The organism is Kitasatospora sp. NPDC114501, from assembly GCF_055633695.1.
Genome location: NZ_JBVKDS010000009.1, coordinates 1 through 94641 on the forward strand (window position 1 = coordinate 1; position 94641 = coordinate 94641).

Annotated in this window: 85 protein-coding genes, 1 tRNA gene and 1 pseudogene; 63 read left to right on the forward strand and 24 right to left on the reverse strand. The window is 73.3% G+C overall.

Translation table 11 applies throughout. The annotated features are described in order from the left end of the window. The 3 genes from ACZ7RU_RS17845 to ACZ7RU_RS17855 form a co-directional block, all read left to right on the forward strand. A partial coding sequence (locus tag ACZ7RU_RS17845) for an acyl-CoA dehydrogenase family protein (RefSeq protein ID WP_470341880.1) occupies window positions 1-549 on the forward strand: 549 nt, incomplete at its 5' end. A gap of 88 nt (window positions 550-637) precedes the next feature. Further along, window positions 638-1375, forward strand: coding sequence for a TetR family transcriptional regulator (locus ACZ7RU_RS17850; protein ID WP_470341881.1), 738 nt, complete (start codon window positions 638-640; stop codon window positions 1373-1375). 148 nt (window positions 1376-1523) lie between these two features. Then, window positions 1524-2864, forward strand: coding sequence for a chloride channel protein (locus ACZ7RU_RS17855; protein WP_470341882.1), 1341 nt, complete (start codon window positions 1524-1526; stop codon window positions 2862-2864). Here the strand turns inward: ACZ7RU_RS17855 and ACZ7RU_RS17860 are convergent. Further along, the gene (locus ACZ7RU_RS17860; protein WP_470341883.1) at window positions 2857-3360 is read right to left on the reverse strand and encodes a MarR family winged helix-turn-helix transcriptional regulator; all 504 of its coding nucleotides are present in this window, start codon (window positions 3358-3360) and stop codon (window positions 2857-2859) included. The genes ACZ7RU_RS17855 and ACZ7RU_RS17860 overlap by 8 nt on opposite strands. Window positions 3361-3899: 539 nt before the next feature. On the opposite strand from ACZ7RU_RS17860, the gene ACZ7RU_RS17865 reads away from it, so the two are divergent. Continuing rightward, the gene (locus tag ACZ7RU_RS17865) at window positions 3900-4169 is read left to right on the forward strand and encodes a hypothetical protein (RefSeq protein ID WP_401104604.1); all 270 of its coding nucleotides are present in this window, start codon (window positions 3900-3902) and stop codon (window positions 4167-4169) included. A gap of 208 nt (window positions 4170-4377) precedes the next feature. Here ACZ7RU_RS17865 and ACZ7RU_RS17870 read toward each other — a convergent pair. Then, a tRNA-Leu gene (locus tag ACZ7RU_RS17870) sits at window positions 4378-4462 on the reverse strand. A 291-nt stretch (window positions 4463-4753) separates the two neighbouring features. On the opposite strand from ACZ7RU_RS17870, the gene ACZ7RU_RS17875 reads away from it, so the two are divergent. From ACZ7RU_RS17875 to ACZ7RU_RS17885, 3 genes are all read left to right on the forward strand, one after another. Then, window positions 4754-6085, forward strand: coding sequence for a M20/M25/M40 family metallo-hydrolase (locus tag ACZ7RU_RS17875; RefSeq protein ID WP_470341884.1), 1332 nt, complete (start codon window positions 4754-4756; stop codon window positions 6083-6085). 254 nt (window positions 6086-6339) lie between these two features. Then, window positions 6340-6579: a chaplin gene (locus tag ACZ7RU_RS17880; RefSeq protein ID WP_470341885.1), complete on the forward strand. Its 240-nt coding sequence runs from the start codon at window positions 6340-6342 to the stop codon at window positions 6577-6579. Between the two features lie 369 nt (window positions 6580-6948). Further along, the gene (locus tag ACZ7RU_RS17885; RefSeq protein ID WP_470341886.1) at window positions 6949-7779 is read left to right on the forward strand and encodes a chaplin; all 831 of its coding nucleotides are present in this window, start codon (window positions 6949-6951) and stop codon (window positions 7777-7779) included. A gap of 121 nt (window positions 7780-7900) precedes the next feature. Here the strand turns inward: ACZ7RU_RS17885 and ACZ7RU_RS17890 are convergent, their stop codons facing one another. Next, window positions 7901-8110, reverse strand: a complete 210-nt coding sequence (locus ACZ7RU_RS17890; RefSeq protein WP_224285495.1) for a DUF5703 family protein — start codon at window positions 8108-8110, stop codon at window positions 7901-7903. 362 nt (window positions 8111-8472) lie between these two features. Between ACZ7RU_RS17890 and ACZ7RU_RS17895 the strand changes: the two genes are divergently transcribed. Then, window positions 8473-9078, forward strand: coding sequence for a hypothetical protein (locus ACZ7RU_RS17895; RefSeq protein ID WP_470341887.1), 606 nt, complete (start codon window positions 8473-8475; stop codon window positions 9076-9078). Between the two features lie 102 nt (window positions 9079-9180). Here ACZ7RU_RS17895 and ACZ7RU_RS17900 read toward each other — a convergent pair whose 3' ends face one another. Then, window positions 9181-11397, reverse strand: coding sequence for a helix-hairpin-helix domain-containing protein (locus tag ACZ7RU_RS17900; protein ID WP_470341888.1), 2217 nt, complete (start codon window positions 11395-11397; stop codon window positions 9181-9183). A 58-nt stretch (window positions 11398-11455) separates the two neighbouring features. Next, window positions 11456-12436, reverse strand: a complete 981-nt coding sequence (locus ACZ7RU_RS17905) for an aldo/keto reductase (protein ID WP_470341889.1) — start codon at window positions 12434-12436, stop codon at window positions 11456-11458. A 252-nt stretch (window positions 12437-12688) separates the two neighbouring features. Here ACZ7RU_RS17905 and ACZ7RU_RS17910 point away from each other — a divergent pair, with 252 nt between their 5' ends. Continuing rightward, a complete protein-coding gene (locus ACZ7RU_RS17910; protein WP_401104618.1) occupies window positions 12689-13735 on the forward strand; it encodes an LLM class F420-dependent oxidoreductase in 1047 nt (348 codons plus the stop codon). A gap of 34 nt (window positions 13736-13769) precedes the next feature. On the opposite strand, the gene ACZ7RU_RS17915 is transcribed toward ACZ7RU_RS17910, so the two are convergent. Then, window positions 13770-14750, reverse strand: a complete 981-nt coding sequence (locus ACZ7RU_RS17915) for a magnesium and cobalt transport protein CorA (RefSeq protein ID WP_470341890.1) — start codon at window positions 14748-14750, stop codon at window positions 13770-13772. A 151-nt stretch (window positions 14751-14901) separates the two neighbouring features. Between ACZ7RU_RS17915 and ACZ7RU_RS17920 the strand changes: the two genes are divergently transcribed. The 6 genes from ACZ7RU_RS17920 (at window position 14902) to mshC (ending at window position 20701) form a co-directional block, all read left to right on the forward strand. After that, a complete protein-coding gene (locus tag ACZ7RU_RS17920) occupies window positions 14902-15594 on the forward strand; it encodes an MSMEG_4193 family putative phosphomutase (RefSeq protein ID WP_470341891.1) in 693 nt (230 codons plus the stop codon). A 195-nt stretch (window positions 15595-15789) separates the two neighbouring features. Further along, window positions 15790-16359 (forward strand): DUF3090 domain-containing protein, encoded by a 570-nt coding sequence (locus ACZ7RU_RS17925; protein WP_387759846.1) that lies wholly within the window; start codon window positions 15790-15792, stop codon window positions 16357-16359. 44 nt (window positions 16360-16403) lie between these two features. Further along, window positions 16404-17201: an SCO1664 family protein gene (locus ACZ7RU_RS17930; RefSeq protein ID WP_470342169.1), complete on the forward strand. Its 798-nt coding sequence runs from the start codon at window positions 16404-16406 to the stop codon at window positions 17199-17201. A gap of 130 nt (window positions 17202-17331) precedes the next feature. Further along, window positions 17332-18261: a helix-turn-helix transcriptional regulator gene (locus ACZ7RU_RS17935; protein WP_470341892.1), complete on the forward strand. Its 930-nt coding sequence runs from the start codon at window positions 17332-17334 to the stop codon at window positions 18259-18261. A gap of 126 nt (window positions 18262-18387) precedes the next feature. Next, on the forward strand, window positions 18388-19230 hold the full coding sequence (locus tag ACZ7RU_RS17940; protein ID WP_470341893.1) for a dioxygenase family protein: 843 nt from the start codon (window positions 18388-18390) through the stop codon (window positions 19228-19230). A gap of 241 nt (window positions 19231-19471) precedes the next feature. After that, entirely contained in the window at window positions 19472-20701 is a 1230-nt protein-coding gene (gene mshC / locus ACZ7RU_RS17945) for a cysteine--1-D-myo-inosityl 2-amino-2-deoxy-alpha-D-glucopyranoside ligase (RefSeq protein ID WP_470341894.1), read from the forward strand. A 98-nt stretch (window positions 20702-20799) separates the two neighbouring features. On the opposite strand, the gene ACZ7RU_RS17950 is transcribed toward mshC, so the two are convergent. After that, entirely contained in the window at window positions 20800-21753 is a 954-nt protein-coding gene (locus ACZ7RU_RS17950; protein ID WP_470341895.1) for a PAC2 family protein, read from the reverse strand. A 309-nt stretch (window positions 21754-22062) separates the two neighbouring features. Then, the gene (locus ACZ7RU_RS17955) at window positions 22063-23163 is read right to left on the reverse strand and encodes a glycoside hydrolase family 18 protein (RefSeq protein WP_470341896.1); all 1101 of its coding nucleotides are present in this window, start codon (window positions 23161-23163) and stop codon (window positions 22063-22065) included. A 137-nt stretch (window positions 23164-23300) separates the two neighbouring features. Here ACZ7RU_RS17955 and metH point away from each other — a divergent pair, with 137 nt between their 5' ends. The 3 genes from metH to ACZ7RU_RS17970 all read left to right on the forward strand — a co-directional run bounded on the left by metH (window position 23301) and on the right by ACZ7RU_RS17970 (window position 29483). Continuing rightward, window positions 23301-26813 carry a methionine synthase gene (gene metH / locus ACZ7RU_RS17960; RefSeq protein WP_470341897.1) on the forward strand — a complete coding sequence of 1171 codons (3513 nt, stop codon included), beginning with the start codon at window positions 23301-23303 and terminating at the stop codon, window positions 26811-26813. A gap of 139 nt (window positions 26814-26952) precedes the next feature. Then, window positions 26953-27657 (forward strand): HAD family hydrolase, encoded by a 705-nt coding sequence (locus ACZ7RU_RS17965; protein WP_470341898.1) that lies wholly within the window; start codon window positions 26953-26955, stop codon window positions 27655-27657. Between the two features lie 221 nt (window positions 27658-27878). Further along, window positions 27879-29483 (forward strand): ABC transporter substrate-binding protein, encoded by a 1605-nt coding sequence (locus ACZ7RU_RS17970; RefSeq protein WP_470341899.1) that lies wholly within the window; start codon window positions 27879-27881, stop codon window positions 29481-29483. 97 nt (window positions 29484-29580) lie between these two features. Here the strand turns inward: ACZ7RU_RS17970 and ACZ7RU_RS17975 are convergent, their stop codons facing one another. Next, window positions 29581-30252: a response regulator gene (locus ACZ7RU_RS17975; RefSeq protein ID WP_188299078.1), complete on the reverse strand. Its 672-nt coding sequence runs from the start codon at window positions 30250-30252 to the stop codon at window positions 29581-29583. Beyond that, on the reverse strand, window positions 30253-31155 hold the full coding sequence (locus ACZ7RU_RS17980; RefSeq protein WP_470341900.1) for a RecB family exonuclease: 903 nt from the start codon (window positions 31153-31155) through the stop codon (window positions 30253-30255). A 166-nt stretch (window positions 31156-31321) separates the two neighbouring features. Between ACZ7RU_RS17980 and ACZ7RU_RS17985 the strand changes: the two genes are divergently transcribed. From ACZ7RU_RS17985 to ACZ7RU_RS17995, 3 genes are all read left to right on the forward strand, one after another. Further along, window positions 31322-32533: a site-2 protease family protein gene (locus ACZ7RU_RS17985; RefSeq protein WP_470341901.1), complete on the forward strand. Its 1212-nt coding sequence runs from the start codon at window positions 31322-31324 to the stop codon at window positions 32531-32533. Window positions 32534-32592: 59 nt separating this feature from the next. Then, on the forward strand, window positions 32593-33552 hold the full coding sequence (locus ACZ7RU_RS17990; RefSeq protein WP_470341902.1) for a tRNA (adenine-N1)-methyltransferase: 960 nt from the start codon (window positions 32593-32595) through the stop codon (window positions 33550-33552). A 128-nt stretch (window positions 33553-33680) separates the two neighbouring features. Next, the gene (locus ACZ7RU_RS17995) at window positions 33681-34295 is read left to right on the forward strand and encodes a hypothetical protein (RefSeq protein WP_470341903.1); all 615 of its coding nucleotides are present in this window, start codon (window positions 33681-33683) and stop codon (window positions 34293-34295) included. Between the two features lie 8 nt (window positions 34296-34303). On the opposite strand, the gene ACZ7RU_RS18000 is transcribed toward ACZ7RU_RS17995, so the two are convergent. Further along, window positions 34304-34609, reverse strand: coding sequence for a ferredoxin (locus ACZ7RU_RS18000; RefSeq protein ID WP_470341904.1), 306 nt, complete (start codon window positions 34607-34609; stop codon window positions 34304-34306). A gap of 286 nt (window positions 34610-34895) precedes the next feature. Between ACZ7RU_RS18000 and arc the strand changes: the two genes are divergently transcribed. The 24 genes and pseudogenes from arc (at window position 34896) to ACZ7RU_RS18120 (ending at window position 58066) form a co-directional block, all read left to right on the forward strand. Then, window positions 34896-36662 (forward strand): proteasome ATPase, encoded by a 1767-nt coding sequence (gene arc, locus ACZ7RU_RS18005; protein ID WP_470341905.1) that lies wholly within the window; start codon window positions 34896-34898, stop codon window positions 36660-36662. Window positions 36663-36890: 228 nt separating this feature from the next. Then, window positions 36891-38402, forward strand: coding sequence for a depupylase/deamidase Dop (dop, locus tag ACZ7RU_RS18010; protein WP_470341906.1), 1512 nt, complete (start codon window positions 36891-36893; stop codon window positions 38400-38402). Window positions 38403-38576: 174 nt separating this feature from the next. After that, window positions 38577-38795, forward strand: a complete 219-nt coding sequence (locus tag ACZ7RU_RS18015) for a ubiquitin-like protein Pup (RefSeq protein WP_355250385.1) — start codon at window positions 38577-38579, stop codon at window positions 38793-38795. Window positions 38796-38927: 132 nt separating this feature from the next. Further along, window positions 38928-39005, forward strand: a pseudogene (locus tag ACZ7RU_RS18020) (endonuclease VII domain-containing protein); the annotation flags it as partial. After that, window positions 39002-39799 (forward strand): proteasome subunit beta, encoded by a 798-nt coding sequence (prcB, locus tag ACZ7RU_RS18025; RefSeq protein ID WP_470342170.1) that lies wholly within the window; start codon window positions 39002-39004, stop codon window positions 39797-39799. The pseudogene ACZ7RU_RS18020 and the gene prcB, both read left to right, overlap by 4 nt. A gap of 31 nt (window positions 39800-39830) precedes the next feature. Beyond that, entirely contained in the window at window positions 39831-40586 is a 756-nt protein-coding gene (gene prcA / locus ACZ7RU_RS18030; protein ID WP_470341907.1) for a proteasome subunit alpha, read from the forward strand. Between the two features lie 121 nt (window positions 40587-40707). Then, window positions 40708-42069, forward strand: a complete 1362-nt coding sequence (gene pafA / locus ACZ7RU_RS18035) for a Pup--protein ligase (RefSeq protein WP_470341908.1) — start codon at window positions 40708-40710, stop codon at window positions 42067-42069. 125 nt (window positions 42070-42194) lie between these two features. After that, entirely contained in the window at window positions 42195-43184 is a 990-nt protein-coding gene (locus ACZ7RU_RS18040; protein ID WP_470341909.1) for an FKBP-type peptidyl-prolyl cis-trans isomerase, read from the forward strand. Between the two features lie 214 nt (window positions 43185-43398). Next, complete coding sequence (locus tag ACZ7RU_RS18045) at window positions 43399-44709, forward strand: FKBP-type peptidyl-prolyl cis-trans isomerase (protein ID WP_470341910.1); 1311 nt, start codon at window positions 43399-43401, stop codon at window positions 44707-44709. Between the two features lie 160 nt (window positions 44710-44869). After that, a complete protein-coding gene (locus ACZ7RU_RS18050; RefSeq protein ID WP_470341911.1) occupies window positions 44870-45253 on the forward strand; it encodes an FKBP-type peptidyl-prolyl cis-trans isomerase in 384 nt (127 codons plus the stop codon). 200 nt (window positions 45254-45453) lie between these two features. After that, entirely contained in the window at window positions 45454-46428 is a 975-nt protein-coding gene (locus tag ACZ7RU_RS18055; protein ID WP_470341912.1) for a helix-turn-helix transcriptional regulator, read from the forward strand. Next, complete coding sequence (locus tag ACZ7RU_RS18060) at window positions 46425-47381, forward strand: helix-turn-helix transcriptional regulator (RefSeq protein ID WP_387759875.1); 957 nt, start codon at window positions 46425-46427, stop codon at window positions 47379-47381. Before ACZ7RU_RS18055 ends, ACZ7RU_RS18060 begins: the two co-directional genes overlap by 4 nt. 3 nt (window positions 47382-47384) lie before the next feature. Next, on the forward strand, window positions 47385-47615 hold the full coding sequence (locus ACZ7RU_RS18065) for a hypothetical protein (RefSeq protein ID WP_470341913.1): 231 nt from the start codon (window positions 47385-47387) through the stop codon (window positions 47613-47615). A gap of 21 nt (window positions 47616-47636) precedes the next feature. Further along, a complete protein-coding gene (locus tag ACZ7RU_RS18070; RefSeq protein ID WP_470341914.1) occupies window positions 47637-47870 on the forward strand; it encodes a hypothetical protein in 234 nt (77 codons plus the stop codon). Window positions 47871-48074: 204 nt separating this feature from the next. Next, window positions 48075-48374 (forward strand): Sec-independent protein translocase subunit TatA, encoded by a 300-nt coding sequence (tatA, locus tag ACZ7RU_RS18075; RefSeq protein WP_470341915.1) that lies wholly within the window; start codon window positions 48075-48077, stop codon window positions 48372-48374. A gap of 163 nt (window positions 48375-48537) precedes the next feature. Next, complete coding sequence (gene tatC, locus ACZ7RU_RS18080; RefSeq protein ID WP_470342171.1) at window positions 48538-49431, forward strand: twin-arginine translocase subunit TatC; 894 nt, start codon at window positions 48538-48540, stop codon at window positions 49429-49431. 155 nt (window positions 49432-49586) lie between these two features. Continuing rightward, entirely contained in the window at window positions 49587-50747 is a 1161-nt protein-coding gene (locus ACZ7RU_RS18085) for an NAD(P)/FAD-dependent oxidoreductase (RefSeq protein ID WP_470341916.1), read from the forward strand. A 95-nt stretch (window positions 50748-50842) separates the two neighbouring features. Further along, window positions 50843-51160: a (2Fe-2S)-binding protein gene (locus ACZ7RU_RS18090; RefSeq protein WP_470341917.1), complete on the forward strand. Its 318-nt coding sequence runs from the start codon at window positions 50843-50845 to the stop codon at window positions 51158-51160. Further along, window positions 51141-52565 (forward strand): FAD/NAD(P)-dependent oxidoreductase, encoded by a 1425-nt coding sequence (locus tag ACZ7RU_RS18095; RefSeq protein WP_470341918.1) that lies wholly within the window; start codon window positions 51141-51143, stop codon window positions 52563-52565. The genes ACZ7RU_RS18090 and ACZ7RU_RS18095 overlap by 20 nt, the downstream gene beginning before the upstream one ends. Window positions 52566-52695: 130 nt before the next feature. Then, window positions 52696-53559, forward strand: a complete 864-nt coding sequence (locus ACZ7RU_RS18100) for a dihydrodipicolinate synthase family protein (protein WP_470342172.1) — start codon at window positions 52696-52698, stop codon at window positions 53557-53559. Window positions 53560-53672: 113 nt separating this feature from the next. After that, window positions 53673-54677: a proline racemase family protein gene (locus ACZ7RU_RS18105; protein WP_470341919.1), complete on the forward strand. Its 1005-nt coding sequence runs from the start codon at window positions 53673-53675 to the stop codon at window positions 54675-54677. Between the two features lie 37 nt (window positions 54678-54714). Continuing rightward, complete coding sequence (locus tag ACZ7RU_RS18110) at window positions 54715-56079, forward strand: aldehyde dehydrogenase family protein (protein WP_470342173.1); 1365 nt, start codon at window positions 54715-54717, stop codon at window positions 56077-56079. After that, window positions 56079-57107, forward strand: coding sequence for a proline racemase family protein (locus ACZ7RU_RS18115; RefSeq protein WP_470341920.1), 1029 nt, complete (start codon window positions 56079-56081; stop codon window positions 57105-57107). The genes ACZ7RU_RS18110 and ACZ7RU_RS18115 overlap by 1 nt, the downstream gene beginning before the upstream one ends. A 59-nt stretch (window positions 57108-57166) precedes the next feature. Then, entirely contained in the window at window positions 57167-58066 is a 900-nt protein-coding gene (locus tag ACZ7RU_RS18120) for an ornithine cyclodeaminase family protein (RefSeq protein WP_470341921.1), read from the forward strand. A 4-nt stretch (window positions 58067-58070) separates the two neighbouring features. Here the strand turns inward: ACZ7RU_RS18120 and ACZ7RU_RS18125 are convergent, their stop codons facing one another. Both ACZ7RU_RS18125 and ACZ7RU_RS18130 read right to left on the reverse strand, forming a co-directional pair. Further along, window positions 58071-58400 carry a hypothetical protein gene (locus ACZ7RU_RS18125; protein WP_470341922.1) on the reverse strand — a complete coding sequence of 110 codons (330 nt, stop codon included), beginning with the start codon at window positions 58398-58400 and terminating at the stop codon, window positions 58071-58073. Between the two features lie 103 nt (window positions 58401-58503). Beyond that, complete coding sequence (locus ACZ7RU_RS18130; protein WP_470341923.1) at window positions 58504-59127, reverse strand: TetR/AcrR family transcriptional regulator; 624 nt, start codon at window positions 59125-59127, stop codon at window positions 58504-58506. Window positions 59128-59234: 107 nt separating this feature from the next. Between ACZ7RU_RS18130 and ACZ7RU_RS18135 the strand changes: the two genes are divergently transcribed. The 3 genes from ACZ7RU_RS18135 to ACZ7RU_RS18145 all read left to right on the forward strand — a co-directional run bounded on the left by ACZ7RU_RS18135 (window position 59235) and on the right by ACZ7RU_RS18145 (window position 61469). Further along, window positions 59235-60116: an NAD(P)-dependent oxidoreductase gene (locus ACZ7RU_RS18135; protein WP_470341924.1), complete on the forward strand. Its 882-nt coding sequence runs from the start codon at window positions 59235-59237 to the stop codon at window positions 60114-60116. Window positions 60117-60296: 180 nt separating this feature from the next. Beyond that, a complete protein-coding gene (locus tag ACZ7RU_RS18140) occupies window positions 60297-61013 on the forward strand; it encodes a GntR family transcriptional regulator (protein WP_470341925.1) in 717 nt (238 codons plus the stop codon). Window positions 61014-61073: 60 nt separating this feature from the next. Next, the gene (locus tag ACZ7RU_RS18145; protein WP_470342174.1) at window positions 61074-61469 is read left to right on the forward strand and encodes a Uma2 family endonuclease; all 396 of its coding nucleotides are present in this window, start codon (window positions 61074-61076) and stop codon (window positions 61467-61469) included. Between the two features lie 2 nt (window positions 61470-61471). Here the strand turns inward: ACZ7RU_RS18145 and ACZ7RU_RS18150 are convergent, their stop codons facing one another. Then, window positions 61472-62155, reverse strand: a complete 684-nt coding sequence (locus ACZ7RU_RS18150; RefSeq protein ID WP_470341926.1) for an ABC transporter ATP-binding protein — start codon at window positions 62153-62155, stop codon at window positions 61472-61474. Beyond that, window positions 62152-63228 (reverse strand): ABC transporter permease, encoded by a 1077-nt coding sequence (locus ACZ7RU_RS18155; protein WP_470341927.1) that lies wholly within the window; start codon window positions 63226-63228, stop codon window positions 62152-62154. Before ACZ7RU_RS18155 ends, ACZ7RU_RS18150 begins: the two co-directional genes overlap by 4 nt. Before the next feature lie 164 nt (window positions 63229-63392). On the opposite strand from ACZ7RU_RS18155, the gene ACZ7RU_RS18160 reads away from it, so the two are divergent. The 3 genes from ACZ7RU_RS18160 to ACZ7RU_RS18170 are packed head-to-tail and all read left to right on the forward strand — an operon-like array spanning window position 63393 to window position 66310. Then, window positions 63393-64598: a sensor histidine kinase gene (locus ACZ7RU_RS18160; protein WP_470341928.1), complete on the forward strand. Its 1206-nt coding sequence runs from the start codon at window positions 63393-63395 to the stop codon at window positions 64596-64598. Continuing rightward, window positions 64595-65227 carry a response regulator transcription factor gene (locus ACZ7RU_RS18165; RefSeq protein WP_470341929.1) on the forward strand — a complete coding sequence of 211 codons (633 nt, stop codon included), beginning with the start codon at window positions 64595-64597 and terminating at the stop codon, window positions 65225-65227. Before ACZ7RU_RS18160 ends, ACZ7RU_RS18165 begins: the two co-directional genes overlap by 4 nt. Window positions 65228-65287: 60 nt before the next feature. Next, on the forward strand, window positions 65288-66310 hold the full coding sequence (locus tag ACZ7RU_RS18170) for a nitronate monooxygenase (RefSeq protein WP_470341930.1): 1023 nt from the start codon (window positions 65288-65290) through the stop codon (window positions 66308-66310). A gap of 78 nt (window positions 66311-66388) precedes the next feature. Here ACZ7RU_RS18170 and ACZ7RU_RS18175 read toward each other — a convergent pair whose 3' ends face one another. Then, window positions 66389-67840, reverse strand: coding sequence for an aminopeptidase P family protein (locus ACZ7RU_RS18175; RefSeq protein ID WP_470341931.1), 1452 nt, complete (start codon window positions 67838-67840; stop codon window positions 66389-66391). Window positions 67841-68001: 161 nt separating this feature from the next. Between ACZ7RU_RS18175 and ACZ7RU_RS18180 the strand changes: the two genes are divergently transcribed. The 5 genes from ACZ7RU_RS18180 to ACZ7RU_RS18200 all read left to right on the forward strand — a co-directional run bounded on the left by ACZ7RU_RS18180 (window position 68002) and on the right by ACZ7RU_RS18200 (window position 73872). Next, window positions 68002-69756, forward strand: coding sequence for an ABC transporter substrate-binding protein (locus ACZ7RU_RS18180; RefSeq protein ID WP_470341932.1), 1755 nt, complete (start codon window positions 68002-68004; stop codon window positions 69754-69756). 162 nt (window positions 69757-69918) lie between these two features. Further along, on the forward strand, window positions 69919-70854 hold the full coding sequence (locus ACZ7RU_RS18185) for an ABC transporter permease (RefSeq protein ID WP_470341933.1): 936 nt from the start codon (window positions 69919-69921) through the stop codon (window positions 70852-70854). Beyond that, window positions 70851-71837 (forward strand): ABC transporter permease, encoded by a 987-nt coding sequence (locus ACZ7RU_RS18190; RefSeq protein WP_470341934.1) that lies wholly within the window; start codon window positions 70851-70853, stop codon window positions 71835-71837. The genes ACZ7RU_RS18185 and ACZ7RU_RS18190 overlap by 4 nt, the downstream gene beginning before the upstream one ends. Further along, the gene (locus ACZ7RU_RS18195; RefSeq protein WP_470341935.1) at window positions 71837-72835 is read left to right on the forward strand and encodes an ABC transporter ATP-binding protein; all 999 of its coding nucleotides are present in this window, start codon (window positions 71837-71839) and stop codon (window positions 72833-72835) included. The genes ACZ7RU_RS18190 and ACZ7RU_RS18195 overlap by 1 nt, the downstream gene beginning before the upstream one ends. Continuing rightward, on the forward strand, window positions 72835-73872 hold the full coding sequence (locus ACZ7RU_RS18200; RefSeq protein ID WP_470341936.1) for an ABC transporter ATP-binding protein: 1038 nt from the start codon (window positions 72835-72837) through the stop codon (window positions 73870-73872). Before ACZ7RU_RS18195 ends, ACZ7RU_RS18200 begins: the two co-directional genes overlap by 1 nt. A gap of 122 nt (window positions 73873-73994) precedes the next feature. On the opposite strand, the gene soxR is transcribed toward ACZ7RU_RS18200, so the two are convergent. Beyond that, entirely contained in the window at window positions 73995-74468 is a 474-nt protein-coding gene (soxR, locus tag ACZ7RU_RS18205) for a redox-sensitive transcriptional activator SoxR (RefSeq protein WP_470341937.1), read from the reverse strand. 48 nt (window positions 74469-74516) lie between these two features. Here soxR and ACZ7RU_RS18210 point away from each other — a divergent pair, with 48 nt between their 5' ends. Next, entirely contained in the window at window positions 74517-75974 is a 1458-nt protein-coding gene (locus ACZ7RU_RS18210) for an MFS transporter (protein WP_470341938.1), read from the forward strand. Between the two features lie 90 nt (window positions 75975-76064). Here ACZ7RU_RS18210 and ACZ7RU_RS18215 read toward each other — a convergent pair whose 3' ends face one another. Continuing rightward, window positions 76065-78446, reverse strand: a complete 2382-nt coding sequence (locus ACZ7RU_RS18215; RefSeq protein WP_470341939.1) for an immune inhibitor A domain-containing protein — start codon at window positions 78444-78446, stop codon at window positions 76065-76067. Window positions 78447-78642: 196 nt separating this feature from the next. Further along, window positions 78643-80709, reverse strand: a complete 2067-nt coding sequence (locus ACZ7RU_RS18220) for a S9 family peptidase (protein ID WP_470341940.1) — start codon at window positions 80707-80709, stop codon at window positions 78643-78645. A gap of 113 nt (window positions 80710-80822) precedes the next feature. Between ACZ7RU_RS18220 and ACZ7RU_RS18225 the strand changes: the two genes are divergently transcribed. Beyond that, window positions 80823-81995: an aminotransferase class V-fold PLP-dependent enzyme gene (locus ACZ7RU_RS18225; RefSeq protein WP_470341941.1), complete on the forward strand. Its 1173-nt coding sequence runs from the start codon at window positions 80823-80825 to the stop codon at window positions 81993-81995. Window positions 81996-82193: 198 nt separating this feature from the next. After that, a complete protein-coding gene (locus tag ACZ7RU_RS18230; protein ID WP_470342175.1) occupies window positions 82194-85049 on the forward strand; it encodes a DEAD/DEAH box helicase in 2856 nt (951 codons plus the stop codon). Between the two features lie 148 nt (window positions 85050-85197). On the opposite strand, the gene ACZ7RU_RS18235 is transcribed toward ACZ7RU_RS18230, so the two are convergent. The 5 genes from ACZ7RU_RS18235 to ACZ7RU_RS18255 all read right to left on the reverse strand — a co-directional run bounded on the left by ACZ7RU_RS18235 (window position 85198) and on the right by ACZ7RU_RS18255 (window position 89472). Beyond that, window positions 85198-85548, reverse strand: coding sequence for a winged helix-turn-helix domain-containing protein (locus tag ACZ7RU_RS18235; protein ID WP_470341942.1), 351 nt, complete (start codon window positions 85546-85548; stop codon window positions 85198-85200). Next, on the reverse strand, window positions 85545-86342 hold the full coding sequence (locus ACZ7RU_RS18240; RefSeq protein WP_470341943.1) for a hypothetical protein: 798 nt from the start codon (window positions 86340-86342) through the stop codon (window positions 85545-85547). Before ACZ7RU_RS18240 ends, ACZ7RU_RS18235 begins: the two co-directional genes overlap by 4 nt. Window positions 86343-86475: 133 nt before the next feature. Continuing rightward, window positions 86476-87378 (reverse strand): 5'-3' exonuclease, encoded by a 903-nt coding sequence (locus ACZ7RU_RS18245; protein WP_470342176.1) that lies wholly within the window; start codon window positions 87376-87378, stop codon window positions 86476-86478. Window positions 87379-87439: 61 nt separating this feature from the next. Further along, window positions 87440-88549, reverse strand: coding sequence for a cation diffusion facilitator family transporter (locus ACZ7RU_RS18250; protein WP_470341944.1), 1110 nt, complete (start codon window positions 88547-88549; stop codon window positions 87440-87442). Window positions 88550-88743: 194 nt separating this feature from the next. Then, window positions 88744-89472, reverse strand: a complete 729-nt coding sequence (locus tag ACZ7RU_RS18255) for a gamma-glutamyl-gamma-aminobutyrate hydrolase family protein (RefSeq protein WP_470341945.1) — start codon at window positions 89470-89472, stop codon at window positions 88744-88746. A 186-nt stretch (window positions 89473-89658) separates the two neighbouring features. Between ACZ7RU_RS18255 and ACZ7RU_RS18260 the strand changes: the two genes are divergently transcribed. The 4 genes from ACZ7RU_RS18260 (at window position 89659) to ACZ7RU_RS18275 (ending at window position 94488) form a co-directional block, all read left to right on the forward strand. Continuing rightward, window positions 89659-91053, forward strand: coding sequence for a glutamine synthetase family protein (locus ACZ7RU_RS18260; RefSeq protein WP_470341946.1), 1395 nt, complete (start codon window positions 89659-89661; stop codon window positions 91051-91053). Between the two features lie 23 nt (window positions 91054-91076). Further along, window positions 91077-92453 (forward strand): aldehyde dehydrogenase family protein, encoded by a 1377-nt coding sequence (locus ACZ7RU_RS18265; RefSeq protein ID WP_470341947.1) that lies wholly within the window; start codon window positions 91077-91079, stop codon window positions 92451-92453. Between the two features lie 7 nt (window positions 92454-92460). After that, window positions 92461-93261 carry a 3-oxoacyl-ACP reductase gene (locus ACZ7RU_RS18270; RefSeq protein WP_470341948.1) on the forward strand — a complete coding sequence of 267 codons (801 nt, stop codon included), beginning with the start codon at window positions 92461-92463 and terminating at the stop codon, window positions 93259-93261. A 108-nt stretch (window positions 93262-93369) separates the two neighbouring features. Then, complete coding sequence (locus ACZ7RU_RS18275) at window positions 93370-94488, forward strand: DUF2510 domain-containing protein (protein WP_470341949.1); 1119 nt, start codon at window positions 93370-93372, stop codon at window positions 94486-94488. Window positions 94489-94641: the final 153 nt, after the last annotated feature.

Here is a 94641-nt window from a genome sequence, read left to right on the forward strand (position 1 = left end):
CCGGAGAAGAAGCTGGGGATCAAGGGTTCGCCGACGCGTGAGGTGTACTTCGACAACGTGCGGATTCCGGCGGACCGGATGATCGGTGCGGAGGGGACCGGTTTCGCGACGGCGATGCGGACGCTGGACCACACCCGGGTGACGATCGCGGCGCAGGCGGTGGGGATCGCGCAGGGTGCGCTGGACTACGCCAAGGGGTACGTGAAGGAGCGGCGGCAGTTCGGGAAGGCGATCGCGGAGTTCCAGGGGGTCCAGTTCATGCTGGCGGACATGGCGATGAAGCTGGAGGCGGCGCGGCAGATGACGTATGTCGCGGCGGCGAAGTCGCAGCGCGGGGACGCGGATCTGACGTTCTTCGGGGCGGCGGCGAAGTGCTACGCGTCGGACGCGGCGATGGAGATCACCACGGACGCGGTGCAGTTGCTGGGTGGGTACGGGTACACCCGGGACTATCCGGTGGAGCGGATGATGCGGGACGCGAAGATCACGCAGATCTACGAGGGCACCAACCAGGTCCAGCGGATCGTGATGGCCCGCAACCTCCCGTAACCCGCTCCGGACGTGCACCGACGGCCGGGCCCCCGAGAGGCCCGGCCGTCGGGGCCGACCCCTGGACGCGGATGTTAGGTTCCGGTGAATGAGCGAGAAGGAAGAGCAGGACCAGCCCATGACTGACGGGCCCTCGAAGCCGGCGATGCGCGAGGCGCTGGTGGCCGCGGCCTTCGAGCTCTTCCTGGAGCGCGGCTTCGAACAGACCACCGTCGACGACATCGTCTCGCTGGCCGGCGTCGGCCGGCGCTCCTTCTTCCGCTACTTCCCGGCCAAGGAGGACGTGGTCTTCCCCGACCACGAGCGCAGCCTCGCCGAGATGACGGAGTTCCTGGACTCCGGCACCGGCGAGGAGGACCCGGTCAAGCACGCCTGCGACGCCGCCCGCCTGGTCCTGCGGATGTACGCCGAGCAGCCGTCCTTCTCCGTCCAGCGCTACCGCCTGACCCGCAGGGTGCCCGGCCTGCGGGCGTACGAGCTGTCCGTGGTCTGGCGCTACGAGCACACCCTCGCCGCCTACCTGCGCGGCCGCTACGCCGACCGCCCGGACGGCCCGCTGCGCGCGGACGTGATCGCCGCGGCCGTCGTCGCCGCGCACAACCACGCCCTGCGCACCTGGCTGCGCTCGGGCGGGGAGAGCGACTGGGTGGCCGAGGTGGACGCGGCGATGGCCTTCGTCACCGGCACCTGGAGCGACCGCCCGGCCGAGGCCACCGAGGGCGACACCGACGACGTCGTGGTGCTGGTCGCCAGCCGCCGGGCCCCGCTGTGGCGGATGGTCCAGGGCATCGAGAGCGCGCTGGGCACCGACGCCCGCCAGGTCTGACCGCCACCACCCCAACGGCGCAGCCCGGGCAGGGCCGGCCCCGGTCGACGGCCCCCGCGCCGTGCGGGGTGCGCGGCCCGGGGCGAGACTCGGTCGCAGGACGGGGCCTCCCGGTCGGCGGGCGGCCCGGGAACGCGAGGGAGCGGCGATGCCGACGACGTCCCGGCAGCCGGGCGGCGGCCCGACCCTGCGCGAGGTGCTGCTGCACGGCGGCTACCTCCGGCTGCTGCTGATCTCGGCCCTGGTCGGCATCCCGGTCTCGCTGGCGGCGTTCGGCTTCGTCGGGCTGGAACACGAACTCCAGCACTGGGTCTGGGAGAGCCTGCCGGCCGCGGCCGGCTACGGCTGGGCGCCCTGGTGGTGGCCGCTGCCTGCGCTGCTGCTGGCCGGTCTGCTGCTCGCCCCGATCGTGACCCGGCTGCCCGGGCGCGGCGGCCACGTCCCGGTGGACGGGCTGGGCGGCCCGCCCACGCCGCCGGTCGCCGTCCCCGGGGTGGTGCTGGCCGCGCTCGCCTGCCTGCCACTCGGCGTGGTGCTCGGCCCGGAGGCGCCGTTGATGGCGCTCGGCGGCGGCCTCGCCCTGCTCGCCGTCCGCTCCGCCAGGAGGGCCCGACAGCCCCAGCTGGTGGCGGTGTTGGGTACGGCGGGTGCGGCGGCGGCGATCTCCACCATCTTCGGCAGCCCGCTGGTGGCCGCGGTGATGCTGATCGAGGCGGCCGGGCTGGGCGGCCCGCAGCTGATCGCGCTGATCCTGCCCAGCCTGCTGGCCGGCGGTCTCGGGGCGCTGGTCTTCACCGGCTTCGGCCACTGGACCGGCCTGGCGATCGGCGCGCTCTCGCTGCCGCGCCTGCCGAGGAGCGGGGTGCCCGACCCGGGGGACTTCCTCTGGGGCGTCCCGCTGGCCGTCGCGATCGCCGTGGTCTGCGTGGCCGGACAGAGTATCGGCCGCCGGGTGAAGACCCTCACCACGACCGGTACCGCCCGGCAGACCGCCCTGCGTACGGTGCTGTGCGCGGTCGCCGTCGGCGGCTGCCTCGCCGCCTACGCCCTGCTCACCGGCCGCTCCCCGGAGGAGGCCGCGCTCTCCGGGCAGGCCACCCTGGGCGCGCTCGCCGCCGACCCGGCCGCCTGGCCGGTCGGCGCGCTGCTGGCCCTGGTGCTCTGCAAGGGGCTGGGCTGGTCGATCGCCCTCGGCAGTCTGCGCGGCGGCCCGATCTTCCCGGCCATCCTGCTCGGCGCGGCTCTCGGCACGGCCTGTGCGCCGCTGCCCGGCTTCGGTGCCGCGCCCGCCCTGGCCGTCGGCCTCGCGGCCTCCGGTGCCGCCGTCACCGGCCTGCCGGTCACCAGCACCGTCCTCGCCGCCATGCTGCTCGGCGGCGAGGCGGCGAACTCGATGCCGCTGCTGATCGTGTCCACGGTGGCGGCGTTCGTCACCGCGCAGTGGCTCCGCGGCCGGCCGAAGCGGGACACCGCCCGGGCCGTCAGCTGACCCCGGCCTCCGGGCCCGCGCCGAGGTACTGCTCGATCTGCTGCTGGTTCTCCACCAACCGCAGGCACAGGTGCCGCAGTTGGGCCAGCTCCTCGGGGCTGAAGCCGCGGAAGACGGCGGCCATGGCGTGCTCGGTGGGCACCCGGAACTCCTCCAGCCAGGCCAGCCCCTCGGCCGTCGCGCCGACCAGCACCGCCCGCCGGTCCTTCGGGTCCGGGGAGCGGCGGGCCAGCCCTTCCCGCTCCAGGGTGTCCACCAGCCCGGTCGCATTGCGCGGGCTCACCCCGCCGGCCCGGGCCAACTCGCCCACCGTCAGCCCCGGTTCGCCGGCCTCACCCGCCGCACCGAGCCGCACCAGCACGTCCAGCGCCCCCGCACTCAACCCCCGCCCCCGTGATCCGTGCGCCCGCAGCCGCTCCACCGCGTGGAACGCCGACCGCGCGGCGGCCGCCGCCTCCAGCGCCAGGGTGTCCCCGCCCTTGGTGAACACACCCATGGCCGTCCGCACCCTGCTGTCGTACAGCCGCCCCTCGGCGTCCCGCCCCAACGGACCGGTCGCCGCTTCCCCAGAGTTATTTACCTGCTTCATAATGAAGCAATTCTGCACTGCATGGAACGCCTGTCAAGGGGTGGTCCGCCAACGCGCCCGGAGCGGCGGAGACTTCGGCGGACGTCGGACGCGAGCCGGCGTGAACCCGTCGGTGCCCGAGGCGCTAGCCAACTGTTCCCGTACGCCCGAGCCGTGTATCGGGCCGTTCGCATGACGCCACCGGCGATCGGAGCGGCGAGACCGCGGGCCCGCGTCGGGGCCGCGGTCGGTACGGAGAGTGACGCGGGTGTGCTCCGGCCGAATGATCCTGTGAGATGGGCATACGAACTGTATTTTCGCTGGTGGGAGCGGCGATTCTGACGGAACGTGAGGCCGGACGGGGCGCGGCGCCGGTTGCGACGGGATGTGGGCCGTGGCTGTCTGAATCGCGGCGGGGCCGACCGGCGCCGCCAGCAGATCCGGAAAACTCCGTGGAGGAGATCTTCATGCGTGCTCTCAAGCGAGTCGTGGCTGTCGGCGCTCTCACCGTCCCGCTCGTCCTCGGCTGCGCCGGCCTGGCGTCGGCCGCCGAAGGCATCGACGCGAACTACGGCAAGGGCTACTTCACCGCGAACGAGAACGGTGCCGGTCTCGCGGCCGTCGAATCCCACGTCGGCCCGGACGGCGTCTCGCACGCCGACTTCTGGATCTGGGCGGACGACAACGGCGTCTCCGGCTCCTTCACGGGTTCGGGTGCCACCTTCGTCGAGGGCTGACCCGACCCGTTGTCCCGGGCCTGACCCCGGCACCGTCCCGTCGGAACAGACCCACCCCGGATGCCCGGCCGGTACCCACCGGCCGGGCATCCGGCATCCGGTGGGACGCGCCACGGTGGAAGGCCGTGACGGGAGGCCGCAGCGGAAAGCCGTGCCGGAAGAAGCGGAAAAGCAGAAAGGCCCCAGATCAACTGGGGCCTTCCGTCGGTGTCCGAGGGGGGACTTGAACCCCCACGCCCGATAAAGGGCACTAGCACCTCAAGCTAGCGCGTCTGCCATTCCGCCACCCGGACCAGGTGTCGTCCTCGCGGCTTCCGATCTCTCGTCCGTCGCGCTGACAGATGTAACTGTAGCAAAGATCGGCTTGGGCTCCCAAAACGGTTCCCGACGGGGGAGCGGGACCGGTGGCGGCGGCAAGGGGCGGCGTGTGGCGGGGGCGTGACCAGGGGGTTTCGGGAACGTGCGGGGGCTGGATCGGGATACGGGGCTGGGGGAGGATGGGCGGACGTGCTCGTACGGCCCGGGTGCAGGTCCTGGGGGTGGCGCGCTGGTGCGTCGGTGCGGGCCCAAGACGAGGAGTGACCGTGAGCGAGCGGAGCGAGTCGGCGGCCCCGAAGGTGACGGCGGAGTCGGAGGTCGCCGAGATCTGTCGCGATCTGATCCGGATCGACACCAGTAACTACGGGGACGGCTCCGGCCCGGGCGAGCGGAAGGCGGCCGAGTACGTGGCCGAGCAGCTCGCCGAGTTCGGGCTCGAACCGAAGATCTTCGAGTCGGCCAAGGGGCGGGCCTCGACCGTGGTCCGGATCGAGGGCGAGGACCGCTCCCGTCCGGGCCTGCTGATCCACGGCCACACGGACGTGGTGCCGGCCAACGCCGCGGACTGGACCCACGACCCGTTCGGCGGCGAGATCGCGGACGGCTGCGTCTGGGGGCGCGGCGCGGTCGACATGAAGGACATGGACGCGATGACCCTGGCGGTCGTCCGAGACCGGCTCCGCACCGGGCGCAAGCCCCCGCGCGACATCGTGCTGGCCTTCCTCGCCGACGAGGAGGCCGGCGGCACCTACGGGGCGCGTTTCCTGGTGGACAAGCACCCGGGGCTGTTCGAGGGCGTGACCGAGGCGATCGGCGAGGTCGGCGGCTTCTCCTTCACGGTCAACGACCAGGTCCGGCTCTACCTGGTGGAGACGGCCGAGAAGGGCATGCACTGGATGCGCCTGACGGTCGAGGGCCGGGCCGGCCACGGCTCGATGGAGAACGACGACAACGCGATCACCGAGCTGTGCGAGGCGGTCGCCCGGCTCGGCCGGCACCAGTTCCCGCTGCGGATCACCAAGACCGTCCGGGCCTTCCTGGACGAGCTGTCGGACGCGCTCGGGGTCGAGCTGGACCCGGAGAACATGGACGAGACGCTGCGGGTGCTCGGCGGCATCGCCAAGATGATCGGCACCACCCTGCGCAACACCGCCCAGCCGACCATGCTCGGCGCGGGCTACAAGGTCAACGTGATCCCCGGCCAGGCCACCGCGCACGTGGACGGGCGCTTCCTGCCCGGCTACGAGGAGGAGTTCCTGGCCGAGCTGGACAGCGTGCTCGGCCCGCGCGTGAAGCGCGAGAGCCTCCACTCGGACAAGGCGATCGAGACCGGCTTCGACGGCGCCCTGGTCGAGGCGATGCAGACCGCACTGCGGGCCGAGGACCCGATCGCCCGCGCGGTGCCGTACTGCCTGTCGGGCGGGACGGACGCCAAGTCCTTCCAGGACCTGGGCATCCGCTGCTTCGGCTTCGCGCCGCTCCAGCTGCCCCCGGACCTGGACTTCGCCGGGATGTTCCACGGCGTGGACGAGCGGGTGCCGGTGGACGGCCTGAAGTTCGGCGTCCGGGTGCTGGACCGTTTCATCGACGCCTGCTGAACTCTGATCAGGCGACTGGGTCGGCCCGTTCCCGGAGTACCGGGGGCGGGCCGGCCGCATTGTCCGAGCTGATGATTGTGGGACAGGGAGAAGGAGATCGACAGAAACGATTCCTCCCGAAATCCCTGGCTGATCATTTGTGCGAGACCTCACCGTTGCGGGTGAATGGGAGATCCGCTCCGTACCCCGTTTGCCGCAGCGTCGTTCATCCCTGTGCAGCCCGCCGAACGGGTTGCGTTGTCCATACAGGAGGAATGATGAAGGTCAAGAAGATCGCCGCTGTCACCGCCGCCACCGGTGGTCTGGTGCTCGCCGCCGCGGGTGTCGCGTCCGCTCACGCGGGCGCCGAGGGTGTGGCCGCCGGCTCCCCGGGCGTGCTGTCGGGCAACCAGATCCAGGTCCCGGTCCACATCCCGGTCAACTTCTGCGGCAACACCGTGAGCGTCGTCGGCGTGCTGAACCCGGCCTTCGGCAACCACTGCGCCAACGTCTGAGTCGACCTCCGGGCCGCCGAGGCCTGTTGAGCCGAACTCGGACCTGCCCCCGGGCGGCGGACGCGCCGTGCCGGGGGCGTTCGCTTTCCCGGCGGCCCGTCGGGGGTCCGTCAGGACCCGGCCGGCGGGCCTCCCGGGGTCGTCGGATACACGGAACCCGACACGATCGCTCGATCGGGTGAAGCTGATTCGTTCGGCTCAACCTCCCGGTTGGCCCCTCGTTAACTCGTGTGCAGCCGAAGCCCTTGCGTGATTTACGGATATACCGAAATTCCGACTTTTTAAAGGTTCACGTCAAGGTCGACCCGTCGTCTCGAAATGTCAGGGGAAAACATGAGGAATGTAGCCAAGAAGGGGATCCTCACGGCCGTGGCCACCGGCAGTGTGCTGGCCTCGACCGCCGGCTACGCCTATGCGGGGGGAGCCGAGGCACAGGGGGTGGCCACCGGTTCACCCGGCGTCGTCTCGGGCAACTCGGTCCAGGTGCCGATCCAGGTGCCGATCAACGCCTGCGGCAACACGATCGACGTGGTCGGCTTGCTGAACCCGTCCTTCGGCAACCACTGCGCCAACGTCAACGGCGGAAGCCACCCGGCGGGCAAGCCCGCCCAGGGCGGCCAGCCCGGCGGCGGCTCGGGGGCCACCGGCGGCGGCCACACCGGTGGAGGCGCGGGCGGCGTCGACGGCTCCGGCGCCGGCGGGAGCCAGGGCACCGGCGTTCCGGGCACCGCGGTTCCGGGCGCCAACGTTCCGGGCGTCACCGTCCCGGGCGCCGGCGCCTCCGGCACCGCCACCAACTCGGCGGGTGTGATCTCCGGCAACAGCGTCCAGGCGCCGGTGGACGTCCCGGTCAACGCCTGCGGCAACTCGGTGAACGTGGTCGGCGTCGGCAACCCGGCGTTCGGCAACCACTGCGCCAACGTGGAGAAGGTCGTTCCGGTCACCCCGGCCCCGCCGGCCGAGGGCTGCGCCGAGGCCTGCCCGACCCCGCCGCAGGTCTCCGCCGAGGAGGTGACGAACCCGCGCATCGGCGGTGTGTCCGCCGCGGCCGTCGTCGCGGCGCCCGCCGCCCCGGACGCTCCGGCCGCCCAGCTGGCCTCCACCGGTGCCGGCGGCGTCGAGCTGCTCGGTGCCGCCGGTCTCGCGCTGCTGCTCGGCGGCGGCGTGCTCTACCGCCGGGCCCGGGCCGGCGCCCGCTGACCCGCCAGGGCCCGTAGACACGCTCTGGGAACGACGCACCCGCGGCCGCCGAGCGAACGGGCGGCCGCGGGTGGGTGAAGGCTCGGTGCGAGTCCCGCCCGGGCCCGTGCTGCCCCGCCCGTCACCAGCTCCGGACCTGCCGGATGATCCGCCGCTTCAACCGGACCGTCCGGCTGCCATCGGGGAACAACCTGAGCCGGTCGAGCTCCCAGTGCCCGTACTCGGCGTGCTCGGTGAGTAGTTGGCGCGCCGCGTTGCGCGTGGTACCGCGCGGCATGCGCAGGGACTGGTACTCGTACTCCGGCTGCCGGACCGGCTTCCGTGGGGTCAAAACGCTCCTCCTGGGGATCACCTTCGGGCAAGCCTAAGGCCTGCCCAGGACAGTCGGCCCGGGTATTTCCGGCCGTCCTCCCGTGCGGAGGCGGCGGCCCGGAGGGCGACGACCGCGCGGTCGACTGACAGCCCATCAGTTCTGTTGCCGCTGTGAAGGGAATACCCCGATCCCGGCGCGCGAAGCGGCACCCGGACTGCCTCGGCGGGCCGGGCGCGCGCCCTCCGCGCCTGTTTCGCGCCGGTGTCACCGGAGGACGAAACGGAACGGATCGGGCATCAGGGCGGAAGTTGCGGTGAAATCGCGGGTGTAGGTGACAACCGCTGTGCGTACCGACACCGCGGGGAGATAGCGTCTGCACCATGTCTGATGCCGCGCAGCCCACCATTGCCGAGGTACGCGCCGCCGCTGAGGCGGTCAAGGCCGCCATCGACCGTCATCTGGAAGCGGTGTCAAGCCCCAACGCAGCCGATGATCCCGCCGTGTCCGCCGCCTACGAGCAGCTCGCCACGGCGGCCATCGCCTACGACCAGCTCCTGTACGAGGCCTACGACGAGGTGACGCCCTTCGAGATCCCCGGGGACGAGGGTCCTGGCGGTTACCACGGACCGGAACAGCCCGAGGCGATCAGTGTGTTGATCCGTCGCGACTACCACGTCGTCGACCCCAAGCGGCTGCGTGCCCAGGCGGAGCGGCTGGACGAGTCGCTGGCCCCGGGCGAAGTCGGCGCGGGCGAGGTGAACGCCGCGATCGGCGTGCTGTTCGGCGAGTACGAGCCCGACGAGATCGCCGCCCGCAGCGAGGAGTTCGGCCTGGAGGAGGCCGACTCGACGCTCTGGGTCGCGGCCGCCGAGCCGACCGAGCCGGGCGAGTGGCTGCCCGAACCCTTCGAGCACGCCGACCCGCAGCTGCTGATCTGCCGGTTCGACGTGAGCGAGGTCTACGACGACGAGGATCCGGACGACTGACGCCGTCCAGGACGGCCGACGGGCGGGCCCGGGATCACCGGGGCCCGCCCGTCGTGCGTTCCGGTCGGCGGCCCGCCGCGACGGGGCCGGCCGGAACGCCGGTCAGGACTCCGAGGCTGCGGTGTTCTCGGCCAGGACCGCCCGCAGCCGGGTGGTGCGCGGCTGCGCCGGGCGCTCGGCGACGGCCTGGGCGAGCGCCGGGCCCACCGCGTGCACCACGGACAGGTGCCGCTCGCCGCGCCCGAAGGCGGTGTAGACCCACTGCCGGGTGAGCGCGGGGGCGGCGTCCTCCGGGAGCACCACGACCGCACCCGGCCAGCGCCGGCCGAGCGCCTGGTGGACGGTCAGCGCCCAGCCGTGCCGTAGCCGGGCGGCCTCGGCCGGCGGGACGGTCCGGCGCGAGCCGTCCGCGTACTCCAGGTGCAGACCGGTGGCGTCGCCGTCCAGCACCCGCGCCGGGCGGGTGACGCCGGGGGTGGGGGAGTCGACCACCCGGTCACCCGGGTCGAAGCCGCCGAACCGGCCGGGGCCGGGGTTGAGCCGGGCCTTGGCGGCGGCGTTCAGCGCGCGGGTGCCGGCCGTGCCGCCGTGGCCCGGGGTGAGCAGCACCACCTGCTCGACCGGGATGCCCAGCGCGCGCGGGATGGAGTCGGTGAGCAGCTGGATGGCGCGGTGGACGGCCTCGCCGGCGTCCTTGGCGGTCAGGATGACCACCTCCTTGTCCGGCGCCTCGACCGGCTGGAGCTCGCCGATGCCGACGCCGGAGACCAGCTCGCCGATCGGGCCGAAGTCCGGGGTGCGGGAGGCGACCGCCGGGCAGGCCCTGGCGGCCAGCAGGTCGGCGAAGAACCGGCCGGGGCCGGCCGACCAGAGCTGGCCCGGGTCGCCGCTGAGCACCAGCCGGGTGCCGTCGGCCAGCGACTCGAGGACGATGGCGGCCAGTTCGACGTCCAGCAGTGGGGCGTCCAGGACGACCAGCAGGTCCAGGGCGAGGGTGCCGTCCGGGGCACGGCCGGGGCCGGCGGCGCCGGAGAGCAGCTCGGCGAGGGTGACCACCGGGGCCTCGGCCCCGGTGCCGGCCCCGGTGAGGGCGGCGAGGGAGTCACGGCCCTGGTCGGTCCAGGTGGCGGCCCACGCCCGCAGCCCGAGGCCCCGGGCGGCGGTGACCAGCGCGGCCGGCTCGGCGCGGGCGGCCTCGCCGCCGGTGTGCAGCACCAGGGCGTGCTCGGCGACGGCGGTGATCAGGGCGGTCGCCGAGGAGGACGGCGCGGCCTCGGCGGCGGCCGCCCAGGCGGTCGGGCCGGGGGCCGCGGGGGCCTGCTCGGCGGAGTCCTCTGCGGCCCCGGTCTCCGCAGCCCCCTCCTCGGCCCCGTCCTCCTCGGCCTCGGCGGAGTCAGGAGCCTCGTCGGCCGGGTCCTCGCCCGGCACGAAGGTGGCCATCAGCTGGAGCAGCTTCTCGGCGAGGCTGTCCTCGGCCATCGCCAGCCCCTCCAGGGCGAGCAGCGTGCGGGTCGGCGCCTCGTCCTCCTCGCCGCCCCCCGCCGCGAGCGCCTCGGCGCCGGTCAGCTCCTCCTGGAAGGGCAGCACCCGGCCGTCCGCGACGGCGGTCTGGATCGCGGCGCCCGGGTCGGGCATCCGGAGCCGTTCGAGCCCGGCCGCCACCTCGACCAGCTCCTGGGCCGAGTGCCCGCGCAGCGCCGCCTGCTCCAGCAGCCACGGCACCAGCGCCCGGGCGCGGCGCTCGTCGCCCGGACCGGCCTCGGGGCCGAGCAGCTCACGGGCGAAGCCGTCCGCGTGCTCGGGCCGGACGCCGGGCAGGCCCAGCACCGCCCACGGGTCCTCGCGCAGCCGCCGGGGGGCCTCCTCGCCGAACTCGGCCACGGCGGCGGCCGCCAGCTCGGCCGGGGCGCCGCCGGCGGCCAGCACCTCGGCGGTGGCGCGGATCGCCTCGCGGCGTTGCTCGTCGGACACCGCCGGGGCGGGAACGGCCGGGGCGGAGACCGGAGCGACCGGGGTGGAAACCGGGGAAGCCGGAGCAGCCGGCGCAGGAGCCGGAGCGGCCGGGGCGGTCGGCTCCGACTCCTCGGGCTCCGGGGTCTCGGGCTCCGGAGCCTCGGCCGTCGGAGCTTCCACCGTCGAGGCCTCCGCCATCGAAGCCTCCGCCCGGGCGGCACCCGCCCGCGCGGCACTCGCCGCGGCGTCCTCCGGCTGCATGGCACGGATCCGCTGGGCCAGCTCTGCGAACTTCGCCGCCTTCATCTCCGGGCTCAGCCGGCCCCCGGCGGTCACCTCCGGAGCGCCGTTCCCCGTGTCAGTCATCGTCGTCCGCTCCAAGGTCACTCCACTGCAGGTTCTGCTCGACAACCAGGGCCGGGGGTCACAGCTCGGTCCACCCCTGGTCCGGGTAGCGGTGCACCGGCGACGAGATGTCGTCCAGCGCACCACGGATCTCATCCGGAAGCGTAAGCGCCTCCACCGACAGTGACGCCTGCAACTGGGCCACCGTCCGGGCCCCGACCAGTGCGCTCGCCACCCCGGGCCGGTCCCGGACCCAGGCCAGCGCGACCGCCAGCGGGGTGCTGGCGAGCCCGTCGGCGGCGGTGGCGAGGGCGTCCACGATCCGCCGCGAGCGCTCCCCGAGGTACGGCTGGACGAACCCGGTCAGGTACGGCGAGGCGCCGCGCGAGTCCTGGGGGATGCCGTGCCGGTACTTGCCGGTGAGCACCCCGCGCCCGAGCGGCGAGCCGGCCAGCACCCCGACCCCGGCGTCCAGCGCGGCGGGCAGCGCCTCCCGCTCGATGCCGCGCTGGAGCAGCGAGTACTCCAGCTGCACCCCGGCCAGCGGCACGCGTCCGTGGTGGGCGCGCTGCCAGGTGGCGGCCCTGGCGAGCTGCCAGCCGCTGAAGTCACAGACCCCGACGTAGCGGGCGCGTCCGGAGGCGACGGCGATGTCGAGGGCGCTGAGCGTCTCCTCGGCCGGGGTCACCGGGTCGAAGGAGTGCACCTGCCACAGGTCGACGTAGTCGGTGCCGAGCCGGCGCAGCGAGGCGTCCAGGGCGGCGAGCAGGTGGCCGCGCGAGCCGTCGAAGCGGCGGGCGGACTCGGGGACGCTGCCGGCCTTGGTGGCGACGACCAGCTCGGAGCGCGGGATCAGGCTGTCGGTGAGCCGCGAGAGCAGGTACTCGGCGCCGCCGTCCGCGTACACGTCGGCGGTGTCGACCAGGTTGCCGCCGGCGTCGACGAACGCCTTGAGCTGCTCGGCGGCCTCGTGCTCGTCGGTGTCGCGGCCCCAGGTCATGGTGCCGAGGCCGAGCCGGGAGACCTGGAGGCCGGTACGGCCGAGGTGACGCTGTTCCATCGGACTGGCCCTCCACTGGCCGGTGGCCCCGGGAGCCCCGGCGGCCCTGTGAACGCGCAGGTGGGGAGAGCACTCCCCACGTCGGCTGAGCGTAGCGGCCGGTACCCGGACAGGGGTGCAGACCCGCAGAACGATCACTGGGGCGGAAACCCCGGGGGAGTGTGACCCAGCCCACCACTACCCGTCAGTAGCATGTCCGGCGCGGGCGCGGTTACCCTCGCCACAACCCCAACCCACTGGAAGGTGCGGCAGATGCGACTCGGGATCAACCTCGGCTACTGGGGGCTCGGCATGGACGCCGACAACATCGCCGTGGCCCAGGAGGCCGACCGGCTCGGCTACTCGGTCTGCTGGGCGGCGGAGGCGTACGGCTCGGACGCCGCGACCGTGCTCAGCTTCGTCGCCGCCAAGACCGAGCGGATCGACGTCGGCTCGGCCATCTTCCAGATCCCGGCCCGTACCCCGGCGATGACCGCGATGACCGCCGCGACCCTGGACACCCTGTCCGGCGGCCGGTTCCGGCTCGGCCTCGGCGTCTCGGGCCCGCAGGTGTCCGAGGGCTGGTACGGGGTGAAGTTCGACAAGCCGCTCGCCCGCACCCGCGAGTACGTGGAGATCATCCGCAAGGCGATGTCCCGCGAGCGCCTGGTCCACGAGGGCGCGCACTGGACGCTGCCGCTGCCCGGCGGCCCCGGCAAGCCGATCAAGCTCACCGTGCACCCGGTGCGCGAGCACATCCCGCTGTACATCGCCGCGATCGGCCCGAAGAACCTGGAGCTGACCGGCGAGATCGCCGACGGCTGGCTCGGCATCTTCTTCTCGCCCGAGCACGCCGCGCTCTCCCTGGACCCGCTGACGGCCGGCCGGGCCAAGGCCGGGCGGACCCTGGAGGGCTTCGACCTCTGCCCGACCGTGAACCTCGCGGTCGGCGAGGACATCAAGGCCGGCGTCGACGCCCTGCGCTCGTACGCCGCGCTCTACATCGGCGGCATGGGCAGCAAGGAGAAGAACTTCTACAACCAGCTCGCCCGGCGGATGGGCTACGAGCAGGCCGCCGACGAGGTCCAGGAGAAGTACCTCGCCCGCGACTACGCCGGCGCCGCGGCCGCCGTTCCGCACGACCTGATCGACGCCACCTCGCTGATCGGCGACACCGCCCGGATCGCCGACCGGATGCAGGCCTACGCCGACGCGGGCGTCAGCACGCTCACCCTGGCCCCGGCCGGGTTCACCCTGGACGAGCGGATCCTGGCGCTGCGCACCGGCGTCGAGGCGCTGGAGCGCGCCGGACTGGCCTGACCGGACGGGCGGTGGGCAGGCGGCGCGACCGGCCCTACAGCCAGTCGTGCCGCTTGAACACCCGGTGCAGCACCAGGCAGACCACGACCATCACCACCAGCACCACCGGGTAGCCCCAGACCTGGTGCAGCTCGGGCATGTCGTCGAAGTTCATCCCGTAGACGCCCGCGATCATCGTCGGCACGGCGGCCAGCGCCGCCCAGGCCGAGATCTTCCGCATGTCGTTGTTCTGCTGGACGCTGACCTGCGCCAGGTTGGCGCTCAGGATGTCGGACAGCAGCCGGTCCATGCCGTCCACCTGGTCGTTCACCCGGGCCACGTGGTCGGCGACGTCCCGCAGGTAGGGCGCGGCCTCGGAGCGGACGAAGCGGACGCCGCGCTCCAGGGCGAGCATCGGCTCCAGCAGCGGGCCGGTGGCCCGACGCACGGACATCACCTGGCGCTTGTAGCCGTAGATCCGGCCGGCGGTGTCGCGGCCGACCCGGCCGGGGGCGAAGATGTCCGCCTCCAGCTCGTCCAGGTCGCTCTGGAGCGCGGTGGCCACGTCCATGTAGCCGTCCACGATGGTGTCGCAGACCGAGTGCAGTACCGAGCTGGGCCCGTAGCGCAGCAGTTCGGGATCCTGCTCCAGAGTGGCGCGGAGGCCGCTGAGCGGGCTGTCCTCGCCGTGCCGGACGGTCATCACGAAGTCCGGGCCGAGGAAGACCATCACCTCGCCGACCGTGACGACGTGCGCGCCGGGGTGGTAGCCGAGGGTCTTCAGGGTGACGAACAGCGAGCCCTGGTAGGCCTCCACCTTGGGGCGCTGGTGGGCGCTGACGGCGTCCTCGACGGCCAGCGGGTGCAGTGCGAACTCCTGGCCCACGTGGTCGAGTTCCTCGGCGGTGGGCTCGAACAGACCTATCCAGACGAAGCCGTCCGGACCGGCCGCGCGGGCGGCGGCGAGCGCGCCGGCCAGGTCCTCGGGGGCCTCGATCCGGCGGCCGTCGTGGTAGGCGGCGCAGTGGACGATCATGCGGGCCATTGTCACCCGGGGCGGGGCCGTCCGGCGAGGACCCGGGAGGAACCGGTCCACCGGTCCCGGGTGCCCGGGCCGGTGCCCGACCCGGCGGCCCGGGCGGGGAACCGGGCCCCACGGCCGGGCCCGGAGGCCGTAGGCTGACCCCATGCCCACCCTGCTGCTCGTCCGTCACGGCCGCTCCACCGCGAACACCGCCGGAATCCTGGCCGGTTGGACTCCCGGCGTGGACCTCGACGACACCGGGCGGGCCCAGGCCGCCGCGCTGGCCGGCCGGCTGGCCGGCATCCCGCTGGTGCAGGCGGTCAGCAGCCCGCTGGAGCGCTGCCGGCAGACGCTGGAGCCGCTGCTGGCGGTGCGGCCCGAACTCGGCCCGGCGGCCGAGGACGAGCGACTGGGGGAGTGCCACTACGGCGACTGGACCGGCCGCCCGCTGGCCGAGCTGGCCAAGGAGCCGCTCTGGCGCACCGTGCAGGACCACGCCGCCGCGGCCGCCTTCCCCGGCGGGGAGTCGCTGCGCGCGCTGAGCCACCGCACGGTGGACGCGGTGCGCGAGTGGAACCAGAAGATCGCCGCCGAGCACGGCGAGGACGCGGTCTGGCTCGCCTGCTCGCACGGGGACGTGATCAAGGCCGTGGTGGCCGACGCTCTCGGGCTGCACCTGGACCACTTCCAGCGGATCAGTGTCGAGCCCTGTTCGGTCACCGCGATCCGCTACACCCCGCAGCGGCCCTTCGTGCTGAGGATGGGCGACACCGGCGACCTCGGCCCGCTCGCCCCGAAGCCCGGCCCCGCCGCGGCCACCCCGGCCGGTGACGCGGTGGTCGGCGGCACCGCCTGACCCGCGCCGCCGACGGGCCGTCCGGGGAGGCGCCGTCCGGGCGGCACCGTTCGTTCCCCGGGTGCCACCCCGCCCGCGGCCGTCGGCTCGGCTCCCCGGCCGGAGCCCGGAGGTCGTAGGGTGACTAACGAGTCCATCCGGCCGCGACCCGCCCCCGGCGGAACCGCGCCGACCGACACGATCCGGAGCGAGAGCGTGCCCCGTCAGGTCTTCTTCTACGACCAGCCCGAACGGTTCGTGGCCGGCACCGTCGGCCAGCCCGGCGCCCGGGCGTTCTACCTTCAGGCCAGCGCCCGGGGCCGGATCACCAGCGTGCTGCTGGAGAAGAACCAGGTCGCGGCGCTCGCCGAGCGCATCGAGGAGGTCCTGGACGAGGCGCTGCGGCGCAGCGGCGGCGACGCCGCCATCCCGGCCGCCGCCCCGAAGGACCTGCTCGACACCGCCCCGCTGGACCTCCCGCTGGAGCAGGAGTTCCGGGTCGGCACCATGGCCCTGGCCTGGGACAGCGTGGAGAGCTGCCTGGTGGTGGAGGCGCAGGCGCTGGTCGAGGACGAGGAGGACGAGGAGGCCGCCGAGGCGGTCTTCACCGACGACGACACCGGCCCGGACATGCTGCGGGTGCGGCTGTCCGGCGCGATGGCCCGGGTCTTCGCCAAGCGTGCGCTGGACCTGGTCGCGGCCGGCCGCAAGCCCTGTCCGTTCTGCAACCTGCCGCTCGACCCGGAGGGCCACCTGTGCCCGCGCGCGAACGGCTACCGGCGCTGAACACCGACACCCCGCCGCAGGCCGACCCGTCGGCCGCCGCCGCGCTGGCCGCCGACGTGCCCACCGCCCTCGCGCTGCTGCGCCAGGGCGAACTGACCGTGCACGGCCGGCTCACCGACGCCTCCAACGCCGCGCTGTACTGCACGGTGGCGCACGGCTCGCTGAGCGCCCAGGCCGTCTACAAGCCGGTGGCCGGGGAGCGCCCGCTGTGGGACTTCCCGGACGGCACGCTGGCCGGGCGCGAGGTCGCCGCGTACGAGCTGTCCGCCGCGACCGGCTGGGCGCTGGTCCCGCCCACCGTGCTGCGTGACGGCCCGCACGGCCCGGGCATGGTGCAGCTGTGGGTCGAGCCGGACCCGGGGGCCGAGCCGCTGCTCGCCCTCCAGGACCCGCGCGGCCCGGAGGCGGGCTGGCTGCCGATCGTCCGGGCCGAGGTCGAGGGCGGGCGGACGGCCCTGCTGGTGCACCACGACGACCGGCGGCTGCGCCGGCTCGCCGTCCTGGACGCGGTGCTCAACAACGCCGACCGCAAGGGCGGCCACCTGATCCCGGCCGCCGACGGCCGGGTGTACGGCATCGACCACGGCGTCACCTTCAACACCGAGGACAAGCTGCGCACCCTGCTCTGGGGCTGGGCCGGGGACCCGCTGCCGGCCGAGGCGCTGGAGGTGCTGGCCCGGCTGGCCGAGCAGCTGGACGGCGAGCTCGCCGAGCGGCTCGCCCCGCACCTGACGGCGGCCGAACTGGACGCGACCCGGGCCCGGGTGGCCGGGCTGCGCGGTTCCGGGCGGCATCCGCTGCCGCCCGAGGACTGGCCCGCGATCCCCTGGCCGCCGGTGTAGCCGGGGCGGTCCGCCCCCGGAGACCGGGTCCCGGCCGTCCACCCGGGAGCGCCGGTGGTCTGGACCGGTCGATGAAAACGGCGCCCAGATGGTCTGGACCTGTCCCCGGAAAAGGTCGCACACTGCTCCGATGGACGTGCGACGGACCACCCCCACCCCCCGAACCGCGCCGGACCTGCCGTTACACCGGTTACAGGTCCCGCTGCCCCAGCTGCTCCCCTTCGCCATCGGCAGTTTCGACGCGATCGGCCCGCTCTCCCGGGCCGGCTTCCCCCACCGGCACTCCTTCTACGAGATCGTCCACGTCACCGGCGGCCACGGCGCCCATGTCCTGGACCTCGTGCACCGGCCGCTGGCGCCACCGCAGTTGTGCGTGATCACCCCCGGTCAGGTGCACTACTGGGCGGACGCCGAGGAGCTGGCCGGGCGGGTCGTCCTGTTCAACGAGGACTTCCTGCTCGGCCACCCCCAGGACCTCGCCGCCCTGCGGGCCCTGGCCACCCGCCCGGCCCTCGCGCTCGGCGAACAGGCCGACGCGGTCGCCGGGCTGCTCGCCGACATGGAGTACGAGTACCGGACCAGGGCGCCCGGCTACCAGGGTGTGCTGCGGGCCAGCCTGCACATCCTGATCGTCCGGGCGCTGCGCGCCTGTGCTCCGGTCGACCGTCCGGCGGTGCCCAGCCGGCCGGCCGAAGTCGCCGCCGCCTTCACCAGGTTGATCGCCCGGCCGGGCGGGGTGCGGCACTCGGTGGCCTCCATCGCGCAGGAACTCGGGGTCTCTCCGGGGCACTTGCAGACCCTGGTGAAACAGGCCACCGGCCGGACCCCCGGCGGGCTGATCCGCCGCCAGCAGACCCTGGAGGCCAAACGGCTGCTCGCCTGCACCGATCTGACGATCCGCCAGGTCGCCAAGGAGGCGGGCTTCGCCGACCCGGCGTACTTCTGCCGGTTCTTCCGCAGGGAGACCGGGATGACCCCGGGGGAGTTCCGGTCCAGGGTCGACGGAAATCACCACGATCCCCGGATCATGTCCATCGCGGTCGCGCCGGACGGCCCGTAACTTTGCTGCTGGCCACCGGTGGCCGGTCCGGCGCGCGCGAACGGGCCGCCGGTTCGGCCCTTGTCATGCCCCCACCATGGCAAGGGCCGCCCCCCACCTCCCCGCCTCACGAGAAGGAGACGGCGCATGCCCACGCCCGACGGCATGATCAGCCGCAAGACCGTCCTGAAGGCCGCCGCCGCGCTCGGGGCAGCCCCGCTGCTGGTCGGCGGTGGAGTCGCCCTGGCCCGGGACCGGATCAGCAGCGGCGAGCCGCTCGGTTTCACCCCCGAGTGCCACGACGGGGACGCCCCCACCATCGAGCAGACCGAGGGCCCGTACTTCAAGCCCAACTCCCCGCTGCGCAGCTCGATGGTCAACGACGGTCCCGGTACCCACCTGATCGTCAGCGGCTACGTGTTCGGCCGCGCCTGCCGGCCCATCTCCGGCGTGCTGCTGGACTTCTGGCAGGCCGACGACAACGGCGACTACGACAACGTCACCTACACCTTCCGCGGCCACCAGTTCACCGACGCCAACGGCGCGTACAAGCTGGACACCATCGTGCCCGGCCTCTACCCGGGCCGCACCCGGCACATCCACGTCAAGCTCCAGGCCCCCGGCCGCCCGATCGTCACCACCCAGCTGTACTTCCCGGGGGAGCCGCGCAACAGCACGGACACCATCTACGACGCCCGGCTGCTGATGAACGTCCGCCAGAACGGGCCGACCCGGGAGGGCACCTTCGACTTCGTGCTGAACGTGCCGCAGACCCCGGGCACGCCGAGCCCGACGCCCACGCCCACCCCGACCGCCACCCCCACCGGCGGCCCGACCACGCCGCCGGGCGGCACCTGGGCCCCGGGCACCTCCTACAACGCGGGCGACCGCGTGACCTACTCCGGCGTCTCCTACACCTGCCTCCAGGCGCACACCGCCATGGTCGGCTGGGAGCCGCCGAACGTGCCGGCCCTCTGGAAGCGGTCGTAGCGGCTCCGACCGCGCCCCCGGGGGCGCCGGGCGCCCGGTCGGCGGCAGGGCCGACCGGGCGCTCAACCGTGTCCGGAAACGGGGCCACGGGTGCCCCGAGCAGGGCCGGGCGCACCCGGAGCCGCGGCCGGTTTCCGTCCATTACCAGTCGGGAAACCGTCGGGCAACGGTAGGAATCGAATCCAGTCGATCTTTCGTACTGGTTAGGCTTTCAAATGTTCGCAAGGTTAAAGTTGTTTCCATGCATGCCTGGCCCGCCTCCGAGGTTCCCGCCCTGCCTGGTCAGGGGCTCCCCCTTCGTATCCACGACACCGCAGCGGGCACGGTCCGGGAGGTCGTGCCGCTGGACGGCACCGCCCGGATCTACGTCTGCGGCATCACCCCCTACGACGCGACCCACATGGGCCACGCCGCCACCTACAACGCGTTCGACCTGGTGCAGCGCGTCTGGCGGGACGCCGGTCACGACGTCCTGTACATCCAGAACGTCACCGACGTCGACGACCCCCTGCTCGCCCGCGCGGTCGAGACCGGCCAGGACTGGACCGCCCTGGCCGAGCGCGAGACGGCCCTGTTCCGCGAGGACATGACCGCGCTGCGGATGCTGCCGCCGGACCACTACATCGGCGCCGTCGAGTCGATCCCGTGGATCGTCCCGATCGTCCAGAAGCTGCTGGCCTCCGGCGCCGCCTACGAGGTGGACGGCGACATCTACTTCTCGGTCGACGCCGACCCGCACTTCGGCGAGGTCTCCGGGCTCACCCGCGAGGCCATGCGCCCGGTCTTCGCCGAGCGCGGCGGCGACCCGGACCGCCCCGGCAAGCGCAACCCGCTGGACGCCCTGCTCTGGCTGGCCGCCCGCCCGGGCGAGCCCGCCTGGGACACCGAGCTCGGCCACGGCCGCCCCGGCTGGCACATCGAGTGCGTCGCCATCGCGCTGCAGTACCTCGGCATGTCCTTCGACATCCAGGGCGGCGGCAGCGACCTCTCCTTCCCGCACCACGAGATGGGCGCCGCGCACGCCCAGGTCGCCACCGGCACCCACCCGTACGCCAAGGCGTACGTGCACGCCGGCATGGTCGCCCTGGACGGCCACAAGATGTCCAAGTCCCGCGGCAACCTGGTCTTCGTCTCGGCGCTGCGCCGCGAGGGCGTCGACCCGGCGGCGATCCGCCTGGCGCTGCTCTCGCACCACTACCGCGCGGACTGGGAGTGGACCAAGAGCACCCTGGACGAGGCCGTCGAGCGCCTCGCCCGCTGGCGCGCCGCGGTCTCCCGCCCGGACGGCCCGGCGGCCGAGCAGCTGCTCACCGAGGTGCGCGCGGCGCTCGCGAACGACCTGGACGCGCCCGCCGCGCTGGCCGCGGTCGACCGCTGGGCGGCCCGGCAGGAGGCCGACGGCGGCACCGACACCGGCGCGCCCGGCCTGGTCACCCGCACCGTGGACGCCCTGCTCGGCGTCGCGCTGTAACACCCCGCACCACACGCCGAAGGGGCGTCAGGACCCGATGTCCTGACGCCCCTTCGGTCGTACGACCGCCGTACGTCCGTGCGACGGCCGTACGGCGGTCACTCCTCCTCGGAGCCGTCCTGCCCCTCCCGGGCGCCGCCCGGCGCCTCCGGATCGGCCGGCCGCTCCGCCGTGGCGTGCCCGGCCACCGGCTTCTCGCCCGTCGGCCCGACGTTCTCCCGGCGGCGCAGGTAGCGCTCGAACTCGCGGGCGATGGCGTCGCCGGAGGCCTCCGGCAGCTCGGCGGTGTCCTGCGCCTCCTCCAGCTGCTGGACGTACTCGGCCACCTCGCTGTCCTCGGCCGCCAGCTGGTCCACGCCGAGCTGCCAGGCCCGGGCGTCCTCGGCGAGCTCGCCCGGCGGGATGCGCAGGTCCAGCAGGTCCTCCAGCTTGTTGACCAGGGCCAGCGTGGCCTTGGGGTTCGGCGGCTGCGAGACGTAGTGCGGCACCGCGGCCCAGAGCGTCACGGCCGGCACGCCGGCGTGGGTGCAGGCCTCCTGGAGCACCCCGACGATGCCGGTGGGGCCCTCGTAGCGGCTCTCCTCCAGGTCCAGCCGGCGGGCCAGGTCCGGGTCGGAGGTGACCCCGCTGACCGGCACCGGGCGGCTGTGCGGGGTGTCGCCGAGCAGTGCGCCCAGGATCACCACCAGCTCGACGCCCAGCTCGTGCGCGACGCCCAGCAGCTCGTTGCAGAACGAGCGCCAGCGCATGCTCGGCTCGATGCCGCGGACCAGGACGACGTCCCTGGTCGTCGGTTCCGTCACCCGGACCACCGAGAGCCGGGTGGTCGGCCAGGTGATCCGGCGGACGCCGCCGTCCAGCCAGACCGTGGGCCGGTTGACCTGGAAGTCGTAGTAGTCCTCCGCGTCCAGGGCGGCGAACACCTTGCCGCTCCAGGTCTCGTCCAGATGTGCCAGAGCCGCGGAGGCGGCGTCGCCCGCGTCGTTCCAGCCCTCGAAAGCGCAGACCATCACCGGGTCGATCAACTCGGGAACATCTTCCAGCTCGATCACCCAGCGTCTCCCTCCGGTCGGCGGTCGGACCCGCGCCGCCCCGGCTGGCCTGCCGGGGCGCCGACGGCCGGCTGCCGACTGTCGAACCTCTCGTCGCCCGTGGAACGCCTCGCTCCACGGTCCCTACCTGCCCAGCCTACGGGCTTTGATGCGCACCACGGCCGGGCACCGGGACAGTCTGGGGGAGCGGACCGCCGGGATCCACCGGATATCGGAAGGCCCCGGGCTGACGGTTCGTCAGCCACTGGTTCGGGTGCGGACCGTGCCCGCCCGGTGGCCCAGCGCGACGACGCGACCCGGTCCCGGACGCTAGGGCGCGCCCACCCAGCCGCTGCGGTACGCGGCCCAGTGCTCGGGCAGCGCGGCGAAGTCCACGTACAGCGCGACGCCGAAGCGTGCCCGCTGCCGGTCCTCCCGGCCCAGGCCCAGCCGCACGCCCCGGACGGCGGCCCGGACGGTCTCGGCGTCGCCCCAGTGGCCCCACCTGTCGTCCCAGTAGAACGGCAGGCCGATCAGCAGGTCCACGTCGGCCGGGGTGGACCGCAGCGCCAGTTCGGTCTGGCGGGCGACGTAGCCGCCGTACAGCGGCTCGGTGGGCATCGAGGTGTCGTACGTCATCACCGCGATCTGGTCGACCCGGCGGGCGGTCTCGGTGAAGTACGCCCGGTCCCACCACTTGCCGTGGTCGGTGAGCAGGATGCCGGCCGTGTGCAGGCCCGGGACCGGGTCGATCTGCGGGGCCGCCACCGACAGCTCGGCGCCGCGCGCCGCGGTGACCGGGCGGACCTGGTCGAGCAGGGCCAGCCAGCCGGCCGAACCGGGGCGGATCGGCTCCATGTCGAAGTGCACGCCGTCGAAGCCGAGGTCCAGCACCTGCCGGGCGGAGGCGGTGACCCGGTCCCGGGTGGGCGCGTCCTCCAGGTCCAGGGCGCCCTTCTCCGGCTTGACCTCGTCACCCAGCCAGCTCTGCAACCGCACGTCCGGCAGCGCCCGGTGCACGGTGTCGGTGAACCAGCGGCCCCGGGGATGGACGGCGGGCGGCAGCGAGCCGTCGTGCTCCAGCGGGCCGGTGTGCACGTACAGGTCGCGGATGCCGGTGCCGGCCAGCTGCTGGACCAGCGCGGCCACGTCGGCCTCGGTCTTGCGGCCGTCCACCCAGGCGTGGCCGAGCCAGAGCGCGTCCCGGCCCCGGGTGCGGGCGTCGGCGGCGGGCTCGCCGGTGTAGTGCAGCCGGAACATCACGAACACCGAGCCCAGCGCGGTGGCCGGCACGGCCGCCACCAGCACCAGCACCAGCAGTGCCCGGCGCCACCGGGACCAGGCCCGCCAGCGGTTGCGCAGCATGCGGAACGGGGCCGTCACGGCCCGGCCGACACGCTGCGCGGAGGTCCGGAATCGGGCCACGCGCATGCTCCCCCCTCGGGATCGAGCGCTCAGGATACGGAATGGCACGGCGGGCCGACCGGTCGGCCGGATACGCTGGCCACGTGCGGGCCCGACCAAGCGGGTGCGCAAAGCCGACAGCCGTCGCACCAGGGAGAAGCCCCATGGCCACAGCAGCCACCCCGTCCATCACTCAGCAGAGCCGCGCGAACGCGTTGCGTGAAGCGCTCGCCACCCGGGTGGTGGTCGCCGACGGTGCCATGGGCACCATGCTCCAGGCGCAGGACCCGACGCTGGAGGACTTCCAGAACCTCGAAGGCTGCAACGAGGTCCTCAACATCACCCGCCCGGACATCGTCCGGTCCGTCCACGAGGCCTACTTCGGGGTGGGCGTGGACTGCGTGGAGACCAACACCTTCGGCGCCAACTTCAGCGCGCTGGGCGAGTACGAGATCTCCGAACGGATCTTCGAGCTGTCCGAGTCCGGCGCCCGGATCGCCCGCGAGACGGCCGACGCCCACACCGCCGCCGACGGCCGGGTCCGCTGGGTGCTCGGCTCGATCGGCCCCGGCACCAAGCTGCCGACCCTCGGCCACGCCCCGTACGGGACGCTGCGCGACGGCTTCCAGCAGAACGCGGCCGGCCTGATCGCCGGCGGCGCCGACGCGCTGCTGGTGGAGACCAGCCAGGACCTGCTGCAGACCAAGGCGGCCATCCTGGGCTCCAAGCGGGCCCTGGCCGAGGCCGGGCTCGACCTGCCGGTGCTGGTGCAGGTGACGGTGGAGACCACCGGCACCATGCTGCTCGGCTCCGAGATCGGCGCCGCGCTCACCGCGCTGGAGCCGCTGGGCGTGGACTACATCGGCCTCAACTGCGCCACCGGCCCGGCCGAGATGAGCGAGCACCTGCGCTACCTGGCCAAGAACGCCCGGATCGGCCTGTCCTGCATGCCGAACGCGGGCCTGCCGGTGCTCGGCAAGGACGGCGCCCACTACCCGCTCTCCCCGGCCGAACTGGCCGACGCCCACGACGTGTTCACCCGCGAGTACGGCCTCTCGCTGGTCGGCGGCTGCTGCGGCACCACCCCCGAGCACCTGCGCCAGGTGGTCGAGCGGGTCCAGGGCCGTCCGATCGCCCCGCGCGACCCGCGGCCGGAGCCCTCGGCGGCCTCGCTGTACCAGGCGGTGCCGTTCCGCCAGGACACCTCGTACCTGGCGATCGGCGAGCGCACCAACGCCAACGGCTCCAAGAAGTTCCGCGAGTCGATGCTGGCCGGTGACTGGCAGGCCTGCGTGGAGATCGCCCGCGACCAGATCCGGGACGGCTCCCACCTGCTGGACCTCTGCGTGGACTACGTCGGCCGCGACGGCGTCGCCGACATGAAGGAGATCGCCGGCCGGCTGGCCACCGCCTCCACCCTGCCGATCGTGCTGGACTCCACCGAGCCGCCCGTGCTGCGGGCCGGCCTGGAGGCGCTCGGCGGCCGCGCGGTGCTCAACTCGGTCAACTACGAGGACGGCAACGCCCCCGACTCGCGCTTCGGCCGGATCGCCTCGCTGGCCCGCGAGCACGGCGCCGGCCTGATCGCGCTGACCATCGACGAGCAGGGCCAGGCCCGCACCGCCGACGCGAAGGTCGCGATCGCCGAGCGGCTGATCGCCGAACTCACCACCGACTACGGCATCGACGAGGGCTCGATCCTGGTCGACTGCCTCACCTTCACCCTGGCCACCGGCCAGGAGGAGTCCCGCCGGGACGGCATCGAGACCATCGAGGCGATCCGCGAGCTCAAGCGCCGCCACCCCGGGGTGCAGACCACGCTCGGCCTGTCCAACATCTCCTTCGGCCTCAACCCGGCCGCCCGGGTGGTGCTCAACTCGGTCTTCCTGCACGAGTGCGTGGAGGCCGGCCTGGACTCGGCGATCGTGCACGCCTCCAAGATCCTGCCGATCTCCCGGATCCCGGAGGACCAGCGGGAGGCCGCGCTCGACCTGGTCTACGACCGCCGCCGGGACGGCTACGACCCGCTGCAGCGCCTGCTGGAGCTGTTCGAGGGCGTCTCCGCCGCCTCGGTCAAGGCTTCCAAGGCCGAGGAGCTGGCCGCGCTCCCGCTGGAGGAGCGGCTCCAGCGCCGGATCATCGACGGCGAGCGGAACGGCCTGGAGGCCGACCTGGACGAGGCGCTGGCCGGGCGCCCGGCGCTGGAGATCATCAACGACACCCTGCTGGCCGGCATGAAGGTGGTCGGCGAGCTCTTCGGCTCGGGCCAGATGCAGCTGCCGTTCGTGCTCCAGTCCGCCGAGGTGATGAAGACCGCGGTGGCCCACCTGGAGCCGCACATGGAGAAGTCCGACAGCGAGGGCAAGGGCACCATCGTGCTGGCCACCGTCAAGGGCGACGTCCACGACATCGGCAAGAACCTGGTCGACATCATCCTGTCCAACAACGGCTACAACGTGGTCAACCTGGGCATCAAGCAGCCGGTCTCGGCGATCCTGGACGCCGCGCAGGAGCACAACGCGGACGTCATCGGGATGTCCGGGCTGCTGGTGAAGTCCACCGTGATCATGAAGGAGAACCTGGAGGAGCTGAACCAGCGCAAGCTGGCCGCGAGCTACCCGGTGATCCTCGGCGGCGCCGCGCTCACCCGGGCCTACGTCGAGCAGGACCTGCACGAGATCTACGAGGGCGAGGTCCGCTACGCCCGGGACGCCTTCGAGGGCCTGCGGCTGATGGACGCGCTGATCGCGGTCAAGCGCGGCGTGCCCGGCGCGGCCCTGCCGGAGCTCAAGCAGCGCCGGCATGCCCGGGTCGAGGTGGAGGAGCCGGAGCCCGAGGTCAACCTCGGCCAGATCCGCTCCGACGTCGCCGTCGACAACACCGTGCCCACCCCGCCGTTCTGGGGCGACCGGATCGTCAAGGGCATCCCGTTCGCCGACTACGCCTCCTGGCTGGACGAGGACGCGCTGTTCAAGGGGCAGTGGGGCCTGAAGGCCTCCCGCAGCGGCGACGGCCCCTCGTACGAGGAGCTGGTGGAGACCGAGGGCCGGCCGCGGCTGCGGGCCTGGCTGGACCGGCTGCAGACCGAGGGCTGGCTGGAGGCGGCCGTGGTCTACGGCTACTACCCGGCCAACTCCAAGGGCGACGACCTGATCGTCTTCCACGAGGACGGCACCGAGCGCACCCGCTTCACCTTCCCGCGCCAGCGGCGCGGGCGCCGGCTCTGCCTGGCCGACTTCTTCCGCCCGGAGGAGACCGGGGTGCGGGACGTCGTCGGCCTCCAGGTGGTCACGATGGGCAACCGGATCTCGGAGGCGGCCAACGAGCTGTTCGCCGGCAACTCCTACCGGGACTACCTGGAGCTGCACGGCCTCTCGGTGCAGCTGGCCGAGGCGCTGGCCGAGTTCTGGCACGCGCGGGTCCGCTACGAGCTGGGCTTCTCCGGCGAGGACCCGCAGGACGTGAAGGACATGTTCGCGCTCAAGTACCGCGGCGCCCGCTTCTCGCTCGGCTACGGGGCCTGCCCCGAGCTGGAGGACCGGGCCAAGATCGCCGAGCTGCTGAAGCCGGAGCGGATCGGCGTGGTGCTCTCCGAGGAGTTCCAGCTCCACCCGGAGCAGTCCACCGACGCGATCGTGATCCACCACCCGGAGGCGAAGTACTTCAACGCCCGGTAACGCCCGGTTCGTGCCGCGTTCGCTCCTTTCGGGCGTGGCGGGCGTATCCTGGATGATCCTGAACGGGCCGGTCCGCTCACCAGCGGGTCGGCCCGTGCCTTCCCCGGAACGCCCCGGGCCTGCCGGAAGGACGCCTGCCATGACGACCAGTTCCACCGCCACGCGCATCCTCGACCACGGGGACGACCGCGGGCTCCAGGCGGTGCTGCTGGACATGGACGGGACGCTGGTGGACACCGAGGACTTCTGGTGGCAGGCCGAGGCCTCGCTCTTCGCCGAGCTGGGCCACGAGCTGGACGAGGCGGACCGCGCCCACGTGGTCGGCGGCCCGATGGCCAGGGTGATGGACTACCTGGTCGCCCGGACCGGGGCGGACATCGCGCCGGCCGACCTCGGCGTGCTGGTCAACCAGCGCTTCGTCGACCTGCTGGCCGGCGGCGTGCCGCTGATGCCGGGCGCCGAGCGGCTGCTCAACACCCTTGCCGCGCACGGCATCCCGGCCGCCATGGTGTCCGCCTCGCACCGGCACGTGATCGACATCGTGCTGCGCTCGCTGGGCGCCCACCACTTCGCCTTCACCATCGGCGGGGACGAGGTGCCGCGCACCAAGCCGTTCCCGGACCCGTACCTGGAGGCGGCCCGGCGGCTGGGAGCGGAGCCGGCCCGCTGCGTGGTGGTCGAGGACACCCCGACGGGGGTGCGGGCGGGCGAGGCGGCCGGCTGCCCGGTGATCGCGGTGCCCTCGGTGGCGGCGATCGAGCCGGCTCCGGGACGGCTGGTGCTGCCCTCGCTGGAGCAGGTCGACCTCGACCTGCTGCGCTCCCTGGTCACCTCGCGAGTGTGATTGTCGTCTCATTGCGACCCGGCCTTACCGGCCGGTAAGTGGCCTCGCGGGCCTCCGGAACGGCGTCACCGGGGGAGAAAACGGGCATTGGCTGACAACTCGTCGGGCGCGCCGTGATGCCCTGAACCACCGTGTCCCAAACGTCATTCGCACGGGTACCGGTCGTGCGTGTTCGATATGGCACGCTACTCCAGTTCGTGCCACCCAGAAGGACGCGCCTCGTGAAGACTTCAGCTGAACGCCTGGCAGTACTCGGTTGCGCCGGCCTGGTCGCCGTGTCGGTGGCGGGTTGCGGATCGGTGACCGACGTGGTCAAGGGGGACAGCGGCAAGTCCATCACCATGGGCACCAGCCAGCTGACCGGTGTCCTGGACCCGGCCGCCGCCTACGACTCCGGATCGTGGCTGCTGCTGCGCAACACCTTCCAGTCGCTGCTCACCTTCCAGGCCGCCGCCAGCTCGCCCTCCCCGGACGCCGCGCAGTCCTGCGAGTTCACCAGCGCCGAGGCCACCGAGTACCACTGCACCCTGAAGCCCGGCCTGAAGTTCTCCAACGGTCACCCGCTGACCGCCCAGGACGTGGTCTACTCGATCGAGCGCACCAAGAAGATCAACGACCCGAACGGCCCGGTCGAACTGCTCGACTCGATCAAGTCCGTCGAGGCCAAGGGCGACAACGAGGTGCTCTTCCACCTCTCCGCCCCCGACGCCACCCTGCCGGCCAAGCTGGCGACCCCGGCCGGCGCCATCGTGGACCACCAGGCCTACCCCGCCGACAAGCTCGTCTCCAACGACAAGCTGATCGGCTCCGGCCCGTACCGCATCGACTCGGTCGAGAACCTGAGCGGCGGCAAGCAGCTGGGCAAGGTCGTGCTGTCGGCCAACGACAAGTACGGCGGCGACGCCAAGCTGCGGAACAACAAGTTCACGGTCCGGTACTTCGACAAGTCGGAGGACCTGAAGGCGGCGCTGGACAGGAGCGAGGTCGACCTCACCGACAACAGCCTGGAGCCGAACACCGCCGCCCAGGTCCGCTCCGACCAGCAGGGCGGCAAGACCGACCTCCAGGTGACCGAGGGCGACAGCAACGACACCCGTTCGCTGGTCCTCAACACCAAGGACCCGCTGATGAGCAACGTCGCCGTCCGCCAGGCCATCGCCCAGATGATGGACCGGAAGGCGCTGGCCCGCGACGTCTTCGCCCGCACCGTCCAGGCGCTCTACTCCATGGTCCCGGCCGGCCTGCCCGGCCACAGCACGGCCTTCTTCGACCGCTACGGCGACCAGGACGTCAACAAGGCCAAGAAGATCCTGGCCGACGCCAAGGTCCAGACCCCGGTCAAGTTCACCCTCACCTGGTCCCGTTCGCGGGCCGGCAGCAACGAGGCCGAGACGCTGAAGAAGCAGCTGGAGACCGGCGGCATCTTCCAGGTGACGCTCGTCCAGGAACCGGACTGGGACTCGTACCGCAAGGGCTGGGCCGAGAGCAAGTACCAGGCGTACGTCATCGGTTGGTTCGCCGACTACCCGGACCCGGACAACTACCTCGCCCCGCTGCTGGTCAACGGCGGTGCCTACCACCACGGTTGGGACGACCCGCGGATCAGCGGCAAGCTGGTGCCGGAGGGCCTCCGGCAGACCGACCGCAGCGCCGCGGCCGCCACCTACGCGCAGATCCAGCAGATCGAGGCCGAGAACGTGCCGCTGGTCCCGCTGTACCAGAACAAGTCCTTCTTCGCGGCCCGCTCGTACGTCACCGGCGTCGAGTCCACCGTCGACACCACCGGCTACTTCCGCTTCTGGGAGATCAGCCGGAACAACAAGTAGCGCCCGCAGGACGGCGGCCCGCCCGCTTCCCCGTCGGCACGGGGGAGCGGACGGGCCGCCGTCGTGTTCCCGCGGCCCCGTGGGGCCGCCGCAGCCGCTACAGGGCGCCCGGGCGCACCAGCCCGCTCTCGTAGGCGTACACGGCCGCCTGGACCCGGTCGCGCAGCTGGAGCTTGGTCAGCACATGGCCCACGTGCGTCTTGACGGTGGTCTCGCTGACGAACAGCTCGGCCGCGATCTCCGCGTTCGACAGCCCGCGCGCCACCAGCTTCAGCACCTCCAGCTCCCGCTCGGTCAGCGCGCTCAGCGCCTGCGGCGGCGCCTCGTCGCCCGAGGGCAGCTTGGTGGCGTACATGTCCAGCAGGCGGCGGGTGATGCTCGGCGCCAGCATCGCCGCGCCGTCCGCCACCACCCGGATCGCCTGCACCAGCTCCTCGGCCGGGACGTCCTTCAGCAGGAAGCCGCTGGCGCCCGCGCGCAGCGCCTCCACCACGTACTCGTCCAGGTCGAAGGTGGTCAGCACCAGCACCTTGGCCGGGCCGTCCCGCCCCGGGCCGGCGATCCGGCGGGTCGCCTCGACGCCGTCCATCCTGGGCATCCGGATGTCCATCAGGACCACGTCGGGCTGTAGCGCCCGCACCTGGTCCAGCGCCTGCTGGCCGTCGCCGGCCTCACCGACCACCACGAGGTCGGACTCGGCTTCCAGGATCATCCGGAAACCGGTGCGCAGCAGCGGCTGGTCGTCGACCAGCAGCACTCGGATCGTCACCTAGGACTCCTTGCTCATCGGATCCCCCGTGGGATCACTCTCATCCGACGTACGGGCCGGCGGCACCGGCAGCGGGTACGGCGGCGGGGTGCCGCCGAACTCCGGGCAGCTGGCCTGGTGGTCGCACCAGTCGCAGAGGCGGTTGCGGGTGGCCGGGAAGTCCCCGGTGGCCACCGCCAGGCTGATCCGCTCCCACAGTGCCTGGAGCTTGCGCTCCACCGCGAGCAGGTCCGCCTCGTCCGGGTCGTAGCTGACCACGTCCCCGCCCCCGCCGAGGTAGACCAGCTGGAGGCGCTTGGGAACCACGCCCTTCCAGCGCCACACCACCAGCGCGTAGAACTTCATCTGGAACATCGCCTTGCCCTCGAAGTCCCGCGAGGGCGCCCGGCCGGTCTTGTAGTCCACCAGCCGGACCTCACCGGTCGGGGCGACGTCCACCCGGTCGATGTAGCCGCGCAGCAGCAGCCCCGACTCCAGGGCCGTCTCCACGTAGAGCTCCCGCTCCACCGGGTGCAGCCGGGTCGGGTCCTCCAGCCGGAACCACTGGCCGACCAGCTTCTCGGCGTCCGCCAGCCAGCGGGTCAGCGCCGCGCCGTCCGGGTCCTCCGGGAACAGCGAGGCCAGCTCCGGGCGCTCGCCCAGCAGCCGCTCCCACTGCGGGCGCAGCAGGCCCAGCGCGCGCTCCGGCGTCCGCTCGGCCGCCGGGCTGTCGAACAGCCGCTCCAGCACGGCGTGCACCAGCGTGCCCCGGGTCGCCGCCGAGCTCGGCGGCTCGGGCAGCCGGTCGATCACCCGCAGCCGGTACAGCAGGGGACAGGTGAGGAAGTCCCCCGCTCGGGACGGCGAGAGGCCGGTCGGGGGCGCCGCCGGGCGCGCGACGGCACTGCTGGTCTCGGTGTGCATGGCTACGACCCTATTGCCCTTCGCCGTCATCCCGCTGCCACGGTGCTGCCAGAGCGGCGGCCGAGTGGGTAGGAAGCCTGGAGCAGGGCCGCGCAGCGCCGGAGGGCCGCGATCACGTAGCGTGGGCGCACCGGGCACGACGGGGGAGACGACCGAAGGGATCACGGTGAGCGACAGCAGGGGGCAGCAGCCCTCCGACCGGCCACCGCAGGCGGACGACGGGCGTCCGGCCGCGCCGCCGCCCGAGCGCCGCGGCGGCATCCTGATGGGCCGCCCCTTCGGGGTGCCCGTCTACGTCACCCCCTCCTGGTTCGTGATCGCCGCGCTGATCACCTGGGTGTTCGGCGGACAGCTGGGCGAGGTGCTGCCCGACCTCGGCGGCGCCCGCTACCTGGTCGCGTTCTTCTTCGCGGTCGCCTTCTACGCCTCCGTCCTGGTGCACGAGCTCGCCCACACCCTGGTCGCGCTGCGCTACCGGCTGGGGGTCCGGCGGATCCAGCTCCAGTTCTTCGGCGGCGTCTCCGAGATCGAGAACGAGGCGGAGAGCCCCTGGCGGGAGTTCTGGCTGGCCTTCGTCGGCCCGCTGCTCTCGCTGGCGCTCGGCGGCGTGTTCTACCTCGCGGTGCGGGCGGTGGAGCTGTCCACCGTGCCCGGGGTGCTGCTCACCGGCCTGATGGTCTCCAACCTGGTGGTCGCCGCCTTCAACCTGCTGCCCGGCCTGCCGCTGGACGGCGGCCGGATGCTGCGCGCGGTCGTCTGGGCGATCAGCGGCAAGCCGATGACCGGCACGGTGGCCGCCGCCTGGGTCGGCCGCGGGCTGGCCGTCGCCGTGCTGGTCGGCCTGCCGCTGCTGAGCGCCGCCCGCGGTGTGGAGCGCACCACCACCGACACCCTGGTGGACGCGGTGCTGGCCGCGGTGCTCGCCGCGATCATCTGGAACGGCGCCACCGGCAGCCTGCGCAACGCCCGGCTCAAGGCGGTGCTGCCCGGCCTGCGGCTGCGCGAGCTGGCCCGGCGGGCCGTCGAGGTCACCGCCGACACCCCGCTCGGCGAGGCGCTGCGCCGAGCCCGCGAGGCCCAGGCCGGCGCGGTGATCGTGGTGGACGGCCGGGGCGAGCCGATCGCCCTCGTACGGGAGTCCGCGGTCCGGTCGGTGCCCGAGCACCGCCGCCCCTGGGTGGCCGTCGGCCCGCTCGCCCGGGACCTCGAGCCCGGGCTGCGGCTGAGCGCCGACCTCGGCGGCGAGGACCTGCTGCGGGCCGTCCAGACCACCCCGGCGGCGGAGTACCTGGTCGTCGAGCCGGACGGCCGGGTGTACGGCGTCGCCTCGCTCAGCGACATCGAACAGCGGCTGACCGCCGCCGTCACCGGCCGCTGACCGCCGCCGACGATCACCCGCGTCCGGCGGGGCGGTCCGCTTCCCTTAGGATTGGCCGCATGTCCGAACCGACCGGTGCCGCCCGCCGACGCGGGCCCTTCCAGGTCGGGGACCAGGTCCAGCTGACCGACCCCAAGGGTCGCCACTACACGTTCACGCTCCAGGCCGGGAACCAGTTCCACACCCACAAGGGTGCGTTCCCGCACGACGAGCTGATCGGCGCCCCCGAAGGCACGGTCGTGCGCACCACGGGGAACGTCCCGTACCTCGCGCTGCGCCCCCTGCTCCCCGACTACGTCCTGTCCATGCCGCGCGGCGCCGCCGTGATCTACCCCAAGGACGCGGGGCAGATCCTGGCGATGGCCGACATCTTCGCGGGCGCCCGCGTGGTCGAGGCCGGCGTCGGCTCCGGCGCGCTCAGCATGTACCTGCTGCGCGCCGTCGGCGAGCACGGCATGCTGGCCTCCTACGAGCGCCGGCAGGACTTCGCCGACATCGCCCAGGGGAACGTCGAGCGCTACTTCGGCGGCCCGCACCCGGCGTGGAAGCTGACCGTCGGCGACCTCCAGGACAACCTGGTCGAGACCGACGTCGACCGCGTCATCCTCGACATGCTGGCCCCCTGGGAGTGCCTGGACGTCGCCTCCCGGGCGCTCGTCCCCGGCGGCCTCATCTGCTGCTACGTGGCCACCACCACGCAGATGTCGAAGACCGTCGAGGCGCTGCGCGACCACGGCACCTTCACCGAGCCGCAGGCCTGGGAGACCATGGTCCGCACCTGGCACCTGGAGGGCCTGGCGGTCCGCCCGGACCACCGGATGATCGGCCACACCGGCTTCCTGCTCACCGCCCGCCGCCTGGCGGACGGCGTGGAGCCGCCGCTGCGCCGCCGCCGCCCGGCCAAGGGCGCGTACGGCGAGGACTACGACAACGGCTCCGCCGAGCCCACCCTCCAGGAGCGCGCCGCCGCCCGCAAGGCCGCCCGCACCACGGAGGCGGACCAGCCCGACCTGGGCTGAGCCCCGAACCCTCAGGAGGGGTGGTACGAGCGCTCCGCTCGTACCACCCCTTCCTCTTCGGCCGTGAACGCCGTGTGGGACGATGCTCGCTCACGCCTTGGCGCTTGGAGCTCTGGAGGGGACGCCTGGTGGAGACCGCGGTCGGGACGACGACGGCGACGGCTGGACAGCACACACCGCGGGGCCGCTCCGGGCCCGGGCACGCGCGCACCGCCCCCTGGCACTGGGCCGTCGCCCTGGCCGGCTGCGGCGCGGTGGTGGCGGCCGCCCTGGCCGCCTCCCCGGCCACCGGCACCCCGGTACCCGCGCACGGCACCCCCCAGGCCCTCGCCGCGACCGCCGCCCCCGACCCGTCCCGGGCCCAACTCCCGCTGGACTGCGGCCCGTTCCCGGTCAAGACGGCGCTCAGCGTGCCCGCGCGGCTCGGCGACGGGCGCCCCGGCACGGTGGTCGCCGCGCACTGCGCCACCGAGACCGGCACCCCGCCGGACGCCGTCTTCCTGCTCGGCTTCGGCCCGGGCGAGCGCCCGGAGGTCGTGGCCACCCTGCTCGCCGAGCGCGAGAACCTCACCGTGAGCCGGATCGCGGTGCGTTCGGACGGCGCCATCACCGGCCACGCACAGGGGTACTCGAGCGAGGACGTGCCGCGGTTCCGGCCCGACATCTCACTCGACCTCACCTGGACGCGCAGGGGCGGCGGCTGGGACCGCTCCCAGACCGCCGCCCCGGTCTCCGCCGTGTGACGGACCGGCTACTCCGCGTCCGGTCCGTACACCTCGACCCGGTCGGCGACCCGGCGCACGTGGATGCAGTCGCCGGGGCACTCCTTCGCCGAGTCCACCACGTCCTGAAGGATCGTCAGCGGCACCGGGGCGGTCTCCCCGGGCTGCTGGCGCAGCTCGTCGTCCGGCCCCTTCACGTAGGCCAGCCCGTCGATGTCGAGCTCGAAGACCTCGGGTGCGTACTGCGCGCAGATGCCGTCGCCGGTGCACAGATCCTGGTCGATCCACACCTCCAGCGCCTCGGCCGCTGCCGCCGTCTGGTCGGTCACCGACATGGTCCCCTGCCGTTTCTGTCCCGGGTCGCCCCTATTCCTGGGGCAATCCCGCCATTCGTACAACGATCGGACCCAGACTTGTGGTCGCGATCGGATATCGCTTCGGTCGACGATACATCTGGCCCGCTTTGGGCGGTGCGCGGTGGGTATCCCACTTAGCAGAGGGGAAGCACGCTGGGGCGAAGATCGGACACGCCCGTTCCATCTTTCTTGATCTAGGGGTTTACGGACCCCTGGTCCCAGGTAGGGTCTGGAAGCGTCCAGCTCCCCGGAGGAGGTGAGGACCGTGGCAGCCCACGATGACGACTACAACCGCAGCACCGGCAGGCCCGCTCGTGGTTCCGACGAGGCCGCTCAGGTCTCGTACCTTGAGCAGGAAATCGCCGTGTTGCGCCGCAAGCTCGCCGACTCGCCGCGCAATTCGAGGATCCTCGAAGAGCGGATCGTCGAGCTCCAGACCAACCTGGCGGGCGTGACCGCCCAGAACGACCGGCTCGCCTCCACCCTGCGTGAGGCCCGCGACCAGATCGTGGCCCTCAAGGAGGAAGTGGACCGGCTGGCACAGCCCCCGGCCGGCTTCGGCACCTTCCTCGACGCGAACGAGGACGGCACCGCGGACATCTTCACCGGCGGGCGGAAGCTCCGCGTGAACGTCAGCCCCAACGTCGCCCTCGACGAGGTGCGGCGCGGCCAGGAAGTGATGCTCAACGAGGCCCTCAACATCGTGGACGCGATGGCCTTCGAGAACATCGGCGAGATCGTCACCCTCAAGGAACTCCTGGAGGACGGCGAGCGCGCCCTGGTCCTGGGGCACACCGACGAGGAGCGCGTGGTGCGCCTCGCCGAGCCGCTGCGCGGGCTGACCATCCGGGCGGGCGACGCCCTGCTGCTGGAGCCCCGCTCCGGCTACGTGTTCGAGGTCGTGCCGAAGTCCGAGGTCGAGGAGCTGGTCCTCGAGGAGGTCCCGGACATCGACTACCGCCAGATCGGCGGCCTGAGCAACCAGATCGAGCAGATCCGCGACGCGGTCGAACTGCCCTACCTGCACGCCGACCTCTTCAAGGAGTACGAGCTGCGCCCGCCCAAGGGCGTGCTGCTCTACGGCCCGCCCGGCTGCGGCAAGACGCTGATCGCCAAGGCGGTCGCCAACTCGCTGGCCAAGAAGGTCGCCGAGGTCACCGGCCGCCCCCAGGGGAAGAGCTACTTCCTCAACATCAAGGGCCCCGAGCTGCTCAACAAGTACGTGGGCGAGACCGAGCGGCAGATCCGCCTGGTCTTCCAGCGGGCCCGGGAGAAGGCGAGCGAGGGCACGCCCGTCATCGTCTTCTTCGACGAGATGGAGTCGCTGTTCCGCACCCGCGGCTCCGGCGTCAGCTCGGACGTGGAGAACACCATCGTCCCGCAGCTGCTCGCCGAGATCGACGGCGTGGAGGGCCTGGAGAACGTCATCGTCATCGGCGCCTCGAACCGCGAGGACATGATCGACCCGGCGATCCTGCGGCCCGGCCGCCTGGACGTCAAGATCAAGATCGAGCGCCCGGACGCCGAGGCCGCGAAGGACATCTTCTCCAAGTACCTCAGGGACTCGCTGCCGTTCCACCCGGACGACCTCAAGGAGCACGACGGCTCCGTCGAGGCCACGGTGGCCGCGATGATCCAGTCGGTGGTGGAGCGGATGTACTCCGAGACCGAGGAGAACCGCTTCCTGGAGGTCACCTACGCCAACGGTGACAAGGAGGTCCTGTACTTCAAGGACTTCAACTCCGGCGCGATGATCCAGAACATCGTCGACCGCGCGAAGAAGATGGCCATCAAGGACTTCCTCGACCACGGTCAGCGCGGTCTGCGCGTCTCCCACCTGCTCGCCGCCTGCGTGGACGAGTTCAAGGAGAACGAGGACCTCCCGAACACCACCAACCCGGACGACTGGGCCCGCATCTCCGGCAAGAAGGGCGAGCGGATCGTCTTCATCCGCACGCTGGTCACCGGCAAGCAGGGCGCCGAGTCCGGCCGCTCGATCGACACTGTCGCCAACACGGGGCAGTACCTGTAAGAACACGGTTGTCCGGGCCGGCAGCGGTCCCCGGAGCTGTACGCACACCGTCCGGCTGTGGCGCCTCGCGGCCCCGCAGCCGGACGGCGCGTCTCCGGGCCCGCCGCTCGGCGCCGGGTTCTAGGCTCGACCCACCGTGCGCGGGCAGAGGCCCGGCGTCGGTGTTGTTCGGCGGTACGTCAGAGTGCGCCGCCCGTCGGGGGCGGCGCACCGGGCAAGGAGGGCCGCATGACCGTACGGCGAGTGATGGGCATCGAGACCGAGTACGGGATCTCCGTGCCGGGGCACCCCAACGCCAACGCCATGCTCACCTCGTCCCAGATCGTCAACGCGTACGCGGCGGCGATGCACCGGGCACGGCGGGCCCGCTGGGACTTCGAGGAGGAGAATCCGCTGCGCGACGCACGGGGGTTCGACCTGGCCCGCGAGGTCGCGGACGCCAGCCAGCTGACCGACGAGGACATCGGCCTCGCCAACGTCATCCTCACCAACGGGGCCCGGTTCTACGTGGACCACGCGCACCCCGAGTACAGCTCGCCCGAGGTGACCAACCCGCGCGACGCGGTGCTCTGGGACAAGGCCGGCGAGCGGATCATGGCCGCCGCCGCGCAACGCGCGCTGGAGCTGCCCAACGGGCAGACCATCCACCTGTACAAGAACAACACCGACAACAAGGGCGCCTCCTACGGCACCCACGAGAACTACCTGATGAAGCGGGCGACACCGTTCGCCGACATCGTCCGCCACCTCACCCCCTTCTTCGTCTCCCGCCAGGTGGTCACCGGCGCAGGCCGGGTCGGCATCGGCCAGGACGGCTCGGCGCACGGCTTCCAGATCAGCCAGCGGGCGGACTACTTCGAGGTCGAGGTCGGGCTGGAGACGACGCTCAAGCGCCCGATCATCAACACCCGCGACGAGCCGCACGCGGACGCCGAGAAGTACCGCCGGCTGCACGTGATCATCGGGGACGCCAACCTCTCCGAGATCTCCACCTACCTCAAGCTGGGCACCACCTCACTGGTCCTGTCGATGATCGAGGACTCGTTCATCGCCGCGGACCTGGCCGTCGACCAGCCGGTGCGCACCCTGCACCGGGTCTCCCACGACCCGACCCTCAAGCACCTGATCACCCTGCGCAACGGGCGCAAGCTCACCGCCGTCCAGCTCCAGCTGGAGTACTTCGAGCTGGCCCGCAAGTACGTCGAGGACCGCTTCGGCACCGACGCGGACGAGCAGACGGTGGACGTGCTGACGCGCTGGGAGGACGTCCTGGGGCGGCTGGAGCGCGACCCGATGTCGTTGTCCAAGCAGCTGGACTGGATCGCCAAGCGGGAGATCCTGGAGGGCTACCGCAGCCGGGACGCCCTGGAGTGGGACAACCCGCGGCTGCACCTGGTCGACCTCCAGTACAGCGACGTACGGCCCGAGAAGGGCCTCTACAACCGCCTGGTGGCCCGTGGACGGTTCGAGCGGCTGCTCACCGAGGACGAGGTCGAGCGGGCCGTCTCCAAGCCGCCGGAGGACACCCGGGCGTACTTCCGCGGGCGCTGCCTGGAGCAGTACGCGGAGCACGTCGCGGCGGCCTCCTGGGACTCGGTGATCTTCGACCTGCCGGGCCGGGACTCGTTGCAGCGGGTGCCCACCCTGGAACCGCTGCGCGGCACCCGCAACCACGTCAAGGAGCTGCTGGACCGCTGCCGCACGGCCGAGGACCTGCTCCGGGTGCTGTCCGGCGGGTAACTTTTCGATCACCATGGGTGAACGTCCGCCGAATGGGAATCATCCGGGGTGGCAGCGGGTGTTGGACAGGAAGCGCCACCGGCGAACCGGGAGCGGCAGTCGCACCTTGTGTATAGGGTCGTTGCAGCAAGCAGCGACCGAACCGTGCCAGACGAATCGAGCGGGGTGAGGGAAATGGCGGGCAAGGACACCGGCGGCGGCCAGCAGCGGGCAAACCGTTCCTCCGAGGAGGTCGAGGAGCAGGCCGCGGAAAGCCAGAATTCCGAGGACCTCAAGGAGCGCCAGGAAAAGCTGAGCGACGACGTCGACGCGGTGCTGGACGAAATCGACGAGGTCCTCGAGTCGAATGCCGAGGATTTCGTGCGTGGATTCGTCCAGAAGGGCGGGCAATAGCCCGGAGCGGGCATTCCGAATTCACGGTCGCGACCGTCCGGGGCGGCCGGGCGGCGAGCACCGCCCGGCCGCCCGGCACCGGCCCCACCACCCCTGGACAGTGATCGTCGGGCGGGTAGGGTGCGGGCAGCGCGCGCTTCAAGCTACCTGGAAGGAATCGTGTGGAAGCCAACACTCGTGGCACCGGGCGTCTACCGGCTGCCTTCCTGACCCCGGGGTCGTCCTCGTTCATCGACTTCCTCGCCGAGCACCGGCCGGAGCTGGTCCCCGGCCACCGCGGGCTCCCCGAGGGGGCCGTGGTCGAGGCCCCGCACGGGACCACCATCGTGGCCGCGGTGTTCGACGGCGGCGTGGTGATCGCGGGTGACCGCCGGGCGACGATGGGCAACGTGATCGCCCAACGCGACATGGAGAAGGTGTTCCCGGCCGACGAGTTCAGCGCGGTCGGCGTGGCCGGCACCGCGGGCCTCGCGATCGAGATGGTCCGGCTGTTCCAGCTGGAGCTGGAGCACTACGAGAAGATCGAGGGCGCCACGCTCTCCCTGGAGGGCAAGGCGAACCGGCTCACCACCATGATCCGGGGCAACCTGGGCATGGCGATGCAGGGCCTCGCCGTGGTGCCGCTGTTCGCCGGCTACGACCTGGACCTCGGCCGCGGCCGGATCTTCAACTACGACGTCACCGGCGGACGGTCCGAGGAGCGCGGCTTCACCGCCACCGGCTCGGGCTCGGTCTTCGCCCGCGGCTCGATGAAGAAGCTCTACCGCGACGGCCTGACGGCCGACCAGGCCGTCACCATGGTCGTCCAGGCGCTCTACGACGCGGCGGACGACGACTCCGCCACCGGCGGCCCGGACCTCGCCCGCAAGATCTTCCCGATCGTCTCGCTGATCACCGAGGACGGCTTCCGCCGGCTCACCGAGGCGGAGGTCACGGAGGTCGTCGTGGCCATCACCGACGAGCGCCTGACCCGGCCCAACGGCCCGCAGGCCCCGCTGATCTAGCCACCACCTCACAGGAAGGGGACGACCGCCGGTGTCGACACCGTTCTACGTCTCACCCCAGCAGGCCATGGCGGACCGCGCGGAGTACGCCCGCAAGGGCATCGCGCGCGGCCGCAGCGTGGTCGTGCTCACCTACGCCGACGGCATCGTCTTCGTCGCGGAGAACACCTCCAGGGCGCTCCACAAGGTCTCCGAGATCTACGACAAGATCGCCTTCGCGGCGGTCGGTCGCTACAACGAGTTCGAGAACCTGCGCATCGGCGGCGTCCGCTACGCCGACCTGCGCGGCTACTCCTACGACCGGGCCGACGTCACGGCCCGGGGCCTGGCCAACGTGTACGCCCAGACCCTGGGCACCATCTTCTCCTCGGTCGGCGAGAAGCCGTACGAGGTCGAGCTGATCGTGGCCGAGGTCGGCCGCACCCCCGACAACGACCAGATCTACCGGCTCACCCCGGACGGCTCGGTCGTGGACGAGAAGAACTACGTGGTGGTCGGCGGCAACGCCGACTCCATCGGCAACTACCTGGGCCAGCGCCACCGGGCCGGCCTGAGCCTCACCGAGGCGGTGAAGGTCGCGGTCGACTCGCTCGCCCGCGACCCCAACGGCGGCAGCCCGCGCAGCCTCACGCCGGAACAGCTGGAGGTGGCGGTCCTCGACCGCCAGCGGTTCCAACAGCGCAAGTTCAAGCGGATCCTGGGCAACCAGCTGGGCCGGCTGCTCGACGGGGACCAGTCCGCCGAGGCGGACGACGAGGACAACCCGGCGGACGGCACGCCGGTGTAGCAGTGCCTGTGGAGTCCCGTGCGGCGGCCGTGCCGCCGCCGTCCGGGACTCCGGTGCCCCTGCGGCGGCCCAGTCGTCGTGGAGGCGGTTTCGGACAGCTCCGACAGAGAATGGAGTGCTCATGGACCGCCGGATTTTCGGGCTGGAGAACGAGTACGGCGTGACCTGCACGTTCCGCGGGCAGCGACGGCTGTCCCCGGACGAGGTGGCGCGGTACCTGTTCCGCCGGGTCGTCTCCTGGGGCCGCAGCAGCAACGTCTTCCTGCGCAACGGCGCCCGCCTCTACCTCGACGTCGGCTCCCACCCCGAGTACGCCACCCCCGAGTGCGACGACGTCGTCGAACTGGTGACGCACGACAAGGCCGGCGAGCGCATCCTCGAAGGACTCCTGGTGGACGCCGAGCGGCGGCTGCACGAGGAGGGCATCGCGGGGGACGTCTACCTCTTCAAGAACAACACCGACTCGGCCGGCAACTCCTACGGCTGCCACGAGAACTACTGCGTGGCCCGGCACGGCGAGTTCTCCCGGCTGGCCGACGTGCTGATCCCGTTCCTGGTCACCCGCCAGCTGATCTGCGGCGCGGGCAAGGTGCTGCAGACCCCGCGCGGCGCGGTGTTCTGCGTCAGCCAGCGGGCCGAGCACATCTGGGAGGGCGTCAGCTCGGCGACCACCCGCTCGCGCCCGATCATCAACACCCGGGACGAGCCGCACGCGGACGCCGAGCGCTACCGCCGGCTGCACGTGATCGTCGGCGACTCCAACATGTCCGAGACCACGACGCTGCTCAAGGTCGGCTCCACCGACCTGGTGCTGCGGCTGATCGAGGCCGGCGTGGTGATGCGCGACCTCACCCTGGAGAACCCGATCCGGGCGATCCGCGAGGTGAGCCACGACCTCACCGGCACCCACCAGGTGCGGCTCGCCAACGGCCGGGAGGCCAGCGCGCTGGACATCCAGGAGGAGTACTACACCAAGGCCCTGGAGTTCGCCGACCGCAAGGGCATCAACACCGGCACCGTCGCCCGGGTGCTCGACCTGTGGGGCCGCACCCTGGAGGCCGTCCGCACCGAGCGGCTGGACGGGGTGGCCCAGGAGATCGACTGGATCATGAAGTACAAGCTCATCGAGCGCTACCGCGAGAAGCACCAGATGAGCATGTCCAACCCGCGGGTGGCCCAGATCGACCTCGCGTACCACGACATCCACCGCCGCCGCGGCCTGTTCTACCTGCTCCAGGGCAAGGGCCAGGCGCAGCGGGTGACCACCGACCTCAAGACCTTCGAGGCCAAGTCGATCCCGCCGCAGACCACCCGGGCCCGGCTGCGCGGGGACTTCATCCGCCGGGCGCAGGAGCAGCGCCGGGACTTCACGGTGGACTGGGTGCACCTGAAGCTGAACGACCAGGCGCAGCGCACGGTGCTGTGCAAGGACCCGTTCCGTTCGGTCGACGAGCGGGTGGAGAAGCTGATCGCGGGGATGTAGCCGCGAAGCGGCGTGATCAGGGCGGCGGCCGGCCCCGGTGGTGTCTACCGGGGCCGGCCGCGTGCCGGGCATACGCTGTCGTCGAGTCCCCGGAGAGCCGACTTCGACCGACAGTTAGGACCACCGTGCGCCGCACCGCCGGTTTGCTTCTCACCCTGCCGTTGCTGCTCGCGGTCGCCTGCAGCAGTTCCCCCAAGGCGGCCGGCCCGTCGTCGCCCTCCCCGGCGAGCGCCGCCCCGACGGTGCCCGCGCCGGTCGGCGAGGCGTCGCCGATGCCCACGCTCTCGGGTGGCGGATTCGGCAGCAAGGCCACCATCACCATCCCCGAGGGCCGGCAGCCCAGCGGTCAGTTCGTGGTGAACACGGTCACCGAGGGCGAGCGCACGACCGTCAACAAGGGCGACTGGGTGACGGTCAACTACACCGCCAAGGACTGGACCACCGGCAAGGACCTGCCCAGTTCGTACGACGCCAACGGCAAGCCGCAGCTCTACCAGGCCGGCAGCGGGCAGCTGGTGCCCGCGCTGGACCAGAGCGTGATCGGGAAGAAGGTGGGCACCCGGCTGCTGGTGGTGGCCCCGCCCTCGGCCGCCTTCGGCGAGCAGGGCTCCACCCAGCTGGGCGTCAACAACGGCGACACCGTGGTGTTCGTGCTGGACGTCATGGAGAGCCTGCCGCCGGACTCCACGCTGACCGGGACGATGACCGAGCCGGCCGCGACGCTGCCGCAGGTCAAGGACAACGGCAAGGCGCCGGCGACGATCACGGTCCCGGCCGGGCAGGCCGCGCCCACCGACCTCCAGCAGGCGGTGCTGATCAAGGGCGAGGGCAAGCAGGTCAAGAGCGGGCAGACCCTGGTGGTGCAGTACACCGGGGTGCTGTGGGCCAACGGCCAGCAGTTCGACGCCTCCTGGACGCACGGCGGCGCGCAGGCGGTGCAGATCGGCACCGGCAGCGTGATCGAGGGCTGGGACAAGGGCCTGGTCGGGCAGAACGTCGGCAGCCGGGTGCTGCTGGTGGTGCCGCCGGCGCTCGGCTACCAGGACAAGGCGCAGGGCTCGGTGCCGGCGAACTCGACCCTGGTCTTCGTGATCGACATTCTCGAAGCGGTCTAGATCTGGCTCTCGAAGTCGCCCCGGGGATTCCGTACGCTTGGGCGGACGCTCGTACAGCGAAGCGTCCGCCCTCATCCTGAGCTGTCATACTGCCCACGCACTGTGGCAGGCGCCGCCCGGTGCCGAGGTCCGGGGCGGGCGGTGCGACCGCAGGCCGGCGTGCCCACGCCGGGCGCAGACCTGGAAGACCTCGTGGCGAGATGGATGGGGAGTCATGACTGAGAAGACGCCGAGCCCGGGCGGGGCCGGCACCGCGGCGAACGACAGCTCTGCGGGTGACCCGGCCGCCTCTCGCCCCGGCGGCCCGGTCGGGGACCGCGAGTCGATCGTCGTCCCCCCGGCGATCCTGGCGCAGCAGGCCGGCTGGGCGCAGCCCGGCGAGGCGCCGCGGACCCAGGGCACGACGAGGACGGACGAGGCCCCGCAGATCTTCGCCTCCAGCGTGCGCAAGTCCGACACCTCGGAGGCCGGGTACGACGAGAACCCGCCCGGCGTCGGCAAGCTGGGTGTGATCCTCGGCACGGTGCTGGCCGTGCTGCTGGTCGGCAGCGGCATCACGCTCTACATGGTGAACAAGGACGACTCCAAGGACACCGCCGCGGCCAAGCCGGACGCCGCCAAGACCGCGCCGCCCACGCCGACCGCCGACCCGGTGCCGCCGATCAAGGACAGCGCCAAGGTGCTGCCGACGGTCGCCGGCGACTTCGGCAAGAAGGCCGAGATCCAGGTGCCGGGCGAGGCCTCCGACGGCTCCTTCGTCGTCAAGGTGCTCACCGAGGGCACCGGCGCCAAGGTCGAGAAGAACTCCTGGACCTCGGTGGACTACACCGCCAAGGACTGGACCACCGGCAAGGACATCCCGAGCTCGTACGACGCCAACGGGAAGCCGCAGATCTTCCAGGCCGGCACCGACGCGCTGATCCCGGCCCTGGACCAGGCCGTGGTCGGCAAGAAGGCCGGCAGCCGGCTGCTGGTGGTGGCCCCGCCGGCCGCCGCGTTCGGCGCCCAGGGCAAGGCCGACATGTCGATCGGCGCCAAGGACGACCTGATCTTCGTGATCGACATCCGCAACGCCAACGCGCCCGACGCCGTGGTGAGCGGGACCGTCACCCCGCCGCCGGCGGACTTCCCGCAGGTCAAGGACAACGGCAAGAAGCCGGCCGAGATCACCCCGGTCGCCGGGGCGAAGGACCCGACCGAGCTGAAGTCGCACGTCCTGATCAAGGGCACCGGCCCGAAGGTGGAGAAGGGCGAGAAGGTCGTCGTCCAGTACACCGGCGCGCTGTTCTCCAGCGGCAAGGTGTTCGACTCCTCGCTCAGCAAGGGCCAGGCGTTCACCTTCCCGGTCGGCGGCGGCCAGGTCATCCAGGGCTGGGACCAGGGCCTGGAGGGCCAGACCGTCGGCAGCCGGGTCGAGCTGGTGATCCCCGCCGCGCTGGGCTACGGCGACAAGGGCCAGGGCGACATCCCGCCCGGCGCGACGCTGGTCTTCGTGGTGGACATCCTGGACGCCGGTCAGGGCTGACCCGCTTTCGGGTGACAATGGTGCACGTGTGACCTTCGGGTCCGGCCGCGTGGCCGGGCCCGGACGGGCGGCGGGCGCCCGTACGGTGGTCCTGAGACGGACCGGGTGCGGGCGCCCGCCGCTTGGTCGTGAATGCCAGCGAAATGTGAGAAGAGGGACTGTGAGCGTCAACCTCAACGAGAAGCCTGAGATCGACTTCCCGATCGGCGACGCCCCGACGGAGCTGCAGATCCGTGACATCGTCGTGGGTGACGGCCCGGAGGCCAAGAAGGGCCAGAACGTCAGCGTCCGCTACGTCGGCGTGACCTTCGCGACCGGCGAGGAGTTCGACGCGAGCTGGAACCGGAGCCCCAACGAGTTCCGTTTCCCGCTGGGCGGCGGCCGCGTCATCAAGGGCTGGGACCAGGGCGTCGTCGGCATGAAGGTCGGTGGCCGTCGCGAGCTGACCATCCCGCCGCACCTGGCGTACGGTGACCAGTCGCCGACCCCGGCCATCCCGAAGGGCTCGACCCTGATCTTCGTGGTCGACCTGCTGGCCGTCTGAGCCTGCTCACGCCCGTGGGCCGGACCCCTCCGGGGGCCCGGCCCACGGGCGTGTCCGGGCCCGAACGGCACCGTGCGCGCCCGGGTCGCGGGACGCGGCTTTTGCAGTGCGTACCGCTACCGGTACGGTCGGTCCCGCCGGGTGGTGAACGCCCGGTTGGCGCACCCCGCGCGCGGCGCGGCACACCGGAAGGGTCAGCGATGGCGATCGCCAAGGCAGAGCGGCTGATGAATCTCGCCCTGTGCCTGATGAACACCAGACGTCCGCTCTCCAAGAAGGAGCTGCGGGAATCCATCGAGGCGTACCGCGAGGCCTGGCAGAACAGCAGCGAGGACGCCTTCAACCGGATGTTCGAGCGGGACAAGGACGACCTGCGCGAGCTCGGCCTGGTGATCGACGTCGACGAGAGCACCCTGGACGGCGAGCTCGGCTACCTGGCCCGCGCCGACCGCAACCGGCTGCCCGAGATCGCCCTGGACGCCGAGGAGGCGGCCGCGCTGACCCTGGCCGCCCGGGTCTGGCAGCAGGCCAAGATGTCCGGCGCGGCCAGCGGCGCCCTGCAGAAGCTGCGCGCGGCCGGGGTGCCGTTCGCCGAGGCCGAGGGCCGGACCGCCCTGGAGCCGCGCATCCCCGCCCGGGAGGCCGCGTTCGAGCCGCTGCTCACCGCCGCCCGGGACCGCCGTCCGGTCACCTTCGACTACCGCAAGGCCGGTGCCGCCGCCGTCGAGCAGCGCAGTGTCGAGCCGTGGGCGCTGGAGTGCTGGCGCGGGCACTGGTACCTGGCCGGGTACGACCGCGACCGGGGCGACGCCCGGGTGTTCCGGCTCAGCCGGATCACCGGCAGGGTGAAGGCGAGGTCCGGGGCCTTCCTCGGCACCGTGCCCGAGCACGTGGACGTCCGGGCCACCGTGGCGAAGTTCGCGGGGGAGGGCGCCACCGCCACCGCGACCGTCCGGGTCCGCCGGGACGCCGGCTTCCCGCTGCGCACCAAGGCGCTGGCCAGCACCCGGGTGGACGAGGCCTGGGACGAGCTGGAGATCCCGTACGGCAACGGGCTGGGCGCGGACCTGGCCGAGTTCGGGCCGGACGTGCTGGTGCTCGGGCCGGAGGAGCTGCGGGCGGACGTGGTCGACCGGCTGCGGGCGGTCGCTGGTATCGAGGATGTGCGGGCATGAGCAATGCGATCGACCAGACGCGACGGATGCTGTCGCTGGTCACCTACCTGCGCGAGCGGCCCGGGGCCGAGGTCGCCGAGGTGGCCCGGGCGTTCGGGATCAGCGAGCGCGAGCTGATCGCCGACCTCAACGTGCTGCCGATGTGCGGCACCAGCTTCCGCGGCGGCGACCTGCTCGACATCGACACCGACGGCGAGCGGATCTGGTGGCACAACGTCGACGACGTGGCCCAGCCGCTGCGGCTGGCCGCCGACGAGGCGACCGCGCTGCTGGTGGCCGCCCGGGCGGTGGCCGGGCTGCCGGGCCTGCGGGCCGGGGACCGCGAGGCGCTCACCCGGGCCGTCGCCAAGATCGAGAACGCGGCGGGGGAGAGCGCCGAGGGCAGCGCCCGGGTCGGCGTGACCTTCGAGGCGGAGAGCCACGTCTTCGCCGACATCGACCGCGCGCTCAGCGAGGGCCGCCGGCTCTGGCTGCGCTACTACTCGCACGGGCGCGGCGGGATGACCGAGCGCGAGGTCGACCCGATCCGGCTGCTCACCGAGGGCCACACCTACCTCGAGGCCTGGTGCCGCACCTCCGAGGACCACCGGATGTTCCGGCTCGACCGGGTCGCCGAGATCCGCGTCCTGGACGTCCCGGCCGACCCGCCCCGGCGCGAGCCGCGCGACCTGAGCGGCGGGCTGGTCAACCCGGCGGCGGACGACCCGGAGGTGGTCGTCGAGGTCTCCTCCGGCGGGCGCTGGGTGGCCGAGTACTACACCCACGACCGGGCCGAGGAACTGCCCGACGGCGGGCTGCGGATCACCCTGCGCAGCGCCGACCCCTCCCAGCTGCGCCCGCTGGCGCTGCGGCTGGGCCGGGACGGCCGGATCGTCTCACCGCCCGAGCTGGCCGAGCAGGCGCGTTCGGCCGCGCGGGAGGCGCTGGCCGCCTACGGGGAGGGGCGGGCCTGAGCGGTGGAACCCGGGACCAGATTCAAGGTGTACTGCTCCGACTGCCGGGAGAAGGTGGAGCTCCCGGCCGAGGACTTCCGCCTGACCCTCGGCCGCACCCCGGCCCAGGCGCACTACAGCTTCGCCTGCCCGCGCTGCGGGGCGGCGGTGCGCAAGCCGGCCGGGGAGAAGATCGTCCGGGCGCTCACCGAGGCGGGGGTCCGCACCATGCGGCTCGTCCCGGCCGAGGGGTAGTGCGCGTATAGGCTGGGGCGCATGTCCTGGATGCTCGTCGCCGCCGTCCTGCTCGCCACCGCGGGCCTGCTGGTCCTCGGGGTCCTCGCGATCCGGCTCTGGCTGGACGTGCGGGCGCTGGCCGAGGGCGTGGACCGGGCCTCGCGGGCGCTGGCCGCCGCCGCCGGGGACCTGGCGGACGCGGTGCCCGCGACGGGTGCCCCGGCCGCGGAGCGCGGCGCACCGGCCGAGGGGCGGGGCGTCCCGGTCTCCTAGGTTTCTCTCCCGGCACGGCCGGGACCGTGGTGGTACGGGGACTGCTGCGTGCGGGCAGGGGCGGGTTACGCTCTCAGATGGCTCCTGAACCGCGAACCGGGGGCCGCTGTCCTGTTCGGGCGGCCGTCGTCGTGGCGTCATCCGCAGCGGTTACCATCCGCAGCGGACGGCCCGCCGGGCCGCCATGACTGAAGGTGGTCGCGCATGCGCATCTCGATGACCGCGATCGTGGTGATCGTGGTTCTCGCCATCGTGCTGTTCGGAGCCAAGCGGCTGCCGGACCTGGCGCGCTCGCTGGGCAAGTCGATGCGGATCCTGAAGAGCGAGGCCCGGGCGATGCGTTCGGACGGTGAGTCCGAGCAGCCGGCCCGGCCCGCGCCGGCTCCGGTGGACGGCGCCGCGGGCAGGACCGTCCAGGCGGCTCCGGGCGCGTCGGCCACGGCCCGTCCGGTGAGCGGGCCCGCCGCCGGGGCCTCCGCGCCCGACGGCGACCGCCCGCACTGAACGCGGCGCACGTGAGGCACCCGACGCGCGCCGCGCGCACCAGCCGCGCGACGCGCGCGACCACGGAGGCCCGCCGACCGGCGGGCCCCGACGCACGAGTTGAGGACCGGGGTTGAGCAAGCTCTCCAAGGCGCCGAAGGCGTCAAAGGATCCTGAGGGGCGGATGGCCCTCGCCGACCACCTGCGGGAACTGCGCAACCGCGTGGTCAAGTCGGTCCTGGCGATCGTGCTGATCACCATCGTGGCGGCGGTCTACCACAAGCAGCTGGAGGACTTCCTCCTGAAGCCGCTGCCGCGGTGCGACACCATGGAGCTGGCCGAGCGCTACCACGGCAAGTGCGCCCAGGTCTCCAACATCGGTCTGACCGCCGGTTTCACCTGGATGCTCAAGGTCGCCCTGACGGCGGGCGTGGTCGGGACGGTGCCGATCTGGCTCTACCAGGTCTGGGCCTTCGTGGCGCCCGGTCTGCACAAGCACGAGAAGAAGTACACGGTCGTCTTCCTGCTCTGCGGGACGCCGCTGTTCCTGGCCGGCGTGGCCGTGGCCATCCTGGTGCTGCCGACCACGATCGACGTGCTGATCTCGTTCACCCCGAACAACACCACGCCGATCCTGCCGCCCGAGGACTACTTCGACATCGCGACCAGGATGGTGCTGGTCTTCGGCCTGGCCTTCGAGTTCCCGCTGTTGCTGGTGATGTTGAACCTCATCGGCGTGGTCACCGGCAAGCGGCTGCTGGGCTGGTGGCGCGGCATGGTCATGGGCATCACGGTCTTCGCGGCCTTCGCGACGCCGAGCGCCGACCCGCTGAGCATGCTGGCGCTGGCCGCGCCGATCTGGGCGCTGTACTTCATCGCGGTGGGGATCGCGCTCTTCTTCGACCGGCGCAAGGCCCGCCGCAACCCGGACGCCGGGCTGGACGACGAGGAGGCCTCGCACCTGGACCTCTCGGTGCAGCCGGTGGCCGGTGCGGAGTCCGTCCAGGCCTCGGCGGCTCCGGCGGCCGGCGCGGTGGTGCCGGCGTCCCGCCGTGAGGAGATGGACGACATCACCTGAGCCGGTAGTGCCCCGGCCCGAGCCGGTGGGCCCTGAGGGAGCCCCGGTCCGTCGCTCCGTCGAGCGGTGGGCCGGGGCTTCCTGCTGGTCGGGGTGCTCCGGGGTTCCGGCGGGGCGGTCTTGGCAGCCTGGATGGCATGTGACATATTACTGCCGTGCTGAAGACCGAGAGACCTCCCCTGGACGTCGTCGTGGTCGGCGCCGGAGTGGTCGGCGCCGCCTGCGCCTACTACGCCGCCCGCGCCGGCCTCGCCGTCGCCGTCGTGGACCGCGGCCCGGTGGCCGGCGGCACCACCGGCGCGGGCGAGGGCAACCTGCTGGTCTCCGACAAGGAGCCCGGCCCCGAACTCGACCTCGCCCTGCTCAGCACCCGGCTCTGGCGCGAGCTCGCCGAGCGGCTCGGCCCGGCGATCGAGTACGAGCCCAAGGGCGGCGTGGTGGTCGCCGCCACCGCCGCCGGGCAGGACGCGCTGCGGGCCTTCGCCGCCGGGCAGCGGGCCGTCGGGGTCGAGGCCGAGGAGGTGCCCGGCGAGCGGCTGCGCGAGCTGGAGCCGCACCTGGCCGAGGGCCTGGCCGGCGGCTTCCACTACCCGCAGGACGCCCAGGTCCAGCCCGCCCTGGCCGCCGCCCACCTGCTGCGCGAGGCCCGCCGGGCGGGCGCCGAGCTGATCACCGGGGAGAGCGTCACCGCCGTCGACCGGGGCCCGGACGGCGCCGTGCGCGGCGTACGGACCGACCGGCGGACGCTGGCCGCCGCCGCCGTGGTGAACGCGGCCGGCACCTGGGGCGGCGAGATCGCCGCGCTGGCCGGGGTCCACCTGCCGGTGCTGCCCCGGCGCGGCTTCGTACTGGTCACCGAGCCGCTGCCGCGGGTCGTGCGGCACAAGGTCTACGCCGCCGACTACGTGGCCAACGTGGCCAGCGGCTCGGCCGGGCTGGAGACCTCCGCCGTGATCGAGGGCACCCCGGGCGGGCCGGTGCTGATCGGCGCCAGCCGGGAGCGGGTCGGCTTCGACCGCACGCTCTCCCAGGAGGTGCTGAGCCGGCTCGCCGCCCAGGCCGCCCGGCTGTTCCCGGTGCTCGCCGGCGTCACCGTGATGCGCGCCTACCGGGGCTTCCGCCCGTACCTGCCGGACCACCTGCCGGCCATCGGGGCGGACCCCCGGGTGCCCGGGCTGTACCACGCCTGCGGGCACGAGGGGGCCGGCATCGGGCTGGCCCCGGCGACCGGGCTGCTGATCAGCGAGCAGCTCACCGGCAAGCGGCCGGAACTGGACCTCGCGCCGTTCCGGGCGGACCGGTTCCCCTCGACGTGACGGCCCGGCCGGGTGACAGCCCGGCCGCCCGGGTCCGCGCCCCGCGCGATCCCTTCCCGACTGTTCCCTGGACCGTGAGATTGGAGAAGCCGCCGATGCGCCCCCGCACCCCCGCCGGGCTGGTCGAGGCCGAGCCCGGGCCCGCCCACCACATCGAGTTCGACGGGCGGCCCGTCCCCGCGCTGCCCGGCCAGTCGATCGCCGCCGCCCTCTGGGCCGACGGCGTGCTCGCCTGGCGCACCACCCGGGTCGGCGGCAGGCCGCGCGGGGCGTTCTGCGGGATCGGCGCCTGCTTCGACTGCCTGGCCACCGTCGACGGCCGCCCCAACCAGCGCACCTGCCTGCTCCCCGCCGAACCCGGCACCACCGTCACCACCCAGGAGGGCCACGGCCGTGCCGACCTCGCCGTCTGAGTTCCCGCCGTCCGACTCCCCGCCGTTCGACCTGGTGGTGGTCGGCGCCGGCCCCGCCGGGCTGGCCGCCGCCGTCACCGCCGCCGACCTCGGGCTGCGCTGCGCCCTGCTGGACGGCGGGCCCGGCACCGGCGGGCAGTACTACCGCCACCCGGCGCCCGGCCTCGGCGCGGCCCGACCGGACCGGCTGCACCACCGCTGGTCCGCCTACACCGGGCTGGCCGACCGGCTCGCCGCGCACGAGCGCGCCGGGCGGGCCGAGTTCCGGGCCGGGCACCAGGTCTGGGCGCTGGAACGCACCGGGGACGGCTACGCGGTGCACGTCACCCGCGGGCCGGAGAGCACCGACCGGGCCACCGTCCGGTCCCGGTCGGTGCTGCTCGCCACCGGCGCGTACGAGCGGCAGCTGCCGTTCCCCGGCTGGACGCTGCCCGGGGTGGTCACCGCGGGGGGCGCCCAGGCCATGCTCAAGGCCGGGCTGGTGCTGCCCGGGAAGCGGATCGTGGTGGCCGGCAGCGGCCCGCTGCTGCTCGCGGCGGCCTCCTCGCTGGTCACCGCCGGGGCCGAGGTGCCCGCCGTGGTCGAGGCCACCGCCTACCTCGGGTACGCGAGGCGTCCCGGCGTGCTGGCCGGCGTGCCCGGCAAGCTGGTCGAGGGCGCCGGGCACGGCGGCGCGCTGCTGCGGCACCGGGTGCGGCTGCGCCCGCGCAGCGCGGTGGTCGAGGCGCACGGGACGGACCGGGTCACCGGCGTCACGGTGGCCCGGCTGGACGCCGACTGGCGGCCGGTGCCCGGCACCGGACGGCGGATCGACTGCGACGCGCTCGCGGTCGGCCACGGCCTGCTGCCGCAGATCGACCTGGCCACCGAGCTGGGCGCGCGGACCCGCACCGGGCCGGACGGCGCGGTGGCGCTGGAGGTCGACGCCCGGCTGCGCACCAGCGTGCCCGGCCTGTGGTCGGCGGGGGAGACCAACGGCGTCGGCGGTGCGGACCTCGCGCTCGCCGAGGGCGAGCTGGCCGCGCACGCGGTGGCCGGGCGGCCGCCCGCGGCCGCGCTGCTGCGCCGCCGCGCACGGCTGCGGGCCTTCGCCGGGCTGATGGCCGCCGCCCACCGGCCGGGCCCCGGCTGGATCGGCTGGCTGCGTCCGGACACCGACGTCTGCCGGTGCGAGGAGGTACCGGTCGCGGCGATCCGGGAGGCCGTCGAGGAGCTGGGCGCGGGCGATCCGCGCACCGTCAAGCTGCTCACCCGGGCCGGGATGGGCTGGTGCCAGGGCCGGATGTGCGGTCCGGCCGTGGCCTGCCTGGCCGGCCCGGGTGAGCCGGGGCCGGACCGGCGGCCGCTGGGCTGCCCGGTGCCGCTCTCCCAGTTGGCGGCGGGGCCGGACCCGGAGGCGCCGTAGCGGCCCGTCGTCGGACGGCGGGCCGGGGACCTTGTCTCCGGCCCGCCCGCTCTAGTAAAATGTCACACCTCATCAAGGAGCTCATGTGTCCATCACCCAGCACGACACCAACCGTCCCTGGCGCGGCATCATGGTCGCCACCACCCTTCCGCTGCGCCCGGACCACTCCGTCGACTACGACGCCTACGCCGAGCACGTCCGCTGGCTGATCGACTCCGGCTGCGAGGGCGTCGTCCCCAACGGCTCGCTGGGCGAGTACCAGACGCTCACCGCCGAGGAGCGCGCCAAGGTCGTCGAGGTCGCCGTCGAGGCGGCCGGCGACGGCTCCCGGGTGATGCCCGGCGTGGCCGCCTACGGCAGTGCCGAGTCCCGCCGCTGGGCCGAGCACGCCGCCGAGGCCGGCGCCGGCTCCGTCCTGCTGCTGCCGCCGAACGCCTACCGGGCCGACCACGCCTCGGTGCGCGCCCACTACGCCGAGGTCGCCAAGGCCGGGCTGCCGATCGTGGCGTACAACAACCCGATCGACACCAAGGTCGACCTCGTCCCCGCGCTGCTCGCCCAGCTGCACGCCGAGGGCTCGATCGTCGCCGTCAAGGAGTTCAGCGGCGACGTCCGCCGGGCGTACGAGATCGCCGAGCTGGCCCCCGGCCTCGACCTGCTGATCGGCGCCGACGACGTGCTGCTGGAGCTGGCGCTCGCCGGCGCGGTCGGCTGGATCGCCGGCTACCCGAACGCCCTGCCGGCCGCCTCGGTGGCGCTCTACGACGCCGCCGTCTCCAAGGACCTGGAGAACGCGCTGCCGCTCTACAGGTCGCTGCACTCGCTGCTGCGCTGGGACTCCAAGACCGAGTTCGTCCAGGCCATCAAGCTCTCCATGGACATCGCCGGGCGCCCCGGCGGGCCGGTGCGCGCGCCGCGCCGGCCGCTCGACCCGGAGATCGAGGCGGCCGTCCGCGCGGCCACCGAGAAGGCGCTGGCCGACGGGCTGGTCTGAGCCCCGTCCGACGTCCGTCCGAGACCCGTCCGACCCCGGGCCTCCGGGCCGGCTGCGGCGGCAGCCGGCCCGGCCCGCGCCAACCATCCGAACCTGTACGGGAGTTCTGAGCCATGCGCAGCCGTCACGTGTTCCACGCCGTCGACTCGCACACCGAGGGCATGCCGACCCGGGTGATCACCGGCGGCTTCGGCGTCATCCCCGGCGCCACCATGGCCGAGCGCCGGGTGCACTTCCAGCAGCACCTGGACCACTTCCGCACCCTGCTGATGTACGAGCCGCGCGGCCACGCCGCGATGAGCGGCGCGATCCTCCAGCCGCCGACCCGGCCCGACGCCGACTTCGGCGTGCTCTACATCGAGGTCTCCGGACTGCTGCCGATGTGCGGGCACGGCACCATCGGGGTCGCCACCGTCCTGGTCGAGACCGGGATGGTCCCGGTGGTCGAGCCGGTCACCACCGTACGGCTGGACACCCCGGCCGGGCTGGTGGTCGCCGAGGTGCGGGTCGAGGACGGCGCCGCCAAGGCGGTGACCATCCGCAACGTGCCCTCCTACTCGGTCGCCCTGGACCGCAAGATCGAGGTGCCCGGCTACGGCACCGTCACCTACGACCTCGCGTACGGCGGCAACTTCTACGCCGTCCTGCCGCTCGCCGAGTTCGGACTGCCCTTCGAGCGCGAGCGCAAGCAGGAGATCCTGGACGCCGGCCTGGCGATGATGGACGCGATCAACGCGGGCCCGGACCGGCCGGTGCACCCGGAGAACCCGTCCATCCACAGCTGCCACCACGTCCAGCTGCTGGCCCCCGGCTCCACCGCCGAGCACTCCCGGCACGCGATGGCCATCCACCCCGGCTGGTTCGACCGATCGCCCTGCGGCACCGGCACGTCGGCGCGGATGGCCCAGCTGCACGCGCGCGGCGAGCTGCCGCTCGGGCGGGACTTCCGCAACGACTCCTTCATCGGGACCACCTTCACCGGGCGGCTGGTCGAGGAGACCGAGGTGGCCGGGCGGCCCGCGGTGGTGCCCACCGTGACCGGGCGGGCCTGGGTCACCGGCACCGCCCAGTACTTCCTCGACCCCAGCGACCCGTTCCCGGCGGGCTTCCTGCTCTGACCCCCTCCCACCTGCTTCCCGTACCTCCTCCGAAGGGCTGCCGGCCGTGACCATCACCTCGTACAACCCCGCCGATCCGGACGACCTCGTGGTCGCCGTCGAGGAGCCCGGCGCCGAGGCCGTGCGGGCCGCCGTCGGGCGGGCCCGGGCGGCGCAGGGCGACTGGCTCGCCGCCGGGGCGGGCGCCCGGTCGGCGGCGCTCGGCCGGATCGCGGACGCCGTGGAGGCGCACGCCCACGAGCTGGCCGCGCTGATCACGCGCGAGGTCGGCAAGCCGTCGGCCGAGGCGCTCGGCGAGGTCGCCCGCACCGCGGCGATCTGGCGCTACTACGCCCAGGCGCCGTACGCGGCCTCCGGCGCGGTGCACGAGACCGCCGCCGGGCCCGGGCTGCTGCTCACCCGGCGCCGCCCGTACGGGGTGGCCGGGCTGATCACGCCGTGGAACTTCCCGCTGGCGATCCCGACCTGGAAGGCCGCGCCGGCCCTCGCCGTCGGCAACGCGGTGGTGCTCAAGCCGGCGCCCGAGGCGACGGCCTGCGCGCTGCGGCTGGCCGAGCTGGCCGGGCTGCCCGAGGACGTGTTCACCGTGCTGCCCGGCGCGGCGGAGGAGGGCGCGGCGCTGGTGGAGTCCGTGGACGTGGTCTCCTTCACCGGCTCGACCGGCGTCGGCCGGGCCGTGGTGCGGGCCGCGACCGAGCGCGGGGTGCCGGTACAGGCCGAACTCGGCGGGCTGAACGCCGCGCTGGTCCTGCCGGACGCCGACATCGCGCAGGCCGCCGGGCACATCGCCGCGGCCGTCGCCGGGTACGCCGGGCAGAAGTGCACCGCCACCAGCCGGGTGATCGCGGTCGGCGCCGCGTACGAGCCGCTGCGCGAGGCGCTGGTCAAGGCGCTGGGGGCGGTCGACGACGCGGTCTGCGGGCCGGTGATCAACGCCGCCGCCCGCGAGCGGCTGACCGGCGCCGTCTCCTCGGCCGTCGAGGCCGGAGCCACCGTCCTGACCGGCGGCCGGGTGCCCGAGCGGACCGGCTGGTACGTCGAGCCGACCCTGCTCGCCGAGGTGCCGGCCGAACACCCGCTGGCGCGCGAGGAGTTCTTCGGCCCGATCGCGGTGCTGCACGCCGCCGCCGACCTGGACGAGGCCATCGCGCTCGCCAACGACACCCCGCACAGCCTCTCCACCTCGGTGCACACCGGCAGCCTGGACGTGGCGCTGGCCGCCGCCGACCGGCTGGACGCGGGCATGATCCGGGTCAACGCCCCGTCCAGCGGCGTCGACTTCCACCTGCCCTTCGGCGGGGCCAAGGGCGCGAGCCACGGCGACCGCGAACAGGGCCGGGCCGCCCTGGACTTCTACACCGTCAGCCGGACCGTCAGCGTGCTGCCGGGCGGTGGCGCCTGATGTTCGTCCGCACCGTCGACTACCACACGGCCGGCGAGCCGTTCCGGATCGTGCTGGACGGCGTGCCGCCGATCCCCGGCGACACCGTCGCCGAGCGCCGGGCCATCGCGCTCGGCGCGGGCGGCAGCGCGACCGCGCCCCGGCCCAGCGCGCTGGACGAGGTCCGGCAGCTGCTCAGCCGGGAGCCGCGCGGCCACGCCGGGATGTACGGCGGCTTCCTGGTGCCGCCGGACGACGACGAGGCGCACCTGGGCGTGCTCTTCTGGCACAAGGACGGCTACTCCACCGCCTGCGGGCACGGCACCATCGCGCTTGGCGCCTGGGCGGTGGAGTCCGGCCTCGTGGCGGCCCCCGCGGACGGCGTGGCGCGGGTGCGGATCGACGTGCCGTCCGGCCGGGTCACCGCCCTGGTGCACCGGAGCGGCGGACGGACCACCGGGGTGACCTTCCGCAACGTGCCCAGCCGGGTGACCGCGCTGAAGCTCCCGGTGGAGACCTCGCGCGGCACCGTGGAGGTCGCCGTGGCGCACTCCGGCGCCTGCTACGCCTCGGTGCCGGCCGCCGCCCTCGGACTCGCCGTGGAACCGGCGCGGCTGCCCGAACTCACCGCCGTGGGGCGGGAGATCAGAGCGGCGCTGGCCGGGTCGGCGGCGGTCGCGCACCCGACGGACGCCCGGCTGTCGGGCGTGTACGGGGTCGTTCTGTACGACGAACTCCCTTCGGAGGACGGGGTGTTGAACCAGCGGAACGTCACCGTCTTCGCCGACGGCCAGATCGACCGCTCGCCCTGCGGCTCCGGTACCTCCGCCCGGCTCGCGGTGCTCGCCGCCGAGGGCCGGCTGGCCCCCGGCGAGCCGCTGCGCCACGAGTCGGTCATCGGGACGGTGTTCACCGGCCGCTTCCTCGCGGGCGGCGACCCGCAGGGCGGGGGCGTGGTCACCGAGGTCGGCGGGACGGCCTTCCGCACCGGCGAGCACGGCTTCGTCCTGGAGCCGGGCGACGAGCTGGGAACGGGGTTCCTGCTGTGAGCCCGTCCGCCGCGGAGCCGACCCCCACGAGCCCGTCCGCACCGCCCGGTACGGAGGTTGTGCCGCTCCAGTACGCCGTGCCGGGCACCGGCGGGGTCGGGCCCGCCGGTGCGGTGGGGGCGATCGAGCGGGTGCTGCTGGACGGGTTCGACCCGGAGGCGGCACCCGCCCGATCGGCCGTCCCGGTGCCCGCCGGGGAACTGCTGATGATGCCGGCCGCCGCCGGACCGTACGCGGGCGTGAAGATCGCCGGGGTCGCGCCCGCCAACCCGGAGCGCGGGCTGCCCCGGATCACCGGCAGCTACCTGCTGCTGGACGGGCCCACCCTGCAACCGCTCGCCGTCCTGGACGGCGCCGCGCTCACCGCGCTGCGCACGCCCGCCGTCACCGCGGCCGCGCTGCGGCGGCTGGCGGTGCCGGAGGCCGAGCACCTGGTGCTGTTCGGCTCCGGGCCGCAGGCGTACGGGCACCTGGACGCGCTGCTCACCGTCCGCCCGCTGCGCCGGCTCACCGTGGTGGCGCGCAACGCCGAACGGGCGGAGGCGCTGGCGGCGTACGGGCGGGAGCTCGGGCTGACGGCCGAGGTCGGCGGGCCGCGGGCGGTCCGCGACGCGGACCTGGTGGTCTGCTGCACCACCGCACGCACGCCGCTGTTCGACGGCGCGCTGGTGCCCGCGCACGCGGCGGTGGCGGCGGTCGGCTCGCACGAGCCGGACGCGCGGGAGGTGGACGGGCTGCTGGTGCGGCGGGCCGAGCTGTACGTGGAGGCCCGCGCGGTCGCGGACCGGGAGGCCGGGGACCTGATGATGGCGGGCGTGGCCGGGCGGCAGCTGTGGAACCTCGCGGAGCTGGTGCGCGGCGACGCGCTGGTGCCGGACGGGCGGCCGCGGTTCTTCAAGAGCGTCGGGATGGCCTGGGAGGACCTGGCCGTCGCGGCGGAGGTGTACCGGCGGGGGTAGCCGTTCAGTCACCCTGGAGGACGAGCCAACTGCCCGGGATGGCGGCGCAGTTGGCGAGCAGGTTGCGCAGCTCGCGGACGGCCGCGCGCTGCGCCTCGGTGGTGCAGCGGGCGAGCAGTGCGGTGGCCTCCTCGAAGGCGGCGCTGGCGTCCTGCTCGTTGAACAGGGTGTCGCCGTACGGGTCGATCCGGCCGAGCCGGTGGCGGGCCGGATCGGTGTGCCGGGTCAGGGCGTCGTCGAGGGCGTCGCCCGGGCTCGACAGGTGCAGCAGCCTGGGGCTGGTGCGGCGGCCGTTGTTCGGGCGGCCGTCGTACAGCGCGATGTCGATCGACAAGTCCGTTACTCCTGGCCGTGGTTGGGAGTTGTGAAGCCGGAGCCGGCGCAGCGGGAAGGGATCCCCCGCTGCGCCGGCTCCTCACGTTTTCGGCGCCGGGGTGTCAGGCCCGGCCGTCGAGGTAGGAGACGAGCAGCCGGGCCAGGTGCTTGCCGGTGACCAGCAGCGGCTGCTCGCTGCGGGCGACCTGGGCGGCGAGCTCGGCGCCCTCCAGGGCGCTGATCACGGTGCCAGCCAGCTCGTGGGCGTCCTCCTCGCCGATGCCCGCGGCGCTCAGCCGTTCCGTCACGACGGCCCGCCAGTTGGCGAAGGCCTCGGTCACCGCCTCCTCGATCACCGGCACCCGGCCGACCGTCTCCAGCGCGGTGCTGGTGATCGGGCAGCCGTCCTGCCAGTCGGAGGCGCGCAGTTCCTCGGCGAGCAGCCGGGTGCAGCCGGTCATCGCCTCGCCCAGGTCCGGCGAGGAGCCGAACCCGGCGCGCAGCAGGACGGCGAACTCCTCGTCGCCGTGCCGGATCGCCTCGGCGGCCAACTCCTGCTTGCCGCCCGGGAAGAAGTGGTAGACGGAGCCGAGGGTGGCCTCGGCCTCGCGGGAGATCTGCTTGATCCCGGTGCCCTCGTATCCCTGGCGCTGGAGCAGCCGGGAGGTGGCCCTGACGATCCGCTCGCGGGTGCCGGGCTTCACGGAGGTCGAGGTCTTCTCGGGCGTCTGCGCGGGCGTCTTCACGCCGTGATCCTAGTCGAGATTCTGAGTAGAGCGTTCGTTCCAGGCCTGTGCTAGCGTCGGCTCCGGCGCTCTGAATAGAGCGTTCGTTCCAGAGGAGGGGAAGACGCATGTCCGTGGAGCAGCAGGCGAAGCGATCCGTGACGGTGATCGGGCTCGGCCCGATGGGGCAGGCCATGGCCGGGGCGTTCCTGGACGCCGGGTACGCCGTCACGCTGTGGAACCGCACGGCCGGGCGGGCCGACGAGCTCGTCGCCCGGGGTGCGCGGGAGGCGCCCGGCGCGGAGGCGGCGGTGGCCGCGAACGAGCTGGTGGTGCTCAGCCTCACCGACTACGACGCGGTGTTCGAGGTGCTGGAGTCGGTCGAGCCGGCGCTCCGGGGGAAGGTGATCGTCAACCTCAGCTCGGACACCCCCGAGCGGGCCCGCGAGGCCGCCCGCCGGCTGGCCGAGCGCGGTGCCGGACACCTGACCGGCGGGGTGCAGGTGCCGCCGTCGGGCATCGGCAGCCCCGAGTCGTCCACCTTCTACAGCGGCCCGGTCGAGCTGTTCCAGCGGCACCGGGCCGCCCTGGAGGTGCTCACCGGGGCCGACTACCGGGGCGACGACCCCGGGCTGGCGCAGCTGTACTACCAGATCCAGATGGACCTGTTCTGGTCCTCGATGGTCGGCTACCTGCACGCCACGTCGATCGCCGAGGCCAACGGCATCTCGGCCGAGGAGTTCCTGCCGTACCTGAGCTCCACCGCCGCCGCGATGCCCGGCTTCCAGGCGTTCTACGCGCCGCGGATCGCCGCCGGGGACCACCGCGGGGACGTCGACCGGCTGGCCATGGCGCTGGCGAGCATCGAGCACGTCCAGCACACCGCGGAGGCCTCCGGGGTGGACGGCGCGCTGCCCGCAGTCCTGGCCGAGGCGGTCCGGCGGGGCGTGGCGGCCGGCGACGGTGCGGCCAGTCTGAGCACCCTGGTGGGCCGGTTCCGCCGGGCGTAGCCCTCCGTGCGGGCCCGAAGGTCGTGTGCCGTCGGCCGTTGTCACGGCCGACGGCCGCTGCCACCATGGCTTTCGGCGTCACGAGGGCCTGGCGGGGCGGGTGTTCGAATCCTGGGCGGTTGCGTACGCAACGTAACGTGACATTGTACGCTGGGGTTCTGCACCCACCGGAGGAACACCATGGCCGACCTCAAATCCCGCACCCTGATCTCCGTACAGGAGCGGCTTCGCGACCAGGTCGCCCACGCGCTCCGGGCGGCCCTGATCTCCGGCGAACTGCGCCCCGGTGTCGTCTACTCCGCACCCGCGCTCGCCGCCGACTTCGGCGTCTCCGCGACCCCGGTCCGCGAGGCCATGCTCGACCTCGCCCGCGAGGGACTGGTCGAGGCCGTCCGCAACAAGGGCTTCCGGGTCACCGAGCTGACCGACCGCGACCTCGACGACTACACCGAGATCCGCGCCCTGATCGAGGTCCCGACCGTCGGCCGGGTGGCGCGCACCGCCACCAAGGAGCAGCTGGAGCGGCTGCGTCCGCAGGCCGAGGCGATCGTCGCGGCGGCCCGCAAGCACGACCTGATCGGCTACCTGGAGGCCGACCGCCAGTTCCACCTGGACCTGCTGGGGCTGGCCGGCAACACCCGGCTGGTCGAGGTCGTCGGCGACCTGCGCAAGCGCTCCCGGCTGTACGGCCTCAACCGGCTCGACGAGCGCGGCGAGCTGGTCTCCTCGGCGGAGGAGCACCTGGAGCTGCTCGACCTGCTGCTGGCCGGCGACGCGGCCGGCGCCGAGGCCTGCATGACCCGCCACCTCAGCCACGTCCGCTCCCTGTGGGCCGGCGAGGACAAGCCCGCCGAGCCGGAGCCCTCCGCCCTGCGGCTCGGGGGTCGCCGGAGCTGAACCGCTCGTTCGGGTGAAGACTGGGGATCAGGCGCCAAGAGGTGCCCGGGTTCTACGATGATGCTCTCGACATCGGCAGCCAGGAGCATCCGGTTGCCGAACGGGCCGTACGACTTTGCCGTGCCAGACCTGGTGGTCGTCGACGCCGACAGTGACGATCGGATTCCTGAACACGGTTGCTACGACCCGGCAGTCTTCCGTCTCGTGCTGGAAGTGACGTCGTCGAATCACTTGGTCGACCTGAAGGTCAAGCCGACGCTGTACGCGGAGGCAGGGGTGCCCGTCCACGTCATCGTGGACCGGACGAACCAGCGCGTCATGGTGCTGACCGACCCCAAGGACGGCGAATACCGCGTGCACGCCGTCCACCACCCCGGGCAGTCGTTCACCCTGCCGGAGTCGATCGGAGCGTCGGTGACGCTCTCGGTGGACGACGTGCTGACGGCCAAGAAGTAGGTTCAGACCGCCGCCGCAGGCAGAGTCAGCCTCCCGTCGTGGACCTCGGCGATCTGGTCGACGGCCGTCAGGTGGGTGCGGTCGTGGGTGACCAGCACGGTGGCGGTGGCCCGGCGGTGGGTGAGGTCGGTGATCAGGTCGAGGACGGCGGCGCCGCGTTCGTGGTCGAGGGCGCTGGTGGGTTCGTCGACCAGCAGGACGGTGGGGTCGTTCATCAGGGCGCGGGCGATGTTGACCCGCTGGCGCTGGCCGCCGGAGAGCTGGTGCGGGCGGCGGGCGGCCTGGTCGCGCAGGCCGACGGCGTCCAGGAGCTCCAGGGCGCGGGGGAGCGCGCCGCGCGGGGCCCGGCCGTCGAGGTGGGCCATCACCTGCAACTGCTCCACGGCGGTGAGCGAGGGCAGCAGGTTGGGCTGCTGGAAGACGACGCCGATCCTGGTGCGGCGCAGCGCGGTGAGTTCCGCCCGGCCGAGGCCCCTGGTGTCCGTGCCGTCGATGACGACCTGCCCGGAGTCCGGGGTGATCAGGGTGGCGGCCACCGCCAGCAGGCTGGACTTGCCGGAGCCGGACGGGCCGACGACGGCGGTGAGCGAGCCCTTGGGGACGGTCAGCGAGACCTCGTCCAGCGCGGTGAGCCGGCCGTCGCCGTCCGGGTAGGTCAGCGTGATGCGGTCGAGGATCAGACTCATCGGGCACTCCCCAGGGCGGTCAGCGGGTCGACGGAGGTGATCCGGCGGATGGACAGGGCCGCGCCGATCGCGCCGAGCGCGATCATGACGGCGGCGGGCAGCAGGAGGGTCGGGGCGTCCAGCACGAAGGGGACGGCGGAGCCGATCAGCGAGCCGGCGCCGAGCGCGATCGCGGTGCCGACGGCCGTGCCGCCCACCAGCAGCAGGACGGCCTGGCCGAGGGCGTCGCGCAGCAGGTAGCGGGTGGAGGCGCCGAGGGCCTTGAGGACGGCGACGTCGCCGCTGCGCTGGATCGTCCAGACGGTGAAGAACGCGCCGATCACCAGGGCCGAGATGGCGAACAGGAAGCCGCGCATCAGCTGGAGGGAGCCGTTCTCCGAGGTGTAGGAGCCGATCGCGGTGAGGGCGTCGTCGCGGGTGCGGGTCTCGGTGCCGTGGCGGGCGTCGGCGGCGGCCAGGTCGGCTCCGTCGGCCGTGCGCAGGGCGATGACGGTGGCGTGGCCGGCGCCGCCGGGGGCGGCCTGCTGCCAGTCGGCGAGGCTGGTCCAGATCACCGGGGTGTGGCTGTACGCGGCGTCGCCCTCGACGGCGGCGACCCGCAGCGGGTGCCCGGCCAGGGTGAAGCCGGCGCCGGGGGCGAGGCCGCCCAGGTTCTCGGCGGCGGTCCTGGACAGCACGGCCTGGCCGGGGGCGATCCGGGCGCCCTGCGGGGCGAGCCCGGAGCCCTCCGGGACGCCGAAGGCGGAGAGCGCGGCGGTGCGCTGTCCGGCGGCGGCCTTGGTGGTGGTGATGCCGAGCGGCTGGGCGGAGGTGACGCCGGGCTCGCGGGCCCAGGCCTGCCACTGGTCGGGGGTGACCTGGGAGTCGGTGAAGGAGAGCTTCTGGCCGTCGGCGGGCTTGCCGAAGACCAGGTGGTCGGCGGGCAGGCCGGTGATCGCGGAGATGTTCTGCCGGCCGAGCCCGGCGGTCAGCCCGGACAGCAGGCCGACCAGTACGGTGATCAGCACGATGACGGTTCCCATCAGGGCGAACCGCCCCTTGGCGAACCTCAGGTCCCTCCAGGCGACGAACAAGGTGAGCCTTCCTCTGCACAGGTGTTCTCGACGCTTCCACCGTCCTGGACCAGGGGGCCCGGAGGCATCGCGCCGGGGATTGCATCCTGGGCATCAAAGGGCAGAAGCGGAGTTCAACCTTTTGATTGATGCCGGGTGCCGGGCGCGGAACTTAGGCTGGACGGATGGCGACCGAACGATCCAGAACCACCCCCGTCGCCCGCGTCCTCCAGGTCTGCCTGCACCTGCTCGTGGCGGGCCTGCTGGCGCTCGCCGTCGCCCGGGCGGTCCTCGCCGACCGGGGCGGCGATCCGGCCGCCGTCGCCGCCGCGGCCACCGCGATGGCCGCCGTCTACACCGTCGGGCCGCAGCTCGCCGCGGTGCGCCGCTCGCGCCGGGCGGCCGCGCTCTGGCTGGCGCTGCTCGGCGTCACCTGGGCGGGCGTGCTGATCGCCACCCAGGACGGGGTCTGGCTGGCGTTCCCGCTGTACTTCCTGGAACTGCACCTGCTGGGGCGGCGCGGCGGGCTGGTCGCCGTCGGGCTGACCGCCGCCGCGTCGATCGCCGCGTGGTCCTGGCACCAGCACAGCTTCGGCTTCGCCGCCTCGATCGGGCCCGCGCTCGGCGCGGCCGTCGCCACCGCCACCGTGCTCGGCTACCAGGCGCTGTACCGGGAGAGCGAGGAGCGCCGCCGGCTGATCGACGAGCTGACCGCCGCCCGCGCCGACCTCGCCGCCGCGCACCATGCGGCCGGGGTGCTGGCCGAGCGCGAGCGGCTCGCCCGGGAGATCCACGACACCCTCGCGCAGGGCCTCAGCTCCATCCAGCTGCTGCTGCGGGCCGCCCAGCGGGCCCTGCCGGAGCGCACCGAGACCGCCGCCGGGTACGTCGAGCAGGCGCGGCAGGCCGCCCAGGACAACCTGGACGAGGCGCGGCGGTTCGTCCGGGCGCTCACCCCGCCCGCGCTGGACGGCGACCCGCTGCCGGTCGCGCTGGAGCGGCTCTGCGCGACCACGACGGCGCACGGCGCGCTGCCCGTCCACCTGCACGTCTCCGGCGACCCGGTCCGGCTGCCGGCCGCGCAGGAGGTCGCGCTGCTGCGGATCGCGCAGTCGGCGCTCGGCAACACCGTTCGGCACGCGGGAGCCTCGCGGGCCGAGGTGACACTCAGCTACATGGAGGGCGAGGTGGCACTGGACGTGTACGACGACGGGGCCGGGTTCGACCCGGCGGCGGTCGCCGGCCGCACCGGCGGGGACGGCGGGTTCGGACTGCCGTCGATGCGGGCCCGGGCACGGGCGCTCGGCGGCGGTTTCACCGTGGAGTCGGCGCCCGGCCGGGGGACGACGGTGGCGGTGCAGCTGCCGGTCGCCCCGGAGGCGGGCCCGTGATCCGGCTGCTCATCGCGGACGACCACCCGGTGGTGCGGGCCGGGCTGCGGGCGGTGCTGGAGTGCGAGCCGGACTTCGCCATCGTGGCGGAGGCGGCCACCGCCGAGCGGGCCGTCGAGCGGGCCGTCGAGCCGGGCGTCGACGTGGTGCTGATGGACCTCCAGTTCGGGCCGGGGTCGGCGATGAACGGGGCGCAGGCCACCGCGGCGATCACCGCCCGGGCAGGGGCGCCGCGGGTGCTGGTGGTCACCACGTACGACACCGACGCGGACACCCTGCCGGCCCTGGAGGCGGGCGCCACCGGCTACCTGCTGAAGGACGCGCCGCCGGAGGAGCTGGCCCAGGCGGTACGGGCGGCCGCGGCCGGGCGGAGCGCGCTGGCGCCCAGCGTGGCGGACCGGCTGCTGGAGCGGATGCGGACGCCGGCGGCGGCGCTCAGCGCCCGGGAGACCGAGGTGCTGGGGCTGGTCGCGGACGGGCTGACCAACCAGCAGGTCAGCCAGCGGCTGCACCTGAGCCAGGCCACCGTGAAGTCCCATCTGGTGCACATCTACACCAAGTTGGGGGTGGACTCGCGCACGGCGGCGGTGCGGGAGGCGCGGCGGCGGGGGCTGATCCGCCGGGCGTAGGGTGGGGTGATCCGTACCCGCGGCAGTGTTCCGTGCCCGCAGCAGTGTGAGGAGCGCCCGATGACCGTCCGGCTCGACGAACTCGCCGTCCCCGTGATCGCCGCCCCGATGGCGGGCGGCCCCTCGACGCCCGAGCTGGTGGCGGCGGTGAACCGGGCCGGCGGGCTGGGGTTCCTGGCGGCCGGGATGAGGACCGCCGCCGGGATGTCCGAACAGATCGCCGCGGTCCGGAAGGCGACCGACCGGCCGTACGGGGTGAACCTCTTCGTGCCGGGCCCACCCGGGGACGCGGTGGCCGTCGCGGCGTACCGGGAGCGGCTGCGGCCCGAGGCCGAGCAGTGGGGCGTGACGCTGCCGGCGGAGATCCGGCCGGACCGGGACGACTGGGACGCCAAGCTCGCCGCGCTGCTCGCGGACCCGGTGCCGGTGGTCTCGTACACCTTCGGGCTGCCCACGGCCGAGGAGGCGGCGGCGGTGCGGGCGGTCGGCACGACCCAGGTCGGCACCGTCACCACGCCGGAGGAGGCGCGGGCGGCGGAGGCCGTCGGGATGGACGCGCTGTGCGTGCAGGGCCCGGAGGCGGGCGGCCACCGGGGCACCCACCGGGTGACGGACCGGCCGGGGGAGCTGCCGCTGCTCGAACTGCTGGCCGCCGTACGGGAGGTGACGGCGCTGCCGCTGATAGCCGCGGGCGGGCTGGGCGACGGCGCGGCCGTCGCGGCGGCACTGCGGGCGGGGGCGGTGGCGGTGCAGCTGGGCACGGCGCTGCTGCGGTCGGACGAGTCCGGCGCCTCGGCCGCTCACCGGGCGGCGCTCGTCGACCTCCCGGAGACGGCCGTCACCCGCGCCTTCACCGGCCGCCCCGCCCGCGGTCTGCGCAACGCCTTCATCGACCGCCACGGCCCGTACGCCCCGCCCGCCTACCCCGAGGTCCACCACCTCACCACCCCCCTCCGCGCCGCCGCCACCCGCCGCGGCGACACGGCCGCCATGCACCTCTGGGCCGGCACGGCGCACACCCTCGCCCGCACGGGCCCGGCGGAGGCGATCGTCACCGACCTCTGGCAGTCGGCGCGGGGGTAGCGCGCAGGGCGCGCCGGGCGGTGAGTGTCCGGCGGGGCGAGCGGACGACCAAGGTGGCCTGATCGTCCGCCCCCCGCTTCAGCCCAGCAGGCCGGCCATCCAGGACTCGACGGCCTCGGCCTCCCGGGGGAGGGCGCCGGACATCAGGTGGGCGCCGTCGGGGGTGATGACGAGGTCGTCCTCGATGCGGATGCCGAGGCCGCGGAGTTCGGCGGGGAGGGTCTCGTCGTCGGGCTGGAGGTAGAGGCCGGGTTCGACGGTGAGGACCATGCCCTCCTCCAGGGTGCCGTCGAGGTAGCGGTCGGCGCGGGACTTGGCGCAGTCGTGGTAGTCGAGGCCGAGCATGTGGCCGCTGCCGCAGAGGGTGTAGCGGCGGTAGAGGCCGTTGTCCTCGGCGAGGGCCTCCTCGGCGGAGACGGGCAGGACGCCCCAGTCGGCGAGGCCCTCGGCGATGACCCGCATGGCGGCGCGGTGGAAGTCGCGGAACCGGGCCCCGGGGCGCAGGGCGGCGATGCCGGCGCTCTGGGCGGCGAGGACGAGGTCGTAGGCCTGGCGCTGGACCGGGGTGAAGGTGCCGCTGAGCGGGAGGGTGCGGGTGATGTCGGCGGCGTACAGGGTGTCGGTCTCGACGCCGGCGTCCAGCAGCAGCAGGGAGCCGGGGTCGAGGGCGCCGTCGTTGCGGATCCAGTGCAGTACGCACGCGTGGGCGCCGGAGGCGGCGATGGTGGTGTAGCTGGTGCCGTTGCCCTCGGCGCGGGCGCGCAGGTCGAAGACGCCCTCGATCCAGCGCTCGCCGCGGTGGTGGCGCAGTGCGGTGGGCAGGGCGCGGACGACGTCCTCGAAGCCGGTGACGGTGTGGTCGACGGCCAGTTGCAGCTGTCCGATCTCCCACTGGTCCTTGACCAGGCGCAACTCGGAGAGCACGGCGGCCAGTTCGCCGTCCCGGTGGTCCCCGGTGGGCCGTCCGGTGGCCTCGTCGACCAGCGGGTCGGTGCCGGCCAGCACCCGGGTGGGCGGCTGCGGGCCGGTGAGCAGCTTGCCGAGGTCGTCGAGGTGTTCGGTGCGCACCCCGGTGAGCCGGGCGGCCTCGGCGAGGTCGGGCCGGGCGCCGACCCAGAACTCGCCGTAGCGGCGGTCGCGGTAGAACTCGCCGCCGTCGCGCGGGGAGCGTGGGCGCAGGTAGAGGACCGGCTCGTGGCCGTCGGGGCCGGCCGGTTCGAGGACCAGGACGTGGTCGGCCTGGTCCTCGCCGGTGAGGCCGGTGAGCCAGACGTACGCGCTGTGCGGGCGGAAGCGGTGGTCGAGGTCGTTGCAGCGGACCTTGAGGCGCCCGGCCGGGACGATCAGCCGCTCGCCGGGGAAGGCGGCGGAGAGCCGGGCGCGGCGGCCGGGGAAGCGGTCGTGGCCGGGCACGCGCCGGTCCGCGGGGAGGGGGGTGGCGGCCCACTGGGTGGCCATGTAGGAGGCGAGGGCGGGGGAGACCGGGAGGTCGTGGCTCCCGGTGTTGAGGCCGGTCGGGGGCAGGGTCACCGGTGAACTCCTAGGCGGGGCTGGGGAGATGCGGGGCACGGACACAGCTCGGTAACGGGTGGCGTCACCTCTTGTGCAGTGCAATTTCACATTACTATGTTACGGGTCACACAGCGCAGCGGCCAGGTCGGACGATCAGGCCCCCCACAGCGGAGTTGCACATGACCAGGCGCACCCACGCCGCCCTTGCGGCGGCCCTCGCGGCGACAATCACTCTCGGCCTCGGGGCCTGCTCGAACGACAAGAGCGACAGCGGCAGCGGCAGCGGCGCCGCCCCCTCCGACAGCAGGGGCCCGGGCGCGGCGGCCGGCTCGATCGTCGGCGGCACCCCGGCCAAGGGCGGCACCCTCACCGTCCTGACCAACCAGGACTTCGCGCACCTCGACCCGGCCCGCAACTGGGTGGTGCCGCACATGGACTTCGGCACCCGGCTGATCTACCGGACCCTGACCACCTTCAAGTCCGAGCCGGGCACGGCCGGCAGTGAGATCGTCCCGGACCTCGCCACCGACCTGGGCAAGTCCTCCGAGGGCGGCAAGGTGTGGACCTTCACCCTCAAGGAGGGCCTGAAGTACGAGGACGGCTCGCCGATCAGGTCCGCCGACATCAAGTACAACGTCGAGCGGTCCTTCTCCCCGGACCTCACCGGCGGCCCCGACTACGCGATCCAGTACATGGAGGGCGGCGAGAACTACAAGGGCCCGCTGAACGGCGAGCACCTGGCGAGCATCGAGACCCCGGACGACCGGACCATCGTCTTCCACCTGAAGCGCCCGGTCGCCGAGTTCTCGGACACCGTCACCCTGCCGACCTTCTCCCCGGTGCCGCAGTCCCAGGAGAAGGGCACCCAGTACGACTCCCGGCCGTTCTCCTCCGGCCCGTACAAGATCGAGACCTACGACCGCGGCAAGCAGCTGGTGCTGGTCCGCAACACCAACTGGGACCAGTCCACCGACACCGTCCGCAAGGCCTACCCGGACAAGGTCGTGGTCACCCAGGGCATCAAGGGCGGCCAGGCCGACGACCGGATCATCGCCAGCGACGGCGCCGACGCCAACGCGATCAACATGCCCTGGATGCAGCACGAGACCGTCGCCAAGGTGCTGCCCAAGGCGGACGTCAGGTCCCGCATGGTCGCCGAGCAGACCGGCTGCACCGACATGCTCTACCTGAACACCGCCAAGGCCCCCTTCGACGACCCGAAGGTGCGCGAGGCGATGATGTGGGCGGTCGACCGCGAGGCCCAGGTGACCGCCTTCGGCGGGCCCGCGGTGACCGACGCGGCGACCTCCTTCCTGCCGCCGTCGCTGACCGGCGGCGCCAAGTCCGACCCGCTGAAGATCCCGGTGGCCGGCGACCCGGAGAAGGCCAAGGCGCTGCTCAAGGACGCGGGCAGGACCGACCTCAAGGTCTCGCTCACCGTCTCGACCGGCGACAAGACCCGCGCCGAGTCGATCCAGCAGTCGCTGTCCAAGGCCGGTGTCCAGGTCACCGTGAACACCGTCGACGCGTCCGCCTTCGCCGACACCGTCGGCGACATCAGGAACGCCCCCGAGCTGACCCTCAGCGGCTGGTGTCCCGACTACCCCTCCGGTGCGACCTTCCTGCCGTTCCTCTTCGACGGCCGCACCATCAAGGAGAAGGGCAACCAGGGCAACTACAGCCAGTTCAAGGACCAGGCCACGATGGACCGGATGGACCAGATCGCGGCCATGACGGACGTCGACGAGGCCAACAAGGCCTGGAAGCAGCTGGACGAGGAGCTGATGAAGAAGGCCCCGGCCGTTCCGCTGCTCTGGCAGCGCCGCCCGCTGCTGGTCGGCACCAACGTGGCCGGCGCGTTCGGCAACTCGGGCTACGCCGGCATGATCGACCTGGCCACGGTCGGCCTCAAGGACCCCGCCAAGGGCAAGTGAGGACCGGCAGCGATGAGTAGCACCACACCTTCGGAAGCCGAAGGACACGCCGGTGTCGAGAGTGACGAGCGACGAGCGAGCGCAGCGAGTGCCGGAGCGAGGACCGTCGACACCGGATCAGGAGCGGCCGGAGGCGAGCGAAGAACGGCCGAGCCCGCCGCCGTGGCCGAGTCCACGGCGGCGGGCGCCAAGAGGAGTTCCGGGCGCGGGCCCTGGCGGCTGGTCTGGGACCAGCTGTGGGCCAAGGGCTCGGCCCGGTTCGGACTGACCACCGTCGGCGTGCTGCTGCTGGCCGCCGCGCTGGCCGGCCCGCTCGGCTCGCTCGGCGGCTGGACCCCCGAGGAGTTCGACAAGCGCGCCGTCGACCCGTACCTGGGCGGTCTTCCCCGGGGCGACTTCGGCGGCATCAGCGCCCGGCACTGGCTGGGCGTCGAGCCGGTCACCGGCCGCGACCTGTTCGCCCGGGTGCTGCACGGCGGGCAGGTCTCACTGCTGATCGCGTTCACCGCGACCGCCGTCGTCGTGGCCGTCGGGACCCTGGCCGGCATCGCGGCGGGCTACTTCGGCGGGCGCACCGACACGGTGCTGTCCCGGCTGATGGACCTCACGATGTCCTTCCCCTCGCTGATCTTCATGATCGCGATGATGTCGGTGGCCAAGGACGTCAACCGGATCCTGCTGATCACCCTGGTGATCGGGCTGTTCACCTGGCCCGGCATCGCCCGGGTGGTGCGCGGCCAGACCCTCTCGCTCAAGCACCGCGAGTACGTCGAGGCCGCCAAGGTCGGCGGGGCGCGCTCCTGGCGGATCCTCACCCGGGAGATCCTGCCGAACGTCTCCGGCCCGATCATCGCCTACACCACCCTGCTCATCCCCGGCATGATCGCCACCGAGGCCGCGCTCAGCTACCTCGGCGTGGGCGTCCGCCCGCCGACCGCCTCCTGGGGCCAGATGATCGCCGAGAGCATCGTGCACTACGAGACCGACCCGACCTACTTCCTGATCCCGACCGCCTTCCTGTTCGTCGCCGTGCTCGCCTTCACCCTGCTCGGGGACGCGCTGCGCGACATCCTCGACCCCCGGGGAGGCCGGTCGTGATCCTCTACCTCGGCCGCCGGCTGCTCGGCGTGGCGGGCATCCTGCTCGCCATCTGCGCCATCACCTTCACCATCTTCTACCTGCTGCCCAACGACCCGGCCGCGGCCGCCTGCGGCAAGACGTGCAGCCCCGAGCGGCTCGCCGACGTCAAGGCGGCGATGGGCCTGGACAAGCCGCTCTGGGACCAGTTCCTCGCCTACCTCGCCGGCATCTTCGCCGGCCGCGACTACGGCTCCGGCCCCAGCGCGGTGCACTGCGGCTTCCCCTGCCTCGGCTACTCCTACGAGTACGGGCTGCCGGTCTGGGACCTGCTGACCGACCGTCTGCCGGTCTCGATCTCGCTGGCCCTCGGCGCGGCCGTGCTCTGGCTGGTCCTCGGCCTCGGCGCGGGCGTCACCTCGGCGCTGCGCAAGGGCCGGCCGCTCGACAAGGCGCTGATGGTGCTGTCCGTCGGCACCGCCTCGCTGCCGGTCTACTTCACCTCGATCATGCTGATCTGGGGCGTCGTCAGGACGGCCGGCGTGCTGCCCTACCCCGCGTACCACCAGTTCACCGAGAACCCCCTGGAGTGGGGCTCCAACCTGCTGCTGCCGTGGATCGCGCTGGCCCTGCTGTACGCGGCGATGTACGCCCGGCAGAGCCGCAACTCGATGATCGAGGCGATGGCCGAACCGTACATCCGCACCGCCCGGGCCAAGGGCCTGCCGCCGCGGACGGTCACCGTCAAGCACGGGCTGCGCTCCGGGATGACGCCGATCCTGACCATCTTCGGGATGGACCTCGGCGGCCTGCTGGCCGGCGCGGTCATCACCGAGTCGATCTTCGGCCTGCCCGGCGTCGGCCGGCTGTTCTACGACGGCCTGGCCCGGTCCGACCAGCCGGTCATCCTCGGGGTCACCCTGCTCGCGGCCTTCTTCATCGTCGCGGCGAACCTGCTGGTCGACCTGCTCTACGCGTTCGTCGACCCGAGAGTGAGGTACTGATGACCGAGTTGTTGGAGGTCGAGGACCTCAGGGTCGCCTTCGACACCCCGCGCGGCAGCGTCCGGGCGGTGGACGGGATCTCCTTCACCGTCCGGGCCGGGCGCACCCTCGGGCTGGTCGGCGAGTCGGGCAGCGGGAAGTCCGTCACCTCGCTCGCCGTCATGGGCCTGCACCGCGGCGCCACCGTCACCGGCTCGATCCGGCTGAACGGGCAGGAGCTGGGCGGCCTGGGGGAGCGGGAGCTGGGCACCGTCCGGGGCCGCCGGATCGCGATGATCTTCCAGGACCCGCTGTCCAGCCTGCACCCCTTCTACACCGTCGGGGAGCAGATCGCCGAGCACTACCGGGTGCACTTCAAGGCCAACCGCAGGGCCGGCCGGGCCCGGGCGGTGGAGATGCTGGCCGAGGTCGGCATCCCGGAGCCGGCCCGCCGGGTCGACGAGTACCCGCACCAGTTCTCCGGCGGCATGCGCCAGCGCGTCATGATCGCCATGGCGCTCGCCTGCGAACCCGAGCTGCTGATCGCCGACGAGCCCACCACGGCGCTCGACGTCACCGTCCAGGCGCAGATCCTCGACCTGATCGCCCGGATCCAGCAGGAGCGCGGCCTCGGCGTCGTGATGATCACCCACGACCTGGGCGTGGTCGCCCGGGTCGCCCACGAGGTGCTGGTGATGTACGGCGGCCGGGCCGCCGAACAGGCCCCGGTGGACCGGCTGTTCGCCCGGCCCGCGCACCCGTACACGCGCGGTCTGCTGGACTCGCTGCCGCGCCTGGACGACACCGACGACACCCCGCTGCGGGCCATCCCCGGCAGCCCGCCGTCGCTGATCGCCCCCGCCCCCGGCTGCTCCTTCGCCCCGCGCTGCGCCCGCACCACCGCCGCGTCCGCCGAGGAGCACGCCCGCTGCCTGGCCGAGCGCCCCCCGCTCGACCTGCTCGCCCCCGGCCACCAGGCCGCCTGCCACCTGCCGCTGGTGCCGGAAGGGGTGCTGTGATGACCACGCCGTCGACGAAGGGCGCGGCCGAACCGTTGGCCGGACCACTGACCGGACCACCGGCCGAACCGCTGCTGTCCGTACGGGACCTGGTGAAGACCTTCCCCGGCCGGCGCGGCCGCACCGGCCGGCCCGGAGCGCCGATCCGGGCGGTGGACGGGGTGAGCTTCGACGTCGGCGCGGGCGAGACGCTCGGCCTGGTCGGCGAGTCCGGCTGCGGCAAGTCCACCACCGGGCGGATGATCGTCCGGCTGCTCGACCCGACCTCGGGCACCGTCACCTTCGACGGCACCGAGATCGGCGGGCTCTCCCAGGCCCGGCTGCGGCCGCACCGGCGCGACCTCCAGATGGTCTTCCAGGACCCGTACTCCTCGCTCAACCCCCGGCAGACGGTGGCCCGGATCATCTCCGAGCCGCTGCTGGTCCAGGGCGGGAGCGCGACGGCGGCGCGCAAGCGGGCCGCCGAGCTGATGGAGCTGGTCGGGCTGATCCCCGAGCACCTGGACCGCTACCCGCACGAGTTCTCCGGCGGCCAGGCCCAGCGCATCGGCATCGCCCGCTCGCTGGCCACCTCGCCCCGGCTGGTGATCGCCGACGAGCCGGTCTCCGCGCTGGACGTCTCCATCCAGGCCCAGGTGGTCAACCTGATGGAGCGGCTCCAGCAGGAGCTGGGGCTGGCGTACGTGTTCATCGCGCACGACCTCTCGGTGGTCAAGCGGGTCTGCGACCGGGTCGCGGTGATGTACCTGGGCCGGATCGTGGAGATCGGCGACAAGGCCGAGGTGTACGGCAGCCCCGCGCACCCGTACACCAGGGCGCTGCTGTCCGCCGTCCCGCTGCCGGACCCGGAGGCGGAGCGGAACCGGGAGCGGATCGTGCTGCTCGGCGACCCGCCGAGCCCGGCCGACCCGCCGCCCGGGTGCAGCTTCCACCCGCGCTGCCCGAAGGCCCAGGACCTCTGCCGGACCGAGCGGCCGCTGCTGAGGATCGCCGGGCCCGGCGAGCGCCAGGCGGCCTGCCACTTCCCGGAGGCCTGAGGCGCTTTCCCGGACGCCTGAGGCGCTTTCCCGGACGCCTGAGGCGCCACAAGACCCCCGGTCGGACGCGGCGGGGAACCCTGCGAGGGCCGCGTCCGACCGGGTTCCAACCCTTCCCCGGCCTACTCCTCGACGGGCAGCAGGCCCTCCTCCGGCAGCAGCCGCCGAGGGCCCGGCCCCTCGGCGGCCAGCTCGTCCCCCGGGTTGAGCACCCGGCAGCGGCGCAGCGACACGCAGCCGCAGCCGATGCAGCCGGTCAGCTCGTCCTCCAGCCGCTCCAGCTCGGCCCGGCGGGCGCGCAGCTGCTCGGCCCAGCGCCGGGAGATCCGCTCCCAGTCGTGCTTGCCGGGCATCCGGTCCTCGGGCAGGCCGGTGAAGACCTCGGCGACCTCGGCGAGCGGGATGCCGAGCCGCTTGGCGACCAGGATGAGCGAGATCCGGCGCAGCACGTGCCGCCGGTAGCGCCGCTGGTTGCCCGTGGTGCGCTCGGAGGTGATCAGGCCCTGGTCCTCGTAGAAGCGCACCGCCGAGGTGGCGATCCCGGCCCGCCGGGCGACCTCGCCGACGCTCAGCAGATCGACCGGGGCGGTGGTCATGGCGGGCTCCTTGACTTCAAGTTCTGTTGAAGTCCTAGCGTACCGGACGTGACCGAATCAGCTGCCGTCAGGAATGACACCACCGTTGCCGAGCTGGATGGTTACCCGTCGGAGTCACCGACCGCGGGGGCCTCCGGCGGGTGGCGCGAACTCTTCTCCCGCCGGTACGCCGCCCCCGCCTCGATCCTGGCCGGGGGCGTCGCGCTGTACGCGATGAACCTCTACTTCACCGCCGCGCTGATGCCCTCGATCGTCGCCGACATCGGCGGCGAGCGGTACTACGCGTGGGTGGCCACCGGCTTCCTGATGGCGGCCGTCATCGCCTCGATGCTGGTCAGCCGGCTGCTGGACCGCCTCGGTGCCGCCCGTGCGTACGTGCTGGGCTTCCTGGTGTTCGGCGCCGGCGCGGTGCTCAACGCGCTCAGCCCCTCGATGGCGGCGCTGATCCTCGGCCGGGTGGTGCAGGGCCTCGGCGGCGGGCTGGTTGCCGGGCTCGGCTATGCCGTGATCCGCGGCGCCCTGCCGGAGCGGCTGTGGACCCGCGCGGCCGGGCTGGTCTCCGCGATGTGGGGCGTCGGCACCCTGGTCGGACCGTCGCTGGGCGGGCTGTTCGCCCAGCTCGGCGCCTGGCGCGGGGCGTACGTCCTGCTGCTGGCCGCCGCGCTGGTGCTGGCGCTGCTGGCCCGCCGCGTGCTGCCCGGACGCTCCGGCGAGGGGCAGGGCAGTGGCCCGGTGCCCCTGCCCTCGCTGCTGCTGCTCACCCTGGCGGCGGCGGCCTTCAGCGTCAGCTCGACCGTGCCGGGCGGCTGGCCGACGGCGGTCTGCCTGCTCGCCGGAGTGGCGCTGCTGGCGGGCTTCGTGGCGGTCGAGCGCCGCGCGGCGGCGACGGTGCTGCCGCAGCAGACCTACCGGGCCGGAAACCCGCTGAAGTGGCTCTACCTGACCGTCGCGGTGCTCTGCGCGGGCGTGGTGGCGGAGAACTTCATCCCGCTGTTCGGCCAGCAGCTGGGCGGGCTCGGCCCGCTGGTGGCCGGGTTCCTCGGCGCCGCGATCTCGGCCGGCTGGACCACCGCCCAGCTGTTCAGCGTCGGGATCGAGTCGGCCCGCGGCCGGGCCCTGGCGATCCGCACCGCGCCGCTGGTGCTGGTCGGCGGCCTGCTGGTCTACGGGCTGTCGCAGACCGGGCAGGCCTCCGGGCCGCGGGTGGTGCTGTGGGCGGCGGCGCTGTTCGTCGCCGGCACCGGGATCGGGCTGGCCTTCCCGCACCTGAGCGTGGCGGCGATGCGCAGCAGCGACGACCCGGCGGAGGGCGGCAAGGCGGCCGCGGCGATCAACACCACCCAGCTGATCGCCTTCTCGGTGACCTCGGCGCTGGCCGGCACGCTGGTCAACCTGGGCGGGGACGCCCCGGTCGACTCGGCCCGGTACATGACCTTCGGGATCGCCGCGATCACCGTCCTCGGGGTGGCCACCGCCGCGCGCACCGCCCGCAGCCCGGGGCGCTGAGCGGCACCGGCCCGCCCTCGGGGCGCACGAGCAGGCCCCGGATCCCTTTTCGTCGGGGGGATCCGGGGCCTTTCGCGCCTTTGGTCGTCGTCAGGAGGCCGGGCCCACCCGGACGGTGGTGATCCGCCCGCCCTGGGACTCCCGGACGACCTCGATCTTCGTGTTGGTGTCCGGCACCTTCACCGTCAGCTGCGGCGTGGCCGCGTCGCCGTACACCCCGGTGCGGTCGTTGAACACCGGGACGGCCGGCTCGGCCGGCACCCGCACCGCGACGCCGCCCTTGTGCAGGGTGAACGCCGTGGTCGGCTTGAGCGAGAAGGTCGCGTCGTAGGTCTGCGCCCGCCCGTTGACCAGCGTGCCGTCGGCGAAGCGGATCGGCGCCGGGCGGGCGTCGATCGGCAGGATCAGCCCGCCGCCGGGGTGGTCCTTGGTGTTGTTGTCGCCGTAGGAGGTGTCCCACAGCCAGATCAGGACGCCCTCCTGGTACGGGTAGTTGTCCACCACGTTGGCCTTGCCCGCGACGCCGGTGTAGCCGAAGTTGTACGGGCCGGTCTTCAGGAACGCCCCGTAGCCGGTGTAGCGTCGGTTCTCGGCGAGGTAGGCCCGCGGGTGCTGCTTGACGGCGGTGCGGCCGGTGATGACCGTGAAGCCGTTGGCCGTCCAGCCGTCCGTGCCGTTCTCGGCGCCGTCGGCGAACAGCACGGCGGTGCCGGCGGTGGCCTTCACGGCGTCCACCAGCACGCCCCGGCCGTGGGTGTTGCCGTCCGACGTGACGTGGAAGCGCAGCCGGACCTGCCGGCCGAGGTAGCCGTCCAGCGGGATGTGCAGCTGCTTGTAGCTTCCGGAACTGCCGCTCAGGCCGGGGACGTTGGCGTTGGTGCTGCCGATCGGGGCGCCGTCCACGGTGCCGCCGAGGGCGGTCCAGTGCTGGCCCTGGTCGGTGGAGGCCTCGACGGTCAGGAAGTCGTAGTCCTGCTCGGTGTCGTACCAGACCGCCGCGTCCAGGGCGGCCGGGCCGGCGGCGGTGCGCAGGTCGACCTCCCGGGCGAGGGAGTTGTCGAGGTTGTCGCCGGTGTCGCTCCACCACTGCCTGCCGCCCTCGTACGGGTCGGCGAGGTCGGTGCGGGTGGTGCCGTCCGGCAGGTGGACGAGGACGGCCTGGGCCTGGTCGGTGTTGTAGCTGCTCACCCCGAGGGCGTGGGTGGAGCGGGTGGCGGCCTGCGCCTCGTCGTAGTCGAGCCAGCCGAACTGCAGCTTGCTCCAGGCGTCGAGGTCGCCGGGGTAGCCGCCGGTGGTGTTCGGGCCCTTGCCGAGGTAGGAGCCGGAGGACATCAGCGACCAGAAGTTGACGCTGTTGTCGCCGCCGGTGGTGGAGTACAGGTCGGGCAGGCCGAGGTTGTGGCCGTACTCGTGGGCGAACAGGCCGACGCCGCTGTTCTCGCCGCCCTGGACGTAGTCGTAGACGTACAGGCCGCTGTCGCCGACGGGGGCGCCGCCGATCCTGTTGCCCTCCGGGCCGGTCTGCCCGGTCGCGTCCGGGAAGGTCCAACTGCGGTGCGCCCACAGCGCGTCGGCGCCCTGCGCGCCGCCGCCCCAGGTCTCGTCCACGCCCGCGTGCACCACGACGACGTTGTCCAGGTAGCCGTCCGGCTGGGCGAACTCGCCGTCCTTGTCGTGGTCGTAGCGGTCGTAGACGTCGTACTGGGCGAGCTGCGCCTTGATGTCGGCGGCGGGGCGGCCCTTGGCGATCTCGCCGTCGTACCAGGCCTTGACGGCGTCCCGGATGAACTCCTGGCCCTGGGTCCAGGCGCCGGAGCCCTGCGGGCCCTTGTTGCTGCCGTAGCGGGCCTCGTTGTACGGGACGGTGACCCAGTCGCTGACGGTGCCCTCGACGTCGTACCGGCCGGAGGACTGGGTGCGGTAGTAGTTGCGCATCGACACGGCGCCGGGCGTGTCGTCGAAGAACATCTTCTGGTAGTAGGCGCGGTCGAAGTCCGCCGACCACAGGGTGTGGTTGTCGTCCTTGCCGGGCTTGGGGATCCGGTTGTGGAGCGGGCCCGGGGTGCCGCCGTAGCGGGGCTGGCCGTTCCACTGGGTGGTGGTGTCCACCTGGTCGCCGAACTGGGCGAGGATCACGAACACCTTGTCCGTGCGCTGGTGCGCGAGTTGGACGTAGTCGTCGCCGATCCTCACCTTCGCCGGAGCCCGCTTGCCGGCGGACTTGGCGGCGGCGCCCTGGTCGAGCGTGCCCTTGTTGAGCTGTTCCAGGGCCTTGCCGCGCAGCGCCTGGCGCTCGCGCTCCTGCGGGGCCATCGGCGCGGGCGGGGCCTCGGTGCCCTGCTGGGTGGAGTCGGCGGCCGCAGCGGCGGTGAGGGTGGCGGGGGGAGCGGCCTGGGCGGGGGTGCCCAGCAGGGTGGCCGCTATCGCGCTCGTGGTGAGCGCGGCGGCGAGGGCGGCGGACAGTCTGCGCAACTGACCGGTCCTTTCGGGGGATGGGGTGCTTCGGAGGTGCTCCGGGATCGGTAGCTGAAGCGCAGGTAATATTTCACATGTCACGGGTTACGTGAAGGGGTCGGGAACAGGCGGGTCGGGAGCAGGCGGAAGGGCGCCGCACCCTCAGGTGCGCCGCCCTTCGACTCCCGGACCGTCAGCCGGTGGTGGGGACGGATCACCCCAGGGAGGCCCGCAGGAAGGCGAGTTCGGCCTGGGCCAGCTGTTCCAGCAGCCCGCCCGGGGTCATGTGGGTGACCCCGGGCAGCGGCAGCACGCTGTGCGGGCGGCCGGCCCTGGTCAGCGCCTGGGAGAGCAGCAGGGTGTGCGAGGGGTGGACGTTGTCGTCGGCCAGCCCGTGGATCAGCAGCAGCGGCCTGCTCAGACCGGGCGCGTCGGTGATCAGGCAGTCGTCGGCGTAGCCCTCGGGGTTGTCCTGCGGGAGGCCGAGGTAGCGCTCGGTGTACGCGGTGTCGTAGAGCCGGAAGTCGGTGGGCGGGGCGCCCGCACAGGCGGCGTGGAAGACGTCCGGGCGGCGCAGCACGGCGAGCGCCGCGAAGTAGCCGCCGTACGACCAGCCGCGCACGCCGACCCGGCCGAGGTCGAGGTCCGGGTGGCGCTCGGCGAGCGCGTGCAGGGCGTCGACCTGGTCGTCCAGCGCCACCCGGGAGAAGCGGCGGAAGATGGTCCGGGTGAAGTCCGGGGAGACGAACGGGGTGCCGCCGTTGTCGACGGTGACCACCGCGAAGCCCTGGTCGGCCCACCACTGCTTGAGCTGCCAGCGGCGCGGCTCGGCGGCCACCGCCTGGTAGCCGGGCCCGCCGTAGACGTCCAGCAGGACGGGCAGCCGCCGGCCGGGCACGTGGTCGCGCGGGTACACCACGGCGCTGGGCAGGGCGCGTTCGGTGACCCGGGCGAGCCGCGGCTCCACCCGGTGGGGCAGCGGGGCGCTGTGGTCGGTGAGCGGCAGCTCGCGGCCGTCGCGGCTGACGACGCGGCGCACGCCGTCGGCGGTGGCCGAGGTGAGCAGCAGGACGTCGGCGGTGGCGAGCGCCGAGTGCAGGCCGGGACCGGTGGTGAGCGGCTCGGGCTCGCCGCCGTCCGGGTCGATCAGGTGGACGTACTGGTCGAAGGGGTCGCCCTCGCCGGTCTCGCAGAGCAGCCGGCCGTGCAGCCGGCCGACCACCCGGCGGATCTGCAGGCCGGTGGTGTCCAGGGGCTTGCCGTCCAGGGCGAGGCCGCGGGCCTGCGGGGTGTCGTGGACGGTCAGCAGCCGGCCGTCGGCCAGCCGGGCGGGGGTGCCGGGCAGGTCGTCCACCCAGAACTCGTCGGTGGTGCGGGAGAGTTCACCGGTCTCGCCGGTGGCCGGGTCGGCGCTCAGCAGCAGCACGGTCTGCTGAAGGCGGTCGGCGACGGTGAGCAGCACCTCCTCGGCGGAGGCCCAGGAGGCGGCGCAGACGTACGGGAACTCCTCGGCGTCCCAGCGCAGTCGGACCCGGGTGCCGTCGAGGCCGAGCACCCAGAGCTGGACGTCCGCGTTGGGGCCGCCGGCCTGCGGGTAGGCGAAGTCCTCGGGCGCCTCGCCGGGGTGCGCCGGGTCGGCGAAGTACCGCCGGGGGACGGCGGATTCGTCCACCCGGGCGGCCAGCAGCGCGCCGCCGTCCGGGCGCCACCAGTGGCCGCGGGCGCGGCCGAGCTCCTCGGCGGCGGCGAACTCGGCGACGCCCCAGCGGGCGCCGTCGGCGGGGGAGAACGGTTCGAGGGCGGGGGTGACGTATAGGGCGTCCTCGGCGACGTAGGCGACGCGCTGCCCGGTGGCGTCCGGCCGGGGGTCGAACGCGGGCCCGGCGACCGGGAGTTCGTCGCTGGTGCCGGCGGCGGTGTCGGTGCGGAACAGCCGGCCGTCCAGGGTGAAGACGGCGGTGGCGAGGTCGGCGGTGGCGGCGTAGGTGCCGATCCCGGCGGCGACCAGCCGGGTGCGCTCGCGCAGCCGGCGTTCGACGGCGGGCAGGTCGTCGCGCCGGCCGGTGCGGCCGGGCAGCAGCGCGGCCGGGTCGGCGACCAGCCGTTCCTCGCCGGTGGCGGTGTCCAGCAGGTGGAGGCGGTCGACCGGATCCTCCGAACCGGTCGAACGGAGCAGCAGCAGCCGGGTACCGTCCTCGGCGAGGGTGAACGCACGCGGCGCGCCGAAGGTGAACCGACCGGTACGGGCGCTGAGGGCAAGGAAGGCGTCGGTGATGGTCACGGGCCGATGGTGGTCGCGAGGCGCCGGTCCCGGCCAGTAGTCTGTCATGTGAAATGTCACACATCAGTCGCGGTGTCGGCCATCAGTACGTACGTCAGCCAGCGGAGGAAACCGTGATCCAGGACCTGCGGACCGTCGAACCCCCGGCCCCGCTGCCCGCCGCCGACGGGCTGTTCAGCGTGTCCCCAGGGACCGCCCACCTGAACCACGGCTCGTTCGGCGCCGTGCCCGTCCCGGTGCAGCGGGCGCAGCAGCGGCTGCGCGCCGAGCACGAACAGGACCCGGACGGCTTCTTCGCCGACCTCCCGGCCCGGATCGCCGCCGCCCGCGCCCTGATCGCCGCCGAGCTGGCCACCGACCCGGACCGGCTGGCGCTGGTCGCCAACGTCACCGAGGCCGCCGCGATCGCCCTGGACAGCATCCCCTTCGCGCCCGGCGACCGGATCCTGGTCACCGACCACAGCTACGGCGCGGTGACCCGCGCGGCGGCCCGCAAGGCCGCCGAGACGGGCGCCGAGGTGGTGGTCGCCCGGGTGCCGCTGGACGCCCCCGACGAGCAGGCCGTCCGGGAGGCGGTGCTCGCCGCCGTGGACGGGCGCACCACCGTCGCGGTCCTGGACCAGCTGACCTCGCCCACCGCCCGCCTGGTGGCCGGCCCGGCGCTGCTCGCCGACCTGCGCGCCCGCGGCGTGACCACGGTGGTGGACGGCGCCCACGCGCCCGGCATGCTGCCCGCCCCGATCGACCCGAATGCCGACTTCTGGTTCGGCAACCTGCACAAGTGGGCCTTCGCCCCGCGCGCCACCGGGGTGCTCGCCGTCCGCCCCGAGTGGACCGGCCGGGTGCGCCCGCTGGCGCTGTCCTGGGAGCACGACAAGGGCTTCCCGGGGAACGTCGAATGGCGCGGCACCTGCGACTACACGCCCTGGCTGGCCGCCCCGGCCGGCTTCGAACTGCTCCGCGGACTCGGCCGTGCCGCGGTGGCCGCCCACAACGCCGGCCTCGCCGCGTACGGGCACCGGGCGCTGGTCGAGCGGGCCGGCCTGCCGGCGCTGCCGGCGACGCCCGGGGTGTGGATGCGCACCGTCCGGCTGCCGGCCGGGTGCGGCGAGACCGAGCCGCAGGTGAAGGCGCTGATGGCCGAGGTGTGGCACCGGCTCGGCACCCGGGTCGCGGTCCGCCCGTGGGCCGGCGGCGGGGTGCTGCGGGTCAGCGCGCAGCTGTACAACCGGCCGGGGGAGTACGAGCGGCTGGCGGACGGGCTGGCGGAGCTGCTGCGCGGCTAGGCGGTGCCCGCGCCCGCCCGCGGTGGCCGCTCCCCGATCACTTGAAGACATTTGCCACTATGGATCCGGGAGAGAGGTGACCTCGGGAGCGATCCCGGGGGCGATCCGGTCGCACGGAAAAACGGTGCTATCGATGTCAGTCCTCCCGGGTAACCTCTCGCTGAGATGCGAGATCACACCAACCACACCCGGACGGCGATGAACACCCCCGATCCAGAGCCCCAGGGCGACCAGGAGCTCAGCCCCGCCGAGGCGTACGCGGCCAGCCGTCGCCGGGCCCAGGAGCAGGCCACCGCCCTGTACGGCTTCCAGCAGCTGTACGACTTCCCGCTGGACGACTTCCAGCTGGAGGCCTGCGAGACGCTGGAGGCCGGATCCGGCGTCCTCGTCGCCGCCCCCACCGGCTCCGGGAAGACCATCGTCGGCGAGTTCGCCGTGCACCTGGCCCTGGCCGCGGGCCGCAAGTGCTTCTACACCACGCCGATCAAGGCGCTCTCCAACCAGAAGTACGGGGACCTGGTCAAGCGCTACGGCGCCGCCAAGGTCGGCCTGCTCACCGGCGACAACACCGTCAACGGCGACGCACCCGTGGTGGTCATGACCACCGAGGTGCTGCGCAACATGCTCTACGCGGGCTCCAGCACCCTCGACGGCCTCGGCTACGTCGTGATGGACGAGGTGCACTACCTCGCCGACCGGTTCCGCGGCGCCGTCTGGGAGGAGGTCATCATCCACCTCCCCGAGTCGGTCACCCTCGTCTCGCTCTCCGCGACCGTCTCCAACGCCGAGGAGTTCGGCGACTGGCTGGACACCGTGCGCGGCGGCACCAAGGTGATCGTCTCCGAGACCAGGCCCGTGCCGCTGTGGCAGCACGTGATGGCCGGCAACCGGATGTACGACCTGTTCGCCGACCCCGACCGGGACGGCCGCCCCAAGAACAACCTGAAGAACCCCGGCAAGGCCGTCAACCCCGAACTGGTCCGGCTCGCCCGCTCCGAACTCGACCGCAACCCGCGCGACCGCTTCGGCCGCGGCCGGGGCCGCTCGATGCCCAACGGCCGTCCCGGCCGGGTCTGGACACCGGGCCGGGTGGACGTCATCGACCGGCTCGACGCCGAGGGCCTGCTGCCCGCCATCACCTTCATCTTCAGCCGGGCCGGCTGCGAGGCCGCCGTCCAGCAGTGCCTCAGCTCCGGCCTGCGGCTCAACAAGGACTCCGACCGCGCCCTCGTCCGGGCGATAGTCGAGGAGCGCTGCGCCGACATCCCCGACGAGGACCTGCACGTCCTGGGCTACTTCGAGTGGCTGGACGGGCTGGAGCGCGGCATCGCCGCCCACCACGCCGGAATGCTGCCCCGGTTCAAGGAGGTCGTCGAGGAGCTCTTCGTGAAGGGCCTGGTCAAGGCCGTCTTCGCGACCGAGACCCTGGCGCTCGGCATCAACATGCCCGCCCGCTCGGTGGTCATGGAGAAGCTGGTCAAGTGGAACGGCGAGACCCACGCCGACATCACCCCCGGCGAGTACACCCAGCTCACCGGCCGGGCCGGGCGGCGCGGCATCGACATCGAGGGCCACGCGGTGGTGCTCTGGCAGCGCGGCCTCGACCCGGAGGCGCTGGCCGGCCTGGCCGGCACCCGCACCTACCCGCTCAAGTCCAGCTTCCGGCCCTCCTACAACATGGCCGTCAACCTGGTCTCCCAGTTCGGCCGGCACCGCTCGCGCGAGCTGCTGGAGACCTCCTTCGCCCAGTTCCAGGCGGACCGCTCGGTGGTCGGCATCGCCCGCCAGGTGCAGCGCAACGAGGAGGGGCTGGAGGGCTACCGCGAGTCGATGACCTGCCACCTCGGCGACTTCGACGAGTACATGGAGCTGCGCCGCCGGCTCAAGGACCGCGAGAACGAGCTGGCCCGCGAGGGCAGCAGCCAGCGCCGCGCGGCCGCCGTCGAGTCCATCGAGCAGCTCAAGCCCGGCGACGTCATCCACGTGCCCACCGGCAAGTTCGCCGGCCTCGCCCTGGTCCTCGACCCGGGCCTGCCGCCGGTCGACCGCTCCGGCCGGGGCGGCCCGCGCCACCCCGACTTCCAGGACGGCCCGCGCCCGGTGGTGCTCACCGCCGAGCGGCAGGTCAAGCGGCTCGCCATGATCGACTTCCCGCACCCGGTCGCCGCGATCGAACGCGTCCGCATCCCCAAGTCCTTCAACCCGCGCAGCCCGCAGTCCCGGCGCGACCTCGCCTCGGCCCTGCGCACCAAGGCCGGCCACCTGGAGCCCGAGCGGTTCCGGCGCGGCCGCGCGGCCGCCGCCGACGACCCGGAGATCACCCGGCTGCGCACCGAACTGCGTCAGCACCCCTGCCACGGCTGCTCCGACCGCGAGGACCACGCCCGCTGGGCCGAGCGCTACCACCGGCTGCACCGCGACACCGAGCTGCTGGAACGCCGGATGCGCTCGCGCACCCACACCATCGCCCGCACCTTCGACCGGGTCTGCGGGCTGCTCACCGACCTCGGCTACCTGAGCGGGGACACCGTCACCGACGACGGCAAGCGGCTCGGCCGGCTCTACGGCGAGCTCGACCTGCTCGCCTCCGAGTGCATCCGCGAGGGCGTCTGGAGCGGCCTGGCCGCCGCCGAACTCGCCGCCTGCGCCTCGGCGCTGGTGTACGAGGCCCGCCAGTCCGACGACGCCGGCGCCCCCCGGGTGCCGGAGGGTGCGGCCAAGGAGGCGCTCGGCAAGATGGTCCGGATCTGGGGCCACCTGGACGCCCTGGAGGAGCAGCACCGGATCAACACCGCCGAGGGCGTCGGCCAGCGCGAGCCCGACCTGGGCTTCGCCTGGGTCGCCTACCGCTGGGCGCTCGGCCACAGCCTCGACCAGGTCCTGCGCGACGCCGACATGCCGGCCGGCGACTTCGTCCGCTGGACCAAGCAGCTGATCGACGTCCTGGGCCAGATCCAGGACGCCGCCGGCGAGGACGCCGAACTCCGCCGCACCGCCCGCAAGGCCGTCGACGGCCTCCGCCGCGGCATCATCGCCTACTCCTCCGTCGGCTAGCGGCCCTCATCTCCTTCAGGGGCCCGCCCGTTCCCCCGGAACGCGCGGGCCCCTGCGCTTCCCCACCCCCACACCCTGCGCGGCTTCGGCTTCACCTCGCCGCTTTGGCCTCCACCGTGTTGCGTAGGAAGTCGGCCCGGCCGACTTCCTACGCCCCGGGGCGACCGGGCCCGGTGGCGTCGAGGCGGCGGACGAGGGCGCGCAGGGCGCGGAGTTCGCGGTCGAGGGCGTCGGCGCCGTGGGGGGTGAGGGTGATCCAGGTGCGGGGGCGGCGTCCTACGTAGCCCTTGGCGACGGCGATCAGGCCGGACTCCTCCAGGACCTTGAGGTGGCGGGACAGGTTGCCGTCGGTGGCGCCCAGCTGCTCCTTGAGGAAGCCGAACTCGACCCGGTCGGCCTCGCGGGCGATCGCCAGGATGCCGAGCCGGACCCGCTGGTGGACGGTGTCGTCCAGGGCCAGGGTCGGGTGCTGCTCCTCGGCTTCGTCCGCAACGCTCATGAGGTGACCGTACGGGATACCGCCCCTGGTGTGCGGCGGGCCGCCGTCCACTGCGCCAGGCCGGCGGCCAGCAGGACCGCCGCCAGCAGCAGGGCCTTCGGCTGGGGGCCGTCGGCCCAGCCGCCGTTTCCGCGGTCGAGCCAGGGCAGCCAGCCGCTCTCCCAGGGGGCCGCGAGGTAGGCGGTGAGCAGTGCCGTGTGGGCGAGGCCGGCGGTGGTCACCAGGGGGCTGCGCTCGGTCAGTCCGAGGACGATCAGGCCGATGCCGACCACGTACCAGGGCGAGGCGTAGGTGTTCACGAGCAGGGACAGCCCGAACGGCACATGGCGCGCGAAGACCAGGCCGAGCAGCACGGCGGTGAGCAGCACGCCGATCCCGACCGCGGTGCCGACCCAGCCGTCGCGGTGCGGGACGATCCCGCGGGCCTCGCCGCGCCGCCGGTACCAGCGGGCCACGGCCAGCCAGGCGAGCGGGAGCAGGGCGTACCAGACGCCCCAGGCCAGGAAGCGGAGCACGGCGCCGTCGAAGTCGCCGGTCCGGCACGAGCCGTCCGGTGCGTGCGGCACGCAGAGGTCGATGAGCTCGGAGTAGGCGAAGGACGGGTACGAGGCGACGAACCGTCCGTTGGCGCCGAAGTTGTAGGCCTGGCCGGAGACCGGCACGGCGACCAGGGCGAGCAGGCCGAAGCCGAGCAGCGGCACCCCCGAGCCGCGCAGCCGGGTCCGGGCCCGGGCCCGGAGGCCTTCCGTCTCGGCGAGGAGTCCGGCCGGGCCGGCCCGGTGTGTTGACGCCATGATCCACCCCTTGTCACGCGTTTCCGCTTTGCTGTGCCATGAACTTTGCATCGCAAAGTGACATGGCGTCAAGGAACGCCGAGGGCCCGCACGCTCCGGCAGGGAACGTGCGGGCCCTTCGGCGTACGGCGGCTCAGCGGGTGGCGAGGGCTTCCAGGAGGCGGTCGAGGGAGGTGCCGAGGCCCCAGCGGGTGGAGAGTTCCTCCAGCGTCATGGGGTACAGCGGCTCGCGGGGGAGGGCCGGGTCGAAGGCGGGCAGCGGGGCGTCGTCGGCGACCCGGACGACCTTGGGCGCGACGTCGAGGTAGGCGGCGCCTTCGACGATGTTGCGGCGGCGGGCCGGGGTGAGCCTGGAGCCGAGGTCGAGGGCGGCGGCGCGGATGGCCGCGAGGTCGCCGTACTCGTTGATCAGCTGGGCGGCGGTCTTCTCGCCGATGCCCTTGACGCCGGGCAGGCCGTCCGACGGGTCCCCGCGCAGGGCGGCCATGTCGGCGTACTGGGCGCCGCGCACGCCGTACTTCTCCAGCAGCAGCGCGTCGTCGGTGACCTGGAGGTTGCCCATGCCCTTGACCGGGTAGAGCACGGTGATCCCGCGGGCGTCGTCCACCAGCTGGAAGAGGTCGCGGTCGCCGGTGACGATCTGCACCGGCCCGGCGGCACGGGCGGTGAGGGTGCCGATGACGTCGTCGGCCTCGTAGCCGGGGGAGCCGACCCGGGCGATGCCGAGGGCGTCCAGCACCTGTTCGATCACCGGGACCTGCGGGGCCAGCGTGTCGGGTACCTCCTCCTCGCCGTCCTCGGCGGCCTCGGCGACCCGGTGGGTCTTGTAGGAGGGGACGAGGTCCACCCGCCACTGCGGCCGCCAGTCGGCGTCCATGCAGGCCACGAGTTCCTCGGGGCGGTGGTCGTGGACCAGCCGGGCGATGAAGTCCAGCAGGCCGCGGACGGCGTTGACCGGCTCGCCCTGCGGCGAGCGCAGGGTGTCCGGTACGCCGAAGTAGGCCCGGAAGTACAGGCTGGCGGAGTCGAGCAGCATCAGTCGCGGTGCGGTCACGACTCAGCATCATGCCGCACCGCGGTGACGGACGGGGCGCTTGTCAGTGTTCGTGTGGCCCGGCGCGGTGGACCGGGCCGTGGGCGTCGGCGCAGTGCTCGGCGTCGACGGCCGGGTCGCCGGGCCCGGCGATCTGGAGCAGCCCGCCCGACTCGTCCTCGCCGACGTGGTCGACCTGGAGGGTGCTGTGGGTGATCCCGTACTCGGCGGCGAGGCGGCCCTGGAGGCGGCGGCGCACCGCGTGGCAGTCGCCGCCGGGGGTCACCAGGATGTGCGCGGACAGGGCGGGCTGGCCGGAGGTGATCTCCCAGATGTGCAGGTCGTGGATCTCCTCGACCAGCGGCTCGGTGACCATCCGGTCGGCCACCGCGTCCGGGTCGATCCCGGCCGGGGCGGCCTCCAGGAAGATCCGCCCGGAGTCCCGGACCAGCGCGACGCCGGCCTTGAGCATCAGCGCGACGACGATCAGCGAGGCGATCGCGTCGGCCCGGGCGAAGCCGGTGGTCACCACGACCACACCGGCGACGGCGGTGGCGATGAACGCGTACAGGTCGGTCAGCACGTGCTGGAAGGCGCCCTCGACGTTCAGCGAGCTGCGGTTGGCCTTGGACATGCACCAGGTGGCCGCGAGGTTGACCACGATCCCGACCAGCGCGGTGATCAGCACCAGTGAGCCGGTGACCTCCGGCGGCTCGAACAGCCGGGTGATCGCCTCGTAGCCCAGCCAGGCCGACAGCACCAGCAGGGTGACCCCGTTGGCCTGCGCGGAGAGGATCTCGGCGCGCTTCAGGCCGTAGGTGTAGCCGCCCCGGGCCGGGCGGGCGGAGAGCCGCATGGCGATCAGCGCGAGCACGATGGACGCGGCGTCGGTGAGCATGTGCGCCGCGTCCGAGATCAGCGCCAGGGACCTGGCGGCGAAGCCGACCACGACCTCGCCGGCCATGAAGACGACGATCAGGGCGAGGGCGCTGAGCAGCCAGCGGCGGTCCGCGTCGGCGGCGACGCCGTGCGAGTGGCCGCCGTGGCCTCCGGACCCGTGCCCGTGCCCTCCGGAACCGTGGGAGTGGCCCCCGGACCCGTGCGAGTGCGACCGCGAACCCGAGTGCTGGTGGTCATGTCCATGATCATCGTGCGACTGCTCGTGCCCGGCCATGAAGGTCCTCTCTGGGCGCACGGGTGGGAAAGGGGGCGCGCTGCGACCGCCCCGCAACCGAAGTGAACCGCAGAATCGACAAAGATCCAAAGGCTGTACTGGTGACCGTTGTCGTTGCCGTTGGGAGGGCCGGACCCGACGTACCCCGCACCCCTCCGAACGGTCGAAGTCCCCTGCTGCCGGGCCCAGTTGCGCTACCCCAGCGCCAGCGCGTCGAGGACCGTCGCGGTGGCGGCCCGGACCAGCGCCCGCATCAGCCGCAGGTCGTCCCCCTGCTCCGGGTGCCACTGCACCCCGAGCGCGAACCCCGGGCCCTCCACCGCCTCCACCGTCCCGTCCGGTGCGTGGGCGCTCACCCGCAGCCCCTCCCCGAGCCGGCCGACGGCCTGGTGGTGGAAGGTCGGCACCTCCAGCTCGCTCTCCGTCAGCAGCCCGCCGAGCAGCGTCCCCGGCACCGGCCGCACCGCGTGGGTGCCGTAGCGCCCGGGCGAGCCGCCGTGCACGTCCACCGGCACCACGTCCGGCAGGTGCTGCACCAGCGTCCCGCCGCACACCACGTTCAGGATCTGCATCCCCCGGCAGACCGCCAGCAGCGGCATCCCCGCCGCCAGCGCCGACCGCAGCAGCGCGAACTCCCAGGCGTCGCGCTCCGGCGAGTCCACCTCGGTCGCCGGATGGGCCGGCTCCCCGTAGTACGCCGGGTCGATGTCCGCCCCGCCCGCGATCACCAGGCCGTCCAGCCGGGCCAGCACCTCCGGCGCGCGCTCCGGGGCGTCCGGCGGCAGCAGGACCGCGATCCCGCCGGAGTCCCGGACCTGCGCGGTGTACCGCTCGGGCAGCAGGGCCACCCGGCGGCCCCGCCAGTCGCTCCAACTCGCGTCCACCAGGTAGGTGCTGACGCCGATCAAAGGCCTGCGATCCATGGCGCGCATTCTCCACCCGGAGCACCTGATCCTCCGTCAGCCACGCGCGTCGGCGCGCCACGGGCATCCGACACCCACCCGCCACCCACCCGCCCTCTTCCGCCCCGCGAGTCGCAGGCCGTACGGTTCGCTGTGACCGCTTGATCTCGAAGAGTGATCGAGGAGGAGGGTTCGGCCATGTCTGAAATGTCCGATAGGTCCGAACAGGTCGCCGCGGGCTCGCCGCCCGGGCCGCCACTGACCCTGGACGGGCTGCGCACCCTGGTGGACGCCGGCGAGGTGCACACCGTCGCGCTCGCCTTCACCGACATGCAGGGCCGTCTCCAGGGCAAGCGCTTCGCCGCCCGGTTCTTCCTCGACGAGGTCGCCGAGCACGGCGCCGAGGCCTGCGACTACCTGCTGGCCGTCGATGTCGACCTGAACACCGTGGACGGCTACGCCTTCTCCTCCTGGGCCACCGGCTACGGCGACTTCGCCATGCGCCCCGACCTCGGAACCCTGCGGCTCACCCCCTGGCAGCCCGGCACCGCCCAGGTCACCGCCGACCTCGCCCGGCACGGCGGCCACCCGGTGGACGCCGCCCCGCGCCAACTGCTGCGCCGCCAGATCGCCCGGCTCGCCGAGCACGGCCTGGCCGCCGACATCGGCACCGAACTGGAGTTCCTGGTCTTCCGCGACACCTACGAGCAGGCCTGGCTGGGCGGCTACCGCGGCCTGACCCCGGCGAACCTCTACAACGTGGACTACTCGATGCTGGGCACCGCCCGGGTCGAGCCGCTGCTGTCCCGGATCCGCACCGAGATGGCCGGCGCCGGCCTGGTGGTGGAGTCGGCCAAGGGCGAGTGCAACCTCGGCCAGCACGAGATCGCCTTCCGTTACGCCGACGCCCTCACCACCTGCGACCAGCACAGCGTCTACAAGACCGGCGCGAAGGAGATCGCCGCCCAACTCGGCTGCGCGCTCACCTTCATGGCCAAGTACGACGAACGCGAGGGCAACAGCTGCCACATCCACCTCTCGCTGCGCGACGCCGTGGGCGCCCCCGCCTTCGCCGACCGGGACGGCCGGATGACCGACACCATGCGGCACTTCCTGGCCGGCCAGCTGGTCGCGCTGCGCGAGTTCAGCGTGCTGTACGCGCCGAACATCAACTCCTACAAGCGCTACCGCCCGGGCTCCTTCGCCCCGACCGCCGTCGCCTGGGGCCGGGACAACCGCACCTGCGCCTACCGGGTGGTCGGCCACGGCCCCGGCCTGCGGATGGAGAACCGGGTGCCGGGCGGCGACGTCAACCCGTACCTCGCGGTGGCCGGGATGATCGCGGCCGGCCTGCACGGGTTGCAGCGCAAGCTGGAACTGCCCGCGCCCTGCCTCGGCAACGCCTACGCGGTCGAGGAATACGCCCGGGTGCCCGGATCGCTGCGCGAGGCGGCGGAGCTGTGGGCGGGCAGCGAACTGGCCCGGGAGGCCTTCGGCGACGACGTGGTCGAGCACTACCTGAACATGGCCCGGGTCGAGCAGGCCGCCTACGACGGGGCGGTCACCGACTGGGAGCGCTACCGATCCTTCGAACGGATGTGACCCATGACCGACGGATGTGATGCATGACCGAGTCCGCCGCGAGCGCCGCGAGCACCGTCCGCAACCCCGCCACCGGCGAGGTGCTCGCCACCGTCCCGGACACCGCCCCCGAGCAGCTGGACGCGGCCGTCCGGCGGGCGGGGAAGGCCCAGGCCGGCTGGGCCGCGCTCGCCCCGGGCGAACGCGCCCGGCTGCTGCGCCGCTTCGCCGACCAGGTCGAGGTGCACGTCCCCGAGCTGGCCGCCCTGGAGGTGGACGAGGCCGGCCACCTGCCCGCCAACGCCCGCTGGGAGGCCGGCAACGTCCGGGACCTGCTGGAGTACGCCGCCGGGGGAGTGGAACGGCTGACCGGCCGGCAGATCCCGGTGGCCGGCGGCCTGGACGTGACCCTCCACGAGCCGGTCGGCGTGGTCGGGGTGATCGCGCCGTGGAACTTCCCGATGCCGATCGCCGCCTGGGGCTTCGCCCCCGCCCTGGCGGCCGGCAACGCCGTCCTGCTCAAGCCCGCCGAGGCCACTCCGCTGACCGCCCTGCGGCTGGCCGAACTCGCCCTCGCGGCGGGCCTGCCCGAAGGCCTGTTCCAGGTCGTCCCCGGCGCCGGAGCCACCACCGGCCGGGCCCTGGTGGACCACCCGGCCGTCCGCAAGATCGTCTTCACCGGCTCGACCGTCGTCGGCAAGGAGGTCGCCGCCCGCTGCGCCGCCCACGCCAAACGGGTCACCCTGGAACTCGGCGGCAAGAGCCCCAGCATCGTCTTCACCGACGCCGACCTGGCCCGCGCCGCCGACCCGATGTCCTTCGCCGACAACAGCGGCCAGGACTGCTGCGCCCGCAGCCGGATCCTGGTCCAGCGCGAGGTGTACGAGGACTTCCTCGCCCTGCTGCTGCCCGCCGTCGAGACCCTGCGCACCGGCGACCCGACCGACCCGCAGACCCAGCTCGGCCCGCTGATCTCGGCCGCCCAGGTCCGCCGGGTGGCCTCCTACCTCACCCCCGAGCTGCCGGTGCTGGCCCGCGGCAAGGTCCCGGACGGGCCCGGATACTGGTACCCGCCGACCGTCGTCGCCCCCGCCGACCCGCAGGTCCCGGCCGTCACCGAGGAGATCTTCGGCCCGGTCGCCGCCGTCCTGCCGTTCACCGACGAGGCCGACGCCCTGCGGCTGGCCAACGCCACCCGCTACGGCCTGTCCGGCTCGATCTGGACCCGGGACGTCGGCCGCGCGCTGCGCCTGGCCCGGGGCGTACGGGCGGGCAACCTGTCGGTCAACTCGCACTCCTCGGTGCGCTACTGGACGCCCTTCGGCGGCTTCGGCGAGTCCGGGGTGGGCCGCGAGCTGGGGCCGGACGCGCTGCGCCACTTCACCGAGACCAAGAACGTCTTCATCCACAGCGAGGAGTGACAGCCCGATGAGCGAGAAGCACGCCGCGCAGGACGGAACCGTCTGCCGCCGGCTGGTCGGCCGCACCGCCGTGGTCACCGGCGCGGGCAGCGGCATCGGCCTGGCCGCCGCCCGTCGGCTCGCCTCGGAGGGGGCGAAGGTGGTCTGCGCCGACCTCGACGAGGAGACCGGACGGGCCGCCGCCAAGGAGGTCGGCGGGCTCTTCGTGCACACCGACGTCACCGACCCGTACATGGTCGAGGCGCTGTTCGACGAGGCGTACGAGACCTGCGGCAGCGTGGACGTCGCGTTCAACAACGCCGGCATCTCCCCGCCCGAGGACGACTCGATCCTGACCACCGGCCTGGACGCCTGGCGCAGGGTCCAGGAGGTCAACCTGACCTCGGTCTACCTGTGCTGCAAGGCCGCGCTGCCGTACATGCGCCGGCACGGGCGGGGCTCGATCATCAACACCGCCAGCTTCGTGGCCCGGATGGGCGCGGCCACCTCGCAGATCTCCTACACCGCCTCCAAGGGCGGGGTGCTGGCGATGTCCCGGGAGCTGGGCGTGCAGTTCGCCCGGGAGGGCATCCGGGTCAACGCGCTCTCGCCCGGGCCGGTGGACACCCCGCTGCTGCGCGAGCTGTTCGCCGCGGACCCGGAGCGGGCCGCCCGCCGGCTGGTCCACATCCCGCTCGGCCGGTTCGCCCGCGCCGAGGAGATCGCCGCCGCGGTGGCCTTCCTGGCCAGCGACGACTCCTCGTTCATCACCGCGAGCGAGTTCCTGGTGGACGGGGGCATCTCCGGGGCGTACGTGACGCCGCTGTAGGCCCCGCCGGCCCGGCGCACCGGTTCTCACCGTAATCTCATCGAAAACGGCGGGAATTCCCGGCTGCGCTGATTTCGCGTTTATCCGGCTGCCTTTAGATTCTCTGTCGTGAGTGAGCAGATTCCCGCCGGGTGGTACCCGGACCCCAAGGACACCACCAGTGACCCGAGGCCCCAGCGGTGGTGGGACGGCAGGGGCTGGACGGCCGACACCCGGCCCGCCCCCTCGGACGCCCCGGCACCGGCCGCCCCGGAGCCGGACCCGGCCGCCGCCGCGGACCCGGCCGGGCAGCCCACGGTGCTGGAGGGCGAGGTGCTGGACAGCGGCCCGACCGTCCGCTACCCGGAGCCGCCGCCCTTCGGCACCTCCTACGGCTCACCCGCCGGACCGCCGCGCGGGCCCCGGCGCAGGCCCTCCAAGCTGGTGCTGGCGACCACCGTCGCCGCCCTGCTCGGCCTGGGCGCCGGCTCGGGCATCACCTACCTCGCCATGGACGGCCACGGGGACCGCCCCAAGCGCAGCGCCCGCCCGGCCCCGCAGTCCGACGGCAACCGCCCGTGGGGCGGCCTCCCGGACTTCGGCGACCCCGGCAACGGCGGCGGCGACGGGAACGGCGGCGGAAACGGCAAGGGCGGGAGCGGCAAGGGCGGCGGCAAGACCCGCCCGAGCGCCGACAAGGCGATCGACGTGGTCAACCGGCTCACCCTGCCCGTCCCGGACGGCTGGGAGGCCGGCACCACCGACAAGGGCTACGCCATGCTCAGCGTCGGCTCGTACACCTGCGCGGACGGCAAGGGCGAGTGCTCCCTCGGCGGGGTGAACACCGGCCGGATCGACGGCGGCGGCACCGACGTCCAGGCGGCGGCCAAGGCCGACATCGCGTCGGCGGCCAAGGACGCGTACGGCGACGTCACCGGGCACCAGGAGCTCAAGTCCGAGGCCGTGAAGGTGAACGGCCAGGACGGCTACCTGGTCCGCTGGAAGGTGGACGCGCCCAAGGGCAACAACGGGACCGTGCAGACCGTGGTCTTCCCGTCCGCCGACGGGAAGTCGCTGGTCTCGGTGCACTTCGGCTTCGACATCGCCGACAAGTCGCCGGACGTCGCGGTGATGGACACCATCGTCCAGGGCATCACCGACTACAAGGGCAAGCTGCCGAGCATCCCGGAACTGCCCGGGACGGGCTCCGGCTCCGGCTCGGGGGGCCCCGGGGGCACCACCACCTGAGCCCCCGCGCTCCTCACACGGCGGCGGGCCACCCGGGAGGGAGAACCCCATGGGGGGGGGCCAGCCCTGGTCGTACCCCAAGAACCAGGACAAAAAGGGGGGTGGTCGGGCCGGTCCCCCTCCCCGCAGCCGGAGCCGCGTCGAAAAACCCCG

Coding starts and splice junctions, on each gene's coding strand:
- ACZ7RU_RS17850 (WP_470341881.1), top strand. CDS start 638: ATGAGCGAGAAGGAAGAGCAGGACCAGCCCATGACTGACGGGCCCTCG.
- ACZ7RU_RS17855 (WP_470341882.1), top strand. CDS start 1,524: ATGCCGACGACGTCCCGGCAGCCGGGCGGCGGCCCGACCCTGCGCGAG.
- ACZ7RU_RS17860 (WP_470341883.1), bottom strand. CDS start 3,360: ATGGGTGTGTTCACCAAGGGCGGGGACACCCTGGCGCTGGAGGCGGCG.
- ACZ7RU_RS17865 (WP_401104604.1), top strand. CDS start 3,900: ATGCGTGCTCTCAAGCGAGTCGTGGCTGTCGGCGCTCTCACCGTCCCG.
- ACZ7RU_RS17880 (WP_470341885.1), top strand. CDS start 6,340: ATGATGAAGGTCAAGAAGATCGCCGCTGTCACCGCCGCCACCGGTGGT.
- ACZ7RU_RS17895 (WP_470341887.1), top strand. CDS start 8,473: ATGTCTGATGCCGCGCAGCCCACCATTGCCGAGGTACGCGCCGCCGCT.
- ACZ7RU_RS17900 (WP_470341888.1), bottom strand. CDS start 11,397: ATGACTGACACGGGGAACGGCGCTCCGGAGGTGACCGCCGGGGGCCGG.
- ACZ7RU_RS17905 (WP_470341889.1), bottom strand. CDS start 12,436: ATGGAACAGCGTCACCTCGGCCGTACCGGCCTCCAGGTCTCCCGGCTC.
- ACZ7RU_RS17910 (WP_401104618.1), top strand. CDS start 12,689: ATGCGACTCGGGATCAACCTCGGCTACTGGGGGCTCGGCATGGACGCC.
- ACZ7RU_RS17915 (WP_470341890.1), bottom strand. CDS start 14,750: ATGATCGTCCACTGCGCCGCCTACCACGACGGCCGCCGGATCGAGGCC.
- ACZ7RU_RS17920 (WP_470341891.1), top strand. CDS start 14,902: ATGCCCACCCTGCTGCTCGTCCGTCACGGCCGCTCCACCGCGAACACC.
- ACZ7RU_RS17935 (WP_470341892.1), top strand. CDS start 17,332: ATGGACGTGCGACGGACCACCCCCACCCCCCGAACCGCGCCGGACCTG.
- ACZ7RU_RS17940 (WP_470341893.1), top strand. CDS start 18,388: ATGCCCACGCCCGACGGCATGATCAGCCGCAAGACCGTCCTGAAGGCC.
- mshC (WP_470341894.1), top strand. CDS start 19,472: ATGCATGCCTGGCCCGCCTCCGAGGTTCCCGCCCTGCCTGGTCAGGGG.
- ACZ7RU_RS17955 (WP_470341896.1), bottom strand. CDS start 23,163: ATGCGCGTGGCCCGATTCCGGACCTCCGCGCAGCGTGTCGGCCGGGCC.
- metH (WP_470341897.1), top strand. CDS start 23,301: ATGGCCACAGCAGCCACCCCGTCCATCACTCAGCAGAGCCGCGCGAAC.
- ACZ7RU_RS17965 (WP_470341898.1), top strand. CDS start 26,953: ATGACGACCAGTTCCACCGCCACGCGCATCCTCGACCACGGGGACGAC.
- ACZ7RU_RS17980 (WP_470341900.1), bottom strand. CDS start 31,155: ATGCACACCGAGACCAGCAGTGCCGTCGCGCGCCCGGCGGCGCCCCCG.
- ACZ7RU_RS17990 (WP_470341902.1), top strand. CDS start 32,593: ATGTCCGAACCGACCGGTGCCGCCCGCCGACGCGGGCCCTTCCAGGTC.
- ACZ7RU_RS18000 (WP_470341904.1), bottom strand. CDS start 34,609: ATGTCGGTGACCGACCAGACGGCGGCAGCGGCCGAGGCGCTGGAGGTG.
- dop (WP_470341906.1), top strand. CDS start 36,891: ATGACCGTACGGCGAGTGATGGGCATCGAGACCGAGTACGGGATCTCC.
- ACZ7RU_RS18015 (WP_355250385.1), top strand. CDS start 38,577: ATGGCGGGCAAGGACACCGGCGGCGGCCAGCAGCGGGCAAACCGTTCC.
- pafA (WP_470341908.1), top strand. CDS start 40,708: ATGGACCGCCGGATTTTCGGGCTGGAGAACGAGTACGGCGTGACCTGC.
- ACZ7RU_RS18045 (WP_470341910.1), top strand. CDS start 43,399: ATGACTGAGAAGACGCCGAGCCCGGGCGGGGCCGGCACCGCGGCGAAC.
- ACZ7RU_RS18055 (WP_470341912.1), top strand. CDS start 45,454: ATGGCGATCGCCAAGGCAGAGCGGCTGATGAATCTCGCCCTGTGCCTG.
- ACZ7RU_RS18060 (WP_387759875.1), top strand. CDS start 46,425: ATGAGCAATGCGATCGACCAGACGCGACGGATGCTGTCGCTGGTCACC.
- ACZ7RU_RS18070 (WP_470341914.1), top strand. CDS start 47,637: ATGTCCTGGATGCTCGTCGCCGCCGTCCTGCTCGCCACCGCGGGCCTG.
- tatA (WP_470341915.1), top strand. CDS start 48,075: ATGCGCATCTCGATGACCGCGATCGTGGTGATCGTGGTTCTCGCCATC.
- tatC (WP_470342171.1), top strand. CDS start 48,538: ATGGCCCTCGCCGACCACCTGCGGGAACTGCGCAACCGCGTGGTCAAG.
- ACZ7RU_RS18090 (WP_470341917.1), top strand. CDS start 50,843: ATGCGCCCCCGCACCCCCGCCGGGCTGGTCGAGGCCGAGCCCGGGCCC.
- ACZ7RU_RS18100 (WP_470342172.1), top strand. CDS start 52,696: ATGGTCGCCACCACCCTTCCGCTGCGCCCGGACCACTCCGTCGACTAC.
- ACZ7RU_RS18105 (WP_470341919.1), top strand. CDS start 53,673: ATGCGCAGCCGTCACGTGTTCCACGCCGTCGACTCGCACACCGAGGGC.
- ACZ7RU_RS18115 (WP_470341920.1), top strand. CDS start 56,079: ATGTTCGTCCGCACCGTCGACTACCACACGGCCGGCGAGCCGTTCCGG.
- ACZ7RU_RS18135 (WP_470341924.1), top strand. CDS start 59,235: ATGTCCGTGGAGCAGCAGGCGAAGCGATCCGTGACGGTGATCGGGCTC.
- ACZ7RU_RS18140 (WP_470341925.1), top strand. CDS start 60,297: ATGGCCGACCTCAAATCCCGCACCCTGATCTCCGTACAGGAGCGGCTT.
- ACZ7RU_RS18145 (WP_470342174.1), top strand. CDS start 61,074: ATGCTCTCGACATCGGCAGCCAGGAGCATCCGGTTGCCGAACGGGCCG.
- ACZ7RU_RS18150 (WP_470341926.1), bottom strand. CDS start 62,155: ATGAGTCTGATCCTCGACCGCATCACGCTGACCTACCCGGACGGCGAC.
- ACZ7RU_RS18160 (WP_470341928.1), top strand. CDS start 63,393: ATGGCGACCGAACGATCCAGAACCACCCCCGTCGCCCGCGTCCTCCAG.
- ACZ7RU_RS18170 (WP_470341930.1), top strand. CDS start 65,288: ATGACCGTCCGGCTCGACGAACTCGCCGTCCCCGTGATCGCCGCCCCG.
- ACZ7RU_RS18180 (WP_470341932.1), top strand. CDS start 68,002: ATGACCAGGCGCACCCACGCCGCCCTTGCGGCGGCCCTCGCGGCGACA.
- ACZ7RU_RS18195 (WP_470341935.1), top strand. CDS start 71,837: ATGACCGAGTTGTTGGAGGTCGAGGACCTCAGGGTCGCCTTCGACACC.
- ACZ7RU_RS18200 (WP_470341936.1), top strand. CDS start 72,835: ATGACCACGCCGTCGACGAAGGGCGCGGCCGAACCGTTGGCCGGACCA.
- soxR (WP_470341937.1), bottom strand. CDS start 74,468: ATGACCACCGCCCCGGTCGATCTGCTGAGCGTCGGCGAGGTCGCCCGG.
- ACZ7RU_RS18230 (WP_470342175.1), top strand. CDS start 82,194: ATGAACACCCCCGATCCAGAGCCCCAGGGCGACCAGGAGCTCAGCCCC.
- ACZ7RU_RS18235 (WP_470341942.1), bottom strand. CDS start 85,548: ATGAGCGTTGCGGACGAAGCCGAGGAGCAGCACCCGACCCTGGCCCTG.
- ACZ7RU_RS18240 (WP_470341943.1), bottom strand. CDS start 86,342: ATGGCGTCAACACACCGGGCCGGCCCGGCCGGACTCCTCGCCGAGACG.
- ACZ7RU_RS18245 (WP_470342176.1), bottom strand. CDS start 87,378: ATGCTGCTCGACTCCGCCAGCCTGTACTTCCGGGCCTACTTCGGCGTA.
- ACZ7RU_RS18250 (WP_470341944.1), bottom strand. CDS start 88,549: ATGGCCGGGCACGAGCAGTCGCACGATGATCATGGACATGACCACCAG.
- ACZ7RU_RS18255 (WP_470341945.1), bottom strand. CDS start 89,472: ATGGATCGCAGGCCTTTGATCGGCGTCAGCACCTACCTGGTGGACGCG.
- ACZ7RU_RS18260 (WP_470341946.1), top strand. CDS start 89,659: ATGTCCGATAGGTCCGAACAGGTCGCCGCGGGCTCGCCGCCCGGGCCG.
- ACZ7RU_RS18265 (WP_470341947.1), top strand. CDS start 91,077: ATGACCGAGTCCGCCGCGAGCGCCGCGAGCACCGTCCGCAACCCCGCC.
- ACZ7RU_RS18270 (WP_470341948.1), top strand. CDS start 92,461: ATGAGCGAGAAGCACGCCGCGCAGGACGGAACCGTCTGCCGCCGGCTG.